Source organism: Psychroflexus aurantiacus (assembly GCF_010820555.1).
Taxonomy (GTDB): domain Bacteria; phylum Bacteroidota; class Bacteroidia; order Flavobacteriales; family Flavobacteriaceae; genus Psychroflexus; species Psychroflexus aurantiacus.
Genome location: NZ_JAAIKD010000003.1, coordinates 345,227 through 460,569, shown reverse-complemented (window position 1 = coordinate 460,569; position 115,343 = coordinate 345,227). Strand labels below are relative to the sequence as shown.

Below are 115,343 nucleotides of genomic sequence, written 5' to 3'. Positions count from 1 at the left end.
TTACTGTCTCGAAGCCGTTCCCGATGCGGAGCAGGAGGAAACCACCGGCGTGGTCGGCATCCTGGAGCATATGGCTTTGACTCAGGATATTTCGAGTATTTACAAGGCCTGCGATACGATTGAAGGCCTGGAGGAGAGTCTGAATTTTTTGCTGTATGAGGATCATCATTTTCAGGATTACGAAATCATTTACCTGGTGCTGCCGGGGGAAGCGAATAGCATTTTAATCAACGGATATTATTACAGCATCGAAGAGATCGCCGAGCTTTTCGAAGGTCAAATGAAAGGCAAGGTCATCCATTTTGCCAACCGGAAAATCCTGGACCTGACCGATGAGGAATGCCAGTATTTTCTGGATGTTACCGGGGCCCGGGCCATCTCGGGATACGGGTTTCACTCCGAAAGCCTCTCCAGTGCTTACACCTTAGATCGTTTGTTTTTTAGCCTGTTTTATGAGAATGACGATCTCAGAGAAGTGGTTGAACAGATGTTTCAAAAGCAGTATAAGCTTTGTAAGTTGCTGGACTTTAGACTGTATTACTAAAGTCTTTGTCCCGCATACCTGAATCTAAACCATCGGCTTTGTGAAGTGTTGAGGTGTAAAGGAGGTATGGATTCTTAAATTTCTCCATGCCGTAGTCATTTGCATCACATGAAGATGTGGTTTTTGCCTCGTTTATGACATTTTGTGCCCTAGTGTGCTCAGGATGTGACAGATATTTATTTATGTTTGTTAAAACATTAACACAATCTGGAATGAAAAAAGAACACACCTTAAAATCTATGATCGGGGTATTAGCGATTTTATTAACGACCCTGGTTTCCGCGCAAACCACCCATAGCATCACACTGACCTGTGATACGACTAATATTACTAGAGAAAATGTAAATCAGGTGTGCAGTTTCGGACAACAAGTCAATGTCTCTAATGTTGACTTCACAACCTATGTAAATGTAGGAGATGTCGTTGTCTGGGAAGGTATGGCCAGCAACCCGGACAGTAGCGTTGAATTACACTCAATTAACTATCAGGGCGGGCAAAATGTTTTTGGTCAAAATGTCATCAACGATGTCGATGGGATTGTTACCGGGACAGTCGCGCAGGGACAGCCTGGGGATGTCGAAAAATACAGTTTAAAATTCAGAGTTTACAGAAACGGGAGTCAGCTTCCTGGTATATTCGAAATTGATCCCCGAATAAAAATTCAGGAATTTTGATCTCAAAACGTATAAAACACAGGTTTTGAATATAAAATCAAAAATACAAGTTAGATTAATAACCTTATTTGTTAAAAAAGCCTTCATACTGGGCTTTTTTTTTATTGGAACTAGTTATTCTCAAAACCACCCGTCAGCTCTTGATAGTTTAGAACAGCTTTACAGCAGCGGTGCTTTCGACCAAAACGATGAATTACGCCTGCTCAGCAAACTTGTTAAAGAGCTAGAGGACCGTTCAAAAATTATAAGGTACGGTGACCTGCTGATTGAAAAAGCGACAAAAGCGGATTCCACCCAGTATTTATTCACTGCAAATTTACAGAAGGGGAATGTGTATTTGCTTGAAAGTGAACTTTCCAAAGCTTTAGAATCTTATCAGATTGCTGCTAAACTGGCTTATGAAGCTGAAGAACATGACCGGCATGCCCTGACCAACATCACCATTGGGGGTGTGTATTCTGATATAGGAAACTATACGGTTTCTATCGATTACTATGAAGAGGGCTTAAGCCAGCTGAGAGCCCTCATTAAAATGACCAGTGATACAACGGATTTGGTAAGATTCGAAAAATACCTGGCCGGCGCTTTGTTGAACGCCGGAGACGTGTATTTAAAATCAGGGGATTTTGAAAAAGCGCTGGGCTATTTTTACGAATCCAGTGGTTTATGTAAGAAAACCAATTACAGGCTGGGTTCGGCCTATAATCTTGGCAATATTGGCATGGTTTACGCCAAGCAAAACAAACCTAAAATGGCGGAAGCAAACCTTCAGGAAGCCATTAAAATTCTGGAAGCGGAGGAAGATTATTATCCGGTTTCTGTCTATCTGAATTACATTTCGGGAATTTACATGGACTTAGGTCAGCTTGATCTGGCCAAAGCTTATGCAAAACGCAGTTTAGATATCGCCACAACCTATGAACTTAAAACTCAAATGAGTGATGCCAATCTTCAGCTGGCTAAACTTTATGAGCAAAAGGATGAGCTTTCTAAATCCTTATTCCATCTCAAAAATTACATATCCACTAAAGATAGCATCAATAATCTGGAAACAGTTCAAAAACTGGCCAATCAACGAACTGAATTTGAAGTCTCCCAAAAACAATCTGAACTTGATCTGGAAATTCAAAAGCGTAAAAATGATAAAATACTGACCTTCGGCTTTCTGGGGGGTATGATTTTAGTTTCAGGCCTGGCCTTCGGATTGTACCGAAGAACCAAGTTCATCAGCAAAACCAATAAGCTCATCGATGAAGAAAAGAAGCGATCTGAAAACCTGCTTTTAAATATCTTACCCAGGGACGCTGCGGAAGAGTTGAAAACGTCGGGTAAAGTTGAAGCCAAAAAATATGAATCGGTTACGGTCTTGTTTACGGATTTTGAAGGATTTACAGCCTATGCAGAAAATTCCCCGCCCGAAAAACTGGTTGAAAGTGTAGATATGTATTTTTCCGAGTTTGATAAAATCATGGAAAAATACAACCTGGAGAAAATCAAAACCATCGGCGATTCCTATATGTGTGCGGCAGGACTACCGGAACGCATAGAAAATCATGCAGAACTCATGGCCAAGGCTGCCCTGGAGATTATAGACTTTGTAAATAAATCCAGGCAGGTACATGCGGTAAGTGACCTGAGATTTAAGGTGAGGGTTGGGATGCATACCGGGCCTGTGGTTGCCGGCGTGGTAGGGAAAAATAAATTTTCTTACGATATCTGGGGAGATACGGTCAATGTAGCCTCTAGAATCGAGAGTAGCTGCGAGCCCGGAAAAATAAGTGTTTCTGAAGATACCTACAGGCTTATCAAAGATAAATACAGATTTGAAGACAGGGGTGAGATTTCTATAAAAAACAGAAGTCCGTTGAACCTGTATTATCTGTATAAAAAATAATATCAAATATTACGATTATGGCACAGGATACTAATAATTACTGGGAGCAATTAGAACGTTTGGAAAAACTCATCAAAGCTTCTGAACTCAAAGCAGGTATCCTTTTTTCTTTTCACAGTTTGATTCTTGGTCTGTTTGTAGACCGCATATCCAATTTTGAACGCATACTGACAGAGAATTCTGTATTTATGGTCTTTGCCTTGTTATGGCTTGCCTCTGTTATCCTGTCGGTTTACTACTGTTTCAAATGCTTTCAGCCTAATATGCAGCTGAAGTACGATACCAATGTTTTCTTTTTCAAAGATGCCGCCCATGCCTTCAAAGATCCTGAAGAATTCGTGGAAGAAATCACTGCAATATGTGAAACCAACGAAGAGATTGTTAAGCAGTTAAGCCATCAGATCCATGCGGAAAGTGTTATCATTGACAAGAAATTCTATAATATCAAAAAAGCCATCAGGTTCTTTGTTTTGAGTTTTATTTTTGTGATCTTGATGATGTTTCTCTGGGTAATGGTGGAGGTTATAGGAGTATTTTAGACCTGTGCCGTCCAATTCTGGCCAGACTTAGCAATCTGATTCCGATGGCTGCTGCCGGATGTTCATGTTCCTTCAATTTCCGGATGCCTTTAAGTCCCCTGTCTGTCTATTCATCAAATTCTTATAAAAATCTGATAATGTCTTCTTTATCAGGAAAGAAACACTGTGAACTTAACTACATTTGAATCACTAAACTAAATTCAATGAATTGCTTGCTGACGGGGAGTACAGGTATATTAGGAAGTCATATTCTTTTTGAGTGGATAAGAAAAGCTCTGGAAGAAAACTCTGTAAACCACTTGTTTGTTGTTATCAGAAGCAATCACAGAAGCGCTTACCAGCGCCTGCTGGCTGTTTTGCAGGATGAGTCCAGGCCGGAGTTTCTGGATAACTATAGCTTAGACGAGTGTCTTCAAAAAATTACAGTACTCGATTCAGATCTAGTATCACTACAGGCCAGTAATTTGCGTAACTATGAGTTCGATACGGTTATACACGCTGCAGCCTCTACGAGTTTATCGCAAACCACCACCTCAAGAGACAAGGTGCATAAACAGAATCTTTTAGTTACAAAACACTTATTGAAGCACTTGCCCGGATGTGTCAAGCGCTTTATTTACATAGGGACGGCTTATTCGTATGGCATTCAGGAGAAAAAGGTGCATGAAAAAATCGAAGACTATTCCGTGACCAATTTCAGAAACGCCTATGAAAAATCCAAATTTGAAAGTGAGACCTATGTCAAGCAGTTCTGCTTAAAACATAAGCTTAAGGTTCAAATCCTTAGACCAAGCATCATATGCGGTCGACTAATCGATAAACCCTATTATGAAACCCCTAAGTTTGACGTTTTTTATTCCTGGGCCATATTTCTAAATAAATATGCTAGAGGTTCTAAAGATAATTTTAGAATTTGGATAAACAAAGACAGTGGCCTTAATATCGTCCCTGTGGATTTCGTGTCTAAAGCAGTTCTTTATGCCTACCTTAAGCCTTCCATTAAAGAACTCAATATTGTGAATCCTGAACCTATTTTGCATAAAAATTATATCGGTCACGTCCTGCATTATTTTAACATCCCTTCGTTTGAATTATTAACCCAGATGCCAATCCATCTCAATCAGTTAGAATCGCTTTATTACAAAAGCATTGGTGCCGTATTTGAAAAGTACATTTCGATTCCGGATTTAAAATTCCATTCGGATGCTATTCTTAAATTAATTCATCAGCTTCAACTGGATTCCACGTTGGGAGTCCATGAAAACTTCATCAATCTGATAAATTTTTCAGTTGAAAAGAACTTCAGGAAAAGCTATTAGTTTTAGTTCAGGGTAAGGGAGGCGTTAAGCCTTTACACAAAACAATACCCGTTGAAAACGGATTTCTCTTATCTTCAATGTGGATTTGAATCTTACCAAGCTAAAAGGCAATCCTTAAAACGGATTTGTTATTATCAATCCCAACGGGTTTAAGTTTGGGATCAAGCTTTATTTCTGTGCGTTTACATTTTAATTCTTTCTTCTTTTACATCCCTGTAAACTACCGCTGAACAGGCTTTTCACTCAGTTTACCAAGGTGTTGTTTTACACCAATTTCGCCTGGTCTTATGACCGCACAACTGCTTAAAAATACAGCGCCCAGAGCCATGCTTAAAATAGGTTTTAGTTTCATGATATTTTAAAATGAAGTAGTGAAATTCTTACGGTAAACGCCAGGTCCTGGCAGATTTTAGAATCCAGGTTGGTTTCATAATTGAAATTCTGTGTTTTGCTGAGGACACAGCGATCCCCGGTTACCTCAACAAAACAGACTGATAAGGCCTATTGATGTCCTTAGTTTTGAAAGTTTTAAAAGCAAATGTAGAATGCTATGGGTATGCTGAACGTCTAAGGCGTACTACAAAGCAAAAAAAGCTGCCCCGGATCATGGGACAGCTTTTAATTGTGATGTTCTGTTTTTAGTGATATTCCGTATTTAAAGCCAGGTATTCACTTTAAAACACAGGTTTGTTAATTGCTAAATTCGAAATCGGTTGCCAAATCCAAACCGTCGGCAACACTATTAAATATAGTAGAATTCTGCGTTTCACTAATGACGATGATGCCTTTAGCGTTTTTGCTGGCGCCTGCCATCATTTCATCGGTGACACCGGCAAACCAAACGGAGGGATCAAAGGTGATTTCTGCAAGGGCAGATTGTCCTTCAGCAATCACAATAGTTCCTTCCCGTTCTACCTCAAAGGTTTCTCCTGAATTGAATGCAAATTGAACTGGATGCACTTCACCATCCGGAGCGGTGTAAGTTCCGTTGATAACAACCGAGGGATCATCCGTCTCATCATAAAGTTCAACTTCCACTTCTACAGATTCATAAGTTCCTGTAGGAATGGTTATGGATCTTATATCTGGAGAAGGGATACCTGTGGCGAAATCAATCTTCACAGTACCTTCCAGTTCGAATTCTACCGAGGTGGAATCATTTTCGGTCTCCGCTTCATATTCCAGTGCGATTAAGGTGATATAACCGTCACTGAAGAAAAAACTGCCTGGCGCCGCAGTCGACGACATCGAAGTCATAGTTCCTGCTTCGGCTACGGCATCAAAAGGACCTGTAACTGTATTGAAATTGACAGATAAGGTTGGAGCTTCGCCTGAATCATCATCAGTGCATGCAAACACGCTTATTAGGAGGGTGAGTGCCAGTAATTTTGAAAATAAATGTTTCATTAGGGTATTGGTTTTTAAATGTTGATTGTACTTCTATAGCAAAAAAACAACTGACTTGTATTCTACCCTAACCTGTTTACATTAAAATTTTTCATGAGATAAACCAGCTGAATTGCCCGAAGATGAATCTGAGGCTTCACTGAATTTTAAATTCAAGTTTTGAATTGGTTTTCGGGATTTGTTTTAGCCTCAGAATCTTTATTTCTTTCGGTTTCTCATTTGTTTTGGTCCGTACCATAGCCAGAAACCGGTGACGGTGAAGCCTAAAAGCGAGAGTCCCGTCACCGAACTATAGATCAGTTTAAACACCCCGCTGCTTGTCCCCAACACATCATCTATGATGGAGCCGTCATGTATATTTTCAATCCAGTCCGATCGTCGCCGGCCGATATTTAAAACACTTCCCGTAGCGCCATCAAGCTGTATGCTCCAGTCGTGATCTTCAAACACAAATTTGAGCATTCCCTTATCCGGACGGGCATCTATTCTATTCATTTTTGTAGATAAACCGGGATTAACCGAGTCGAGCAGGGTCTTATGCGCAATAGTCTGCAGGGAATCTATAGGCAGCCACCGGGCAAGTTCGGTTGAGGTTCCACGATGTGTTTTGGGTAAAATATAACCACCGCTGTTCTTTTTCCAGCCCAGAAGCAGACCTGACAGCGACACCACCAAAAACAAAATGAAAAGACTGGCGCCAAGCCAGCGATGAATTTTTCTGACACTTCTTAATATGGAGGCTTGTTTTTTTCTTTTCATGGGCGATGATTTATTCTGCAAAAATACACGATGTACTTTAGATTTTGGACGCTTGTTTAAAATAGAAGTTTATCCCTTTATTAAATTGTTCATTGGGACTGATAACTCCTGAATCCTTTTCCAAATTTTTATCCGGATAAACGAGTCATATCAACACATGCTCTTGGTTTTTGAGTGTTTTCAACGGAAGCTTTTTGATCTAAAGTGAACTGTATGTCGGTCTGGCGATCTGTGTTCAAAGGCTTTGATAAACTATCCACATGTACACTTTTGATTTAGGATTATATTAGGCGACATTAAAGGATTCAGGAAGACAAAACTTTAATTTCGAATGATTTATACAGTTCTTGTAATTATATTTGGTTAAAATCTTTCAAACCTATGAAGCACATTTCAACACTAGTTTTGCTTGTTTTCAGTTTGGTCTGGCTCATTCCAGCAGACGCAGAAGCACAGCGAAGAAACCGACAAGACCAGATAAGCTTCGATGCATCGCTTTATCAAGGGGCTATTCAATGGAGAAATATAGGGCCCTTCCGTGGCGGTCGTTCCTCGGCTGTTACCGGCGTTGCCAACAAACCCAATTTGTATTACTTCGGATCTTCGGGGGGAGGAGTCTGGCGCACCCAGGACGGCGGTCAGACCTGGGCTAACATTTCAGACGGCTACTTTGGGGGTTCTATAGGGGCGGTTGCCGTTTCTGAGTGGGATCCTAACGTCATTTATGTAGGGGGCGGTGAAAAAACCGTTCGTGGTAATGTGTCGTATGGTTACGGGGTATGGAAGTCTGTAGATGAGGGTAAAACCTGGAAGCAGATGGGATTGGAAAATTCCCGTCATATTTCCCGAATCCGCATTCACCCTAAAAATCCTGATATAGTTTATGCCGCTGTGATGGGCGATTTATATAAATCCACCCAAGAACGCGGGGTTTACCGCAGTAAAGACGGGGGAGAAACCTGGGAGCGAATTTTATTTGCTAATGCAGATGCCGGAGCAGTAGATTTAACGTTCGACCCTACCAATCCCAGAATCTTATATGCTTCCACATGGAGAATCAGAAGAACACCTTATAGCCTGGAGAGTGGCGGCGAAGGCTCTGACCTGTGGAAAAGTACAGATGCCGGAGATACCTGGGAAAAACTGACAGACCATGAAGGTATGGCTCAGGGTACTCTGGGTATTATAGGTGTTGCCGTTTCTCCGGCAAATTCTGAACGGGTTTGGGCTATTGTAGAAGCCGATGAAGGCGGCGTGTTTCGTTCTGATAACGGTGGAAAAACCTGGAAGCGCATTAACGAAAGCCGTGCTTTGCGTCAGCGTGCCTGGTATTATTCGCGTATTTATGCCGATCCACAGGATGAGGATGGGGTTTATGTGGTTAATGTCAATTACCACCATTCTACGGATGGAGGGAAGACCTTTACACCTTCTGCAGCCCCGCATGGAGACCACCACGATATGTGGATTGCCCCGGAAGACCCAAGTCGAATGATTATGGGGGATGATGGCGGTGCCCAGGTTTCTTTTGATGGTGGAGCTAACTGGAGTACTTACCACAACCAGCCAACGGCTCAATTTTACCGGGTCACTACCGATAATGCTTTTCCGTATCGAATTTATGCCGCACAGCAGGACAATTCTACGGTGAGAATTGCGCATAGAACCTCGGGAAATTCTATCGGTGAAGACGACTGGGAACCTACTGCAGGTGGAGAAAGTGCTCACATAGCGCCAGACCCTGAAAATCCTGAAATCGTTTACGGCGGAAGTTACGGAGGCTATTTAACGGAATATAATCATGACAACGATGAGGTTCGCGCTATCAATGTCTGGCCGGACAATCCGATGGGCTATGGCGCAGAAGGTATGAAATACCGTTTTCAGTGGAATTTCCCTATTTTCTTTTCACCGCATAATCCCGACAAGCTCTATACAGCATCCAATCATTTGCATGTGAGTACAGATGGCGGGGCGTCCTGGGATCTAATAAGTCCGGACCTCACCCGCAATGACCCCACAAAACTGAAATCTTCCGGAGGGCCTATAACGCAGGACAATACAAGCGTTGAATATTACTGTACCATTTTTGCTGCGGTAGAATCTCCTTATGAAGAAGGTCTCATCTGGACAGGCTCCGATGATGGCTTACTGCACGTGACCAAAGATGGCGGCAAAAGCTGGGAGAATGTCACTCCTAAGGGCATGCCCGAATGGATGATGTTCAACAGCATAGATCCCGATCCGTTCACTAAAGGAGGGGCCTATGTGGCGGGTACGCGTTACAAACTTGGTGACTACAGGCCTTACCTGTACAAAACTGAAGACTATGGTAAAACCTGGAAGAACATCACGGAAGGCATTGATGAAGAGCATTTCACACGTGTGGTGAGAGCTGATCCGAAACGCAAAGGATTACTCTATGCAGGAACAGAAACCGGCATGTACATATCCTTTGATGACGGGGCAAGCTGGTCTCCTTTCCAAATGAATTTACCACAAGTGCCTATAACGGATCTGAGCCTTAAAAATGATAACCTCATCGCTGCGACGCAGGGGAGAAGTCTTTGGCTGATTGATGACTTAACGCCTTTACATCAGCTCAGTGATGAAGTGATGCGCAATGATTTTTATTTATACAAACCCATGCCAAGCTATCGCATGGCGGGGGGAGCAGGCAGACCTTCCAAGACGCTAGGTGAGAATCATCCCGGCGGGGTTATGGTCTCCTATCACTTGAAGACTTTTACAGATTCAACCCAGGTGCGCCTCGAGTTTATGGACAAAGAAGGCCGTCTCATCAGAGCCTTTGATACGCAACCTGATAAAGAAAAGAACGAAGTGGCTTTAGAGGATATTAAAAAGGGCGGCAACCGGTTTGTTTGGGATACACGCTATCAGCCTGCTTCAGACTTTGAAGGCATGATTCTCTGGTGGGCCAGTATGCAGGGGCCAAAAGCTATGCCGGGGACCTATAAGGTGAAGATGACTGTAGAGGGTGAGTCTTCAGAACGCGAATTCGAAATTTTGAAAGACCCAAGGGCTTCCATGTCGATTGCTGATATGCAGGCTAAATTCGAATTTTTAATGAAGGTGAGCAGTAAGGTCACTGAAGCTCATGAAGCCATTGCGGACATGCGTTCTGCTAAAGCTCAGATTAAACAGGTCTCTGATCGATTAAAGTCGGATGAAAACATGAAAGGACTGGTGGAGAAGGCTAAGGACATCAACGAAAAGATCACAGAGGTAGAAAAGGCCTTGTACCAGACTAAAAACCAAAGCCGTCAGGATCCGCTTAATTATCCGATTAAGCTGACGAATAAGCTTGCCCATCTGAATTCTTTAGAAGGCATGAGCGATCATGCGCCAACCTCACAAAGTGAAGCTTTCAGAAAGGAGGTAAGCGCTAAAATTGATGCCGAACTGGCCAGCTGGCAAAACATTCGGCAGACTGCTATTCCTGAATTCAACGCGATGGTAAAGCAAAAGTCGGTTGATGCCGTCATTCTGGAGTCCTCCTCAGAATAAGGTCAATCACAGCTAGTTAAACTAAACACCCCCCCCTGAAACTTTGTTTTAGGGGGGTGTTTAGTTTAAAGCCTGAAACCTGGCCAGGTTTGACAAAGTTAGGATGTCCTTCGCTCTGAGTTAATCTCATCTGAATAGGAAATGTATAAGTCGGGGTATCCCTGTGTGTATAGGAATACCCTGGAGTTTCATTTCTTGGTTTTTTTCTTCCATTTCCTAAGGCTGGGAGAGCTGACGTACCAGAGTAAAAACCCACTGAATACCGTAATCAAGCCAAGAAGAGAAAACACCCTCAGCACCCAGGAATTAAAATTATCTCTCCCCTGATAATCCATGGTATGCGTCATCCAGAGGAAATCAAACCAGCGCCAATCTCTGTGTCTCAGGGTCTGGAAAGCACCGTCTTCGACCGACACATAGGCTTTGATATGTTCTGGAGTCCGGTAGGATATGACATAAGCGGGCAGGGGTCTGCCTCTGTATTCGCTGTGGCTTCCGACCTCTTCGATGCGCTCTATGTGTTCCGGTTTCAATTCCTCCAACATATAGCGTTCTGCGATACGTAAAGCCTCTTCTTCTGAAATTTCTTTTTTCAGGCTTCCTGTCCTAGCATCAAAAAGCTGAGCTTCGTTGACCCAGTAGTATGGCTTTCCTGCAATTTCTCTAAGTTCTAAGGATGAGACAGGCCTTTTCGTTTCAAGCCCGGAAGGACTGACCAGATTTTCAAAAGCAGATGCACTAACGGATTCTTTTTTAAAATGATCTCCGTGAATCTCATCAATGTCAGTCCAACTGAAATACATTCCGCTTATGGTCCACATCAAAAATTGTATACCGAGGAAAATACCCAGATACCGGTGTGCCTTTCTTATTTTTAAGGCTGTTTTTCTTTTAATCATCTGATTCTTAGATTACTTTGAAGGGAATTTGAATGCTTAACTTCTCCCAGGACATACGTATAATCCCGGTATCATCGCCTGTTTGTTCAATGGTATAGGTGAGATGCTCCGTAAGGCTGTCACTTTCAGAGGGTTCTGCCTTTACGCGCAAGACATCCTGGTCTTTGTTATACTCATCTTTTCCATGTTGATCCCAGTGTGTGTTGAAAATAAGTGTCCAGGCGTCCTCCTGAGAAGGAATCACAAAAAAGCCATATTTCCCTGCTTCCAGGTCCCTGCCCTGAATTTCCAAATCTTTATCGGTTTCTATCCAGGTGGCCTTGTGCGCACCTGCCTGCCAGATTTCGTCATAGGCCAGCAGACCTCCGAAGATCATTCTGTTTCTTACTCCGGGAGACGAGTAATCTATATGAATATGGGCGCCGTCAATGACTGCCATTTCTGAAGTGTGCGGGCTCAGTGTTTTTTTGGTCTCCGTCTCAGAAACCTTTACCTCATGCTCATGATTGGAGGATTGGTCGTTTTTAGTTTCTTGTTTACAGGAGGTACTGATCAAAACAATACAAATAACAAGTGCTATTTTTTTCATGGGTATTTAAAATTAGGTGTGGTTTAAGGTTTGGAAAGAGAGCTTAAGACGATTAAAAAAAGATCAGACCTTTTTATTTATTGCCTTGGCGGCTCTGTTGATGATAATTAATAATAAGGTGGCTGTGACTGAAAGGACATACTGTTCCAGGGCTACGGCTATCCCAATCCCAGCCGAAAAAAGGACGGTAGCCGCAGTGGTAAGATAATACACCCTGCTTTCTGCGTTGGCTTTTAAAATGGTGCCCGCGCCTATAAAACTGATGCCCAGAATGATGGCTTCAATAATACGCGTGGGATCCGGCTGGATAACCTCCTGCAGTCCGCTTTGCATATAGTTTTCAACCAGGACTTTCCCGAGCGACAGAATGAGGGCCGAGGATCCTCCTACGATCATATTGGTTCTAAAGCCAGCAGGCTTATCTTTGGCTTCTCTTTCCAGGCCGATAAAGCCAGTCAGTATGGCTGCGATCGTCACATTCATCAGGATCAGTAACTCTCCATTCCAGTTAAAGTCGGGCATGATAAAACGGTTTTACGTTTCAGGTTCGTAATTCAGGTCAAAACCTTTTGCTTTAAGTCTTTGTATCGAATATAAGGCTTACGAGTTAAATTTGGTGTTGTCAAAATAAGAAAAGTTTAATTTTTTAAACACACAACCCCCGCTTCTTGCTTCACTCCTATAAAACGGCATAGGTAAAAAAAACAATTCGCGTCTCAAGGCTCTTAGGTATATTCGGGAATTTTACCGACCACGCCTTTATAAAACCGCTGTAAGTTTTGTAAATCTTTTTCATAGTTCCCCGTCGTGTAAACAGGCTTTGAAATTTTGACGGTTTTGGTAGAGTAGTCGAAGGCGACCGCAGTGACAGGGACATTGGCCTGATGAGCGATATAGTAAAATCCGCTTTTCCACTGGTCTACCTTTTTTCGGGTCCCTTCCGGAGCTATAGCGAGACGGAATTCCTCCCTGGAGTTGAAGAGTTCAACGATTTGTTCAACCTTATTTTGCTTGGAAGCCCGTTCGATAGGTTCGCCGCCCATCCATTTGAAATACCAGCCAAAAGGGGAGTCGAAGAGTTCCTTTTTGGCGACATAGTGAATGGGAACATTTATAATCTTTCGGGTTAAGGCTCCAATATAGAAATCATGCCAGCTGGTATGCGGCGAGACCGTAATGACGGTTTTTTTTATTTTTTTTTCAAACTCACCCTCAATAGACCAGCCTAAGAGCGAATGAAATATAAATTTTGCTAAAACCATCTGGTCCGGGTCAATGAGATCGTGATATCCATAGTTATGTAAGAGAGCGGTCTTATTTCAGACGTCAAGGTTTGAATGTTCGAGGTAAAAATAAGACTTAGGCAGCTTATAAACACGAATTTCAGGATTCAATTCATGTTATTAAATCCTAAAAGCTTTTTGTTTTCACCGCACAGACTTTTTTTTACTTTAAATTGCTGTCAAAAGGGAAAGGAAGTCATACACAGGTTATGCAAAAAACGCTTATAAACTTTAAATTTAGTACATACAATTATCCGTTTTCACACTGTTTTTATTCAATCGTGGCAGGTGTAAACAAAACCTCAGAGACTCCAACACAATCTAATTTTATGAACGGCTCTAAGTGAGTCGACAATAGAGCAGCATGAGAAATTATACAACTAAATACTTCGATATATCCAAACCCGTATTTATTCCCTCAGCTTTAATCACTTTGTTATTTGTAAGCATTACCATCCTTTTCGATGAGCAGGCCGAGAAAGGATTCTCTGTCTTTCGGGGGTATATGTCAGAGCAGTTTGGATGGTTCATCACCCTTGCCATCAACTATTTTTTGTTTTTTGTGATCTATCTGGCTTTCAGCAAATATGGAAGCATAAGAATAGGGGGCAAAGATGTACGTCCTGATTTTAGCAAATTTTCCTGGATTGCCATGTTGTTTTCTGCAGGTATGGGCATCGGCCTGGTCTATTTCAGTGTAGCCGAACCCATGCTGCATTTCAGCAATCCCATAGAGGAAGGACTCAGTGGAGTGGAAAAATCGAAGCTGGCGATGAAACATACCTTCTTTCACTATGGATTTCATGTCTGGGGAATCTATACCCTGCTGGGGATCGCTTTGGCTTATTTCACCTTCAATAAAAAAGCACCTTTATCGATAAAATCTACCCTAAAACCGCTGTTTGGAAAGTACATGAATTCCTTTGCGGGCTATGCCATAGATGTTATTGCCGTCCTGGCTACGCTGTTTGGTTTAGCCACCACACTGGGTTTTGGGGCGGTTCAGTTTTCATCAGGAATATCAGAATTATCGGGTCTGTCCAGTACGATTAACCTCCAGATTTTATCCATTTCCGGAATCACTCTGATAGCCACTCTTTCTGTGCTTTCAGGGTTAAACAAAGGTTTGAAATACCTGAGTAACCTGAATATAATTCTCGCTTTGCTGCTCTTCTTTTTTGTATTGGCAGCAGGTTCTAGCGTCTTTCTGCTTGACGGCCTTGTAGAGAGTCTGGGTCTGTATATCACTGATTTTTTTGAAATAAGCACCTATAGAAATCAGTACGGGGAAGAGGGAGCCTGGTTTAAATCCTGGTCGATGTTTTACTGGGTGTGGTGGATTTCCTGGTCTCCGTTTGTAGGCACCTTTATCGCCAGGATTTCCAAAGGCAGAACCCTTAGAGACATCGCTTTGTATGGCCTGGTGGTACCTTCCCTGTTTTCGATGCTCTGGATGTCCGTATTAGGCGGAGCTGCCTTAGACCTGCAAGTCAATACCGGTTTAGATCTGGCTCAAATCGTCTCGGATGACAGTTCTCTGGGCCTGTTCAAAATGTTAGAACAGCTGCCCTATTATAAGATTACTGCCACCCTGAGTGTTTTTCTGGTGGCTACTTTTTTTATCACCTCTTCCGACAGCGGTTCTCTGGTCGTTGACTTCATGACCTCCGGGGGTAAACTGGATGCTCCAAAAGGACAAAAGGTATTCTGGGCTTGTATGGAAGGGGGCATAGCCATTGCACTCTTGATTGGAGGTGGCCTGTCTGCTCTGCAGTCGGCCTCCATCTCCACGGGATTTCCCTTTGCCGTTATCCTGTTTTTTGTGAGTCTGTCTTTGCTTAAAAGTCTTAAAAAAGACGATCAGTTGACACATAAGTAAATGGAACATGACACTCAGCCTGGTGGAGCTTTAGTAATTAAGTGAAATAGACATTTGCAGAGCTCCGCCTGCGTATGAAAATTCAGCTTCAGAAAACGAGGGTTTCATATCGATTAATTTATAGTCATTGTAAGAGACTTTGTGCTTTGCACAAAGTAGTCTATTAAAGTTAAATATTAATCAAATTCTGAAGCCTAAATCTTTATTGCCTTAACAGCCTCCTCATTACTTTATGAGAGTCTGTCTATAATTTTAAACTCAAAAAATAATTTACTGAATCAATAGCGACATTTGTCTAAAGCCAAACGTCGCTATTAAAAATAAATAGAATGGCAAGCTTTTTTATTTAAATACCATTTTAATTTTTTTAAAGTTGTAAATCAACAATGAAATAATAATTATGGGCTTTAAGATAAAACCAAGAGTTAACAACCATTCCAATGATTCATGACCATTGATTTTAGACCAGGATCCAATAATTAGACATGTAAATGCTAAAATTAAAACTAAAATTAAAATCTTATTTGTAGTGTTCATAGTAAATTATATTTGACATATTACACAGTGTAAAGCAATAATAATTAAAACGACTGGAAGAATGTCTACAGCAATACAAGCCCAAAATCCATCGCAAAATTCATCTTTTTCTCTTATTAATAATAGACATTTAAAAAACTAGTAACTAATTTATTGAAATAAATTTAGTTTAAATAGGCTTTGATAAAAGTTAATTTTGAATTTGTTTATTGAGAGGCGTTTATCTTTATGGCTGCTAGACCCTAACGGACAGGCTGGAAAACGAATGTTCAAGTTGCTTTGACATCATTTGTGTTAAAGCAAACTTTCAATCAATACCCTAAATTAAATTTGAAATGATAGCTAAGGATCAGCAGTACTGGATGCATAAAGCAATTGAACAGGCAAAATTAGGACACACGCCTTTTGGTGCGGTAATCGTCAATGAAGAGCAGCAGTCTGTAGAAGCGTATAACACCACAAAACAAGACGGGCCAGTGGCGCATGCCGAAGTCAACGTGATTCAGCAACTGAAACATTTAGAATATAGCGATGCCAGGACACTGACGCTTTATTCGACCGTAGAGCCCTGCCCCATGTGTATGAGTGCTGCGGTTTGGGCCGGAATTGGTAAAGTGGTGTATGGTGTCTCCATTGCAGATGCTTCTGCATACGGACATCAAATCCATGTTTCCTGTGAGGAAATCGCTCAAAAATCCTGGTACAGCATTGTTTTGGTGCCCGGTGTTGAGCGTGAGAAATGTCTCGAGCTTTTCGAATACTGATGCTACAAGACGTATTAAAAAAGGCTTTGATATAGTTCGGCAAGGGAGGCGACGCCGGCAGAATTTTTAACCAGCTTTTGATCGAAAAAAATAAAGCCTCTGTCTTCGGTGGATTATTTAAAAAATACTAACTTTTAAAAAAATAAATGTCATGAAAACACTTGTATATACTGTTCTTGCTTTATGTTTACTGACTTGCAGTACACAAAAAAAAGATTTTAACACGTCTCCTATGTTAGAGTATACGGGGCTTTTACAGGCTCAGGGCATCACCAGCTACCAATATGGAACGCATACACTTCAAACCGAAGATGCTTTGTATGCTTTAAAAAGTGAAAGGGTAGACCTTGATGAGTATATAGGTAAGACAATAACTTTAACTGCAGAACCCATTGAGGGCTATCCTGTGGATGGAGGGCCGACTTATTTAAACGTGATCGGGGTCAAATAAAAAAGTAGCCAACGCGCGATGCAATCGCGAGTGAACTCTCATAAACTTGTATGGTCTAAAATTAGATAGCTGCTTATACCTATAAAATAAAAAAGAGCCGACGAATCGGCTCTTATATAATCTATTATACTATTAATTAGTTTGTGATAATAGGATCGGCAGTTCCATCGGGATCACCGTTTACGGTACCGCTTGTACTTGCAGCACCCAGTAATAAGACACCGGCAGCATGTGGTGTTGCCATGGAAGTACCACTAATCGTGTTGTAGCCTCCGTCTTTCCAGGTAGATTTAACAGAAACGCCAGGTGCACAGTAATCTACTGGTGGATTTCCAAAGTTTGAAAAACTGGCCCAGTTGTCACCCTGACTCATCGCTGAAATCGTATAAATGTTAGTTCCGTTCACACGCGCAGGAGATACATTATTCGCATCCTGTGCTTCATTTCCGGCAGCAAGCATAAAGTTGATACCTTTCTGAGCAGCAGCTTTAATAGCATCTTCAAGTGCTACAGAGACAGGTCCACCCAGACTCATGTTGGCAACATCACCAGCAGCTCCGTTTGCAGCCACATGGTCTACTCCGGCAATAACACCAGAATAAGAACCTGAACCTCTAGAGTCCAGTACTTTTACAGGAACTACAGTTGCTCCAGGAGCAACACCAATAACCCCTAAAGAGTTATTTAAAGCCGCAATGGTTCCAGCAACGTGTGTACCGTGTCCGTTTCCATCATCCGTAGATTTTCCATCTCTGCCAGAAGTGAAGGCATTGTATCCACGAGAGGCATCTACATTTAAATCCGGATGATCTAAATCGATACCAGAATCTAATACCCAGGCTACATTGCTTCCGGTATAACCGGTTGCACCATTCACACGTGTAATTCCCCAAGGTGTTTCCTGAGAAGAGGTGCCTCCTCCACCGTCACCGCCGCCATCAACTGGATCGGTTGGATCACATGGACCTCCGTTGGGAGTTCCACAAGGTGGTGCGAATTGAACAATACGATCCTGCTCAACGTAGCTTACCCGCTCGTCCATTCTTAAAAGATCGGCTTGAGCTTCCGTTAATTTTAAGGTAGCTCCGGCAATGGATCTGGAATAAACATTAACAGGCTCTAGGTTTGCAGATGTTTTGTTTTCAGCAGAATTACTTTCAGAAAGTATGGTTTGCAAAATGTTCAACACATTTTCGCGAGCATTCAGATTGGAATCGTTTTTCTCTGCGGCATTGCCCTTAAGCACAACGATATATTGTCCGGGAATAAGCTGAGATTGTCCGACAGTATTTGCGGAGTCGAAACTGTCTTGTTCTTTAAGGTTTTGGATGCTGTCGGAATCTACTTCCTCCGAGCAGGAAAACAATGTGATTGCAAAGGTCGCAACCAGTAAAAACTTAAAATTAAAATAATTTTTCATAGTATGAATTTATGTTAGTATTAAGATAAAAGTAACAATAAATTAATACCAGCCAAACAAATTGCCGGCCGATTTTTTAGTAGGGCTTGCTTAAGCTCATGCATAAAAACCGGAGGCCTCTGATTTGCAAATCCTTAGGGTCTTATTCGTAAAAATGTTAAAATTTAGAAATTCTAAAACCTATTTCACCAAAACCTTGCATAGGCGAAAATTTTAAGACCAAAATGGATTTTCAAGCGTCTATAATTAGGTCTGGCATCGGGTACCGTCTGGTGATTCAATCGCGCGTGAACCTCTGACCTTTCAACCCTTATTCATTTAAGCACTGAAAGCTTCCAATCGGACTGCCGTCAGGGATTGCAGGTGAAGGGATAACTTCGAATTCTTCGGGGTCTTCCATAAACTGTTCAATGCGGTAATGCATTTCTGAAGTTATGGCAGAATCATCCTTGCTGAACCTGTCTTTTAATTCGGCTAAGATTTTATTGGCCAGGGCTTTCACCTGCGGTATGCTTTCATCACTTGCTGAAAGGTTCATCACATGCTTCAATACATTGAAATTGATGGTGTTTTGCACCTGAGTCAGATAATCGGAGCTGTGTTTCTGTCGGAATGAATTTTTGACCAGTTCCTGCAGGACCTTTTCCAATCCTAGATTGGAGTCTTCCAGGGCGTGCTGTTGAACCAATCGGTTGGCTCGCTCCGGATGCAGCAACAGGCCTAAGCTCATGTCGCTTGCTGTAGCGGCAGCTCCCAGGGCATCAAAACTGACCCCTGTATTGCTTTTGAACGATTCTCGGTTTCTGGAGTAGCCAAAAGCACGGGGCGGAAACAGGTCCAGAATGCGTTTTGGAATGGCTAAAGTTTCAGCATCGAGTGTTTTTAGAGTGGCTTCAAGAGCTTTTTTCTGTTCCTGCTTCGGAATCATTTCCACCACCTTCAAATTACTTCCCTTGGTGGCGTAGTTGTAATCCAGACCCCCGATGAGTTTGACGGTAGCTTCGGTTTGATAGCGGTGGAAGAAATACAAAGGCACAAACACATCTTCTAAAACGGAATAGGCTTCCCCCGTCCTGATGTTGTCTTCAGAGAAGTGAGAGATGGCGGTCTGACGAAGTTCCAGGACACGGTTTAATTCTTCGGAAGCCTCTCTGCCATTATCCCACAAATGGGCATACGCATGGGCTCCGCCCTGTGCACGGGCATCGGCATCGCTGATAAACTGCAGACCCTCATCCCGGGCTTGTTTTAAAACGGATTCCAGGTATTCTTTTTCGGTTTGGTCGGTATCGCCGGCTCCGTAGCTATAAGCCACGGTCACTTTATCCCACTCACCGATATTGGTGTCGTAGGCTTTGGAGAAATCGATCTGGTTTTCTTCCAGTCTTAAGTTGGGATGCGGATAATCCATGACGCTGGCATCCGCATTGGTACTGGCGGCAAAGTTATGCGCAAACCCCAGGGTATGCCCGACTTCGTGAGCCGATAACTGGCGAATTCTTGCCAGAGCCATGTCCAGCATAGGTTTATAATTTTCATCTGAAGCGGCAAATGGTCGGTTCATCAAAGCCTGGGCAATCATAAAATCCTGGCGAATCCTGAGGCTTCCTAAACTCACATGACCTTTTAAGATTTCACCGGTACGCGGATCGACTATGCTCATGCCATAACTCCAGCCGCGGGTGGAGCGGTGTACCCATTGTATCATATTATACCGCAAATCCATGGGATCGGCATCGGCAGGAAGCATCCTGACCTGAAAGGCATTCTTATAGCCCAGGGCTTCAAAGGCCTGGTCCCACCATTGGGCACCTTCCAGCAAAGCAGACCGGACAGGCTCCGGGGTTCCGGGGTCTAAATAATAAATAATCGGCGCTTTGGCTTCGCTCAGGCTGGCTTCAGGATTCTTTTTCTCTAGGCGATGGCGTGTGATGTAGCGCTTGGTCAATGGCTCAAAAATAGGGGTGGCATAATCCTGATAGGAGATGAAATTCGCGCCGCTTCGCGGATCGAATTCGCGTTTCTGGTAGCCCTCATCGGGCAACTGCACCAAGCTGTGGTGCTGGATGACGCTAAGGTTGGAAGCGTCGGGAGCAACCGAGCGGATGTTTCGGCCCTCTGCATCGCCAGTGAAGGTGAGCAGGGCTTCAAATTCGGTGTTTTTCGGAAAGGTTTTGGTGCGTTGCATGGCCAAGGCGCTTTTGCTTTGGTCCAGTTTATAGGTGCCTTGTTTTTGTCGCTTCAGTTGTTTGGAAACCCCGTAAGCATCCCGCATCAAAAAGGGAGTGAAGTCGATCAGGAACGCATTTTCGTTTTCCTCCAGGATGTCAAAACCAAAGACCACCGATTTGGCAAACGCCTCTTCGACGCTTCGGCGTTCCAGTTCGTTAGAGGTATTGGCTCTGAAGTCCTGATTGGGCTGCATCAGCAGCAGCTTATTTCCAGCACGCTGAAACTTGACGATGGCGGTGTTACCCAGCTTACCGCGGTCCAGACCAATATCGTTCGAACCCAGACCGCTGGTCAGTGAATTCACATAGATAAATTCCTGATCCAGACGGTTGACCTGCAGGTAAATTTTATCTTCTTTCTGGGAATACCAGAAGTCGAAAAAGCCTTCCTGCTTGGTGAGCTCGTCCTTGTCTTTTAAGCTGTCGAAGCTTTGCGCGTTAGCCAGTGAGGTGATAAGTAAAACAGCAATGCAAATAAATGTTTTCATGATATTCAGCGTTCAAAAAATAAGTTAACACCGAATATAAGATTTACCGGGAAAATGCCAGGTTAATGATTCATATAATTATGACGAAACATCAAAACTATTGAAACCCCTTTAGAAGTCATCTCACCCAGCTGGATATTTAAGCTAAGGATTTGATGTAAGCAATGTATTGTGATGCATAGAGCTAGGAGGTGCAAAATCCGCTTGCGGGAATACTTTGAAAATAGATGAAAGAGAACTTAGATGGAATGCATCAGGCTTAATGTAATGAGATCTGCTTATTTTTATAACTTTAAATAAAAAAGTCATGCCCGAATTACCAGAAGTAGAGAATTACAAGGTGTATATAGATAGTACGGCTTTGCATCAGCGCATTATTGCCTTGGATTGCCGGGATTCAAGATTGCTCAAGCAATCCAGATCAGATTTTGAAGCGCATTTAATCCATCAAGAATTTAAAGCCACACAGCGCATTGGCAAATATTTGTTCGTGGAGACCACAGGTGACAAAATACTGGTCATACACTTTGGAATGACGGGCAGACCTAATTATTATAAGAGCGAAGAGGACCGGCCTAAATACGGCCACATCCAGTTAACTTTTGAGAATGGATTCCACTTTGCCTTTGAAAACAAACGCAAGTTTGGCTGGTGGGACCTCACCGGTTCCATAGCAGAATTTAAAGCTGAACATAAGTTAAGCGACGATGCCAGAGCGCTGAAGCTCGAGGATTTTAAAACCTCACTGCAGGGCCGAAAGACCGATATCAAAAAGATCCTGATGGATCAAAGCGTGGCGGCCGGTTTAGGAAACTGGATGGCCGATGAAATTTTATACCAGGCCAAAATGCATCCGACCAAAAAAGTGGAAGATTTGACTTCTGAGGCAATAGAGCGTGTCTTCGATGCTATGAAAACCGTGATTGAAGTGGCCATCGAAAACGACGCCCATTACGGCGACTTCCCGGAACATTTCCTGATGCACTTCAGAAAAGAAGGGGCCACCTGTTTTCATACGGGCGCTGAAATTGAAAAAATAAAAGTAGGCGGGAGGACCACCTACTTCTCACCTCAATGGCAGGAGCTTTAAGCTCAAAAATCCGTGGTTTCGAAATAAAAGTTTAGCAGGAAGCCTTATCTTGCTCCTCACTATTAAAACTCAGGTATGGCTTCAGGATTTTTTGCGCTTTTAGATGATGTGGCTACATTGATGGATGATGTAGCGGTGATGGGTAAAATCGCCGGAAAGAAAACAGCAGGCTTGCTGGGTGACGATCTGGCTGTCAATGCCGAAAAGGCCTCCGGATTTATGTCTGCACGTGAGTTGCCGGTCATCTGGGAGATAACCAAAGGTTCTTTTCTCAATAAGTTGATCATTTTGCCGCTGGCCTTTTTATTGAATGCGTTTTTGCCTGCAGCCATAAATATCATTCTTATCCTTGGCGGTTTATACCTTGCCTATGAGGGTGCCGAAAAGATATATGAATATTTTGTGCCGCATGCCAATAAGAACGAAACTCCGAAACTTCAGAAACTTCCGAAAGAAGACATCCTAAGTCTGGAAAAGAAAAAGATAAAATCGGCGATTCTTACCGACTTTATTCTGTCTGTAGAAATTGTGATTATAGCTTTGGGGAGTGTTGCAGAGGGAGATTTACTCACTCAAATTCTGACGGTAAGCCTGATAGCCTTAGTCGCGACTGTAGGCGTTTATGGTCTGGTGGCACTAATTGTCCGAATGGACGAATTTGGCGCTAAGCTGGTTTCTTTAGACAACGGTGTGTCTGATAAAATCGGTCGTTTTTTGATTAATGCGCTACCTGTTGTTATCAAAAGCCTGACGGTCATTGGTACGATTGCTCTATTACTGGTTTCCGGCGGAATTTTCACGCACAACATTCATTTCATCCACGACCTTCTTGCAGGTTTGCCTTCTATTTTAGCAGAATTTGTAGTCGGGCTTGTGGTAGGGTTCACCGTTTTGCCCGTTGTAAAGGGGGCGACTAAGCTTTGGAAAAAAGGTTCTGCCAGCTAGGAAACCGATTTGACATTCACATCATAAACCTCTAAAGGCAGAGACGTTTACCAGTCTCCGCCAATAAAGGATTAAAAACAAAAACATGCTTAGGATGGAGTTTTTGCTTTAGGAGTTATCACAGATCAGCCAGCTCTTTTACGGCTGTACTGGAAGCTTTCCAGGTTAAATTCTGCTCGTAGCGCTTGATTTGGTTAGAATCCTTAGGATCGATGATCAGGAGATAAATCCATTCGTTATCCAGCAGAGATTTCAGGTTCGCGTTCTTTTTTAGAATACCGTTAATTCGTTCTAATGGAGCCTGAATATAAACCGATAACCTCAGGGGCTGATGATAGGCTTTTTGATCGGTTTCGTTCACAGATTGCAGGGGCAGGCCTCTTTTTAAGTCACCTCCATTTCCCTGCATGACGCCAAATCGTCCTGTGACGTTATGCGTGATTTTGGAGCCTCCGCCATAGTTGTCATTATCCACCGAAGAGAAGTAGTAATGGTTGTTGATCCATTGGGTTACCACCATAGGGCCCTGCATGATACCTTCCAGTGCCTGACCTTCCGGGTCCATTTCCCAGTCGTAAGAATGCAGGAAGCAATTTCCTTTCAGGTTGATGCTTTTGGATAAAGCTCTGGGGCCGACGATAAATCCTGCATTTTTGGCAAGTCCCCATTCGGGTCTGGTTTCAGACCAGTCATTGGTTTTTATATGCGCTGCCTTAATGCTGTTTTCCGATTTTCCCAGACGTTCTGAGGTTGCCGAAGCCTGAGCCTGGTGCAACCTTGCTTTCAGGTTAGCCAGCTGGGCTTTGTGAGTCTCCGGCCGTTCAGCATCGAACAGAAGGATTTCATCTGTGGTTGTATTGTGTTCTGCTCCTACGAAAAACGTTGTTGAAGGTATATGTATGCCAGAGGCTTTGAGCGCTTCTCTCACGTCGGGCTGGTTAGCGAGTTTAGCCAGCATTCGGGCATTGTGTCTGCCGGGACTGGCGGCACAGGCCCCACAATCTAAACTGGATCCAAACGGATTGTTGGCTGAGTGGCTGCCATGACCCACAAACAGGACTATAGGGGAGAAGGTTTTCCATCCCATCAGGTCAAAGGCAGATTTCACGATGGCAGTTCTTTCTTCCAGACGGATTTCATCTGAAGACGAGGTTTCATTTACAGCATGAAGCTGTGGATTGAAATGCCGCTCAAAAGATCGGTTTTCAGTTCGTCTGGGGTTGTAAAGTTTTCCCGGGACAATGGTCCTTAGAAAAAGTAAAATGCCGTAAAAGAAGCCGGAGCCTTCCACGTATCCAAAGGCTGAAGGGAGCATGTGTTTCATGCGTTTCAGGAAGTAATGCGTGAATTTTTCCTTTTTCTGGCGTTGGTGATATGTTTTGGCTTCCTGCTGATGTTCGCTTTTTGGCTGTTCTGAAACCTTATAGGCAGAAGCTAAAATCGGCGGACATGATTTTTTGGTAATACCATTGCTTAAGTTGGTATAATCCATGGCAATTCCAAAAAAACCGGCATAACCAAAGGTTTCGTAATTTCCTTGAGACTCGATGTGGCGACGGATCAGCTCCGATCGGGTATCGATACAAAACACCAGCTGGGCGTCGGGAGCTTGAGCTTCCTGATTCGAAGCAGGGGTTTCCTGTGACGTTTTAAGCAGGGTGTCCAGGTCTTTGGACATTCTTTTTTGCCAGGTCAGTTCCCAGGCTTTTAGCCAGGCATACTGAAGTTCCCTTTTTTCATTCTTCTTCTGAGCGATGGGCTGAGCGGGAAGCAAGTCGAAATTTAACTGGCTTGCAATGCACAGGCGAACGGCCAGGTAGTCTTCCAGAGTGATACTGAATTTTTTTTGCCATTCTGAATTTGTTTCTGCCCTGTATTTGATGTAACCTGTCCAGCCTGGTAAGGCGGCTAAGTGATGTTCGAAGAGTTTAAGCTGATCGTCTTCAGAGAATTCTTCTAAAAGTTCCTTTAAGAAGTCAGAACTTTCGTCAGGCAGAGCCACCAAAGGCTTTAATCTGAATTCTTTATCGTACCGAACCAGGGATTTCCAGGCTTTATAAAAGCCTTTTTCTTTATTGGGCATGCTCCATTCGGCAAGGCCTTCATCCATAAAAGCCACCAGCCATTTGATGAGAAGCCTATCGACTTCATGAGAAGAATTCAGGTATTCAGCATGTGTAGCTTCCATTTGAAGCAGACTTTCTTCCGGAGAAAAAGCGACCCCGTTTTTTTTGAAAAGGGCCTTTAATTCCTGTTGGTCAATTTCTCCTTTTTCCCATGCATTCCTGAAGACCGAAACCTCCGGTAAAAGATGCCCGCCTGCGAGCTGCTCTGCCCTGAGCGTTGCCTCTTTGAAAGGCTCATTTTCATAGCCGGTCAGCGGATTGGAGGTCACGAAGGCATATAGCGGCCATGTCTTGCCAATCACATGGGAAGCAGTCTCAATCTTCTGATGAATTGTATCTGGTTTCATAAACTTATTTTTTGTAGTAATGAATGGTTTTTTTGTAAGGCTGTGATAAATTTAAAAGCTTGACGTACAGCCATGGAGATTTGGTGTGCAGACCAAGTTTCATGGTAAAAAAACCGATTAAAAAGATGAGACCAAAGACCACCTGAAGCGTATCCAGGCGCTGTGGAACCTGAATCATAGGCATTTCAGAGATCAGGAGTGTAACCCCGTTGAAAATAAGCGCGTAAATACTAATTCCAACAATAAAAAGCACTGCCGAAATGATCATTTTTTCCAGGTAAGTGAAACTTTGTTCCTTAACGATATTGTAGGTGGCCTGACCCACGGTTATCGCAACGATAAGCGTCAGAAAGATGCTGCTGTTGGTAATGCTGGTTTTGCCAGTGAAGTAGGAAAACAGGAGGGCTCCAAGAATTCCAAAAAGAGCAACAGCTACCGCCTGTAAAGCTGTGATTTTTAGGCGCTCAGATTCCTTTGGCGAACTTTGCATGACCTGTTCTCCTGAAGATAGAAAGAGGTAAGCTTTATAAAACCCGTGTAAGATGAGGTGAGCAATGGCCGCATTGAAAAAACCCAATCCGCACTGCATGATCATAAATCCCATTTGAGCAATAGTAGAACAGGCTAGTTTTTGCTTTACATTCACCTGAATCAATTTTTGGAACTGCGCCAGAATTGCAGTGATGCCACCGACAATAAACAGAATCCAAAGCGTGTTGGAGAAGATGATTAAAGGAGCAAATAAAGTAAGCAAAAGTCCTGAGCCATTCACAAATCCCGCATGCATCAGTGCAGATGCAGGAGTAGGGGAGGTCATCGCTGAAAGCAGCCACTTATGAAAGGGAAAAATGGCAGACTGAATGACAGCAGCAACGATGATGAGCAAGGCAGAGAGGATTAAAATGGAATCACTGAACTCATCCGTGGCCATTAATCCCTGTAGTGTAAATTGATCGCTGTCATAACAGAGCAGGAAAACTCCCAGGCTGAGTGCCAAAGCCCCAGACACGAAATATTTCAACGAAAAGGTTTCTGCCTGTCTTGCTTCTCCCCAGCTTTTATTGACACCAATCAGCTTTGCCATGAAATAGCCCATGGCAAACCAGGATATAAGCAAAGCCAAAACATGATTCGACATGACGAACAGCAGTACCGATGAGGTAAAACCGATGCTTAACAGCGAGAAGCGTTTTTGGTACTGGAAACCGGTGAGGTAATTTTTAGAATAACTGCTTACTATGGAACTGAAGAACAGGACGGTGGTCCAGATGAGAAGTGTAAATCCGTTAATCCTGAAAATGTCTAAATACTCCCAGTCCGGAGAATATATCCGATAGAAAATTAAGGCGGAAAGACTTGTCAAAAACAAAATCCAGTGGACGAAGGATGAAATCCTGGAGACTAAAGGAATGGCGCTGGGTTGCTCCTGCGAAGACTTGTCGGGGGTAGATAAAGAATAATGTTGCATAATGCGTTTTAAAAGGTTGAAATAAATCCTGGATTAGCCAAGACGTTTAATCCACCGGTTTTAAAGTTAAAATGCCGCTTACTCTGAGTTTCTTGCCTGCTTTTCTGAATTCAGAAATATAGCGGTCGATGGCCTCTTTCTCCTTTTCCAGTTCCTGAATTCTCATCATGTAGGGTTTTGGGTCATTGTTGTGATCCTGCTCCCAGTGCTGAAGGTTTTCAATCTTGTGATAGTTTATTTTTTGGTCAATGAGAGCAATTAAAATGTCTGAAGCCTGAGTAGGGGTAAACTCCCCATCGACTAATTTCACTTTCTTGTCTTTTACAGCTGATGTTTCCTTTAATCCCATGGTGAAATATGATTTTGATATGTGGTGCAAATATTATAATTTAGATTCATTAGTGTTTATTTATATAATTAATACATTACATTAATATAAGTTATGAATTACACCTTACATCAGTTGCTGATTTTTTCGGAAATAGCAAATTCTAAGAGTATTACAAGAACTGCCGAAAAGCTCCACCTGACTCAGCCTGCAGTGTCCATACAGCTAAGAAATTTTCAGGACCAATTTTCGATTCCGTTAACGGAGGTTGTAGGTCGTCAGCTTTTCGTTACAGATTTTGGGAATGAAATTGCCGAGGCCGCCAGAAAAATACTGGAAGAAGTGGACGCTATTAATTATAAAAGCAATGCTTTTAAGGGAAAGCTTTCGGGTAGAATCCAGATTTCCGTCGCTTCCACCGGCAAATATGTGATGCCTTATTTCTTTTCCGAATTCATGGACAAACATGCCGGAGTCGATCTCATCATGGACGTGACCAATAAAACCAAGGTGATCAGAAGCATGGAGAAAAACGAAGTCGATTTTGCACTGATTTCTGTCCTGCCTAAAAAACTGAAAGTGAGAAGCCTTGAACTGATGCAAAATCAGCTTTTTCTTGTGGCTGGACCACACCTAACCCAGGACCAGCTGGCCCGGAAAGAGCAATTGCTAAGTGAGCTGCCGCTCATTTTTAGAGAAGAAGGTTCTGCGACCCGTAAAGCTATGGAAGGCTATATTTCAAAGCATAATCTTAAGGTCAAAAAGAAGATGGAACTTACCTCCAATGAAGCTGTTAAACAGGCGGTTATGGCAGGCTTAGGAATTTCTATAATGCCCCTTATCGGGATTAAAAATGAACTCAGGGAAAAAGAGCTGCAGATCGTACCTGTCTCTGACCTCCCCCTCTCAAGCACCTGGCAGGTGGTGTGGCTGAAGTCTAAAAAGCAAACCCCTGTAGCCAAGGCGTTTTTGGATCATTTGGAACTTGAGAAGGACAAAATCGCAAAGGAGCATTTTTCCTGGATAGAGACGTATAATTGAATGTTTTGTTAGGTTTTAGGCAGGATAGGACTATTTTAGAATAAACCCAAATCCTTTCACCATGACTTACAATTTGATGCACCTTGCCAGCATGCTTAACTCCACTGGCGGTTATCCGGCTTAGGGAAATTCACGTAAAAACTGGGAAACGGGTACAGGCTTGAATTTTGAAAATCCGCAATACCGCTAGTCTGATTCGATGAGTTTCTCACACAGCTCCGTAAAATCCTTACAGATGAGAAGTTTTGGTGTCATCATTTTTGAATTACATGGCCCGGTGTTCTTTGGTTCTTTCCTTGTAAGCCTCATAGTTTTCCCTGACGGATTTATCGATTTCCAAAGGATGATTGAAATTGGTAGCTATATCTTTGATGCGCTGTTCACCACCCAAAATCACATTGATTTCTTTATTCAGTAAGCCCTCAATAGATTTTTGGGCGACCAGTTCGGGACTGTCCATCCGATCAACCCTGGCGGAGGTCATCATATCCGTATCGGTTGCTGTAGGGTAAATGGTCATCACGTGAATATTTTCAAAGATAAGTTCCCTGCGCATCGCTTCAGAAAAATGCCTGACACCGGCTTTGGTAGCCGCATAAACCGAATAAAAAGGTTTGGCGATATAGCCTAAGCCCGAAGACATGTTCATAAGCCCGGCGTCTTCGCTTTTCAGCAGTAAGGGCAGTGCTTTTTTGGTTAAGAGGATGAGTCCGGTAAGGTTGATGTTGATCTGGTTGACCAGGTCTTCATCTGTCATGTCCTGAAGCGGATCGGCGCTTACCACTCCCGCATTATTGATAAGTAAGTCGATGTGGTCCCAGGTCTTGCTGACCTCCTTTACAAGGCGTTCAATAGCTTCCAGCCTTGAAATGTCAGCGGATACAAGTATAAAATCAGCATCTTTAAATTCATCTTTTAGCGCATTCAGTTTGTCCTGAGATCTGCCAATCACTGCAAAGTCCTTTACGCCATGTGTGAGCAATTCCTTGATTAAAGCTTTTCCTATTCCCGCGCTTCCGCCAGTAATCAGTACCTTTTTATCTTTTAGTTCCATAGTGTTTTATTAATTTGTTTAAATTAAAAATAATGCTCTCCATATAAATCCTTTTAGCTTTATTTTATCTCTTTAGCCTATTCCCAGAATCAAGAACATCCTGATTAAATGGATAATCAGGATGTTAAGTATATTTTTATTTTTCTTAAAAATTAGTCCTCACCGAGCATGGCGGAAAACTTATCTAAGTTGGGCATAATGACAATTTGAGTTTTGCGGTTATTGACCATATCCGCTTTGGAATCGTTACGAACCACAGGGTCATAACTGGATCCTCCCGCTACAATCATTTGCTCAGACGGCACCTTAAACTTTTCTTCCAGTCTTCGAACAACGGCTGCACTTCTTCTTGCGCTTAAGTCCCAGTTGTCAATAATATAACTGTCTTCTTTAAGCTGTAAATGCAGCTTAAATTTTTAAAAATATCCGGTTAGCCACTGTCCGGGTGAAGTATGTTTACTTATCATTATACAACACTCAAGATGCCTGATTTCAGGTTATACGGCTTCCTTCAGGTCTTCTTTAATTTCTTTGGGCATTTGTTCTATGATGTGGCTCAACTGATTTTTAGATATAAACTGCTTCAGGGAGTTCAGGGTTATGCTAATCAGTTCCTCCGTGGGTTTAGACCAGGGGAAATCTTCTTCACCATATATATTTTGATGTCTTTTTACCTGGTTTTTCATTTCTTCCAGGCTGTCATAGTCTAAAGGTGGCTTCTCGTTGTATTTTAAGCCTTCAATATAAACGCCTTTTAAAATCATGGGAAGTGGATCTATGACCTGTAGCGATTCTCCGATATGTATGCGATCTCTAAGGGTATGCATGACCGCGCGCCAGAGTATCAATGTGCGATCTTTTTCTTCGGGATGCCCCAGGTCCGTTGCTAACTTTTTGATATAATGGTGAGCATCTTTAGCAAATTTGTCGAAACTTAAATTTGAATCTTTCATTGTTTGTTTTTTAGTTAAGCGGTTTAATTTTATTCAATTCCTTGTCGCTTTAAAATTCAAGAAACGCAAAGTGATATTTTAAAAGCTTAGCCTTTAAATTATAGCTATTTAAAAAGTCATGAGTGATTTTTTAAATATTTTAACGTTATGACCTTCAGGGGGTTGGTCTTTTTTAAAGCGGAAACTGAGTTGATTTCAAAGCTGCTTTTCATCCTGAAAACACTCATTTTCTATGTTTTTTGATGGTGCAAAAAAAGATTAATGATCGGGGTAATATTGCTTTAACCGATGGGGGGAAATCCCGAGTTTAAAAAGCACCACCAGAATGACATCTGTGGCCAGTTGCCTGTAAATGCCGTTTTTTTGAAATCTGCGATTGGAAGTGATGACTGAAGTTTTCAGTTTCTTGAATTTTCCCTGCTTTCGCAGTCGCTTTTGAATTTCCACATCTTCCATAAAGTCGATGTTCTTGTAGCCGTTTATAGCCTTAAAGATTTTAGTCTTTACAAAAATTCCGTGGTCGCCGTAGGTGAAAAACTCCAGGCTAAACTGACTGCACCACTTATAAAATTTGAAAATAGGATGGCTGTCCTTCATTATCAGTCTAAAACTCCCGCCAATGACTTCAGGATGCTTACATAATTCAAGGATGGAAGCATAAGCATCTTCCGGCAGAAACGTATCGGCATGAAGAAACAGAAGAATGTCCCCCCGGGCTTGCTGAGCACCAAAATTCATTTGTCTGGCTCTGCCTTTGGAAGTTTTGAATAGGCTGATGGTTTCAAAGCGTTTTGCTTTTTCAAGGGTGAGGTCCTGACTGCCGCCATCGACGACGATAATTTCAAAATGGCCTTTGAGTTTCAGACAGTGTTCCAGGACTTCAGCGATGGAGGCTTCTTCATTGTAGACCGGTATGATGATACTCATGCGCATAAAGACAGGTGTTTAATCACATAAAGTTAACCCGTATTAAATTCACCGGGCAGTCAACAGAATGTTTGGTAAAATATACCGATTTATAGGTTATTACCAAATGCCCGTTTTGTGAATTCTGGGTTTTAGGAGGCTAAACTTTTTGTGTTGCCGAATTGTCGAATAGTCTTGTAATCGTGTATTCGTGTAATCGTGTATTTGAGTAATGGGACTTAGCTACTACGCTCTGCCGACTATACGATTAGTGGCACAGCCACGCCGAATAGTCGAATAGTCGTGTAATCGAGTAATCGTATATTCGTGTATTTGAGTAATGGGACTTAGCTACAACGCTCTGCCGACTATACGATTAGTGGCACAGCCACGCCGAATAGTCGAATAGTCGTGTAATCGAGTAATCGTATATTCGTGTATTTGAGTAATGGGACTTAGCTACAACGCTCAGCCGACTATACGATTAGTGGCACAGCCACGCCGAATAGTCGTGTAATCGGCAAGGCCAATCACGAACCACCTACCATGACTGTTGACTATTAATCCGTGGCTCCTGGATCAAAAATACCGGATACTGACTGCTTTATACTGAATAACATATATTGAACTACGAATTTCTATCTCCTACAACCTACAATCTATCCCCTGCAACGTCCTGCTAATTTTACAACAGAAACTCCCTAAACTGAATAAGCTTGTAAGTAAAAATAACAAGGAAGGCCAAAGCCCCCATAAATTCTATAAACGTAGAGGCCAAAAAGCCAATAAAAGAGCCGAAAGCGGCTCGTAAAGCCTGCTGACTTCCTTTTCTGGAAAAATAGAGTTCTGCAATATAGGCGCCTACAAAGGGAAACACCAAAACCGTTAAGGGGAAAGGAGTGAAGATGCCCACCAAAAGGCCAATACCTGCGCCATACATGCCGTATTTGCTGCCGCCATATTTTTTAACGCCAAACAGGGGGATGAGATAATCTAGAATGAAAATCACCAGGGTAATGCCAAAGGTGATCCACAGCAGGTTTGAGCTGACCTCCACTTCGGGAACCACATAGAGCAGCAAAATGCCTATCCACGACACCGGCAGACCCGGTAAAACGGGTAGAAAGCTCCCGATGATTCCTACAATACAGCAAATAAATCCTAAACTGACTAAAAGTATACTCATGTGTTATTTGTCTAAAATCGAACTTAAACATAAAGAATTCACTGAAGTAAATCCTACTTTTGGAAAAATAATTTTGATGAGTTCACTTTACATCCATATTCCCTTTTGTAAGCAGGCTTGCCATTACTGCGACTTTCACTTTTCAACCTCTTTAAAACACAAAGACAAGCTGGTGAAGGCGATTGGAAAGGAACTCAGCATGCGAAAACACGAACTGCCGGGAGCTGTTGAGAATATTTATTTTGGCGGTGGTACGCCCAGTTTGCTCTCGGAATCTGACCTGACTTTCATCTTTGATACCATTTATGCGCACTATGAGGTTGTGGAGCATCCCGAGATCACCCTGGAAGCCAATCCGGATGATTTAGATATCCACTACCTGCAAATGCTATCAGGTACGAAAATCAACAGATTAAGCATTGGGGTACAGTCGTTTTTTGAGGAGGACCTGAAGCTGATGAACCGGGCGCATACTGCCGAAGAAGCTGAATCGTCCATCCGACTGGCCAGACAGTTTTTTGATAACCTTTCCATTGACCTGATTTACGGCATTCCGGAGATGAGTGTGGAGCGCTGGGAAGCCAATCTGTCGAAAGCGCTGGAACTCGGCATTCCCCACATTTCCAGTTATGCCCTGACGGTCGAACCGAACACGGCTTTAAAACAGTTTATAGACAAGGAAATTATTCAACCTGTGGATGATGACCAGGCTAAACTGCATTTTGATATTTTAGTAGACACCATGCAACGTCATGGCTTTGAGAACTACGAGTTTTCCAATTTCGGAAAGCCAGGCTACTTTTCACAGAACAACACGGCCTATTGGACGGGTAAATTTTATCTGGGCATCGGCCCTTCGGCTCACAGTTTTGTGAACAGCACTAGGAGCTGGAACATCAACAATAATCCCAAATACATCAAAGCTCTGGAAGCCGGTGAGCTCCCGGCGGAGCGCGAAGAGTTGTCCCGAACAGATCGGTATAACGAATACATCATGACCCGTCTTCGCACCCAGTGGGGGGTGGATTTGAAAGTGGTTGAAACCGAATTTGGACTGAATTATGCCGCTTATCTGATGGATCACATCCAGGCCTTTCAACAGCAGGGTCTGCTGAAACTTGAGGGCGATATACTCAAAGTCACCGGCGATGGTAAATTCTTATCCGATGGGATTGCATCAGAATTGTTTATGCTAAATTTGAAATAGTTTTATTTTATCTCTTAGCATGAACATCGAAGAACTCAGAGCCTATTGCCTTAGCAAACCGGAAGCAGCTGAAGACTTTCCTTTTGATGATGACACCCTAGCGTTTAAAGTAAAAGGCAAACTCTTTGCGCTTATTTCGCTTAAAAAATGGGAAGCGGGTGAGCAGCGCATCAACCTGAAATGCGATCCGGAAAAAGCGGTCGCCTACCGCGAAAGCTATCCGGAGGAGGTCTTTCCGGGTTACCACATGAACAAGAAACATTGGAACACGGTGGTCGTCGATGGGCCACAGCTTTCCAGGAAATTCCTTCAGCACCTCATCAGCCACAGCTATGCGCTGGTGGTGAGTAAACTTCCAAAATCCCAGAGGCAGGGCCTGGTAAGCTAACCCCACGAGATAAACTTCTTCATTTTTTGATGGCGGATAGCCCAATAACTCTATTTTTGCAATTCAATTTTTACACTTATGCCAACTCCAGGAGCCACTTATTCTGAATTTATTTCGCGATATACCACCGATTTAAAAGCCGTAAAAACGCAGTTATTCTGGTCGAGCATGCTTCGCCTGGCCGTTTTTCTGGCAATTGCCTTTGCGGTATATTTTTTCTGGTCGTCCACAAGAATCGTCATCGGTTCCATCATCCTTGGAATAATCACATTTCTCATTTTAGTCACCAGGCACTCTAAAATTCAGTATAAAAAAGCAAAACTGGTAGCCCTGCTTCAGCTCAACGAAACCGAACTCCAGGTCTTAAAACGAGAATTTTCTGATCTGCCTGCCGGAGAAGAGTACAAGAACCCGGAGCATGAATTTAGTCAGGACATCGATATATTCGGGAAGCATTCGTTCTTTCAATACCTCAACAGAACCGCCTTAAAAGAAGGGGAAGAAAATTTAGCCGCCAAGCTTACGTCCAATTCTATAGATGATATCACCTCCAAACAGGAGGCTATTCAGGAGCTAGCTCAGAAGGTGGAGCTCAGACAAAACTTCACCGCAGATGCTATGCTGGTGGATACCGAAACGAAAGCCAGCAGCATCGTCACCTGGATCACTACCTATAAGACATTTGTTCCCAAATGGATGTCCTGGTTTCCTAGGGTCTTTTCAGTAATTTCCCTGGTTGTGATTACAGCCTATTTCTTCAATCTCATCACCGGGGCTCAACTCCTGCTCTGGTTTGTTATCGGCCTGGGAATTACGGGCGTCTATTTAAAACGAGTCAGCGAACTCTCCAGCCATGTGAGTCAGGCGCAAAGCACCTTTCAGCAGTATTTCAAACTCTTGAAACTGATTGAGGATGCTGAATTTGATTCGACATTATTAAAGGCTTTTCAGTCTAAAATTCATTCAGAATCGGCAAAGGCCAGTCAGATTCTTCAAAAGCTATCTAAGCATATTGACGCTCTGGATCAGCGGAATAATATTTTTCTGGGGCCTGTTTTGAACGGCTTTATGTTAAGAGATTTGACGCAATCCTTAAAAATCGAAAAATGGATTTCAGCGCATGCGGATCAGGTGCAGAGCTGGTTTGAAGTGATCGCGGAAGTCGATGCTTACAACAGCTTAGCTAATTTCCATTTCAATCATCCCCATTACGTTTTTCCGGAAATCAAAGCAAATGGAAGCTTTACCAAGACGAAAGGGGCTGTGCATCCTCTGATTGATCCCAAAGATGCCGTGAGAAATGATTTTGAAATCAAAGACAATCAGTTTTTTATCATCACCGGAGCCAATATGGCGGGTAAAAGCACATTTCTGAGAACGGTTTCTCTGCAAATCGTGATGTCCAATGTGGGGCTTCCCGTGTGTGCAACTTCCTGTGCCTATGTTCCTACCAAACTCATCACCAGCATGCGCACGGTGGATTCTCTGGCCGATGAAGCCTCCTATTTCTTTGCGGAATTAACCCGACTCAAATACATTGTGGACGAAATCCAAACCGACAAATACTTCATCGTTCTGGATGAAATCTTAAAAGGCACCAATTCGACCGATAAAGCCATCGGTTCCCGAAAATTCGTGGAACGCCTGGTTAAAGCCAATGCCATCGGCATTATTGCTACGCATGACCTGAGTTTGTGTGAAGTCGCTGATGCACTGCCGCAGGTGAAAAATTATTACTTCGATGCAGAAATTATTGATGACGAACTGCATTTTGACTATACGCTCAAAGCAGGGGTTTGTAAAAACATGAACGCTTCGTTCCTGCTGAAGAAAATGGATATCGTGGAGTAGTTTGACATCATAAAAATTTTAAGTGTCATAGAAAGAATTCAGTTTTGAAACTAAATTCGAATATCTGTAATAAAACCTGTGAGGTCTAAGAGATCAAATTATTTTTCAACTGCATCAACTTATCCTCCAGAAAAAATGAGTAAAAGTTAGATTCAGCAATTGAAAAACTAAGGTTTTATGATGCATCTCCTACAGATTTGGATTCTGAAACAAGTTCAGAAGGACACCTGATTTGACTCTACGTCTGGTCCTATGGATATTCCCAATAAATTAACTTGAGCTTTAGTGTTCATAGTTAAATTTGGAATAATGATTTGAAAATCTAAAATCTGTCTAAGGTCTACTTCTTCACCCGCTTTTCATTCTTTTTGACAAAGGCCTCCCAGCCGGTATACGAGGCTCCAATCGCGGGTTGACCGGAGTTATAGAAATGGCAAACCGCCGCAGCCAGTCCGTCGGTAGAGTCCAGGTTTTTGGGCAGTTCTTTGATTTTGAGCATCTGCTGCAGCATCTTGGCCACCTGCTCCTTGCTGGCATTCCCGTTACCGGTAATGGCCATTTTGATCTTTTTAGGGAGATATTCTGTGATGGGAATCTGCCGGGATAAGCCTGCTGCCATCGCCACACCCTGGGCTCTGCCCAGCTTCAGCATGGACTGGACATTTTTTCCGAAGAAAGGAGCCTCAATGGCAATTTCATCGGGATGGTAGGTGTCGATCAGCTCGATGGTGCGCTCGAAAATGAGTTTGAGTTTGGTATAGGGATCATCGTATTTTTTGAGCATGAGTTCATTCAGCTGAACGAACTTCATCTTTTTATTCTCGATTTCAATGACTCCAAATCCCATGATGGTGGTGCCCGGGTCTATGCCTAAAATGATTCGTTCTGCCGCCAATATTATTTTTATTTGTTATTTTGTCCACATGAAGTTGCCTCACAAAACTAATCAATTCTGGAGTTTAGCCATCAAGCTTTTAATAGTAAGTCTGAGTTTGGTCGTTATTTTAAAAGCTGTTCAGGAGGTAAAGCCTGCCCACTGGCAATTGATTTTTGATTTTTCAAAATTTACAGAGGTGATATTCCTCGGCTTAGTTTTGGCTTTGCTGAACTGGTCCCTGGAAAGCTTAAAGTGGAAAACGCTGCTTAGCCCTGTCAAAAGCATCCCTTTTTACACTGCGGTTTCAGAGAGCCTGAGAGCGCATGCCGTGAGTATCCTTACACCCAATAAAATTGGAGAATTTGGTGCCAAAGCGAGTTTTTATTCAAAATCGCTAAGGCCACAAATTTTAAAGCTAACGCTGACGGGCCAGTTGCACCAGCTCCTGGCGACCTGCTGTTTTGGGATACTGGGCTTGTCTGTTATTTACGCGCAGTTATCTCTTCGGTTACAGCTTTCCATAGGTCTGACTTCGGGACTGCTTCTCCTCTCAGGTCTGACGCTGTGTTTGATGAATTCTAAAAACAAATGGCTTAGAAGACTTCAGTTGTATGTGGCTTCTTTAGCTCAGCTTTCAGACCCAAAAAACGCTAAAGTCCTCGTGCTTTCTATGTTGAGGTATCTGTGTTTTAGTCATCAGTTTTACCTGCTGTTATGGTTATTTCAGCCAGAGTTGACTTATACTGAGGTTATGCCGGTCATTTTTTCAATCTATTTTATCAGTTCCTTTGTACCTGTCTTTCTGTTCCTGGACCTTAGCTTAAAAGCCGGCTTAGCTCTGGTATTACTGAAAGGGGTTTTGGCTTCAGAAGTTATTATCGCCGTGAGTTTGCTGATGTGGATATTCAATTTTGGAATTCCTGCTTTTCTTGGAAACCTCTTGCTGCTGAAGCCCCGACGGGGACTCGGTGAATTAAAACAGATGCTATGACCTGGGTTATCGGTTTTTATGTGCTTCTTTTGATGTATCTGGTTTACATCCTGTGGATGACGTTGGGGTTTATCAGGTTTTTAAAGCCAGAGCCTCCGGAAAAAAGACCGCCCAATGCCAAATTTAGCATCACCATCCCCATGCGGGATGAAGCTAAAAACCTCCCTAATTTATTCAATTCCATTTCAGAGTTGTCTTATCCCACCTCCTTATTCGAAATTATTTTTGTGGATGACGATTCCAGGGACGACTCCTGGAAACTGGTGAGAGCCTTTCAGACCGGGTATCGCGATATTAAAATCCATCTGGTTTCCAGCCAGTCTGACCGCAACAATGAGGAAGGTTCCGACGGAAAACTAAGTCCCAAAAAAAAGGCCATTCATAAAGCCATTTCCCTGTCGTCTTATCCCTATATCCTGACTACCGATGCAGATGTTTCGCTCCCAAAGCACTGGCTCGAAAGTTATAATACTTCCCTGCATAATTCGGTTGCAGACCTTGTTGCGGGTGGTGTTGTGATAGAGAAAAACACTTCTTTTTTATCCAGGTACCAGCATTATGATATGCTGAGTCTGCAGGCCTTTGGTCTGGGAAGTTTTAAAAGACGACAACCCGTGATTTGCAATGGCGCTAATTTGTGTTACAAAAAGCAGGCTTACCTGGATGCTGAGGTCAATCTCGGAACAGCGCATATTGCCAGTGGAGATGATGTGTTTACCCTGCAGGGTTTCAGAAAAAAAGGCTTTGCAATTGATTATCTATCAGATCCTGAAAGTGTGGTATGGACCAAGCCTTTGGAGTCTTTTCGGGAGTTATGGCAGCAGCGCAGACGCTGGGCGCGGAAAGTAAGTTCGATCGACAGCGGGTACATGAAGGCGGTTGGGATTCTAATAACGCTGATGCAGCTCACTTTGGTGCTGAGCCTTATCCTGGGCTTCTGGGATCCGGAGTTTTTCCTGTTTCTGTTTTCCGGGTTTGTGCTGAAATTTATGGTGGATGGATTTAGTTTATCCAGTATGGCGAAAGTTCAGGAGCTGGACTTTTGCTGGACAGATTTTCTAAAGGTCAGTGTGGTATATCCTTTCTTTACCCTGTTTTTTTCCCTGACGAGTTTTTATGGAACATTCGACTGGAAAGGCCGCCGCTATTTTAAATAGATTATTTTAAAATGATAGGAAGCTCGGAGCGAAGGGGGACCGGGACGCTTCTTTTTTGAGCTGGATACAGGTCGGGGAGTTCAGAAATAGCTTCTTTTAGCCAGTCATCGAGGTCGGGGTTCTGAGCAGAAAGCTCATCAGAAATGCTAATGGTTTTGAGTAAGGCTTCTCCTTCTTCGGTAATGAACAATTCTAAAATGACGGTGTCCTGAGCTGATTTTGAAGTGAGGATTTGCTGCTGACTCAGGCGATTGCTTACGGCCTGTTTAATCTGGGTTTCAAAACAAACTTTGCTTTCTTCTTTGGACGTGACCAGTCCGCAATTCTGAAATGTAGGATAGAAGTCGACTTCTTCCCAATTGATGGATTTCAATTCCTCCTGCATAATTTCCTCTGCAGATTGTTTTTTAAAGTCGAAATCCTGACACGAAGACAGCATCAAAGTCAAAAAAAAGAGAGTCCATAACTTCATAAAGTAAAGGTAATCAAAAGCCTTCTAAGTTGAAGTTTTGTTTTTGGATTCTATCCACATAGACATATACTTCGTGCTTTGGGTGGTATGGTGCATCAGAATCTGACCTACAAAATTCTGCTGTCTGTGCACATGCACATCGGTTTCCAGTTTTTTAAGACGTTTGAAGAAATTGGCAGCAAAGACCCGACGCTGAAAACGCCGATTGATAATTTTAAAGCCATTTTTCTGACCTATGTTCCAGCGTTTGGGCATCTTATAGAGCAAAATGGCCTGTCTTGCAATTTCTTCGGGGGTGTTGGCGATTTCACCACACCAGGGCAAATCGCCGCAAATGCCTTCGGCGCCAACAGTCGTTGTGATGGAGGGCGTTCCTGCCTGCATGGCGTCTATGAATTTGCCTTTGAGTCCGGCACCAAATCTAAGTGGTCCCAGCAAAACCCGAGCCTGCTTAATCGCCTCGATGGCGTTTGGGGCTCTGCCCTTTATCAAAAAGCCCTGCTTGGCATTGTGAAGCTGCTCTACTTTTTGGGAGGTATAAGCCCCATAGACATGAAGTTCAGCTTCCGGTAATTCCTTTTTGATGAGCGGCCAGATCTCTTCTTTTAAAAACAGGGTTTTATCCCAGTTGGGCGCGTGCAGAAAATTGCCGATGCTGATAAAATGCCGACGTTCCTCGAAACCCGGGAGATTCTCAATGTCTTTATCTTTCAGGGGTTTTAATAAAAAGGGGAGGTAGAGGAGGAGGCTCTTATTGATTTTAAACTCCTGAACCAGCAGACTCATTTCAGATTTTGAGATGATCAGACTCAGGTCACTTCGCAGAATGGAAGCGATTTCTCGTTTGGCGATGTCGGTATATAAATACTTTTTTTTGAAAGATTTTTTATCCTTGTAGGCCTGTTGTCTGGCTTTTCTCAAAAAATGAAGGTCTTCGGTATCCAAAATCCTCAGGGCCTCGGGGCAGTGCTCGGCAACTCGCCAGCCAAACTGCTCTTCCATCATAAACCGGTCGAAGAGCACATGCGTGGGTTGCAGCGCTTTCAGATACTCGTCGAAGTCGGAGTTATTGACCTGAATCTGCTTTTGAGTCACTCCAAGTTGCTCAAGGTTCTCTGCATTCTCCGAAAATCCGGCCGGTGAGGCGTATATGATGTCAAATTTTCGTTTGAGAAAAAGATCTATAATTTGCATCATCCGGCTTCCGGCGGCAGAAGAAGTTGGTTCCGGCCACACAAATCCAATAATCAATAACTTAGCCTGATTCATAGCTGCAAAGTTTAATTTATTGCGAAAATCGATAATCTGGGCCTATTTTTTTAAGGATAGCTTGATTATTTTTTCAATACATTTGAATGAAATCAGTTCACATGAGCAAGGAGAGTCTGCAGCCCGAATTATGGGTGGATACCTACAGTGATTATTTTTTATACTACACCCTTTCCAGGGTGAGTGACAGAGAGGTCGCCAAAGATATCGTGTCCGAAACTTTTCTGGCCGGACTTAAATCCAAAGCCAATTTTGAAGGCCGGTCTACCGAAAAAACATGGCTGACCTCCATTTTAAATCGAAAAATCATCGATCACTACCGCAAAATCAATTCCAATAAGGGTCAGGCAGAGGTCAAGATGAATTATGCCGGTGAAGATCAGGAGGGCTCCTGGCTGGAAGAACAGGTCGCTAACGCCGGGTCTACTTCGGCAGATTTTTCAATAGAAAACAAAGAATTGGGAGAAGCGATTTTAGCCTGTCTGGAACAGATTCACCCCAAACATGCTGAAATCTTTAAAATGAAAACACTTCAGAATTATGACAACGATGTGATTTGTAAGGAAATGGGAATTACATCGTCTAATTTGTGGGTGATTATCCACAGAGCGAGAAAAGCTTTAGCCAGTTGTCTGGATAGTTCCTGGTTTTAAACATAACACATGGAAATTAAAAACATGAATAATTTACCAAGACCCTGTCAGAAAGTCGCTGAGTTCAGCGATAAGCAGCAGTATGGCGAAGCCGGCTTTTGGGAAAAACTAAGGGTTCAGATCCATATTTTGCACTGCAAACACTGTCATTCCTACCATATTAAAAACGAAGAACTGACGCTGCTCCTACAGAATCATGAACTCAAGTTCCTTTCCAAATCCGAAAAAGAAGAGCTTAAAGCCAGGATGGCTTTATAAAAAGAAATTCCATACCATACCAAAGCGAATGGCAAAATCCCTGTAGGGCTGCCTTGGTGCTGCAAAATTGGTATTCCCCTCCAGTAGTGTCGTAAAATTCTCCAGCTTAAAGAAAATTCGAGCTTCTCTGACCTTGGCATTCAGGAAGAAGTCGAGCGTGTAAAAGCCTTCGAGTTCCTGAGTATTCTGAAGCGCAAATTCAGAAAGGACAGGATCGTAGGCCTTACTCCTGAAACTGCTAAAGTAACTGAAGGTTAACCCCGTCTGAAGATACAAGGCCTTGTTAAACAGATAATTATCATAGAACAGCGAGTTTCTGGTCACAAATTCGGGGACAGGAAAAACAGATTCTCCCTCCAGCACATTTTGGTACAGGACCGTATTGGCCAGATTGAAATGTCCGTACTTAAAATCTTTGACGGCTTTTAGTTTGAGGTATCTGATCTGTAAATCGGTTTGCTGTGGGCTCACTAAACTGTCCGCTAGAGAACCTTCCGGAGCGCTCAGGTACTCAAAGTAAGCATGGTTGTCTATTTGAGTGAGGGAGGCGGTTAGGCTTCCATAGACTTCAGACCTGGCCTCGGCTTCCAGATGCTGGGTAATGACGTTTTCATAATCGGGATTGTACCAGTTGTAATTTTCATAATCGCTTTGGTTCAGGATCCAGTTCAGGTTGGGAGCCGCAGAACTCAAATCTATTCTGGCCGAAAACTGAAGCGAATCGGAAAGGCTTTTGCTGGCTTTCCCGTGAACCGCGTAGCCGCCAAAACCTCCCGTGATATTGTAGGAGGCATCCCCCTCGAGTTTAAAGCCTTTGTAGGTTTTTGAATAGGTTCCCCCCAGACTGATTACATCCCTTTGGATGAGGTTGGGAATCCGCTTGTCTTCCAAAACGACAATGGAGTTGTAGAGGTAGTTGATATTGCTGTGACTGGCTTTAAAGCCTATTCTGCCCAGGTGATTTTGCTTATAGGACAAAAGCAGGGTGTTGGATACATTCTGATATTCCACTTCGTCCTGCAGGTCGGCGTTTTCAAATGGCGTTCCAAAAAACTCAGGGGTGGAACTACCCTGTATGAATCGGTATTCCTTATCGGTAAAATCCAGGACGTGCTTCAGTCGGATCTGGCCGTTCTGTGTAGAATCATTGCCGGGGCGAATGTTGTAAAACTGGTTGACGTAAAACCGCTTGGCATCCAGTTCGGTTTCCGCATTATCCAGCCTGACTTCTGCAGCAGCCCTGTTTTGAATTTCCTGAATTTCATCTAAAAACTGCTGGTAAGAGCGATCTGTCAGACCCCCGTTTTCCTCGTTAAAAATATCCTGCGCCGCAAAATGTGCCCTGACAAAATACCGGTTATTTAGGGTTCTGTAATTCAGTCCAAGCCTTAGGTTTCCCGTGCTGGTCAGTTCTCTCTGGTAATTTCCCAGGGACCGTAAACCCTTGTAAGCGATGGAGAGATTCAGGTTGGGTTTCAGGTTGGTGGCAAAGAGGGCATCCAGGGTCTGACCCTGTTCAAAAACAGTTTTGAAATAAAGCTCAGTTAGCGGCGTCGGTACTTCGTAATAGTGAATGTCTTCCACCTCCAGATAATTGAAATGCTTGGCACGGGCGCCAAAGCGAGGCAATGCCTGCAGGTCATCAAACGCATAGCCCAGTTCGGTATAGGGTCTCCCTACATTGGAAAACGGCAGCAACTCAAACGCATCTTTTCTCAGATAATTAAACTTATAGTCTTTTCGAATGCTTAAGGTGGTATCCACATAAGTGGTGTCGTTGCTTATGGAGATGATTTTATATTTGGAAATATTGGGTTTTTCACGATCGTCTTTGACCGACCGTGTTGTTTTTCTATCGAAGAGCTCATCGTCTTGACTGGTTTTATCGTCTTTACCTTTACCTCCGCCATCTATTGATTTTAATACTTGAGCCTGAGACCAGGTGGTAAAGAGGAGGAAAAAGAGAATGTAAAATACGGACTTCATTAGCAGTTTTAAAACGTGAGCAAAAGTATCATTTTTAGTTTACTTACGTTTTAATGTCCTCCATAATTCAATTAAGAATCTGAGAATTTATATTTTTGTTGCTGAATTTGATTATGCTTCAACTCAATTATCAAACCAAATACCTGGAATGCGGAACCGATGAAGCGGGTCGGGGTTGCCTGGCCGGTCCTGTGACTGCCGCTGCTGTGATCTTACCCGCCGATTTTCAAAATGAAATCCTCAACGATTCCAAACTTTTAACCGCCTCAAACCGGGAATTTTTAGAAGAGATTGTAAAAGACAGTTGTGTCAGTTTTGGTATTGCTCATATCGATATGGGCATTATCGACGAGATCAATATTCTGAATGCTTCTATTCTGGCGATGCATAAGTCTATTCAGAAACTAAAGCCCTGTCCGGAACTGATTCTGGTGGATGGAAACCGGTTTAAGCCTTATAAAAAAGTCAGACACGAATGCATCATCAAAGGCGATTCTAAATTTCTCAGTATCGCGGCGGCTTCTGTTCTGGCCAAAACCGCCAGAGATGCCTATATGAAAAAAATTGACAGGGAATTCCCGATGTATGGCTGGGCACAAAACAAGGGCTATCCCACCAAAGCCCACCGCAAAGCCATTCAAACCTATGGACTGACCAAATATCACAGGCTCAGTTTTAAGCAATTGCCGGAGCAAATCGAATTAAAATTATAAACCAAAAGGTATATGGGCTTAGATTCCTATTTTAACCTAATTTTGTGTTTTAAATACCTCAGTTTATGCGTCCACTTTTTATAATGATTTGTTTTTGCCTTGGCTTAAGTGCATGTCAGTTCGATTCGAAAGGCGTGCAGGGAAAACTCATAGACTTTATTCCGTCTAAGTCGGTCCTGATTTTAGAATCCGAAAACCTTTCCCGCTCGGTCGAAGAGCTCACGGCGACCGAATTGTTTCAGAACAATGCGTCCTTACCCGTTTTCAAAGACATTCAGGACAAGTTTAAGTTCATCCGTTATTTCGATCTGGATGCAGAGGCCTTTCTGGCCGTGACGCCCATAGGGGAGCGTGAACTCGCCACCTCGCTGATTATCGAGGACCGGTACCTTCAGCTGGATTCACTTCAACTCACCAAACAAAAAGAAATCGATTATGCCGGTCAGGTGATTTCAGAATTTGAACTGGATCAGGCAACCTTCTATTCCACGCTGATCGAGCAGGTAAGGATTTCTTCAGAATCCAAACTGATCATCGAGAACGTGATCAGAGCCTACAACAATCAGTTTAAATTCGATGAGCTCTTCTACAAAGCCCATAAAGCAGCCACAGGAGAAACTTCGGCTTTTATCAATCTCGAAGAGGCGCATTATCTGTATAAAAACGAGTTTGACGACCTGAATGCCAAATCCCTGAAAGGCCTGGGCAAATGGCTGAGCATTGACCTGGAGATCTCCAAAGGTAGCTACACCTGGTCCGGGGCGATTTTAAGCAATGCCGCCTCCAAAAAACTCGACTTGTTCAGTGGAACTTCTCCGTCTGCATTTCGACTGCACGAAGTAACCCCAGTCAATGCCACCGGATTTTTAAGTCTGACGTTTTCTGACTTTGAAAGCCTTCAAAACAACAGAGCTGATCAAAACCATACCGCCACCTCTCCCTTTAGATTTATATTTGAAGACAGCAAACAGGTAGGAGCTATCGCGCTGGAAAACGGCGCTTTGGTGTATGACATGCTCAGTTCCAATGTGACCCGAACTTTGGATTCTCTGTCTATGAAAGTGCAGCAGGAAACCACGTTCAGAAATCAGACCATCTACACATTTCAGCCTGAAAACGTGTTTGCCGATTTTTCACCGCTGCTGTCCAATCACAAATTTTCTGTCTTTACGGTCTATGACAGTCATTTCCTGTTTGCTAAAAACCAGGAGGCTTTAGAAAGTATATTGATCAACATCAATAACCGGTCGGTTCTGAGTGAGTCTTCCTCGTTTCAGGATGCCGTAGACAAGATGAGTGCTTCGGCGCATATGGTCTGGGGCGGGCAACTGGAGGCCATCGTCGATCAGCTCGAGAACTCTGCTGCTGAAGATTTCGCAGCCAACTTTAAAAATTTCTCTGCGGAGGGGTACAGTTCTGTCATCATGCAGGCGACCCAGGAGGATAATTTTGCCTTTGTCAATGGCATTTTATCCAAAACCCGGTCTGAAGCCAAATCTGAGGAAGCCATTCAGGTGAAGCGCATCAAACTCGACCACAGCATCGCCACCGAGCCTTCTCTGTTTACCAACTGGAGAACGCGGCAAAAAGACATCGCGGTTCAGGATGAGACCAACACCTTACACCTGATTGCTCAGGACGGGAAGACCATCTGGACAAAGCCGCTGGACAGCAGAATAGTGGGGGAGATACTCACCCTGGATATTTATAGAAATACAAGACTGCAGATGGCCTTTACCACGCAGAATAAGCTGTATGTCATCGACAAGAACGGGAATTCCGTAGCGCCCTTTCCTCTGGAGTTTAAAGATTTCATCTCTGAAGGTTTGGCGATTTTCGATTACGATCAAAATGGAAAATACAGGTTTGTCGTGGTTCAGGGCGATGAGGTCCTGATGTTCAACAAAGAAGGGAAACTGGTGAAAGGCTTTGATTTCAAGTCCGGAAGTAAAATTCAGCGTACACCCCAGCACATCCGCATCGGTAGAAAAGACTACATCCTGGTTGAAAACGAGCAGGGTCTGAACATCCTGAACAGAACCGGCGGGGTGCGTGTCAATCCCAAGCAAAGCATATCTACGTCGGGCAATGCCTGGGGTCTGCATAACGCGAGTTTTACAGGAACCGATGCCGAGGGAAACCGTATCGAAATCTCCCAGAGCGGAGCGGTGAAGACCACCGCCATGGACCTGTCTGATAATCATTTTATCGCGGTGAGCCCCAAACACGTGGTGACCTTTTCAGAAAATAAACTAAGCATCAACGGCGTGACTAAAACCCTGGATTACGGCCTGTATCTGCCTCCGCAAATCTACGAGCAGGCCAACAGAACCTATTTCAGCATTGTCGATCAACAGGCGGATAAAGTCTACCTCTTTGATGAGCAGGCGGAACTGGTTTCCGGATTTCCCGTCTTTGGAAACTCACATATCGAACTGGATTTGCGGGCCCCCACTGCATTGAATTTTATTGTGAAAGGAGACGACAATGCGATTTTGATTTACAACAAATCGCTTTAGGACTCCGTGAGCCTGGCTTCGAAAAGTTCGGCAAAGTGTTTTTTGAGTTTGGCTTTGACTTCCTCTACGGGAATTTCGGCTTTGCCGAGTTCCACATTCAGTGAGGTGACTGCCTTGTCCCGGATACCGCAGGGCACGATGTTATCGAAGTAACCCAAATCGGCATTCACATTAAAGGCAAATCCGTGCATGGTCACCCAGCGGGACGCGCGAACACCCATGGCGCAGATTTTTCGGGCAAAGGGAGTGCCCACATCCAGCCAGACCCCGGTTTCGCCTTCACTGCGCTCGGCTTTTAGTCCGTATTCTGCCAGGGTGAGAATCACCATTTCTTCCAGAAATCGGAGGTACTTATGAATATCGGTAAAGAAATTCTCCAGGTCCAGAATGGGATAGCCCACCACCTGACCAGGGCCGTGGTAAGTGATGTCGCCCCCGCGATTGATTTTATAAAAGGTCGCTCCTTTTTCGGCCAGCTGCTGTTCATTCAGCAGTAAATTGGATAAATTCCCGCTTTTCCCCAGGGTGTACACGTGGGGATGCTCTACGAAAATCAGGTGATTTTCGGTAGGCAAATCGCTGGATTCCCGTCGGTTTTGGATTTTGGTGTTAAGGACGTTCTGGAACAATTCCTCCTGAAAATCCCAGGTTTCTTTATAATCGCGTTGCCCCAATTCCAGGACTTTTATCTCTTTATTCATGACTTTTTATTCTAAGGCAAAGGTAAACTTTATCACGGAGACGTATGTTTTATTTTAGATTAAGTCAGGGTTTGTTAACAGTTTTGTGTAGTCGTGTAATCGAGTATTCGTGTAATGGGGACTTAGCAACACTGCCCTGCCGACTATACGATTAGTGGTGCAGCCACGCCGAATATTCGAATAGGCGAAGCAAGTTAAGAGGCCTTCGATAACTATCGAAATGGAGGTTATTTAGAAAACTTAACCATCCTTTTCTTTTTTGCATCGCCCAAAAAAGAAACAAAAAAGTCTAGGCTTATTTTTATGTCTTTGAAAACTACAAAAGCGGCTCCACCTCGCAAAGCAAACCGTTTCACTAGTGCTTTGCTCCTTCGCCCTCACTTCACCACTTTTTTGTTTTGCTACATCCATAAAAAGTAGGCCGAGTTTAAGATCCTAACTTTTAAATATTTTCTTCAATTTTGATTTGTGACTTACCACTCAAGACTCCTCACTAAAAACCCCACCACTTCTCACCACCTCACCACATCACCACATCACCAAAATCTGAACTCCAGTAACGGATATCCAACAAAAAACGTAAATTTGACCAGTAATTAAACAGCATGTTTTTATCTCAATCAATTAGTAAAGGAAGCGAAAGTATCATTGATCAATACCGTTTGGAAAAAATTAGAAGAGAATTTCAATACAGACTTAAAACACTTACTTTATGATTCGATCTTATAATTATTCAATATACAAATGATGCAGACGCGCATTTATCAAAAGGAAACCAACCGGAATATTCCAAAACTTTTAAAAGAAAGTCTACGAGATTTGAACAAGTCCCGGTTTTTAGCCTTCCAGCTGGCTAAACGCGATATCACCGCCCAGTACCGGCAATCTTATTTGGGGATACTCTGGGCGTTTGCACCGCCCCTGGCCACCGCCTTTGTCTGGATGTTTCTGAATTCCAGCGGGACGGTGAAAATTACCGATACCGGCGTGCCTTATCCTGTCTACGTGTTTGCAGGAACCCTGCTATGGTCTATCATTACGGCGTCCATTACCTCGCCGATTCAAAGCACCAACTCTGGCAAAGGCATCATGTCCAAGATCAACTTTCCTAAAGAAGCCCTCATCATGTCGGGTATACTGAAACTGCTTTTTAACACCTCCATCAAAGTCATCCTGCTTTTTATCTTTTTATTCAGTTACGGGGTGGGGCTCAGCTGGGGACTGCTTTTATTTCCGTTTGCCATGCTGGGGGCCATTCTGATCGGCAATACCATAGGCTTGCTGCTCACGCCCATAGGCATGTTATATACCGATGTTTCGAAAATTATAGGTTTTAGCATGCAGTTTTTAATGTATGTAACTCCAGTGGTCTATAGCATTCCGGAGACCGGAGTGATGCGGACTGTTATGCAATACAACCCTTTAACCCCCATAGTGGTGGTAGGACGGAATTTAGCCCTTGGGATACCTTTAGAATATACCACTTACTTTTTAATCATATTTGGTGCCAGCATACCTTTGTTTCTGTTAGCTTTGGTGTTTTACCGGATATCGATTCCTATTTTTGTTGAACGTTTAAGTGCCTAAATGATGATGGAGCAAGAGACCACCAGCCAAATAAACAAAGACGTTACTGAACCCAAAGAAACCCTGGTCGAGGTGACCGGACTGTCCAAGAAATTCTGTAAAGATCTAAAAACCAGTCTGTGGTATGGGGTGCAGGATTTGGTATCCGGTTATTCGGGCAACAAAGAAAAACGCGAGTTAAGACCCAAAGAATTCTGGGCGGTCAAAGACATCAGTTTTACACTGAAACGCGGCGAGTGCTTAGGTCTTATCGGTCATAACGGCGCAGGTAAATCCACCCTGCTTAAAATACTCAACGGCCTCATCAATCCGGATGAAGGCAAGGTAGTGATGCGAGGACGCGTCAGTGCGCTTATAGAACTGGGGGCCGGGTTTAACCCCATATTGAGCGGTCGGGAAAACATCTATAACAACGGTGCTATTTTAGGCTTTACCCGAAAGGAGATTGATTCTAAAGTAGAGGAAATCATAGACTTTGCCGAAATACGGGAGTTTATAGATATGCCGGTACAAAACTACAGCAGCGGGATGAAGGTGCGTCTGGGCTTTGCCGTGGCGGCACAGATGGAGCCGGATGTGTTGATTATTGACGAGGTGCTGGCGGTAGGGGATTTGGGCTTTGTTTTGAAATGCTTTAAGAAGATAGATACTATCCTGCCTAATACGGCTATTGTTTTTGTATCACACTCTATGCCCATGGTGTCGCGGATTTGTAATCAGATTATTCTATTAGAAAAAGGAGTGGTAAAATTTCAAGGGCAGAACGTATCAAGTGGAATTGACTTGTATTATAATAAATTTTCAACAAATGAAAATTCTCAGATTGTTTTCTCGGATAATTCAATTGAATTAAAAAAAGCTTGGGTTGATGGGGTTGTTCCTTCAAATAATATTTATCATATTCTTTGGGGAAATACGATTGACTTGAAATTCAAAATTCAAAATAAGAACCTGTCAAAAATACCATACATTTCTTTAGCAATTTATGATAAAGAACAAAGAGGTATTGCTGAGGTATTGCCGGAAAACCAAGATTTGAAAACAATTGAAAACCAGGATGAGATTACGTTTACTTTTCAGCTAAAAAATATTTATTTATCAAAAGGCATTTACAATATAACTTTCACTGCATCAGAAGATTTTGGTTTTAATGTTTATTATAAAACCCACAAAGCTATTTCAATACAAATAGAGCATGATAAGCAAATATGGACACCTTTTTTAATGGATTCAAAAACAATTGATGTAAGATGGTGTTAATGAGAATAGTCAAAAATATAATTAAGAAAATAACAAATAAGTTAGGTTATGAAATAATAACCTTTAAAAATTATAATCAATTAGCACTAAATAAAAAAGATTATAAATCAAATACTTATGCTAAAAATAATTTGTTGGACAATTTTTTCACTATTTTAATTAACCAAAATTATTATCCGGAGACAATTTATGATATTGGCGCCAATAAAGGTACTTGGACTAAGGAGTGTTTGAAATATTTCCCTGATGCCACGTACTATTTGTTTGAACCTCAAATTAACTTAAAAACGGATCTTGATTTACTTTTTAAGAAACATAAAAATATTCATTTATTTTCAGTGGGAGTAGGTCATGTAAATGATGAATTAAATTTCACAATGCATAAAAGGGATGATAGTTGTACATTTAGTTTTTCAGAGCAAGAGGCACAAAACAGAGGATTTAATCAAATAAAAGCACCCATAGTAAAACTTGAATCTTTTGTAAAGGAAAATAATTTAAAAACACCTTCTATTTTAAAAATTGATGCAGAAGGTCTAGATTTAAAAGTTTTGGAAGGGGCGAGCAACCTTTTGAATAATGTTGAAATCATTATGGTAGAAGTGGGAATAATGAATGGAAGGATAAAAAATTCTGCTTTAATAATGAGTAATTATCTTGATGAAAAAGGATTTAAATTATTCGACATTACAGATATTAATCGACCATTTTCTAATAAAGTATTATGGCTTTGTGAATTTGTCTATATAAAGAAAAACGGAAAGCTTGATAAAAATTACGCAGTGGAAAATATATGATCAACGTCACCAAAACTTATTTCCCGCCGATAGAAGATTACCAAAGACAATTGGAACGTATTTGGAAAAACCAGTGGCTGACCAATAATGGTGAATTGTATAAAGAACTGTCTCAAAAGCTACAGGTTTACTTAGGGGTGAATAATATCATACCGATGACCAATGGAACCTTGCCGCTTCAGATTGCTTTAAATGCCTTTGGAGAGGGTGGAGAAGTGATTACAACGCCTTTTTCTTATGTAGCGACGACGGCGACGATTGTCTGGGAAAAGTGCACGCCTGTCTTTGTGGATATTCACCCCGAGTATTTGACCATTGATGAAACTAAAATAGAAGCGGCTATCACGGATAAAACCACTGCTATACTGGCTACTCATGTGTATGGAAACCCCTGTGCTGTTGAAGAGATTGAAGCCATAGCCAAAAAACATAAGCTGAAAGTGATTTATGATGCAGCCCATTGTTTTGGAGTGAAGTATAAGGGGTACTCTATTTTTAATTACGGAGATGTCAGCACTTGTAGTTTTCATGCCACCAAGTTATTTCATACAGGAGAAGGCGGTGCCTTATTATGCCAAGATGAAGCCACTCGGCAAGAGATGTGGTTTCGCCATAATTTTGGACATAACGGCCAGGAAGAATACTATGGCTTAGGACTTAATGCAAAAATGAGTGAGCTTCAGGCTGCTATGGGCTTAAGTGTTTTACCCTATATGGAGTATATCTTGACTGAGCGCCAGCGCGTCTGCAAGTATTATGACAAACATCTGGATTTTAATTTGTTGAGTAAACTTAAACTCAGAGAAGGTACACAGTGGAATTACAGTTATTATCCAGTTGTTTTTAAAAGTGAATCCCAACTTTTGAAAGTAAAATCCAAGTTGGAAGCTCAAGATATCTTTCCTAGGCGTTACTTCTATCCAAATTTGGAAGACTTACCTTATATTCAGTCTTCACAATGTCCTATAGCTGATGATATAGTCAAAAGTGTGTTGTGTTTGCCGATTTATGATAGTTTAAGCCATGAAAATTTAAAACAAATAACTTCAATTATCAATTATGACTAGGGATAGCAAATCGATTGCAGTTATGCAGCCTTATATATTTCCTTATATCGGCTATTTCCAGTTGATTAAGGCTGTGGATGAGTTTGTTTTCTACGATGATGTCAATTTTATTAAAAGAGGATGGATAAATAGAAACCGAATTTTAATAAATGGCACTGATAAATTAATTTCAATTCCATGTTTACAAGCAAGCCAAAATAAGTTAATCAATGAAGTAAATGTGGATTTTGAAAATAAGCACTATAATAAAGTAATATTATTAATTTACCATTCTTACAAAAAAGCACCTTATTTTGACTCAGTTTACCCTATTTTAAGTAAAACTTTTGATATTAGATCTTCTACTATAGCTGAATTAGCGATTAATAGCGTGAAAAATATTTTGAATTATCTCGAAATAGAGAAAAAAACAATAGTTTCTTCTAAGGAATTTGCTTTTAATAGAGGTCTAGAAAAAAGCGAAAGACTAATTGATATAACAAAAAAACTAGAAGGCAACAAATACGTCAATGCTTTTGGTGGAATGGATTTATATGAAAAAAAGGACTTTAAAAAGTTTGGAATTGAACTGCAATTTTTAAAATCTAATATTAAATCTTATAAACAATTTACAAACAATTTTGTTCCTGGTCTATCTATTATAGATATTCTGATGTTTAATAACAAACAATCTTGTATTGAGATGTTAAGCGATTTCGAACTATTATGAAGAATATAGCATTATTTAGCGTTCCAAGATCAGGTTCATCATGGTTAGGAGAAATTATAAATAGTTCGCCTGAAGTAGCCTATAGATTCCAACCTAATTTTGCCTATACTTTTAAACCACAATTAAAAGAGGATTCAAAAATTGAAAAAATAAATGTTTTTTTTTATAAGCTATACCTCAGCAAGGATGAATTTGTAAACGGAAAATTGAGTATTAGCGGGGCGAAAAGGAATTTGAATTTTGAAAAGCATAAGGAGTCTACCTTATTTTTTAAAGAAACACACTATTTAAATGTGATTGAAAATTTATTGAAAACTTCTGATACAAAAATAATAGGTTTAGTAAGATCTCCTTTTGCTGTTATAAACTCGTGGATTAATATTCCAAAAGAATTTGATCCCAGTTGGAGAGTCAAAGAAGAGTGGAAACATGCATTACTTAAAAATAAAGAAAAATGCACTCATTTTTTCGGTTATAATAAATGGAAAGAAGTCTGTTTTCTTTTTTTGAGATTTAAAAAGCAATACCCAGATCAATTTTATCTTATCAATTATGATGATTTGTTGTTGAATACAGTATTGGAAATTAAACAACTTTTTAAATTTTGCGATCTGGATTATTCGGAACAAACCGATATTTTTATAAAACAATCAACTTCCACTGAAGCGGAAGATCCTTATGCTGTATTTAAACAAAAGACAGACGATATGGGTTGGAAAAAAACATTACCTAGTTACATTGAGAAAGAAATTAAAGAAGATTTAGATTTTAAGATTCTTAATCAAGATTTCAAATGGATATAACCGAGTTTAAGAAAACATACGAGAAGAAGAAGGTTATTGAAAATGACAATCAGGTTACTCACAACCCGGTTGTATCGGTTTGTATTCAAACTTATCAACATGTCAGTTTTATCGAGCAATGTCTCGACAGCATTTTAATACAAGAAACAGATTTTAACTACGAAATCCTATTAGGAGAGGACGCTTCAACCGATGGGACCCGAGAAATTTGTATGGATTATGCCAATCGATTTCCAGATAAAATCAGATTATTTCTTCATCATAGAGAAAATAACATAAAGATTGGTGGACAACCTACGGGTCGATTTAATTTTCTTTACAATCTATATTCAGCTAACGGAAAATATATTGCCGTTTGTGAAGGCGACGACTACTGGACAGATCCTTTAAAATTGCAAAAGCAGGTGGATTTTCTGGAGGAGAATAAAGGCTATGTCATCTGTTTTCATAAAGTGGCTTTATTATCCAAAGGAGAGTTGTTGGAAGATAATATAACGATAGTGCCTAAAAATCATGAAACGATCACAGACCTAGCTGAAAAAGGGAATTACATACATACCCCATCGGTAATGTTTAGAAGTCAAAATCTAAATTTTCCAAATGAATTTAAACTTTCGTCTATAGGCGACTTTTTTTTATATATGCTCTTAGCAAGGAGTGGAAAAATAGGGTATATTGATGAAAAGATGGCGGTTTATAGGTTAGGCTCAGGGATTTGGAGCAACAAGACTGCTTTCGAAAGGAATTTGAAAACAGCTTATACCTTTGCTTTATTGATAAAAACTAATCTATTTAGTGAGAAGGTTAATCAAATACTACTATACAGAATACGTTCATTTCTTAAACGATTTAAGGATCAGCTAGATTTAGAATCTTTAACCATGCTTACAATAACCCCATCTATACGAAATACTTTATATCAATTTTTCTTAGATTCTGCTAATCAAGAAATCTTAAAAGAAGATATGGATTTGAGTTATAGTCAGCTTGTAAAAAGTTTAAAACGAAAATTATTCAAAAGGTTAAAATCAATTACTAATTAATGACAAATCCAAAAGTATCCATTATCGTCCCGAATTATAATCATGCTCAATTTTTAGACCAACGCTTGGATACAGTTTTTAATCAGACTTATAAAAATTTTGAAGTCATTCTTTTGGATGATGCCTCCACCGACGGCAGTCAAGAAATATTAAAACTTTACAAAAACCATCCAAAAGTAACGCATCTGATTTTAAATTCTAAAAATTCAGGTACACCCTTTAAGCAATGGAAAAAAGGAATTAGTCTGGCCCAGGGAGACTATATATGGATAGCTGAGAGTGATGATTTTTGTGAGTTATCTTTCTTAGAAACTCTGATACCGTCCTTAACTGAAGAGACTGGTTTAATTTATTGTCAAACCAAGGATGTTGATGAAAAAGGTGGTGTATTATTTGATAGGGTTGAATATACCTCAAAGATGCAGCCTAATTTTTGGTTAAGTGACTTTGAAATGGAAGGAGCTGAGTTTATTAATAAGGGTTTGTTAGTTAAAAACGTTATTCCTAATGCTAGCGCTGTGGTGTTTAAAAAATCCTTGGTTAAACCCTCGTTTTTTTTAAATTCTTTGCTTGATATGAAAATGTGTGGAGATTGGTTTTTTTGGATGCAATTGACGAAAAACACAAAAGTAAAGTTTATAAAACAACATCTAAATTATTTTCGCAACCATAAGTCAATTAGCCGTATTCATGAAGACCATGAAACCAGGAAAAAACGATTGTTAGAAGAATCTAGTATTAGGTGCTTTTCAGAATCAAAATATGGATTAATTTCGCATGAAATGAACTTGTTACTATATAAAAAGTGGTTTAACCTACATGATAAATTTTCTCTCTTTAGTTCCAAGTTTTATAGAGTTAAACAACCATCTACTAGTAGATTAAACTTGCTATTAAATTTTATTCAATTTAAATTAAAGAATTCATAAGTTTTGAACATCGCCATTTTTACTCCAGACCAAAACCCCTATTCCGAAACCTTTATACAGGCACATAAAACCTATTTAAAAGATTCTGTGTTTTATTATTACGGGCGTAAAAACATTCAGTTGGAAGGGGTGTCCCGTTTATCGACCCCCTGGGAAAGAAGATGGTTAAATATAAAGAGAAAGATTTTTAAAAAGTCTTCCAGTTTTATTCAGGATACTATCATTATAAAGTCATTACAAAAAAACCAAATCGATGTAGTCCTTGCAGAATATGGCACCCATGCACATTTCATTTTGCCTTTTATTAAAAAAGCCGGATTACCCTTAGTGGTGCATTTTCACGGTTATGATGCAAGTGTTACAAAGGTGGTTGAAAATCATAAGAACTATAAGGAAGTATTTCAATATGCTTCAAAAGTAATTGCCGTATCCCGTAAAATGCAGGAAATGGTTCTGGAAATGGGTTGTCCTGAGGAGAAACTGGTTTATAATGTGTATGGCCCACAACCAGCCTTTGTAAATGTACATCCAACCTTTGAGAAAAAACAGTTTATTGCCATTGGCAGATTTACAGATAAAAAGGCTCCTTATTACACGATACTGGCTTTTAAAAAGGCTGTTGAAAATCATCCGGATGCAAACCTGATTATGGCGGGTGATGGTCCTCTGCTGAATACTTGTAAAAACCTGGTCAGCTATTTGGGTATTGAAGACCAGGTAGAATTTCCTGGTATTATCACTTCGTATACCTATCAGCAATTGCTTGCAGAATCATTAGGTTTTGTACAGCACTCCTTAATTGCTGAAAATGTTGATATGGAGGGAACACCCCTGGCGGTGCTTGAGGCAAGTGCAGCAGGAATTCCCGTAGTATCCACTATTCATGCAGGTATTCCTGATGTCATTATAAACGGAGAAACAGGTTTGCTCTGTGAAGAACACGATGTTGAACAGATGGCAGCAAATATGCTTGCTTTATTAGTAAATATAGAATTGGCTAAAAAACTTGGACAAGCCGGAAAAGAAAATATTGCAAAAAACTTTTCCTTGGAGCGGCATATAGATGCACTTCAGGACATTTTAGAACAGAGTAAATCATAAAATCTTATTTGCTGAATGGCAGTCACAACTGCAGGAACCAATGATCCACTAACACAACCTCAACCCAAATCTTTTCCCTATTTTTGAATTCAAATACTACTACAGTGACCTCTGATAATCCCTTAGTCTCTATCATCATCCCTACCTATAACCGTGCTCATCTGATAGAAGAGACCCTGGACTCGGTATTGGCACAGACCTACCGAAACTGGGAATGTATCATAGTCGATGATGGTTCAAGTGATAACACCGATGATGTAGTAGGGACTTATGTTAAAAAAGGCTCACGTTTTAGATACTACCACCGTCCAGAAGAACATTTACCAGGTGGGAATGGCGCTCGAAATTTTGGTTTTAAAATGAGCCAGAGTGCGTTCATCATCTTTTTAGATTCAGATGACATTATAGCAAAAGATTGCTTAGATAATAGGGTAAAAGTGCTAGAAATTAATAATTTAAATATGGATATGTTAATTTCACATTCTGCTTCTTTTAAAAATTTTATTGGTGACACAAATATATTATGGAACAAAATAGATTCAACTGATTCTTACTTACAATTAATGATAAGGTTTCTAAATATGGATATGCCTTGGTCAACGAATGGAGTTCTTTGGAAGAAAACTTTCTTAAATAAAATTGGTCTGTGGGAAGAGGATTTGTGGGCATGGCAAGATTGGGATCTACATTTTAGAGCCTTGGCATTTAAACCAAAATTATGCTACAACTTAAAGAAACCAGATAATTTTTTTAGAGTTGGTACAACTCATTTCAATATTGGGAAAAAATATAAATCTTTAAACTATATTAAATCAGTAGAAAAAGCACTAAATAATGTGTCAGAAATAATATTTAAACTTGATACTAAAGACAAAGAAAGAATAAAACCGCACTTTGATAGATTAGTATTAAAAATGTTACTAAAGTTTTCTATGTTGAATGATAGAATCACTTACCCAATTAAGAGTTTATTTAAACTTAAAAAGTTAAAAACACCTTATTATTATGAGTTTTTAAGTACATATTTAACTTTTTTATTGTGTAAGAGTTTTAAAATAAAAAAATTTATCTTAAAGTCCACTTTTAAGAAAAAACAAGAAAATCTAAAGATTAAGAGTACATATCTTAAAATAAAAGTGAATGATGTAAGTTTTTTAAATAATACTATGTAAATTTTATTTCATTAATGTTACTATTTATTAAATAATACCATATTCAATTAAGTAAATTATCAAAGTTCTACATGAAAAAAATCTTATTTGTTTCCCATGATGCTTCATTAGCTGGTGCGCCCTTGGTACTCTTGTATTTAATGGAGTGGTTAAGAGAAAACCATTCTAAAGAATATGAAATTGGGATTTTACATTTAAATGGAGGTGAGATAGAAAAATCTTTTAATAAAGTTGCAAACTATGTTTATAACATAAAACCACGAAATAATACAAGTTTGGTTTTAAGAGTAGTTAATAAGCTAAGTCAAGGGAAGTTTGAAAAATATTATGCCCAAAAATGCATAAATACTATTGCTCGTTTCAACTATGACATTATTTATTCAAATACAGTAGTTTCACTATCCTCAGCTATTCAAATTAAACGAAAAACTAAGTCTACTGTAAAATTAGTCGCGCATGTGCACGAAATGCATTCTAGTTTAAAATATTATATTCAGCAACCAACTGAAATAATTAAATATATAGATAAAGTTATTGCTGTATCTGAAGCTGTAAAAAAAGATCTTATGATACAATGGGATCTCGATGTGAAAAGAATTTCTACTGTTTATGAGTTTACAAAAATTAATTTGAATAAAAGCCTTAAATCTCAATCCAAAAAATTTATCGTGGGGGGATCTGGTAAAACTGGTTGGCGTAAAGGACATCAATTATTTATTCAAGTGGCAAATTATATTAATAAGTATCACCCAAATATTGACATTGAGTTTCAATGGGTAGGAAAAATTGGATTACTTGGACAGATTATAGTAGATGAAGATTTAAGAAAGTTAAATTTGATTGATAAAGTCAATTTCGTTGGTCAACAACAAAATCCTCATCAATACTTCAATAACTTTAATTTATTTTTGATGACTTCTAGAGAAGATCCTTTTCCTCTAGTTTGTATAGAAGTCGGTATGTTAGGAAAGCCAATTATCTGTTTTGATCAAGCAACAGGAACACAGGAAATGCTTGTTAATGGTGGAGGTAAAATAGTTCCCTATTTAGACATAGAGCGAATGGCAGAAGAAGTAATCAATTATTTCCTTAACAAGAATGAATTGAAAAAGGATTCAGACATTGTAAAACAAGTTTTTTCTGATTTTACCCCAGAAAATAAATGTCCTCAAATTCTTTCAATACTAAGAAGTTTAACATAATTAAAATACAGATCTTAATAAAATTTAAACTATTGCTTTAGAGAATTAAGCTATCTAAAGCAAATGGAGGATTTGTTAAATTCATTCAAAATTATAATATCATATAATGATTTATTCAAATTTAGACACTTATAAAAGATGTGACCAAGAGAAATAGATAATGCATTAAAGCATCCACTTAAATAAAAAGATGATAGCAATTATAATACCTTATTATAAAAAAAAGTTTTTCAGAAATACATTGAAATCGCTTGCAAATCAGACAGACAAGAGATTTAAGGTTTATATTGGCGATGATGATAGTCCAGAAAACCCAACTGATATTATATCAGAATTTAAGGATACCCTAAATATTGTGTATTTTAAATTCCAAATTAATTTAGGTTCTAAGTCACTAGTGAAACACTGGGAGAGATGCATTAACCTTATAAGGGATGAGAATTGGATTACGATATTGGGTGATGATGACACATACGGGGCAAACGTTGTAAGTGAGTTCTATAATAATTATAATGATTTATTTAATCTTGATATTAAAGTTCTTCGATATTCAACAATAAAAATTGACTCAAAGGATAAACAAATATCCAAAGTAAATACAAATGAAAGAATTGAAAAAAGCATTGATTTTTTTTTTAAGAATACTCCAAGTTCATTAAGTGAATATTTCTTTGAAAGGGAACAACTTCAAAAAGTCAAGTTCAAAGATTTTCCATTAGCATGGCATTCAGATCAACTTGCAGTAATTGAAGTTTCTGATTTCGGTAATGTTTTAAGTGTTGAAAATGCAAATGTATACGTCAGAATATCTGAACTTAGTATTTCTGGTAATCAAAATTTATACTATGAGAAATTAAACGCAAGTTTTATGTTTTATCATTATCTGTTGAAAAAATATTTATCAAAATTTGATAAACAACAATATGATATGTTATCAATAAAACTTAATAAGTGTTTTATTAATAATAAAAAAAGAGTAGACTGGTTTTTGAAGACTTCTTACTTATATCTTACAAATAAAAAAATTAAAGACTTTTTTTTATTTTATAATCAGATAATTAAAAATTTATAACTTTATAAGTTAAAATGCGTAAAGGTATAAATCCAGCTAAGCTAGAAGATATTAAAGCTAAAAATCAATATTTTCATCAAATTATTGTTCCAGTATATTTACCTAAACTTGAGGGGTATTATAAAGAAGGCTTAGATATTTTAAAGATATGTTTAGAAAGCATATGTTTAACATCACACAATCAAACTTATATCAGTGTCGTTAATAATGGGTCTAGTAGAGAAGTCCAAGATTATTTAAATCACTTACTTAAGGAAAATAAAGTAAATGAAGTTGTTCACTCTTCAGCTATAGGTAAAATAAATGCTATAGCAAAGGGGCTTGCAGGTCATAATTTTGATTTGATCACTATATCCGATGCGGATGTGTTGTTCCAAAATGGTTGGCAGAATGCTGTTTATGACATTTATGAGACCTTTCCAAAAGCGGGAATGGTCGGGACTACTCCAAATACAAAAAGTTATAAAGATTATAATGAAATGTTTTTATTTGATACCTTTTTTGATCGAAACACTAAATTTAGAAAAGTATCAGATTCTGAAGCTATGGAAAAATTTATCTTGAGTTTGGGGTTTAAAGTTTTTAAACCAGAGGTGCTTAAAGAAAAGATATTATCCATAAAAAAAAATGGAATTAGGGCTAATGCAGGTTGCGGTCACTTTTGCTTTACTGTTAAACAAGATTTGATTAAAAGTCTTAAATCAGTTGTATCTAATCATTTAATTTCTTCTAGAGATGATGCAATTTTTATAGATATTGAACTGTCTAAATATGGTCATTGGAGACTATCTACTGATGATAATTTCACATTTCATATGGGGAATACGGTTACAAAATGGATGATAAGAACTTTAGAAGATATGAAAATTAATAATAGCGATCTTTTTAATTTAAAAATTATGAATAAAAGCTCATGCACCTTAAAGATTAAGCTAATTCGATTTTTAGTTTCAAAACTTATTAAGTCTAAGTTTATTTTTAACTCTTATAAATCCTATAAAAAATTATCTTCTAAAGAATTGAAAGACTATTATATTTAAATTTTACAAATAGAAAAATTTGATTAAAACCTGACTCAGAATGCCAACAAAAATAATCATTTGCTTTGGTACACGGCCTGAAGCTATAATGAAGCTATAATGAAGCTATAATGAAGCTATAATGATGGCTCCTGTGATAAAAGCTTTTAAAGCGAATAATTTCTTCAGTATAATAGTTTGTGTGACTGCTCAACTCGGGAAATGCTGAATCAGGTGTTAAATTTCTTTCAAATCAGGCCAGATATTGATTTAGATTTAATTAAGCTTGATCAAAGCTTAAATCGATTGAGTGCTCGAATTATTACAGTGATGGATGAGGTGCTTAAAAAAGAACAGCCTGACTGGGTATTGGCACATGGAGACACCACAACTTCCAGTATGGTGGTCTTGGCCGCTTTTCACCGAGGTATAAAAGTGGGGCATGTGGAAGCAGGTTTACGTACCTATGATAAATACTCATCCTTTCCTGAGGTAATCAATCGCCAAATCACAGGGCTAATCGCCAATTCACATTTTGCCCCTACTCAAAAAGTCTATGACTGCTTACTTAAGGGAGGAATTCAAAAGAATGAGGTGATCTTGACTGAGAACACCGTGGTAGATGCACTGCGCTTGGGGTTGGAAATAGCCAAAACAAATCCACCTCAGGAATTACAGAAGCTTTTATCCAGGCTTGATAAAACCAGAAAATTGATTTTGGTAACGGGTCAAAGACGTGAGAATTTCGGACAGGGTTTTATCAATATCTGTGAAGCTTTAGCTCAAATTGCTAGTAGAAGTGATGTAGAAATAGTATATCTAGTCCATTTAAATGCACATGTTAAGGAGGTTGTGCATCAGAAATTAGAAAATTACTCAAATATTTATTTGATACCACCCGTAGAATACCCAGTCATGTTAGGTTTATTGGAAGCTTGTGATTTAATTATTTACGACTCTGGGGGAATCAAGGAAGAAGCTCCCAGTTTAGGTAAAATGGTTTTGGTGACTCGAGCAACATCCGAACGTATGGAAGGGATTGAACAAGGTTTTGCTGAGTTGGTAGGAATAAATATCTCTAAAATTATAAAAAAGGCAAATTATTATTTAGAGCGTCCCAAAGTTTTGAAAAAGGAAACTAATCCTTACGGATTAGGGAATGCATCAGAGGAAATTGTAAATTACCTGCTTAAAACTAAAACAAGTTGAAAAAAATTTTAGTGCTTACTGAAAGTATTGAGGTAAATGACAGCAGCGGGTCCAAAGCCAATGTAGCGCTCATCAAAAACTTAATTAAGCTAAAGCATAGCCTTAAAGTGTATCATTTAGATAGGTCTAGATCTAAAATTGAAGGGGTTGAAACTTTTGCGATTAAGCGGTATAAAACATCCTTTTACTATTGGTTAGTAAGATTTAATACCCTGTTTTCAAAACATGGTTTAAATTTTAATGCTTTTATCGAAAAAAAATACGGGTTTTCTTTTTCGCATTTTGAGGATGTTGAACGTTTTAAAAAGGCTTTAGCTAAAGAAGATCCTGAAAAGTACGATATCGTTTTTACTTTAAGTAAAGCCTCGAGTTTTAGACCGCACAAAACCGTGTTAGAATCTCCGAAATGGCATTTTAAATGGTATGCCTATGTGCATGATCCTTATCCGATGCATGCTTATCCAAGGCCCTACGATTGGGTCGAGCCCGGTCATCAAAAAAAGCGAAAATTTTTTATTGAAGTGAGTAAAAAAGCTCATAAACTGATGTATCCCAGTCTCTACCTGGCAGAATGGATGGAATCTTATTACGGAAAGCTTATAGAAAAGCGTTTACTTATTCCCCATCAGATAGACCATTCTATTCAAATGGGAACAAAAAATAGGTTTTTTGATGCCTTACAATTTATCATTTTGCATGCCGGGAATTTGATGAGTGCCAGGAAGCCTCAGGCTTTGGTGGAAGCTTATAAACAATTGCTTGAAAACTATCCGAAACTTAAAAGCCACTCGCATTTAGTTTTTATCGGCGAAGAGTCGTCTTTTCATTCTTATTTCAGAGAACAACAAAAACAGCTTCCCCAGTTGAAATTAAGTAAGGGTTCCATACCTTTTGAAGAGGTCTTAAAGTTACAGGCTGATGCCAGTGTAAATGTTATTCTAGAAGCTAAAGGCCCTATCAGTCCATTTTTGCCTGGAAAATTCCCGCATTGCGTGATGGCTGAAAAGCCTATTTTATTGCTAGGTCCTTATTATTCAGAGTCCAGACGTTTGCTGGGGATGGAAAATTATCCCTTTTGGGCTGAAATCGATGACCAGGAGAAAATATACTTAACTTTAGAAAAATTATATCTCAACTGGAAGTCAAAACAATTCACATTTAAGTACGAGCATGTTCAAAATTATTTAGGTTTAGACCATTTAAGAAAAGTCATTTAAGCTATGAAAATCCTAATGGTCTCCATGCCGTCTTTACATTTTTTTCGCTGGACAGAGCAGTTGAAAGATGCCGGTCACGAGATTTACTGGTTTAACATCACCGATAGTGGAAAGTTTGAGGGACGTCTGGACTGGGTTCAGCAAAAATTTGCCTGGAGGCTAAAATGGGATTTCCCGGGGCGGGTGTACATAAAAAAGGAGTTCCCTAAACTTAGCCGATACATTCAAACAGTAAATACAAATTCTACTCCAAAGGCATTCGAAAACTATCTGCATGAAATTAAACCTGATGTGGTACATAGTTTTGCATTATACGTCTCCTGCACTTCTGTTCTCTCGGTTATGGAAAATCATCCCAGGATACCATGGATCTATTCCTCCTGGGGAAGTGATTTATATTATTTTCAAAATTTCAAAGCCTATCTGAAAGACATTCAGGCCGTTTTGCCGCGTGTTGATTATTTGTTTACAGATTGCCAAAGAGATTATACTATTGCCAGAACCTACGGGTTTAAAGGTGAGTTTTTAGGTGTTTTACCCGGCGGGGGCGGTTTTAAATTTGATTCCACAAAGCCACTTAAACCTCCTGGTGAACGAAAAATTATTTTAATCAAGGGCTTTCAGGGACGTTCAGGCCGAGCTATCCCAGTCTTAAAGGCCATACAACGATTACAACAAGAAATTTTAAATTATCATGTTGTTGTGTTTGGTGCTGATCGAGAGGTTGTAGAATTTGTAAAGAATGAAAAAATTAAAACCTGGTTTAACATTGAGGTAATAGGGCGTATTAAATATGATGAAGTCATTGAATTTATGCAAAAAGCTTTGATTTATATTGGGAACAGTAACAGCGACGGTTTGCCTAATACCATGTTGGAAGCTATATGCTTTGGTGCTTTCCCTATACAATCCAATCCTGGCGGAGCCTCAGCTGAAATCATCAATCACGGTGAAAACGGATTGTTGATTAAGGATTGCAAAAATATTGATGAAATAAAAAATCATCTAACAACTGCCTTAAATGATAAAGACCTCACAAATAAAGCTTTCAAAAAAAATTTAAAAATAAGGTTAGATTTGGAGTATGAGATAATTAAAGCTCAAGTATTAAAAGCCTATCAAAATATAAATTCACAGTAGATGTCAATAATATCCATTATCTACGCCTACCATAACCGAGATACTGCCCGTATCCAGGCTTCCCTGGAAAGTCTGTCAGGACAAACTCAACAGAATTTCGAGGTCGTGTTTGTGGATTATGGGAGTCGAGAATATTATAGCAATGAAGTCAAAGCTGTTGTTGAAGATTATCAATTTGTAAATTATCATTATATAGGGCATCCGGGTTTGTTGTGGTGTAAAGCAAGGGCTTTAAATTATGGCATTCAACAGGCAGTTCAGACAAACATTTTTATCGCTGATGCCGATGTTGTTTTTCATTCTGATTTTGTAAAAGAACTAGGAAAGTTGGATACCGAAAAAGCTTTCTACCTGTTCGATATCGCCTACTTAAAAGCCTCTGTAAATGCAGAAGAGGTCTTGCAAATAGATTTTCAAAAACGCGACTATTCTCATGTTCATGAGACCTTTGGGGTAGCTTTGTTTTCTAAGCAGGCTTTGCTTAAAGTTAACGGACTGGATAACTTTTTTCACTTTTATGGTTCAGAAGACGAAGATTTAAACCGGCGTTTACAACATGCAGGCTATCGAAAGCAAAAACACAAGGACCTATTATTACAGCACATTTGGCATGAGCGTTATCCAAAGTCTAAGGATAAAAATTTCACGATCCAGCCTCGCCTAACTGATGTAATGCGTCTTAATCAAAAACATATGCTTTTTAATGATGAAAATCAAGTCAGCTATACAAACCGTGGGATTGGCCTTATAAGATATTATACACCTGAAGATTTGGAACGTTTAAAACACCCTGAAGTGATTTTTAGGCTTACCAATATCTGCGATAAGGTAGACTATTATTTATATTTTGCAATTGAGGAGTTACTTAATCAACATAAGGTTGTGAAATTTGAATTTAACGAATCTAACCTTCCTAAGTCTACCAAATATAAAATCAAAAAACTCCTAGGTAAAACAGTACAGGCGTATTATCCGTTTAAGACGGTGAATGATTTATTGCTTAAGCAAATTTTATTTAGATTTAGAGATTATAATTATAGTTTAGAAATCCAGAAACAACCAAACACCATTCATTTCACTATTGAAAATTTTAATAATGCCTAAGCAAAGCCTAAAATTATTTTGGTGGAGTGAAATTCATTTCATGCAAAAACCGAAAGAAAACTTTGGCGATCTTCTGGGCAAGTATTTAGTTGAAAAAATCAGTCATAAAAAAGTAGTATTTACCCACCCCAATAAACATAAATGGAAACATAAACTGAGTTCTAAACCTATTTATATCACTGCAGGAAGTATTTTAGCCCATGTGAATAAATATTGTGTGGTCTGGGGGAGTGGTATCATCAATACAAATCAGCTCGTAAAACCGGCCAGGTTTCTTTCGGTGCGAGGCCCTCAAACTCGGCGGTGCTTACTTGAACAAGGTTATGCTGTACCGGAAAAATATGGAGATCCCGCCTTGCTGCTCCCCAAATACTACCATCCCGAAATTGAAAAGAGATACAAGCTAGGAATTATTCCACATTACACGGATTATAAGGGTGTGATAGAACAGTATACCGATAAAAACATCAAGATTATCGATTTAATGACCAATTCCGTAGAAGACACGACCAGAGAAATTTTAGCATGTGAACACATCGTTTCCTCTTCACTTCACGGCTTAATCGTTGCTCATGCTTACCGAATTCCTGCAGTTTGGATCAAATTTTCAGATAAGCTTTTTGGGGATGATATTAAATTTCAGGATTATTTTGAGAGTGTAGGTATAAAACTTTACCCACCTTTAAAGGAAATAGATTCCTTAACTTCGATCGATTTTAAATCGGGTCATGCCCTGCCCAAACCGGCTGAATTGGAAAAAAGAAAACAAGACCTTTTAGAAACCTGCCCATTTAAGTGATATGCAAAAAAGAAAAATCTGTGTTGTCGTTACCGCTCGTCCTTCCTATTCAAGGATAAAAACTGCACTTACTGCTTTTAAAGCCCATCCACAGATTGAGCTTCAACTGGTGGTGGCAGCTTCGGCCTTGCTGGAACGTTATGGAACGGCAATCCATTATATGGAAGCCGATGGCTTTAAGATAGATGCCAAAGTCTTTAATGTCTTGGAAGGGGAGAATCTGACAGCAGCCGCTAAAACAACAGGAATTGGAATTCTCGAACTTTCCAGTGTGTTCGAAAACCTTCAGCCCGATGTTGTGGTGACTATTGCCGACCGTTTCGAAACCATGGCCACAGCCATCGCCGCTTCTTATATGAACATTCCTTTAGCGCATATTCAAGGCGGGGAAGTTACCGGCAATATCGACGAAAAAGTGAGGCATAGCATTACCAAATTAGCCGATTACCATCTGGTGGCTTCAGAAGATGCCAGAGAACGGGTGATTAAACTGGGAGAAGAACCAGACAGAGTATATAATACAGGCTGTCCTTCTATCGATTTAGCCAGGGAAGTGCAAAAATCACAAGGCCTGACATTTGATCCTTATGAGAACTACGGTGGGGTAGGTGCGAAGCCTGATTTAAGCAAGGGTTACTGGGTGGTGATGCAGCATCCGGTCACCAACGAATACAAAGATTCCAGAAAGCATATTGAAACGACTTTAGAAGCTATTCGGCAATACTCTGGCTTCCCGGTGCTATGGTTTTGGCCGAATGTAGATGCTGGATCAGACGGTACCTCCACCGGAATTCGTTCCTACCGAGAGCGGTTTGATTTAGGGGAGGTTCATTTTTTTAAAAACATGCAAGGCCATGATTTTTTAAATCTGCTAAACCATTCCAAGGGACTCATCGGTAATTCCTCTGTTGGGATACGAGAGTGTTCTTACCTCGGGGTTCCTGTCATCAATATTGGCAGTCGTCAGCACCGCCGACATCGCGGCTCTAATGTGATTGATGTCGACTATAATACGCAGGACATCTTACAAGCCATGCAACAGATACTCTCCAATCCAAAAGCCCCCTCTGAAACTATTTACGGTACCGGAAACGCAGGAGCTCAAATCGCAGACATTCTGGCTAAGGTGGAATTGAGGTTTCATAAGACGATTGTATATTAGTGAAGAGTTGTTAGTGAACAGTTGTTAGTGAACAGTGATGAGTGGATGTGATAGGAACTAATAAAGTAGTAAAAATGAATCATAAAGACCTAGAAGCTTGGAAAGCAAGTATGGAATTGGTTGATTGTGCCTATCAGTTATCTAAAAAAATGCCTAAATCTGAAGATTTTATACTGAAGCAACAATTCCTTAGATCAGCTATATCAGTACCCTCAAATATTTCAGAGGGCTGTGGAAGAAGTTCAGACAAAGAATTAATTCGGTTTTTGGATATTAGTCTTGGTTCATTAGCCGAACTTGATACACAATTTGATATTGCTTTTCGGCAAGATTATTTTGATGACAATGAAACCTTTAAAGAACTATTAATTAAAACCAGAAAACTAATCATCGGACTTAAAAACTACTTGAAAAAGAAAACTATTGAATGAAGGGAGCAGTAATCTGTTCACCGCTCACGCTTAACTGTTCACAACAAGCTTTTGTCAGGATTTATAAAATACCTAAAAAGCTAGATAAGATTTGACGGTCGACTGTAGACCAAAGACAGTAGACTTAAATAATTGTCAATTAACAACTTGGAAAAAATAATAATAATGAAGCCTTTAAAGATTTATTAATTAAAATCAGAAAACTAATCATCGGACTTAAAAACTACTTGAAAAAGAAAAATTTTGAGTGAAGGGAGTAATAATCTGCTCACTCCTCACTCTTCACAGGTCACAAATTGCTTTTATCTAGATTTATTAAATAACTTTAAAGGTCAAAATAGACTATAAATTACAGCAGACAGTAGACTGTTAACAGAATACAAAATAATAAAAAAATGAATCACCAACCCCCACCCAAAATTTTAGGAATAATTCCCGCCCGCGGCGGTAGCAAGGGTGTGCCAGGCAAAAACATCAAAGACCTGGGCGGTAAACCCTTATTGGCTTATACGGTGGAGTCGGCTAAGCAATCCAAATTAATTAATCGATTGATAGTGTCTTCTGAAAATGAAAACATCATCAAAGTAGCGAGAAACCTAGGAGTGGAGGTACCTTTTAAACGCCCAGAAAACTTAGCAGCAGATCAGTCTGGAAGTGTTGAAGTGGTTCAGCATGCGGTGGAGTATATGGAGGATCAAGGCGAATATTATGATACAGTGCTCTTACTACAGGTGACTTCGCCTTTTAGAGAAGACGGATTTATAGGCCGGGCCATTGAAAAATTCATCAAGTCAGAAGCAGATGCTTTGGTCAGTGTGTTGCCTGTACCTCAGGAGTACAATCCGCATTGGGTGTTTGAAGCCGATGAACAGGATAACTTAAAAATTTCAACAGGGGAGGAAGGAATCATCAAACGCCGACAGGATTTACCGAAGGCGTTTTTTAGAGACGGAAGTATTTATATCACCAAAACAGATGTCATTAAAAAAGGAAGTTTTTTTGGAAACAAATTGACCTATATCGAATCCAATCCTGAGCTTTACGTTAACATTGATACGATGGAAGATTGGGAGAAGGCTGTAATGATGGTAAAAAAAATAAATAGTTGATAGTTCTCAGTCTTCAGTCAACTGCAGACAGTAGACAGAAGACTCAAGAGAAACAAAAACCAAAACCATGTGCGGAATTTCCGGGATTATAGGCAGTAAGGCCAATACAGCTCACATCACAAAAATGACCGACGCTCTTTATCATAGAGGGAATGATAATATCAGTCATTTTACAGAGAAGGGCATTGTCCTGGGGCATAACCGCTTATCCATCATTGATTTAAATGCTTCCGCTAACCAGCCTTTTCAAAAACGCAATCAGCCTTATATTCTTGTATTTAACGGTGAAATTTACAATTACATAGAACTCAAAGAGGAGTTGAAAGAATTGGATCATCAGTTTGAAACCTCATCCGATACCGAAGTCTTATATGAAGCTTTCCTGGAATGGGGAGAAAATTGCCTGGAACGACTAAATGGCATGTTTGCTTTTGCGTTCTGGAATACAGCAACAAAAGACCTCTTTGCAGCTAGGGATCGTTTTGGCGTGAAACCCTTTTATTATTATATGGATGAAGATAATTTTATCTTTGCCAGTGAAATCAAAGCGATTCAAGAAGTAGTAAAGGCTAATCTCAATAAAAAAGTCTTAGCGAATTATCTGATGTATGGCAGTTACGGTTTGCCCGATGAAACTTTCTATGAAACCATTCATCAACTTGCAGCAGGAACTTTTTTAAAAGTTCATCAACCAAAAATTCAACTCACTCCTTGGTATGATTTTGTAACACGCGTCCATAAAAAACGAAAAGAACTAGCGGATATAGATGAAACAACAGCTAAAAAGGAGTATAAAAAACTACTCGAAAAGAGTATTGCTTTGCGATTTAGAGCGGATGTTCCTGTGGGGTTTACCCTAAGCGGAGGCGTCGATTCCTCTTTGCTTCTGGCTTTGATCAACCAGCGAAAGGATGCAGGTAAGATGAAAGCCTTTAGCTTTTATACCGATGATAAACGCTATGACGAATTGCCTTGGGTGGAAAAAATGACTAAAAAAACACAAACGGATTTAAAGAAAATTTGTTTTACCCCCGAAGATTTTAGCACCTGGCATAAAAAGATGAGTTATATTCAGGATGAACCTTATGGCGGCATACCCACCCTGGCATATGCTAAACTTTTTCAGGAAATAGCCAGAGAAGGCATTAAGGTGGTTCTGGACGGCCAGGGTATGGATGAAGCCTGGGCGGGTTACGACTATTACCAGACAAGCTCAGATCAAAACATACAAGGGCAATCTGCTTCAAGTCCGTTTAAGTTAAATGTATTGAGTGAAGACTTAAAAAGAGCAGCTAAAAAACCTGACTATCCTAAACCCTTTGGAAACGAACTTTTAGATAAGCAGTACCGCGATTTATTTTACACAAAAATTCCAAGGGCCCTGAGGTTTAACGACAGGCTATCCATGGCTGCCACTACCGAATTACGTGAGCCTTTTTTAGATTATAATTTGGTTGAATATGCATTTTCTTTACCTGAACACTTTAAAATCAGAAACGAGCAAGGCAAATATTTATTACGTCAAATTTTAAAAGAGTATAGTGAGGATATTGCTTTTGCACCTAAACGTCCTTTACAAACGCCGCAGCGAGAATGGCTGGCAGACGAGCTTCAGGAGGAAGTTGAAAAGCATATAAATGCGCTTGAAAGTTCTACATTTGCTAAATACTTGAATTTTGATGAAATGAAAGAGGAGTGGAAGAATTATCTGTCAGGATCACAGGAGTCAAGTTTTCATATCTGGCAGTGGATGAGTTTAAACGAATTAATAAAAATAGATGTTAATCACCAGTAATTACCATTATATACGACCTTGCTATGACGCCGAATACCCCAGTATTTTTGGGTTAACCCCCTTGCAGTTTAAAAATCAAATAAGTCTGTTATCAGCTTATGGTCAGTTTGTTAGTCAAAAGGACTTACTGGATAATACTGAAGAAATAATTCGGTCTGATAAGAAGTTTCTTTTATTAACCTTCGACGATGGCTTAAAAGAACAGTATGAAATTGCAAAACCGATTTTAGATCAACTAGGCATACCGGCGATTTACTTTATAAATTCTATAAATCATATAGAAAAAAAAGTGTCTATGGTTCATAAAATTCAGCTGGTGAGATCGGTCATGTCACCTGCACGTCTAATAAACGAAATTCAAAACTATAACATCAGGTTTTCTAAAGCTGAGGTACAAAAAGCAATTAAGCACTATAACTACGATAGCGAGAATGCTGCACTTACAAAATACCTGCTTAACTTTAAGTTAGAAACTTCACTTCGTGACCAAATTATTGACAAGCTTTTCGATGAGGTTTTTACGGAAGAAGATGTTGCTGATAATTTATATATGGACATAAATCACTTAAAAACTTTAGGAGATGAATTTTCATTAGGAAACCATACGCATTCACATTTAGCGCTTGGTTTGCAAACCAAGGAAACAATTACTGAAGAGATCAATCAAACTAAAGAATTTTTAGAAAATACAACACATCAAGAAATTGTAAGTATAAGCTATCCTTACGGAAGTAGAGAAGTTTGCACACAACCTGTTGAAGAAATCGCAAGGCAAACGAATCACAAACTAGGCTTTACAATGACTAGAGATTATTCAAAACATGAAGATTCTTTCTTGATGCTGAATCGTTTTGACTGCAATGATGTGCCGGGTGGAAAAAATGAAAAAATGATGTTCAGATGAATATAGCACTATTTACAAGTAATCATTTAAGGCATAAGTTCATGGCCAGTAAACTTGCTGAAAATTTAAATATAACTTTAATTGTTGCTGAAGAAAAATCAGATAAAATTGAAGATACAGGTGGGTTAAATAAGGAAGACAGGGATTTAATGGAATCTCATTTTGAAGCACGGTCAAATTCAGAACAAAAGTTCTTTAAGGATTATACGCATTTTCCGGAGGATGTTGCTGTAAAGCCAATTGAGTTTGGAACTCTAAATTCAGAATTTATACTACAAGCTTTAGAAGACTATAAAATCGATTTTTTAGTTTTGTTTGGCAGTTCTATAGTAAAGGATAAGATTTTAGAAAAATTTTCTGACAAAGTGATAAATATGCATTTAGGACTTTCCCCTTACTACAAAGGGTCGGGCACAAATTTCTTCCCTGCTTATCACAATGAATTTTCCTGTATTGGAGCAACTATACATCTGGCTTCATCAAAAGTTGATGCGGGAGACATTCTTCATCAACTTAGATTAGATAGTGTTGAGGAAAAAGATTCTTTGCATGATTTAGGTAATAGAATCATTGATTCAGGGGGGAGGCTATTTCCTAAAGTGATAGAAAATTATATCAAAGGGGAATTACAACCACAAAAACAAAGGAATGAAAAAGGCTCGAAAACTTTCAAATTAAAAGATTTTACAGTTCCTGTACTTAGAAAAACCTACCAAAATTACACCTCTTTTTTTGATGACTATCGCTTAAACAAGACTATTTTAGACAAAAATTATCCTATTGTCCAACAGCATGAAAAATAAAAAACTCTTGCTTTATCTTCCAGATGGGGTTGGTTTAAGGAATTTTGTATTTACCAATTTTATAAATCATGCTCAAAATGCTGGATTCGAGGTTGAAGTTTGGAATTCGACTCCTCTGTTAGAAAAAGAATTGAGGGTGAAAACACACCAAGTCCCTAAAGCGAAATTAAGTTGGATGACCGACTTGAGAAAAGCGGCTTATATCGATGCACAGCTGAATGAGTTTACCAAAAGATTTAAAAACCAAATCTACCAGACATATAAGTTTACTACCAAAGCTAATAACCTCAAAGCCTTGCTAAAGCAGGTTTTAAAACAATTAATTTCAAGAAAAATAAACTCTCTTAAAGATCTAAGAGATTTGAAAAAAGAAATCATAGGTGCTGAAAAAAAAACAAATTATTTTCAAGCCTGTCAAACTCAACTTTTGGAGATTAAGCCCGACTTGGTTTTCTGCACCAATCAGCGGCCGGTTTCTGCTACAGCTCCAATTGAAGCTGCCAAAGAGTTAGGTATTCCAACAGCCAGTTTTATTTTTTCATGGGATAATTTGCCTAAAGCAACCATGATCATTGAGCCAGATTATTATTTGGTGTGGAGTAAATTTATGAAAAATGAACTGTTGTTATATTACCCATATATTCAAAAAAACAGCGTATTCATCACAGGAACACCCCAATTTGAAGCCCATCGAAACATAGCCCTGTTGCAGGATAAAGTCTCCTTTTATTTAGAAAACAATATGGATTTGTCCAAAACCTATATTTGTTTTTCTGGTGATGATGTCACCACTAGTCCAGATGATCAGGATTATCTTAGAGATGTTTGTGAAGCTGTGACTAATATTAACCAAACAGGTAAGATGAATTTAGGTGTTATTTTCAGGCCAAGTCCCGTTGACCATTCCGGGAGATATGATAAGGTTCTTAAAGATTATAAAAAAATTATAGCTTATATTCCTCCAAAATGGAAACAACAGGGGGATACCTGGGACACTGTAGTTCCCACCCGGGAAGATATTGCTTTGCAAGTCAATACGATTTTTCACTCAGACCTGATAATCAATATAGCTTCCTCTATGGTTTTTGATTTTGCTAGCATGGATAAACCCTGTCTATATATCAATTATTTATCAAAAACACCAAGATTAAAAAATTGGCATCCTCAAAAAATTTATAATTTTATTCATTTCCAATCCATGCCTGATAAGGATGCGGTCATATGGTTAACTTCAAAAGAGGAGATGGAAGATAAAATTTTAGAGGGATTGACTAATCCAAAACCTTATGTGGAGAAGGCTCAAAATTGGTTTGGCATCATTAACCAGCAGCCAGCCCAGGAGGCTTCAAAACGCATAGCAAAAGCTTTAAATGAAATAATTGATTGATGAAAATCGCCTTCCTGACTCCCGAATACCCTCATCCAAGCTGTAACCATTCCGCAGGTATTGGCACCAGTATTTATAACCTTTCCAGGGCTTTATTACAACTGAAGCAGGAGGTAAGGGTTTTGGTTTACGGGCAAAATAAAGATGAGATTTTTGAGGATAAGGGTGTAACTGTTCAAAAAATTAAGAATATAAAATTTAAAGGCTTTTCCCGCTGGTTGACACAAAAGAAAATCGAAAACATCATCGATCAACTTTATAGTGAACAAAAAATTGATTTGGTGGAAGCACCTGACTGGACAGGCATCACTTCCTTTATTCAGCCTAAAAAATGCCCTGTCATTATTAAACTTCATGGAAGTGATGCCTACTTTTGTAATTTAGAAGGCAGAACCTTAAAAAAGAAAAATTTTTACCATGAAAGACGCTCTCTGCAAAAAGCTGATGGTCACTTAGCGGTAAGTGATTTTGTGGCTAAAAAAACTAATGCCTTTTTTAAGATGAATTTGAGTGTTACAACCGTTTATAATGGGGTGGATTTATCTGAGTTTGGGAAGAATCAGAAAACCGAAATCCCAAACCACATCCTCTATGTTGGCACTTTGATTCGTAAAAAAGGAGTCCTGGACCTGGCGCATATATTCAATAGATTGATTCAGTTGAATCCAGAGGCCACTTTAAACCTCATTGGAGGCGATACTTCGGATTCAAAAACCGGAAGCCCGTCTACCTGGAAACTGATGCAAAATATATTGAACAGAGAAGCCTTAGAGAATACTATCTATCATGGTCAGGTGCCTTATAAAGAAGTTAAAACTTATCTTGCATCGACTGCGGTGTGTGTGTTTCCTTCCCATGCCGAAGCCTTTCCTGTAAGCTGGCTGGAAGCCATGGCTATGGGCAAGGCTATCGTGGCCTCTAATGAGGGCTGGTCCAATGAAATGATTAGAGATGGTGAAGAAGGGATATTGGTTGATCCTTCCAAGCATGATGAATTTGCAGAAAACATAACTTATCTCTTAGAAAATCAGGGCAGGAGAAACCAAATGGGTCAGCAGGCTCTTCATCGGGTAAGACAGAAATTCAGCAATGAACGTATTGCTCAATGTAACCTGAAATTTTATCAGCAATTTAGTCGGGAAGCATGATTTTAGTTCAGCATGATTTTAAGAAAGTCACCAAAGTGATCATTGATCAAAAGTCGGTTGCTGTTCTAAAGGGTAACATCAGCAAAGTGGTTATGAAGTTATGTCAACTAAAGGATAATCAGCTTTTAGTGTGGATTCATGAATCTGAAATTTTAAATTTGAATACCAGTCATCTATCAAAAATCTTCCATCATAACAAAATAATGGCCAGCTATGCAACATCAAATTTTTTGGAAAGAGAAGTGGGCTATATCGAAGAGTCTCCTTTTATAAAAATCAATAGAGAGGTTTCTTACCCAACCTGGCAGATGAACTCCCTGGTTGGTGGGATTCATTCCTCTGTTATTGCTACGCTGTCAGGACAGATAAAAAGCCATCAAAATTTTGATTATTTTCTGAATTCTTTAGCAAAACTCGCTATGCCTCAAGGTGTTTTTTGTTATTCAGAACCAGGATTACTTTTAGATAAAGCTAAAGTGAAAACAGAAACTCCAAAGGCTAATACACCGGATTTGTTTAGATTTACAGCTGAGCATTACAGGCGCAGATGGACTGTCATGTTGCTATTAAATTTTATACTATTTGAAAAGAAAGCACCCGTTTTTAGCTGGCTATTTTCATTTGGATTTAGTCGAAAAAGACTTAGAGAAAATTCTTTTGAGAGTATTCCTGTTCAATCGATTAAAGCAGTCCTTACTATGAAGGAAGTAGACGTCATCATTCCCACCATCGGACGTAAAGCGCACTTATATAATGTGTTGAAAGATTTTTCGAAGCAGACGGTTCTTCCTAAAAGTATCATCATTGTTGAACAAAATCCCAATAAGGACTCCGGGTCACAATTGGATTATTTATATACCGAAAAGTGGCCTTTTCAGATACATCATAAATTCATCCACCAGACCGGAGTTTGTAACGCCCGAAATTTAGCTTTGGATGAAGTGAGCAGTGAATGGACGTTTTTAGCCGATGATGATATAAGAATTGAATCAGATTTCCTTCAACTAGTATTCACAAGAATTGAAAAAGATAAAGTTGATTCATTTTTGATTTCATGTTTGCAAGAGGGTGAGAAAAATTTAAATAACTACAGCTCGCAAACGACTACTTTTGGTTCAGGTTGTTCCATTGTTAAAAGTGAATACCTTAGTCAAGTAAGATTCAATTCCAAATTCGAATTTGGATACGGGGAAGATATTGATTTTGGGATGCAGCTTAGGAATAAAGGTTGTGATGTGATATTTACACCAAAACCCCAAATTCTTCATTTGAAAGCACCTGTAGGAGGATTTCGCTCAGTATTTAAGCCGGACTGGGGAAACGAAAAAATCCAGCCAAAACCTTCACCCACAATCCTGTTATTCAAACTTTTGCATCAAACATCCGAACAGCTACATGCGTATAAATTAAATTTATTTGTAAAGTCTTTAAACCTAAGGAAGGTACTAAAGATGAATTCGACCTATAAAAAGTTCATACAACAGTGGAATTTAAGCCTGAAATGGGCCTTAAAACTAAGCCATGCCAGTTAAAATTTACACGCAGGAGTCCCTGTTGATCCAAGAACACAGGAAACATATTTTTTTTATATTTCTAGAGCTTTCTTTCACCCATAAGGAATGGATCAGGGATTATTTTGAATTGAGTGCTCAGCCTCGTCCTGCCGATTATTTTGTCTGGCCACTTTGTTTGTCTTATACCAGGAGGATTGGAGAATACCAGTCCTATTTGAATTTTATCAAAGAAGCGGATGCCCAGCAGAAAAAAGTATGGGTTTATACAGGAGGCGATGAAGGCTGGAGTCAGTTTAAACAGCCACAGCGCTTAGTACATTTTAGACTGGCCGGGTTCAAGTCATCCTATAACCTGCCAACTGAAGTTCTTCCCACGTTTATACAGGATCCCTTAGCAGATAAAGAGCTAAACATAATTAAAAACCCGCTTCCGCCCTATAGGCTCGGTTTCGTAGGCCATGCTGATGGAAGTTTGAGAAAATGGGTGAAAGAGGTTTTGTTATATCTTAAGAAACAGGTGAAGCGGATAAGCAGAGATAATATTGACTTTCAATCCTTTTATCCCTCATCGGTCAGGCGTTTTTATTACTTAGAAAAATTAGGATATCTAAAAAATCTTAAGACAGATTATATCTTAAGGCGTCAGTACAGAGCTGCTGCAACCAGCGATCTGGTCAGAAGGAAGGCTACAGAAGAGGAGTTCAAGGAAAACATAAAGGACAATTTGTTTACGTTTTGCATGAGAGGCGGAGGGAATTTTTCAGTTCGTTTCTATGAAACTCTAGCCCAGGGCAGAATTCCCTTATATTTAGAAACAGATACACAATTGCCTCTAACTGATAAAATAAACTGGGACAATCATTTTCTAAGGCTTTATCCAAAAGATACCGTATCAGAAATTGAATTTAAGTTGACTGCTTTTATAAAAGCCAATGATTTAGAAGCATTACAACTCAAGAACCGTAACCTCTGGGAAAACTATTTAACACGGGAAGCTTATGCAAAACACTTGTTTTTAAAATATAGGTCTGAATGAAACTTTCTTTAATCATCTGCACCTATAAGCGCTCGGAATCATTGCTAAGGCTTTTAGAGTCTGTAAAACAGCAAAGTCATTTGCCTGATGAAATATTGGTGATCGATGCTTCACCAGATAAGGAAACAGCTTTAGCTTTAAAAAACACCCATCTTGCTCAGCTGCGTTATCATAAAGTTGAACCCGAACAACGCGGCCTGACCAAACAACGTAATACAGGCATTGAGTTGTGCAACCCTAATACAGATATTGTTTCTTTTTTAGATGATGATACCGTTTTAAAACCTGAGTACTTCAAAAATTTGATTAAAGTCTTTAAGGATCATCCACAAATTACTGGAGTAGGTGGGATAGCTGTCAATGAAAACCAATGGCAAAAAACGATTATTGATGAAAAAGATCGAAATCATATTTTCAAAGACGGCTATAGAGTAAAACTATCGACTAGATACAAGCTAAGACAAAAGCTGGGTTTAATGTCTGATTTAGCACCAGGGCAAATGCCTAAATTTTCACACGGGAATACGCAATCTTATCCTTTAACAGGAAAAACCTATCAAGTAGATTTACTACTTGGTATGTCCATGGCATACAGATCTAAGGTTGTGTTTAATCAAAAATTTTCTGAATATTTTGAAGGCTATGGCCTTTATGAAGATGCAGATTATTCAATTAGGGCTTTAAAATTTGGTCAAAATGTCATTGCGAGTAGTGTTCAGCTAGAACACCATCACCATGCCTCAGGCCGGCCCAATCAGTTTACCTACGGAAAAATGGTCGTCAGAAATGGCTGGTATGTCTGGCGTTTGCGCTGGCCAGAACCGGGTTTTAAAAATGTGGTCAAATGGCATGCTAATGTGCTATTATTAGCCTTTTTAAGACTTGGTAATACGATAACAACGCGAAAGAAAAAACAGGCTTTTACAGAAGCTCTTGGACGATTTACGGCCTTGTTCCTTTTATGCTTTAAAAAACCGGACATCAACAGATGAATTTTTTAATCATAACACATGCGTTTCACTATGAGCTTGAGGGCAAGTATTATGCTTACGCGCCTTACGTCCAGGAAATGAACCTATGGCTAAAGCATGTGGATCAGGTCGAGATTGTGGCACCTCTCTCAACTTCCCTGGATAAACACATCAGCTTAGCTTATGCGCATCATAATATTTCGATTTTAAAAGTGCCAGTCTTTTCCCTGGTAGGTTATAAGGAGAAACTCTTATGCCTGTTTAAACTTCCCAAAATCCTATGGACCATTTTTAAAGCCATGAAACAAGCCGACCACATTCATTTGCGTTGTCCCGGTAATATGGGCTTACTGGGCTGTCTGGTTCAGATGTTATTTCCTAAAACCCCTAAAACCGCTAAGTATGCGGGGAACTGGGATCCAAAGTCTAGGCAGCCCTGGTCGTATAAGTTACAGAAGTGGATATTAAGCAATACGGTTTTAACCAGGAATATGCAGGTGCTGGTTTATGGGGAATGGCCGGAGCAGTCCCGAAACCTCACCTCCTTTTTTACAGCCTCCTATTTCGATTACGAAAAAGAACCCGTCAACACAAGAGACTATAGCCGGCATATTCATTTTTGCTTTGTGGGAAGTTTAGTTAAAGGAAAGCAGCCCCTTATGGCCCTGGAACTGATAGAGAAACTTCGGCAAAACGGCATGGACGCCCTCCTGCATATCTATGGTGAAGGGCCGGAACGGCAACACCTCGAATCCCGGATTAAGGACAGCGAACTGGAAGATTCTGTTTTTTTGTATGGCAATCAGCCTAAAGCTAAAGTCAAAGCCGCTTTACAGGAGTGTCATTTTTTAATCTTAGCTTCCCGGTCAGAAGGCTGGCCAAAAGCAGTGGCGGAAGCCATGTTTTGGGGCTGTATTCCTATAGTAACGCCCATTTCCTGCCTGCCCTGGATGCTTGATGACGGTAAACGGGGTGTGCTAATGGATGATAACAATCTTGATGAAACAGCCGAGCGATTGATACACTTATTGAAAACACAAGAGCTCTTAAAAGACATGGCGGGCAGGGCAGTTGCCTGGTCAAGATTTTATACCTTAGACAGGTTTGAGGAAGAACTCAAAAAAGTGTTAAAATACCGAGAAAACTAATTAATACACGTTTAATCCAGTTATGACCTACAACCCAAAACCTGCAAACAACCTCCGCGTCCTTCAGCTGATCGACTCCCTGGAAGCCGGAGGAGCCGAACGCATGGCAGTCAACCTGGCCAATGCTTTGGTGGGAAATGTCGAGTTTTCGGGACTTGTGGCAACAAGGCGTGAGGGGGATTTAAAACACTCGATTTCTCCTCAGGTGAACTATCTGTTTTTAGATCGTAAAAAGAGAATTGACTTTAATGCTTTGGTAAGGCTCAGGAATTTTGCTGAACAACACAGCATAACTATAGTTCATGCCCATGCCACTTCTTTTTTTATGGCTTTTCTTCTGAAACTGCTAAAGCCCGGTTTAAAAGTCATATGGCATGATCATTACGGCGAAAGCGAACATCTAGAGGCAAGGCCTTATAAATTCATCCGCCTGGCTTGCTTAAGCTTTAGTCATATTATCAGTGTGAATCCTGACCTAAAACAATGGGCTAGGGATAAATTAAAATTCAGCAAGGTTTCGTTTGTTAGAAACTTTACACAGAGTTCCAGAATCCCTGAAGACCGTGTGACCTGCCTGGGGAAAGCATCTGAGGAAGTAAAAATTGTTCAGATCGCCAATTTCAGGCCTCAGAAGGCTCATTCAACTGCTTTTGAAGCTATGAGAATACTTAAGGAACAGGGCTTTAGGGTGAGTCTGCATTGCATTGGTGCTTACTCTGAAAAAGACCCTTATGTTAAGAGCCTGGAAAGCTATATAGTCGATAACAAGCTTTCCGATGTTATAAAGCTGTATGGCAGCAGAAGCGATATTTCCTTTATCCTGGAGCAGGCTGATATAGGCTTATTATCTTCACGTTCGGAAGGACTGCCGCTCAGCTTATTGGAATATACTCAGGCAAAATTGCCTGTGGTGGTCACCGATGTAGGGCAGTGTGCCGAGGTTGTTGGTGAATTTGGCCAGGTGGTCAAACCAGACAATGCCAAAGCTCTGGCAGAGGCTATTGCTTTTTATATAAAAAACAAAGCAATAGCCCAAAACCATGCCAGGGCTTTGCACATTAAGATGAAAAAAGAATTTGATTCGGAGAGGATCATCAGCGAAATCATTGCTATTTACAAAGCGGCTTTAAAATAAGTTGTATTCCCTAAAGATGTCTATTTTTACAGCGTTATCTATAACTTAAGTACCATGACATATCTTATCGCTGAAGTGGGGCAGGCCCATGAGGGAAGTCTGGGGATGTTACATGCCTATATCGATGCTGTGGCGAAGACGGGTGTTGATGCTATTAAATTTCAAACCCATATCGCGGAGGCCGAAAGCAGCCTGCATGAACCCTTTCGGGTCAAATTTTCCAGGCAGGATAAATCCCGCTATGCCTACTGGGAGCGTATGTCTTTTACTCAGGAACAGTGGAATGACATAGGGAAGCACTGTAAAGAAGTGGGTTTGGACTTTATGTCAAGTCCGTTTTCCAATGCCGCCGTAGATGTGTTAGAACAGGCTGGGGTTCAAACCTATAAAGTGGGAAGCGGGGAAGTCAATAATTTTCTATTGCTGGAAAAAATTGCCCAAACTCAAAAGCCGGTGATTTTATCCAGTGGGATGAGTTCCTGGAACGAGTTAAAAAAAAGCATTGACTTTTTAAAATCAAGAAAGGTGGACTACTCTATTTTGCAGTGCACCACCAATTATCCTACTCAGCCTCAAGACTGGGGACTTCATATGATACAGGAATTCAAAGGGTATTTTAAAGTGAAAACAGGCTATTCAGATCATTCCGGAAGTATCACTTCCGGTATTTCAGCCATGAGTCTGGGAGCGGAGATCTTAGAGTTTCACGTGGTTTTTCATAAAGAGATGTTTGGCCCCGATGTGAGTTCATCTTTGACATTCAAGCAAGTTGGACAACTTGTTGAAGCAAGAGATCAATTAAAAGTGGCCTTTAATAACCCAGTGGATAAATCTGATACTTCCCAATTCGAAAGTTTAAAAACCATCTTTGAAAAATCCCTGGCCGTCAACAAGGATTTGAAGAAAGGGCATATTCTGCGTTTTGAAGACCTGGAAGCCAAGAAGCCTAAAAACTTAGGAATTGAGGCCGGTAAATTTGAATCGGTGATCGGAAAGCAATTAAAAATCACTAAAAACCAATGGGATTTTCTGAAAGGGGAAGATCTTGAAGCCTAAGTTAAATGTTGAATAAAGCGACTTCCTACACCTATACCATGTATCAGTATCTGGTTCTCCATGTCCTGATAGGGGTAGTTGTGAGCAGCTTTCGTGGTCTTGCTCAGGTATACCTGGCAGCAGTGCTTTTATACTTTACTTACCAAATTCTACAACATAAAGATAAAGCCTTTTGGGTCCTGGCAGGGACTGGTTATATTGCTTCAGCGGAGGTGTTTTTAAGGATGACCGGGGCCTCCCCCTTCTGGGAACTGGGCAAGTACATCGTCATTGTTTTTATGCTGCTTGGCATGTTTTATAAAGGCTTTAAGCTCAAAGCCTGGCCTGTCTTGATTTTTTTGGGTTTGCTGCTACCCGGGGTTGTGGTGGCCTATCTCCATTTTGATTTTTTTGGAGAAAGCTTTAGGAAAACCATCCTATTCAACTTATCCGGGCCGCTTTCACTGGTGGCCACGGCCTTGTTTTGTTACCACAGGACCATCAAGATGAAAAGTCTCTTGAAACTGGTCGATGTGATGATGCTGCCTATTTTGTCTATGCTGGTGTATATCATAGTCTATGCCCCATCCCTGCAGCAAATCATGTTTACGACAGAATCAAATGTAGCGGCTTCCGGAGGCTATAGCGGGAATCAGGTATCTACGGTGTTGGGCTTGGGCATGTTTTTAACTTACGTTCGCTTTCTGATTCCCTATAAAAATCGGTTCTTAAACCTCATCAATATTGGCCTTTTAGGCCTGTTCACCTACCGCTGCTTACTGACCTTTTCCAGAGGGGGCTTTGTCACCGCCCTGATCATGATGTTTGTGTTTACGGTCTTATTCATCAAATGGGCCCCGCTGGTCCAACAAGCTAAAGCCACCATGAAGCTTGTCGGCTTAGGTATCGGCGGTTTTGTGATCTGGGGGCTGGCCATGGCCGTGACCGGGGGTTTAATCCTGAACCGCTATGCGGGTGAAAATGCAAGGGGTGAGGAACAGGACATTACGACCGGACGGGCAGACATCATCAGTGAAGAACTCACGGCCTTCCTGGAAGAACCTTTTCTGGGGGTAGGGGTCGGTATGGGCAAGTTTTTCAGATACGAGCTGGACGGGCAACTGGCCGCAAGTCATAATGAGGTGGCTCGTATGCTGGCCGAGCATGGGTTTTTAGGTATTTTAGCACTATTGATTTTACTCCTGATTCCCCTGGGACTTTTGCTGTCTAAAAGCAGAAATTTACTCATGCTTCCTTTTGTCGCTTTTTGGTTTTTGACCATCAACCACTCCGCGATGCGGGTGGCTTTGCCGGGATTCATGTATGGACTGGCCTTATTAAACATTTCTTATGTCTCAAACACACAAAAAAAACGCAAGATCAAAACAACTGCTGTATCTCGGCAATCAACTCTCCCGTAAAGGCAGAAATCTGTCCACGGTGGAGGTCTTGTCCGGACTGCTGGAGACTGAAGGCTATACCGTAGTTTCCGGTTCCAGCCGGAAAAATCCAGCATTTCGCTTATTGGATATGCTTTATAAGGTGATTAAACACCGGCCTCAAACTGATCTTTTGCTGATAGACACCTATAGTACCTCTGCTTTTTGGTATGCATATGTGATTAGCAGGCTGGCCTGTGTCCTTAAGCTAGACTATATTCCCATTTTACATGGTGGTAATCTTCCTCAGCGTTTAAAAACCCATTCCAAACGCTGTCGACATCTTTTTGGGCGGGCTAAAGTCAATGTAGCCCCCTCGGCCTGGCTGATGCATCATTTTCAAAAAGCGGGATACACCAACCTGACCCATATCCCCAATAGCATTGCTTTAGAACATTATGAGTTCAGGCAGCGTCAGCCATTAATGCCCCGTTTATTATGGGTCAGGGCCTTTGCCCAAATCTACAATCCTTTGTTGACTCTCAAAACCCTGCAGGAGCTTCTTCACACCCATCCGGAAGCCAGTCTGAGTATGGTGGGGCCTTTTAAAGACGAGTCTATCGACGAGTGCAGGGCCTATGCGGAAGCGCATCAGCTGCCGGTCACCTTTACCGGGGGCATGTCCAAATCCGCCTGGATAAAATATGCCGCCGATTTTGATATCTTCATCAACACCACCAACGTGGACAACATGCCGGTCAGTGTCCTCGAAGCTATGGCCCTGGGACTTCCTGTGGTGAGCACCAATGTGGGGGGTATTCCTTTTTTGCTGGAGGATGAGGTCGATGCCCTGCTGGTTGACCCCGGAAACGCCGGCGACTTCACCAAAGCCATCCTGAAACTTTTACAAGACCCGGACCTGGCCCGGCAACTTTCCATCACCGCCCGACAAAAAGTAGAACACTTCGACTGGCAGGTGGTGAAGGGGAAATGGAATGCAGTGATTAGTGGGGAGAGGTGAGTGTCCCGATAGCTATCGGGAGAGAGGAGAGTGTTGAGAGGATAGTAGTCAGTAGTGGGTACGGAGTAGTCAGTAGTTGGTATCCCATGTTCATGCTTCCCATATTAGGCATGATGCTTTATCTAAGTCACTATTACTCGAATACACGATTACACGAATATTCGGCGTGGCTGTGCCACTAATCGTATAGTCGGCAGAGCGTGGTAGCAGTATACTGTAATATTTAGGGAGTAGGTTATAGGAGGATTGACCCTCCCTAAATAGCGTTGACCCTTGGCTCTTCACTATTGACCCTTGACAAAGACTGATGATGAAATAAAGAGTAGTAATTTCAAGTCAGAATCTCAAAAAAGAACGAAAATTTTAATTTTATCGAGATTTTTTATAATTGAGTTATAGAAAAGTCGTGGCTCGTGGTTCTTGTTTCCTGAGTCCTGTTTCTTCACTTGACCGTTCACCCTTCACACTTAACTTTTGATCCTTGACAAAGCCCGGTGGCTGAGCCTGCCCGTCCTGTCGGAAACCGTAGGCGGGCATGCCTGCCGGTAAAGCCAGTCCTGAATTGAAAATTCACGAAGCTTTAATCCAAAGCTTTCGCCCCGTTCGCGATAAATCTAAAATTGAGCTGAGGTTCAGTGATTTTCGAGATTTCTTGTGGAGTTTTACCGGCATCTTCCGCATAATGCCTTAGGGTTTCCACATCGGTTTGTTCGATGAAAGCTACTCCGTCCACGACCATGCGATGACCCTTGCTGTCTTTAGGAACAAAAAACCCATAACCTTTAAAGGTGATATGAGCATTTTTTTCTTCAGGTAATTCTAGTGTCATCCAGCAGCCTTTCTTAGCACACACGCCTTGGACTTCAGATTGGAACTGGACTTGAATGCTGTCTCCGGGTGAAAGCCCTTCGTATATAGCGAGCATTTCGCTATCGGATTTAACTTCGGCAGATTCAAATTCTTCTCCAAACTGAACGTCGGTTTTAATACTCAATTCCCCTTCTTCATTTGGAGTTGGTGTAGTATTTTCGGACTCTAAGGTGTTTTCCTGTTGAGAATCTTTTGGTGCGCAAGACATAAAGATCAATAAGATTGGTAATAAAAACAGCTTTTTCATGATAATACTTAAAAATTTATAATAACCATAACAGCAAAGTTAGGAATCTTACTGATTTAACCTTATTAAATTTTAGTACATTTGCAAAAACTTCAGAACAATGAATAGCACTGATATACAACTCGATATTGAGAAGGTTGAAACCTCCAGAATTGACCAGGTAGATTTTAGCAATCTGCAGTTTGGAAAACAATATGCAGATCATATGATGTATTGTGATTACATCGACGGAGAGTGGCAGACCCCTAAGATCGTACCTTATGGTCCGATGGAGTTTGAACCTTCGGCCAAAGTATTTCATTACGGACAAGCCGTATTTGAGGGGATGAAAGCCTTTAAAGATGATGACGGTCAGATCTGGCTGTTCAGACCGGAGCAGAATTTTGAGAGAATCAATAAGTCTTCCAAGCGGATGGCTATTCCCGAGTTTCCAAAAGAGCATTTCTTTGCTTCACTTCAGGCCCTGCTCAAACTTGATCAGGACTGGGTAAAAAAGGGTCAGGGTAATTCTTTGTACATCCGTCCGTTTGTAATTGCTACAGAAAACGGGGTGTCTGCATCAGAGTCCGATCGCTATCGGTTCATGATCATCGGTTGTCCTGCTCAGGCTTATTACAATAAGCCTATTAAAGTGATTTTTGCTCAGGACTACAGTCGAGCGGCTGATGGAGGTGTTGGTTTTGCAAAAGCGGCCGGTAATTACGGTGCTCAGTTCTATCCGACCAAGCTGGCCAAAGAAAAGGGTCTGGATCAGATCATATGGACCGATGCGAGTTCCCATGAATATCTTGAAGAAGCCGGTACCATGAATATTTTCTTTAGAATTGGAGACAAGCTTCTGACAGCTCCTACCAATGACAGGATCCTGGACGGGGTAACCCGAAAAAGCATTATTCAACTGGCAAAGGATAATGATGTGGAAGTGATAGTTGATAAGGTTTCTGTAAAGTATATCGTTGAAGCCGCCAGAAAAGGCGAGTTGAAAGAGATATTCGGAGCAGGTACTGCAGCCACTGTCGTGAGAGTGGAAGGATTTGAGTACGATGGAGAGTACTTTGATCTTCCTGCCATCGATAAACCATATGGTACATTTTTTAAGAGCTCTTTACAGGATATACAATACAATAGAGTGGAGGATCCACATGGATGGACTGTGAAAGCGTTTTGAGAGCTAGTAGCAGGTAGTTAGTAATTGGTAGTCAGTATTTGATTTTCATGCTTCGCGTATTCGGCAAGGCGCTGACTCTAAGTCCCATTATTCGATTACACGAATAATCGTATATTCGGCAGAGCGTGGTTACCAGTCGTGTCTCCTGATTCCTGTCTCCTGTTTCTTCCGTTAACCGTTCACCTTTGAAAGCGACCGGTGGCTGAGTGTCCCGACAGTTTTCGTCGGGAGGTATCGAAGCCTGGTCGTGATTTTTGAGTAGTAGCAAGTAATTAGTATCATTTAGTTATCAGTCAGTAGTTGGTATTCGATGTTCATGCTTCGCATATTCGCGTATTCGGCAAGGCGCTGACTCTAAGTCCCCATTACTCGAATACACGAATTCGGCATGGCTATGCCACTAATCGTATAGTCGGCAGAGCGTCGTAACCAGTTGTGGTTCGTGAATCCTTTACGTCATTTCAAATTTCAAATTTCTCCAATCCCCTCTTCTAGTTAAAACCTTACTAAACATAGGCTTCAGCCAGATCAATCTCGTTAAATTTAGTCAAAATAAGTTGTATGCGCGTTTTAATTACAGGAGCAACAGGATTGGTAGGGCAGGCCCTGGTGGATTTGTTTCATGAGTATGGTATCGCTGTGAATTATCTGACGACCAGCCGATCCAAAATTGAATCCCAGTCCAAGTATCAGGGGTTCTACTGGAATCCGTCCACTTCGGAAATCTCTACCGAGTGTTTTGACGGGGTTTCTGCCATCATCAACCTCGCCGGGGCTAGTGTGGCCAAGCGCTGGACGTCTTCCTACAAGAAAACCATTTTAAACAGCAGAATAGATAGTCTGAATACCCTAAAAAAAGCCCTGGCTAAAGGCGAACACGACGTGGAGCATCTGATTTCGGCCAGTGCCGTGGGGTTATATAAAGATTCGCTGAGTAAATTTCACGAAGAAGAGGATTTTGAACAGGGGGATAATTTTTTGGCTGAGGTGGTGAAGCAATGGGAAGCTGCTGCCGATGAGCTCGGTGACTTGGGTCTTGAAGTCACCAAAATCAGAATAGGGGTGGTGCTTTCGGACGAAGGTGGGGCTTTGGAAAAAATAAAAACCCCCATCGAAAACTACATAGGCGCCCCTTTGGGGAGTGGGAAACAATGGCAGTCCTGGATTCATATTTCAGACCTGGCCCGGATCTTTCATCACGTGATGGACAAGCGCCTGGAAGGTGTTTTTAACGGCGTCTCTCCCAATCCTGTGACCAATAAGGAACTGACGGAGTGTATTGCCGACAGGCTGGAAAAGCCGGTGGTTCTGCCCAATGTGCCTGGGTTTGTACTGAAACTTATGCTGGGCGAAATGGCGACGATCGTGCTGGCAAGTCAGCTGGTGAGCTCGAAGAAAATTTTGTCTACAGGATTTCAGTTCAGGTTTGCCCAGTTAAAACCCGCCATCGCTGATTTATTATAGACCCGTTTGGGATTGCCAAATCTTTCTTATTTTTGAGAATGACTTTCACTATCAAATCAATACTATCCGGATTAATTCTTTTAGCTATGTCACAGGCCTTTAGTCAGGAACCCATTCGTTATTTAGCTTTAGGGGATTCCTATACGCTTGGAGAAAAGGTAGCGAAGGCTGAATCCTGGCCGTATCAGTTGACCGCCTATCTCAATTCAGAAGGCTATGCTGTTCAAGACCCGGAAATCATCGCCGTGACCGGCTGGAGAACCGATGAGCTTCGGGATTCTATCGTTTCTCAAAACTACAGGCCCGATTCCTTCGATCTGGTGTCTCTCCTGATCGGGGTTAATAATCAGTATCAGAACAAACCTTTTAAAAAATTCAAAACCGAATTCGAAGACCTGGTGCAGACTGCGATTTCGCTGAGTGCGCAGGATGAAAAAGGCGTGTTCATTGTTGGCATTCCCGATTACAGCCTGTCTGAATTTGCCCAGGAGGAAAATTTTAAAAACGTATCTTCCAGATTAAAACGCTATAACCGGTATATCGAAAAGATAAGTCAGCGGTATGGGCTGGCCTACTACCCGCTTCAAAAACTCAGCAGGCCTTTGCATAGAGAAAAAGCGATGCTAGCGGAAGATTTACTGCATCCCAGTGGTGAGCAGTACAGGGTCTGGGTAGAGAGTTTTAAAGAACACGTAGTCGAACAACTCAAGCGTTTCTAAGATGCAGGAAGCTTTTCTACATAGCCTTTGGAAATATAAAAAGCTGAACATGACTCAGCTTAAAACCACGCGTGGAGAAGAACTTCAAATCCTGCATACGGGGCTTCACAACGAAACGGAATCCGGTCCCGATTTTTTTAAGGCTGAAATTCAACTGGATGGTCAGCACTGGGTGGGGAATCTTGAAATTCACCTGCGGTCTTCAGACTGGTATGCGCATCATCATGAAACGGACCCGGCTTACGATAACGTGATCCTGCACGTGGTCTGGGAGGATGATATGAGTGTTTTCAGAAAAGATGAAACCGAAATTCCCTGCCTGGAACTGAAACATTACATCTCACACTCCCAGTTGGAGGCTTATCATGACTTATTTGAAAATAGCGCTGACAAATGGATTAACTGTGAGACGCATTTTGCGGAGGTTGAGGATTTTAAACTGACGCACTGGCTCGAGCGCCTGTACATAGAACGCTTGCAGGAGAAAAATCAGCTTATTCTGAATTTGCTAAAAGTCTCCAGTAACAACTGGGATGAGGTGTGCTTCAAACTCATGGCTAAAGCCTTCGGGCTCAACGTGAATGGCGAGGTTTTTTTACAGATGAGTTCGGCGGCCGGATTCAGCGTCTTTCAAAAATCCTTTCAAAATCCTGTGCAGCTGGAAGCTTTGTGTTTTGGTTTGTGCGGCATGCTTCCCGCTGAAAGTGAGGAGGCCTATGTCAGAACACTGCAGAAGGAGTTTGATTTCCTCAGGCAAAAGTTTCAGTTGAAGCTACCGGTTGCAGGTCAGGTCAAGTACTTTAGACTTCGGCCAGATAATTTCCCGAGCATCAGGTTGTCGCAGTTTTGCAATTTATATTCGGAAAGGCCTCAGGTATTCGCGCAGCTGATTCAGTGTAAAACCAAAACAGGACTTTACGACCTGCTGGAGGCGAAAGCTACAGGCTACTGGGAAACGCATTATAACTTCGGCAGGGAAAGCAAATCCAAGCTGAAAAAAATTAGTCGGTCATTTAAAGACTTGTTGATTATCAATACTATATTACCTTTGAAGTTCGCCTTTGAATCCTATAAGGGTCAGCTGGACTTTGAAGAGAGCATCTATCCGATTATTTCGAGTTTGAAACCGGAGATGAACAGGATCACCAAAGGCTACGAAAGCTTAAAATCTGAACTGGCAAAATCAGCTCTGGAAAGTCAGGCCTTGATTCAGTTGAAGACGAAGTACTGTGACATGAATCGCTGTCTGAACTGTCAGGTGGGCTTAGAATTATTACACGCATGAAGAATTTTGTATACAACTTAAGAACCTTTTTTGAGAAACACGGCTTTTACGTAAGTTCACGGCTTGCGGATACACTGGGGATGAAAGCCAAATCGGTGCGCCTATTTTTCATTTACGTTTCCTTTGCGACCTTCGGTTTTGGTTTTGGCTTGTACCTCACACTGGCGTTTTGGCTTAAGCTAAAGGATCTGATTTACACCAAACGGACCTCGGTATTTGACCTGTAAGGATGAAGCGACAAGTTGTAACTACTGCCGATGGTTCGAAAACCATCAGAATAGAGGACTGGGATGAGCATTACCATTCCACACATGGGGCTATACAGGAAGCACTGCACGTTTATATTCAGGCGGGTCTAGAGTATTTTTCAGAACAGCATCAACCCAAGTCAATACGTGTTTTAGAGGCAGGTTACGGGACTGGGCTCAATGCCTTACTGGCCTGTCTGTGGTCTCAGAATTCCAATATCGAGGTGGATTATAGTGGAATGGAAGCCTTTCCCATAAGTGAAGCGGAGAGAAGGGCTTTGGATTATCCTAAACGTCTGGAGGAAGCTCAGGTTGAATCTATTTACGAACAACTTCATCTGGCTCCCTGGGAGGAATGGTCGCCAATTACAAAGACGTTCCGATTGAAGAAGCAAAAGCTTTTATTTTCGGAACTAGAGCTAAAAAACGAGGTGGATGTGGTGTTTTACGATGCCTTTGGGCCGCGGGTACAGCCTGAACTTTGGGAGAAACCTATCTTTGAACGGTTTTATGAGGCCTTAAAGCCTGAGGGGGTTTTAGTGACCTATAGCGTGAAGGGAACGGCCAGAAGAGCGCTGCAGGCGCTTGGTTTTGAGGTGGATATTATAGAAGGACCGCCCGGAAAGCGTCATATGATGCGCGCTTACAAGCCCTGTTAATTTATTTAGGCTTCAAAAGCTATTGTCTTAAAGATTTTAAGGCTTAGGGTTTGAATGCAAACCATATTTTTTGCATATTGCGGCATAATTTAAAATTCTGTCGATTTTAAATAAAACTATTCCTTTGAAATATCAAATTAAATATAGCCTTATGCTAAGAAATATCTCCCTGATTGCATTCCTATTATTCTCTATTTCATTAACCTTCGCACAGGAGCTGCAGGTGAAAGAAACAGTCATCAATCCATCCGATAAAATAAATGACGCCCAGGTTGACCTGGAAGTGAGCGGTGGAACTCCTCCCTACACCTTTCAGTGGTCAAAAAGTGAAGTTCCCCTTACCTCCAACACCGCCGGTGATCTTACCGAAGGAATTCTCTATTCTGTTACGGTAAGCGATGCCGCCGGAGCCAGTGTGGATAAATCATTTACTATTCAGCCGGAGTCTATTGTAGAAAACTTCAACGGAACCTTTAAGCCTGTGGTGGATGCGATGGGTAGTGTTTTGTTCTGGGATCCTTTTGCAGCGATTGGCATTTACGACCCGATTGTATATACCGATCAAAAACTGCTGTTTTCTCCGGGATGGGAACCCAATACCGAAAGTAAATTTTTATTAAAAGAGTGGCTGGTTTCTGAAAATGAGCCTGTCAAAAAAGGACAGGATATCGCCATTGTTGAAGTGGATGGAGAATCCTATACCGTGCAGGCTGAAGTCAACGGAGAGATTGAATTTATAACTCCGGAAGGCGAGTACATTTATAATCCTGATAACAAAGCCGATATCATTGCTCAGAATGCCCATAAATTCGGTAAGATCATCTACGATGAGCCTATCGCTTTGACCAACCCCAACGGGACTCCACTGCAAAAAGGAATTCCTTTTATCGTGATCTGGTTAATTTTTGGTGCTGCTTTCTTCACCTTTAGAATGGGCTTTATTAACCTTCGTGGATTCAAACATGCGATTCAGCTCGCCAAAGGACAATACGACGAACCTAACGCGCCGGGAAGCATTACCCATTTCCAGGCCTTGGCTACCGCTGTTTCAGCTACCGTAGGTTTGGGAAATATAGCGGGTGTGGCCATTGCCATTTCCCTGGGTGGTGCAGGCGCCACATTTTGGATGATCTTAGCAGGTTTGCTGGGAATGTCCTCAAAGTTTGTGGAATGTACCCTTGGTGTTAAATACAGATTTATAAATAAAGAAGGCCGTATTTTCGGAGGGCCTATGAATTATCTGAGATACGGACTCGAAAAGCGTAACCTCAGTAAACTGGGTAAAGTCTTAGCCGGTTTATTTGCAGTGCTGGCGATAGGAGCTTCGTTTGGTGGAGGAAACATGTTCCAGGCCAACCAGTCTTTTGAAATCCTGTCCAATCAGATTCCATTTTTAGACAGTGACAGCGGCTTCTATTTTGGTCTTTTTCTGGCCATTTTAGTTGGGGTTGTGATTATAGGGGGTATCAATAGTATTGCCAAGGTCACAGGTAAAGTAGTGCCTATCATGGCCGGCGTGTATGTTATTGGTGCGCTGGTGGTTATAGGAATTAATATCGAAAATGTAGGTCCGGCTTTCAATGCTATTATATCGGGTGCCTTTACGCCATCGGCCCTGAAAGGTGGTTTCATAGGGGTGCTTGTCGTTGGTTTCCAGCGTGCTGCCTTCTCTAACGAAGCCGGTGTAGGTTCTGCTGCTATTGCACACTCTGCAGCCAAAACCAATCATCCTCCTTCTGAAGGATTTGTTGCCCTTCTCGAGCCTTTTATCGATACCGTTGTGGTCTGTACACTTACAGCGCTTGTTCTCATTTTTACAGGCATGCATGAAGTGGATGGGGTTTCCGGAGTTCAGTTAACCACCGATGCGTTCGGCAGCGTGATTTCCTGGTTCCCGTATGTACTTTCTGCAGCTGTTTTCCTTTTTGCTTTTTCAACCATGATCTCCTGGTCTTACTACGGTATGAGAGCCTGGACATACATCTTCGGAAAAAGTAACCGCTCTGAAATTATTTACAAGGTGATCTTCCTGTTTTTTGTGGTTCTTGGAGCTTCGGTGAGTTTAGGAGCTGTACTGGATTTCTCAGATATGATGATTCTCGCGATGTCGTTTCCTAACATTATCGGCTTGTATATCATGTCCGGTGAAGTCAGAGACGATTTAAGAGAATATATGACCAAACTGAAGGCTGGTCAAATCTTCAAAAAAGAGGTGTTGAAGAAATAACTAAACAGATGAATACCAATAGAAAATTCCGTTTCGGTTACACCAAAGGTGATCGAAACGGAATTTTTATATTTTGCCTCCTTTTAATGCTGGGGGTGGGTCTCAATTACTGGAGTTTTTACCCCGGGCCCCAATCTGAACTTTCCGCGGAACCTTCCGCCTTTGAAGATTCTATTCAGCGCCTTGTAAATAAGTTAAAAAATAAACAAAGCCTTGAGCCTCAGCGTGAAATTTATCCGTTTAATCCTAATTTTATAACCGATTATAAAGGATATACCTTAGACATGACCCTAGAGCAAATCGACAGGCTTACAGAATTCAGGGCGGAAGACCGGTGGATCAATTCCAAAGCCCAGTTTCAGCAGGTCACGCAGGTTTCGGATGAATGGATGTCTAAATACAGTCCTTACTTCAAATTTCCTGAGTGGGTTACTGAAAATAAAAATTCGACAAGCAGAAGGTCAAAGACGCTAAGCTATTCAGAAAAGAAGGATTTGAACCTGGTGACTGAATCCGACCTGATTCAGATTTCCGGTATTGGGGAAAGCCTGGCGGGAAGAATCATTGCTTACCGGGAAAAACTTGGGGGCTTTGTCGATGTCATTCAGTTGAAAGACGTGTACGGTTTAAAGGCTGAGGTTATTCAAAATCTGGAAGACAAGATGGCTCTGAAGACGCCTGTGGAAGTTGAAAAACAGGATATCAATGCTATTTCTGTTTTGGAGTTATCGGAGCTCCCGTATTTCGATTACGAAATGGCCAGAACCATTGTCAACTTTATAAAATTGAGAGAAGGTATTTCAAATTTTGAAGAATTATCAAAAATTGAGGATTTCCCTCTGCATAAATTAGATAGAATTCAATTATATTTGGAAATTAAAGAATAAAATTCAAAAATTAGATATTACAGATATGAATCATATGTATTTTACCGAAGAACATGAGATGTTCAGGAAAAGTTTACAGGAATTTCTTCAGAAAGAAGTCGTTCCACACCTCGATAAATGGGAAGAAGAAGGAACGATAGAGCGTTTTATTTGGAAGAAATTTGGCGAAATGGGCTATTTCGGTCTGGCCTATCCTGAAAAGTATGGTGGATTAGATCTGGATTTATTTTACACGATTATTCTTTTGGAAGAGCTTCAAAAGATCAATTCTGGAGGTTTTGCAGCGGCTATCTGGGCGCATGCCTACCTGGCCATGACGCACGTCAACAAGGAAGGTAGTGAGGAGATTAAGGAAAAATACCTTACGGCCTCCATCAGCGGAGACATGGTGGGTTGTCTATGTATCACCGAGCCTTTTGGAGGATCTGATGTGGCAGGGATGAAAACCACTGCTGTGGAGAAAGACGATTCGTTTGTGATTAACGGGTCCAAAACCTTTATCACCAACGGAGTCTATGCAGACTACCTGGTGGTTGCCGCCAAAACGGCACCGGAAAAAGGAGGAAAAGGCATGAGTATCTTTTTGGTAGACCGAGATACGCCGGGTATATCGGCAACAAAACTCAATAAACTGGGCTGGAGAGCTTCGGATACGGCGGAGCTGGCCTTTGATAATGTGGAGATTCCAAAATCTCACCTGATGGGAGAGCGCAACCAGGGCTTTCCTTACATCATGCAGCATTTTGCTTTGGAGCGATTGATTATGGGAGTGAATGCACACGCGAGAGCAGAATACGCGCTTAAATATGCGATACAGTACATGTCCGAACGTGAAGCTTTTGGCCAGACCATTGACAAGTTTCAGGCCTTAAGGCATAAAATAGCTGAACGCAGCAGTGAAGTGGAAATGGCCAAGGCGTTTAACTATACCACAGCCAAGCGCCTGGATGATGGCGAATATGTCGTGAAAGAGGCGACGATGTCTAAATTGCTGTCTACAAAAATAGCCGATGAGGTCATTTACGATTGCATGCAAATGCTTGGGGGCTATGGCTACATCGAAGACTATCCGCTGGCAAGAATGTTCAGGGATAGCCGATTGGGACCTATTGGCGGAGGCACCTCAGAGATCTTAAAAGAAATCATCGCCAAGATGGTCATCGACAATAAAGACTATAAGCCGGCGACCTAAGCTTATTTATAATAAATTTGTAACCATGTGTTTTTTCAGCACATGGTTTTTTTATGGATTATATCAGCGCTTTCCTGGATTATCTTCAGCTGGAGAAAAAATATGCTCAGCATACCCTGACCTCCTATGCCTCAGATTTAAGACAGTTTCAAACCTTTCTTTCAGAGAAGTATGACACTGAAGATTTCACGGAAGTCAGTTATCCCATCATCAGGCAATGGATTGTTGGCTTTGTAGACCAGGAGTTGACCAACAAAACCATCAACCGTAAACTTTCAACACTCAAAACCTTTTTTAAATTTCTTCTGAAGGTGAAGGCGATTGAAGTCAACCCCATGCTGCAGCATAAGTCTTTAAAACTGCCGAAGCGTGAACAGGAAACCTTTTCCCTGCTGGAACTTGAAAAGATTTCGGCTTATTTTGAGGACTCCAGCTTCGAAGGTCTGCGGGATCATCTGATGATAGAGCTGCTGTATTCAACCGGGATGCGAAGGCAGGAGCTCATCGATTTGAAGATTAGCTCGGTTGATTTTGAGCAGAACCAGTTGAAGGTTTTAGGCAAGCGCAACAAAGAGCGAATACTCCCTCTGCTTAAGTCCACACTTCACCTGATACAAGACTATCTGAACGAACGAAAGCTTCTGGGGTCAGATTCAGCTAAACTGTTTCTGACGCAAAGCGGGAAACCCATCTACCCAAATCTGGTGTATCGAACGGTGAATTCGTATTTCAAAAAGGTGTCTACCAAGCAGAAACTGAGTCCGCATCTCCTCAGGCATGCCTTTGCCTCGCATCTGCTGGAAAAAGGAGCGGATATTACAGCCATTAAGGATTTGCTGGGACACAGCAGTCTAGCCTCTACAGAAGTTTATACGCACGCCAACTTCAAGGAGTTGAGCAAAGCGCATGCGGCTTCTCATCCCAGGTCATTAAAGAGAGAGGACGAGTGATTTCGGGGGTGTATCTTTTTTCGATTAAATTTCAGAAAAAAAAGCAGCAAATAATTTTCAGATATCAATAATCGTTTTATATTTGCAACCCGTTACGAAAAGTAGCGTTTGACATACTGATAAGCCGATGTAGCTCAGCTGGCTAGAGCAGCTGATTTGTAATCAGCAGGTCGTGGGTTCGAGTCCCTCTATCGGCTCAAGAATGTAGAGAAGTTCATTATATTCTTTAGTAATAGTAAGAGTTGAAAAGTTTGGGAAATTCCCTTTATCGGCTCTAGTATCAGATTGTTTGGGGAGATACTCAAGCGGCCAACGAGGACAGACTGTAAATCTGTTGGTTTTACCTTCGCAGGTTCGAATCCTGCTCTCCCCACAACCAAGTCGGATAACATCAGGCTTTGCATTGACATATTGGATTAAATAAGCGGAAGTAGCTCAGTTGGTAGAGCGTCAGCCTTCCAAGCTGAATGTCGCCGGTTCGAACCCGGTCTTCCGCTCTATTTTTCAAATGCAAAACCCAATGCCGACGTAGCTCAGGGGTAGAGCGTTTCCTTGGTAAGGAAAAGGTCACGAGTTCAATTCTCGTCGTTGGCTCAATTTTAAGTCTCAAAACCTGGTTTTGTTGACTTTTTATGTTGTTATAAACATTAACACTAATATATAACTAAGATTAAATAATTTACTACTATGGCAAAGGAAAATTTTGATCGTTCCAAACCACACCTAAACATAGGTACTATTGGACACGTCGATCACGGAAAAACTACACTTACAGCTGCTATTACTAAGGTGATGGCTGATGCTGGATATTCTGAAGCTAGTGCTTTTGATCAAATTGATAATGCACCTGAGGAAAAAGAGCGTGGTATTACTATTAACTCTTCTCACGTTGAATATCAAACTGCAAATCGTCACTACGCGCACGTTGACTGTCCAGGTCACGCCGATTATGTGAAAAACATGGTTACTGGTGCTGCTCAGATGGACGGTGCTATTCTTGTTGTTGCTGCTACTGATGGGCCTATGCCACAAACACGTGAGCATATCCTTTTAGGACGTCAGGTTGGTATTCCAAGAATCGTTACTTTCTTGAACAAGGTTGACCTTGTTGATGATGAAGAACTTCTTGAATTAGTTGAAATGGAGGTAAGAGATTTGCTTTCTTTCTACGAGTACGATGGTGACAATGCTCCTGTAATTTCAGGTTCTGCACTTGGTGCTTTGGAAGGTGATGAGAAATGGTCTAAAACTGTTCTTGATTTGATGGAAGCAGTTGATGATTATATCGAACTTCCTGAGAGAGATGTTGAGAAAGATTTCTTAATGCCGATTGAAGATGTATTTTCTATTACAGGTCGTGGTACAGTTGCAACTGGACGTATCGAAACAGGTGTTGCTAACACAGGAGACCCGGTAGAGATCAACGGTATGGGCGCTGAAAACCTAAAATCAACGATTACTGGAGTTGAAATGTTCCGTAAAATTCTTGATAGAGGAGAAGCTGGTGATAACGTAGGTATCTTGTTAAGAGGTATTGAGAAAAGCCAGATCTCTAGAGGTATGGTAATCGCCAAGCCGGGATCTATTAAGCCACACGGAAAATTCAAAGCTGAGGTGTATATCCTTAAAAAAGAAGAAGGTGGACGTCATACTCCATTCCACAATAACTACAGACCACAGTTCTACGTTAGAACTACGGATGTTACCGGTACTATCAACCTTCCTGAAGGTGTAGAAATGGTAATGCCAGGTGATAACTTAACCATCACGGTTGATTTGATTCAGCCAATTGCGCTTAACGTAGGTTTAAGATTCGCGATTCGTGAAGGTGGACGTACAGTTGGTGCTGGTCAGGTTACTGAAATAATTTAATTTTTACGAATTAGGTTTTAAAAACAGTTAAGGTGTTCGCTTTTTGCGGATACCTTAACTTTTTAAATTTCCTTTTTTATCTCAAAGAAATTTTGTTTCTTTGCACGCTCTAAAAAACGAAATATTTACGGGTTTAGCTCAGTTGGTAGAGCACTGGTCTCCAAAACCAGGTGTCGGGAGTTCGAGCCTCTCAACCCGTGCAAATCTTAAAGAGATGTCGAATATTATAAATTATGTAAGCGAGTCTTACAATGAGTTGAAAAATCATGTGACCTGGCCTACATGGGCTGAGGGACAGAAACTCATGGTGATTGTAGCTGTTTTTTCAATTCTTTTTTCGCTGGCCATTTGGGGAGTGGATGAAGTTTTTAGTTCAGCTGTAAAGCAATATTTTAATTGGGTTAAATCATAATACATGTCTGAGACAGGTTTAAAAAAATGGTATGTGGTCCGGGCCATCAGTGGTTCTGAAAACAAAGTCAAAGACTATATAGAGAAAGAGATTTCTCATCAGGGTCTCTCTGACTATGTTGACGATATACTAGTTCCTACAGAGAATGTAGTGCAAATCCGTAACGGAAAGAAAATCAACAAAGAAAAGGTTTATTTTCCTGGTTACATCATGGTAAACGCTAACCTCGAAGGTGAAGTTGGTCATGTTATTAAAGGCGTAAACGGCGTTATAGGGTTTCTTGGTGAAACCAAACGCGGAGAACCTGTACCGATGCGTGAGTCGGAGGTGAACAGAATGCTGGGTAAAGTAGATCAGCTTTCCGTTCAAAAGGAAAATGTTGCAATCCCTTTCAGTATTGGAGAATCCGTAAAAGTTGTAGACGGACCGTTCAACAGTTTTACAGGAACGATTGAAAAGATTAATGAAGATAAGCGTAAGCTGCAGGTGATGGTTAAGATTTTTGGTCGTAAAACACCGGTTGAACTTAGCTACATGCAAGTAGAGAAAATTTAAATGTTACATATAATATAGAGTTGTTTTTAAACATAATGCTTCCCACTGAAAACAATTCAACTAAATTTTGAAAAATGGCAAAAGAAGTAAGTAAAGTAGTAAAACTCCAAGTACGTGGTGGTGCGGCAAACCCATCTCCGCCAGTTGGACCTGCTTTGGGTGCTGCTGGTGTGAATATCATGGAATTCTGTAAGCAATTCAATGGTAGAACACAAGATAAGAGTGGAAAAATCCTACCTGTAGAAATTACAGTATACAAGGATAAGTCTTTTGATTTTATCATCAAGACACCACCTGCAGCAGTACAATTGATGGAAGCATCAAAACTAAAGAAAGGATCCGGAGAACCTAACACTAAAAAGATAGGCTCTGTAACTTGGGACCAGGTGAAGGCGATAGCTGAAGATAAAATGCAGGATTTGAATGCATTTACAACAGAATCTGCAATGAAAATGGTTGCTGGTACAGCAAGATCTATGGGTATAACTGTAAAAGGTAATGCACCATTTTAACAAAACGAAATTAACATGGCAAAAATAACTAAGAAGCAAAAAGAAGCATTAAGTAAAGTGGATGGGTCTAAAACCTATTCCGTAGCTGATGCCTCTGCTTTATTGAAAGATGTAGCTTACGCTAATTTCGACGAATCTGTTGATCTAGCCGTAAGACTGAATGTTGATCCAAGAAAAGCTAACCAGATGGTTCGTGGTGTGGTAACTCTGCCTCACGGAACAGGTAAAGATGTAAAAGTCTTGGCTCTTGTGACTCCCGACAAAGCAAAAGAAGCTGAAGAAGCTGGTGCAGACTTCGTTGGTCTAGACGAATACCTTGAGAAAATCAAAGGAGGCTGGACAGACGTTGATGTCATTGTGACTATGCCAAGTGTGATGGGTAAATTAGGTCCGTTAGGACGGGTATTAGGTCCAAGAGGGCTTATGCCTAACCCCAAAACCGGTACAGTAACTATGGATATCGCTAAAGCAGTGTCTGACGTGAAAGCTGGTAAAATCGACTTTAAAGTTGATAAAACTGGTATCGTTCATGCCGCTGTTGGTAAAGTATCCTTCGACGCAGAAAAAATTGCTGGAAATGCAAGAGAATTACTAACGACGCTCGTCAAGCTTAAGCCTCAAGTAGTGAAAGGTACTTACATAAAAAGTATTCATATCGCTTCTACCATGAGTCCAAGTATTGAAATCGATACTAAACGATTTACCGAGCAATAATTTTAAGTTATGACAAGAGAAGAGAAATCTATAGTAATAAAAGATTTAACTACTAAGTTAGCAGATTCATCGAATGTATATTTAGCAGATATTTCAGGATTGAATGCATCCTTAACTTCAGACTTAAGACGTGCCTGTTTTAAAGCAGACGTCAAGTTGATGGTAGTTAAAAATACGCTCCTGGCCAAGGCTATGGAGAGTACAGATAAAGAATTCGGAGAGTTGACGAGTATCCTGAAAGGGAGTACCTCTATCATGCTTTCTGAAACTGGAAACGCTCCAGCTAAAGTGATTAAAAGCTTTAGAAAGAAAAATGAAAAGCCTATCTTGAAAGGGGCTTACGTTGAAGAATCAATTTATGTTGGTGATGAAAACCTGGATGCTTTAGTAGACATCAAGTCTAAAGAAGAAGTTATAGGCGATATCATTGGATTGTTACAATCCCCAGCTAAAAACGTTATATCAGCACTTAAATCTGGTGGTGGTAAACTTTCTGGAATCCTTACAACACTTTCAAAAAGAGAAGAATAAACACGCACTAATTACTAAATATTAAATTACACTAAAACGATAGAAAATGGCAGAATTAAAAGATTTCGCAGAACAATTAGTTAACCTTACTGTAAAAGAGGTAAATGAGTTAGCTGATATTTTAAAAGAAGAATACGGTATAGAGCCTGCTGCTGCTGCAGTAGCTGTAGCTGGTGGTGGCGGTGCTGCTGCTGAAGAAGCCGAAGAGCAATCAGAATTCGACGTAATTTTGAAAGCTGCAGGTGGTTCTAAACTAGCAGTTGTTAAACTTGTAAAAGAATTGACAGGCTTAGGTCTTAAAGATGCAAAAGCATTAGTTGACGGTGCACCAGCTCCAGTTAAGGAAGGTGTTGCTAAAGATGAAGCAGAAGCACTTAAAGCACAATTAGAAGAGGCAGGTGCTGAGGTTGAGCTTAAGTAAGCTCACTCACACTTATAATACCAGGTTTAGACCACAAGATTTAGTCTTGTAGGTCTAAACCATTTTGCGTATCTATACGCGACGTGTTTATTTTACTTTTTATAAGTTAATATTGCTGATGAATTTTCATTGAATTCAAAGCATTAAAATCTTTCTTAGATGTTAGCAATGCATAATGAACGAATTAGTTTTTCTTCCGTTAAAAACAAGCCAGATTATCCGGATTTCCTGGATATCCAAGTAAAATCTTTTCAAGATTTTTTTCAGCTTGAAACCAAACCAGAAGAAAGATCCAACGAAGGATTATATAATACCTTCCAAGAGAATTTCCCAATTACAGATACGAGAAATCAGTTTGTACTTGAATTTTTAGATTATTTTGTAGATCCTCCCCGATACTCTATACAAGAGTGTATCGAAAGAGGTCTTACTTACAGTGTGCCTCTTAAGGCAAGATTAAAACTTTACTGTACCGATCCAGAACATGAAGATTTTGAGACGATCGTGCAGGATGTCTATTTAGGAACTATTCCTTACATGACCCCAAGTGGTACTTTTGTAATCAACGGCGCAGAACGTGTTGTAGTTTCTCAGTTACACAGATCCCCGGGTGTTTTCTTTGGCCAGTCTTTTCATGCCAATGGAACCAAACTATACTCGGCCAGAGTGATTCCTTTTAAAGGATCCTGGATTGAATTTGCTACAGATATCAATTCTGTAATGTACGCTTATATAGACCGTAAGAAAAAATTACCTGTCACTACTCTGTTCAGAGCCATCGGTTTTGAAAGAGATAAAGATATTTTAGAGATTTTTGACCTTGCTGAAGAGGTGAAAGTATCTAAAACCGGTTTGAAAAAATACCTGGGCAGAAAATTAGCTGCCAGAGTATTGAATACCTGGTATGAAGATTTCGTAGATGAAGATACCGGAGAAGTTGTATCGATTGAGCGAAATGAAATCGTCTTGGATCGGGATACCATCCTCGAAAAAGACCATATAGAAGAGATTCTAGAAACAGGATCAAAAACCATCTTACTTCACAAGGAAGATAATTTGACCGGTGACTACGCGATCATCTACAATACCTTACAAAAAGATCCTACTAACTCTGAAAAAGAAGCAGTAGAGCATATTTACAGACAATTACGTAATGCCGAGCCGCCTGATGAAGAGACCGCGCGTGGTATTATCGATAAATTATTCTTCTCCGATCAGCGTTACAACTTAGGTGAAGTTGGTCGTTACAGAATGAATAAAAAATTAGGACTTGATATCAGCATGGACAGCAAAGTACTTACCAAGCTGGACATCATTACGATCATCAAGTACCTTATAGAACTGGTTAACTCCAAAGCTGAAGTAGATGATATCGATCACCTGTCTAACCGTCGTGTTAGAACCGTGGGCGAGCAGTTATCTCAGCAATTTGGTGTGGGTCTGGCAAGAATGGCCAGAACCATTAGAGAACGAATGAACGTTAGAGATAACGAGGTGTTTACCCCTATAGATTTGATTAACGCGAAGACCTTGTCTTCTGTGATTAATTCTTTCTTCGGAACCAACCAGTTGTCTCAGTTTATGGATCAGACCAACCCCTTGGCGGAGTTGACAAACAAAAGACGACTTTCAGCCTTAGGACCAGGTGGTTTATCAAGAGAACGAGCAGGATTTGAGGTGCGTGATGTTCACTATACACACTACGGAAGACTTTGTCCTATTGAAACTCCTGAAGGACCAAACATTGGTTTGATTTCTTCGATGTCTGTTTACGGAAAAGTAAACAGCATGGGATTCATCGAAACCCCATACCGTAAGGTTGAAAATGGTAAAATTGATTTTAAATCAGAACCTTTATACCTTTCTGCTGAAGAAGAAGAAAACAAATTGATTGCACAGGCCAACATTCCTATTTCTGAAGATGGAACGATGACTTCAGAGCGTGTTATTGCTCGAATGGAAGGTGACTTCCCGGTTGTGGATCCTAAAGATGTCGATTATATCGATGTGGCTCCAAACCAGATTTCTTCGATTTCCGCTTCTTTGATTCCCTTCTTGGAACATGATGATGCCAACCGTGCACTGATGGGATCTAACATGATGCGTCAGGCACTTCCTTTATTGAGAGTGGATGCACCTATCGTTGGAACTGGACTGGAAAGACGTGTTGCTCAGGATTCAAGAGTCTTGATCAATGCTGAAGGTGAGGGCACTGTGGATTATGTAGATGCCAGAAAGATTGTGATCTCCTACGACAGAACAGAAGATGAACAACTCGTCAGTTTTGATGATGATGACAAGACTTATGACCTGATCAAGTTCAGAAAAACCAATCAGGGTTCTACGATCAACCTCAAACCTATCGTACGTGTTGGTGACCGAGTCACTAAAGGACAGGTGCTTTGTGAAGGCTATGCAACCGATAACGGTGAGCTGGCTTTAGGTAGAAACATGAAAGTGGCATTTATGCCATGGAAAGGTTACAACTTTGAGGATGCCATCGTGATTTCTGAGCGTGTGGTTAAGGATGATATTCTAACCTCTGTTCACATTGACGAATACTCTTTGGAAGTTAGAGATACCAAACTTGGTAATGAAGAACTGACCAGCGATATTCCAAACGTTTCTGAAGAAGCGACAAAAGATTTGGATGAGCATGGTATGATCAGAATTGGTGCTGAAATTAAGCCGGGAGATATCCTTATCGGTAAAATTACACCGAAAGGCGAAAGTGACCCTACACCGGAAGAGAAATTACTGAGAGCCATCTTTGGTGACAAAGCCGGTGATGTAAAAGATGCTTCTTTAAAAGCTTCTCCATCGCTTAACGGGGTTGTGATAGATAAGAAATTGTTTACCAGAGCTGTAAAAGATAAGCGTAAGAGAGCTCAGGACAAGCAGGAGATAGATGCCCTTGAAGCGAAGTACCAGGTGAAGTTTGAAGAACTAAGAAACCGTTTAATTGAAAAATTATTCAGTATCGTAGGCGGAAAAACAGCACAGGGCGTTCAAAATGATCTTGGAGAAGACACGCTGCCAAAAGGTAAGAAGTACACTCTGAAAATGTTGAACTCTGTAGAGGACTTCAGTCACTTAACCAAAGGCACCTGGACGACAGACAAAGCGACCAATGCTTTAGTAGCTGATCTTTTACACAATTATAAAATCAAGCAAAACGATCTTCAGGGTAACCTCAGAAGAGAGAAATTTACGATTACGGTTGGAGATGAACTTCCATCTGGAATTTTAAAACTCGCTAAGATTTACGTCGCTAAGAAACGTAAATTGAAAGTAGGGGATAAGATGGCAGGTCGTCACGGTAACAAAGGTATTGTGGCCAAAATCGTAAGAGAAGAAGATATGCCATTCTTGGAAGATGGAACGCCGGTTGATATCGTATTGAATCCACTGGGTGTACCATCGCGTATGAACATCGGACAGATTTACGAAACTGTTCTTGGATGGGCAGGACAAAAATTAGGCAGAAAGTTTGCGACACCAATTTTTGATGGAGCGACTTTGGACCAGATTAACGAACTGACCGACGAAGCAGGTATTCCAAGATTTGGACACACCTATCTCTATGATGGTGGTACCGGTGAGCGTTTTGACCAGCGTGCAACTGTAGGGGTTATCTACATGTTGAAACTGGGACATATGATTGAAGATAAAATGCACGCGAGATCTATCGGACCTTACTCGCTTATTACGCAGCAGCCTCTTGGTGGTAAAGCCCAATTTGGAGGACAGCGTTTTGGTGAGATGGAAGTCTGGGCACTCGAGGCTTATGGAGCTTCAGCTACATTGAGAGAGATCTTAACTGTAAAATCTGATGATGTGATTGGTAGAGCCAAAACTTACGAAGCTATCGTAAAAGGTGAACCGATGCCAGAACCAGGATTACCGGAATCTTTCAACGTATTGATGCATGAATTGAAAGGTCTAGGATTAGATATCAGATTAGAAGAGTAATAACAATCCTGCCTTCGGGCAGGAGATGTTATCACATTTATTACAATAATTCTTTAGCACTTGTATTATGACAAGAAATAATGATAAGAATACACAAAAGAGATTTAATAAAATCTCTATAGGTTTATCTTCTCCGGAAAGTATTCTAGCCGAATCCAGAGGTGAAGTTTTAAAACCTGAAACTATTAATTACAGAACACACAAGCCGGAAAGAGATGGACTGTTTTGTGAACGAATTTTTGGCCCGGTCAAAGATTATGAATGTGCTTGTGGAAAATACAAAAGAATACGTTACAAAGGAATCGTTTGTGACCGTTGTGGTGTTGAAGTTACCGAGAAAAAGGTAAGAAGAGACCGCGTTGGACACATCAACCTGGTTGTTCCTGTAGCTCATATCTGGTATTTCAGATCTTTACCAAATAAAATTGGATACCTTCTTGGAATTCCTTCCAAGAAACTCGACATGATCATTTATTATGAAAGATATGTCGTTATTCAGCCTGGTAATGCGAAGAACGAAGAAGGAGAGCCGCTGAAAAAGATGGATTTCCTAACCGAAGAAGAGTATCTGAATATTTTAGATGGACTTCCTCAGGAAAACCAGTACCTGGACGATGACGATCCAAACAAGTTCCTTGCTAAAATGGGAGCTGAATGTCTGTTGGAAATACTTAAGCGTCTGGATTTGGATGAGCTTTCTTATGACCTGAGACACAAAGCAAACAACGAAACCTCAAAGCAAAGAAAAACAGAAGCCTTAAAGCGTCTTCAGGTAGTTGAAGCCCTTAGAGATTCTAAACAAAACAGAGAAAACAATCCGGAGTGGATGATTATGAAAGTGATCCCTGTAACTCCACCGGAATTAAGACCTCTTGTGCCTCTTGATGGCGGACGTTTCGCCACTTCAGATTTGAATGACCTTTACCGACGAGTCATTATCAGAAACAATCGTTTGAAACGATTGATGGAAATAAAAGCTCCGGAAGTTATTCTTAGAAATGAGAAGCGAATGCTTCAGGAATCTGTAGATTCCTTATTTGACAACACCAGAAAATCTTCTGCTGTTAAAACGGATTCTAACCGACCACTGAAATCGCTTTCGGATTCCTTAAAAGGAAAACAAGGACGTTTCAGACAAAACCTTCTGGGTAAGCGAGTGGATTATTCTGCGCGTTCCGTGATCGTCGTTGGACCTGAAATGAAAATGTTCGAATGTGGATTGCCAAAAGATATGGCCGCAGAACTTTACAAGCCTTTTGTCATCCGGAAACTGATTGAAAGAGGAATTGTAAAAACTGTAAAATCCGCCAAGAAAATAATAGACAAAAAAGAGCCTGTCGTTTGGGATATCCTGGAAAACGTGTTAAAAGGACACCCTGTGTTGCTTAACCGTGCTCCAACCCTTCACAGACTGGGTATACAGGCCTTTCAGCCAAAATTGATTGAAGGTAAAGCTATACAGCTGCACCCTTTGGTTTGTACGGCCTTTAATGCCGATTTTGACGGTGACCAGATGGCGGTTCACTTACCATTAGGACCGGAAGCTATACTGGAAGCTCAGCTATTGATGCTGGCCTCCCATAGTATTCTGAATCCTGCTAACGGTTCTCCGATTACTGTACCTTCTCAGGATATGGTTCTTGGATTATACTATATGACCAAACCAAGATCATCGACTCCGGAGGAGAAAGTGAAAGGGGAAGGTCTTAAGTTTTATTCTGAAGAGGAAGTCAATATCGCTTACAACGAGAAGCAGGTTGACCTGAATGCTCTGATTACGATTAGAACAAATGATATTGATGAGAATGGAAACATCGTCAAGAAAAATATAGAAACCACAGTTGGACGTGTCCTGTTTAACCAGTCTATCCCGGATAGTGTTGGATTCATAAACGACGTGATGACCAAAAAAGCGCTTCGTGATGTTATTGCACGCGTGCTTAAGAAAACATCAGTTCCTGAAACTGCTGAGTTCCTTGATGAAATCAAGAGTCTTGGATACAACTTTGCCTTTAGAGGTGGATTGTCTTTCTCCTTAGGTGATATTATTATCCCTGAAGAAAAACAGACGATGATTGATGATGCCAATGAGCAGGTTGAAAGTGTCATAGGAAACTATAACATGGGACTTATCACCAACAACGAGCGTTACAATCAGGTTATTGATATCTGGACAGCGACCAATGCTAACTTAACAGAACTCGCTATGAAGCGTATTCGTGAAGATAAGCAAGGGTTCAATTCGGTATACATGATGCTTGATTCTGGTGCAAGGGGTTCTAAGGAACAAATTCGCCAGCTAACCGGTATGCGTGGATTGATGGCTAAGCCTAAGAAATCGACATCTGCAGGTGGTGAAATTATTGAAAACCCAATTCTTTCCAACTTTAAAGAAGGTCTTTCTATTTTAGAATACTTTATCTCTACGCACGGTGCTCGTAAAGGTCTTGCCGATACAGCATTGAAAACAGCCGATGCAGGTTACTTAACTCGTAGATTGGTAGATGTTTCTCAGGATGTTATCGTTAGAGAAGAAGATTGTGGAACCTTGAGAGGTATTGAGGTTTCTGCATTGAAGAAAAACGATGAAGTTGTGGAAAGTCTGTCAGAACGTATCGTAGGCAGAACGGCATTGAACGATGTTATCGATCCAATTTCTCAGGAACTTCTTGTGAATGCAGGTGAAGAGATTCATGAAGATGCTGCAGACAAAGTTGAAGCTTCAGCTTTGAATTCTGTTGAAGTGCGTTCCCCGTTAACCTGTGAGGCTAAACAAGGGATTTGTGTGAAATGTTACGGTAGAAATTTATCTACCAACAAAACGGTACAGCGAGGTGAAGCTGTTGGTGTAGTTGCTGCTCAGTCTATTGGTGAGCCAGGTACACAGTTAACCTTGAGAACCTTCCACGTAGGTGGTATTGCAGGTAACATTTCAGAAGAAAATAAACTTGAAGCTAAATTTGACGGTGTAGCAGAAATAGAAGATTTAAAAACTGTTGAAAGTAAGAATAGCGAAGGAAAGAAAATAGATATCGTTATTTCAAGAACTTCAGAAGTCAAAATCATTGATAAAAAATCTGGAATCGCTTTAAGTACTAACGTTATTCCTTATGGTTCCGAACTGATGATTAGCCCAGGCGATAAAGTCAAGAAAGGTGATGTCATTTGCAAATGGGATCCTTATAACGGTGTGATTATTTCAGAATTCTCCGGTAAAATAGAGTTTGAAAACATCACGCAAGGTCAGACCTTCGAGGTTGAAAGTGATGAGCAGACTGGATTCCAGGAAAAAGTAATCATTGAGTCCAAGAACAAGCGTAAAATCCCAACACTTCACATCAAAAACAACGATGATGAAATCATGAGATCCTACAACCTGCCTGTTGGTGCTCACTTGATGGTAGACGATAACGAAGAAATTAAAATCGGAAAGATTTTAGTGAAAATTCCTAGAAAATCATCTAAAGCCGGTGATATTACAGGAGGTCTTCCACGTCTTACAGAATTGTTTGAAGCGAGAAATCCTTCCAACCCTGCTGTAGTCAGTGAGATTGACGGTGTGGTTTCTTTTGGTAAAATCAAAAGAGGTAATCGTGAGATCATAATAGAATCTAAACTTGGTGAAATCAAAAAATACCTGGTCAAACTTTCTAACCAGATTCTGGTACAGGAAAATGACTACGTGAAAGCGGGTATGCCATTGTCAGACGGTTCTGTAACACCTGAAGATATCTTGAACATCAAGGGCCCAAGTGCAGTTCAGCAATACTTAGTGAACGAAGTTCAGGAAGTATATAGACTGCAAGGGGTACAGATCAATGATAAACACTTTGAGGTTGTCGTAAGACAGATGATGAGAAAAGTAAGAATTCAGGATTCAGGAGATACGATCTTCTTAGAAAACCAATTGGTTCACAAGGAAGATTTCATTGAAGAGAACGATAATATTTTCGGCAAGAAAATCGTTGAAGATGCAGGAGACAGTACCGTGCTTAAACCTGGTCAGGTTGTCACTTTACGTGAATTGAGAGATGAGAATTCCATCCTCAAACGCGAAGACAAGCAACTGGTTACCGCACGTGATGCTGAATCTGCAACTGCAGCGCCAATATTGCAAGGTATTACAAGAGCTTCTCTGCAAACCAAGTCCTTTATATCGGCTGCTTCCTTCCAAGAAACAACCAAAGTATTAAACGAAGCTGCTGTAAGCGGTAAAGTGGATTACTTAGAAGGCCTGAAAGAAAATGTAATCGTTGGACATAGAATTCCAGCGGGTACAGGATTGAGAGAATTCGACGATATCATTGTAGGTTCTAAAGAAGAACTGGCTTCCATGATGGAGAAGAAGCAGGAAGTGAATGTAAACTTTAATTAGACCATGAGCGAGCAGGACGATAAAAAGCAGCAAAAGCTCAATATCCAGATCGATGATGATGTGGCACAGGGGATTTACAGTAACCTGGCCATCATCAATCATTCACAAACGGAGTTTGTTTTGGATTTTGTGAATATTATGCCTGGATCTCCTAAGAACAAGGTGAGATCCAGAATCATCCTTACGCCACAACACGCCAAGCGCCTGTTGAGAGCTTTGAATGACAACATCAATCGTTTTGAGAAAAGCCAGGGGTCGATTAAAGAACAGGAAAAAACCAATATTCCAATGAATTTTGGCGGACCTACGGGAGAAGCTTAACCTTCTGCCTTCAGTCAGGATATAAAAAAATCCCTCAAATTAAGTTTTGAGGGATTTTCTTATTTAAAGCAACTTCGTTTATTCTGCTTTATAGCCTTTCAAATCGAATGCGATTTTAATGTCGTCGTTTATAAAATTATCCCCAAGATTTTCTACAAAAGACTTGGACATAAATTCGATACCCCATTCTGTTCTGTCCAGCACGATTTCATCAGAAGTCAATACCAGCGAATCATCCCCGGCATTCCTGGAAACCATAACCGGGAAACTGATGTTTTTGGTGGTGTCCTTCAGCGTAAGATTTCCTGATAACAGTGTCTGATCTTCCAGGACTTCAACACCGGTAATCTCGAATCTAGCTTCAGGATATTTAGTGGCGTTGAAGAAGTGATCTTCTTTTCCATTGGAATACCCCATCAGGTGGTTTTCCAAATCCTTTTTGTCCTGACCTTCGAGGTCCTGGACTTCAATGCTTGTCATGTCAATGGTGACTGCTCCACCGCTGAGCTGATCACCGGTCATTAATAATTCGCCTCCAGATAAGGAAACTATTCCATTGTGTTGCCCTGTTGGCTTTGACCCTACCCAGTTGATCTTAGACTGCTCAACATTGAGATTGTAGGCTGTCGCCAGTTCTGAGGTTTCCGCCTTTTCCACGGCTTCAGAAGTTTCGGTTTTTTTATCGCTTTTACAGCTAAAGGCTGTAGCTATAAGGGATAAAACTAACACGGAATTCATAAATCTTCTTTTCATTTTAGGTGTATTTATATTTATAAATTACCTATCTAAAAACATTCCACACTTGTAATATGTCAATATGGCATTAAAGGACAAATGGCAACACATTTGCCAATTGTAATAAAAATATTAAGACATGAGTCAGGACAATAAAAAACCAAAAGATAAAGAACAAGTTGAAACCAATGCTAACGAAGAGCATACTGAAAATACACACTCTCAGAACGAAGAATCTGCTGCAACCGACAGCAGTGAAGGAGAAGCTTCTGAGACTGCAGATGATAGTCTATCCCGCGAAGAGCAGCTTCAGCAGGAACTCGATGCCAAGGATGATAAATATTTGAGACTCTTTGCTGAATTCGAAAATTACAAGCGCAGAACTTCCAAGGAACGTATAGAGTTATTTAAAACCGCAAGTCAGGATGTTATGCAGTCCATGCTCCCTGTGCTTGATGATTTTGACAGAGCTATGCTTGAAGTTGAAAAATCATCAGATGAGTCGCTTGCAGAAGGGGTTACCTTGATAAGCAACAAGCTCAGAGAAACGCTTAAGGGTAAAGGTCTTGAGCCTATGCCCGTAAAAGCAGGAGATGTGTTCGATTCTGAACTTCATGAGGCCATCACTCAAATTCAGGCCCCTAGTGAAGATATGAAAGGAAAGATTATAGATGTTTTAGAAAAGGGGTACACCTTAGGGGATAAAATTATACGTTATCCAAAAGTAGTTACTGGAAAATAAGAAATTATGAAAGAAGATTATTACGACATATTAGGAGTATCGAAAGGCGCTTCACAGGCTGAAATCAAAAAAGCCTACCGGAAGATGGCTATCAAATACCATCCTGATAAAAACCCGGATGATACCGAAGCTGAGAATAAATTTAAGAAATCGGCTGAAGCTTACGAAGTTTTAGGTAACGAAGAGAAAAGACAAAAATACGACCAGTTTGGTCATGGTGCTTTTGATGGTTCTCAGGGCTTCGGTGGCGGAGGTATGAATATGGACGATATCTTTAGTCAGTTTGGCGATATTTTTGGTGGCGGCTTTGGCGGCGGAAGAAGTCAGGGATTCTCTGGTTTTGGAGGCGGCTTTGGCGGACGTCAGAGAGCAAAAGGCGGTAACTTAAGGATACGTGTCAGTTTAACCCTAGAAGAAGTGTCTAAAGGCGTTGAGAAAAAAGTAAAAGTTTCTCGTAAGAAAAAGCCTTCCGATACCACCTTTAAAACCTGCCCAACCTGTAAGGGTTCCGGTCAGGTGACACGCGTAACCAATACGATCCTAGGGAGAATGCAAACGGCTTCTCCCTGTACAGCTTGTGGAGGCAGTGGTCAGATCATCGATAAAAAAGGTGAGGGAACAGACGCTCACGGCTTGAAAATGACAGAAGAAACGGTTTCTATCAAGATTCCGGCTGGAGTTGAAGATGGCATGCAGCTTAAGGTTTCCAACAAAGGGAATGAGCCCGTAGGTGATGGGGTTCCCGGAGATTTGATAGTGCTTATTGAAGTTAAGGAACATGAAAGCTTGCAGCGTGACGGTGAAAATCTTCACTACGACCTTTACATCAGTTATCCGGAAGCTGCTCTTGGAGCCAGCAAAGAAATCCAGACTGTTGGCGGAAAAGTAAGGATCAAAGTCGAGCCAGGTGTGCAGGGCGGAAAAATCTTAAGACTTAGAAATAAAGGTCTGCCAAACTTGAATGGTTATGGTATTGGCGATCTACTTGTACACATCAATGTATGGACTCCACAGACGTTATCTAAGGAACAGAAAGAATTTTTTGAGCAAAATTTAAACGATCCCAATTTTGAACCTAATCCCAACAGGTCGGATAAATCTTTCTTCGAAAAGGTAAAAGACATGTTTTCCTAAGGGAGTTAACAAAATATTATATATATTTGAACACCGCTTGTTTAGCGGTGTTTTTTCTTTTTCATAGCAATTTTTTTTCCCACCCTGCTCTAAGTAGGGTGGGTTTTGTATTTAAAACGGACCGAGTCTTTAAATTATTCTAAAAACTGTTGCCTAGACCCCGTTTAACTTTTGATATGACTTATCTTTAAGTTTAAAATAAACACCTATGCCAAGACTGCTCATAATTGAAGATGAAGATGCGATAAGACGAGTCCTTAAAAAAATACTGCTGGATGAAGAACATAACTATGATATCGATGAGGCGGAAGACGGGTTGAAAGGAGTGGACCTGATTAAAAAAAACAATTATGACTTGGTGCTTTGTGATATCAAAATGCCAAAAATGGACGGCTTGGAGGTGCTTTCTGTCTGTCAAAAGCTGAATCCCGAGCTTCCTGTCATTATGATTTCAGGTCACGGGGATCTTGAAACTGCCGTGGAGACTATGCGCATGGGAGCCTTCGATTATATTTCAAAACCACCCGACCTCAACCGTTTATTGAATACGGTTAGGATTGCGCTGGACCACACTCAGCTGGCCCTGGAAAACAAGCAACTCAAAAAGAAGGTTTCCAGGCAGTTTGAAATGGTGGGCAAGTCTGAGGAACTCGGTCGGATCAAATCCATGATCGACAAGGTTGCCCCCACAGAGGCCAGGGTTTTAATTACCGGTCAAAATGGAACCGGAAAAGAACTGGTGGCCCACTGGCTTCATGAAAAAAGCGAGAGAAACAAAGGTCCTTTTATTGAAGTGAATTGTGCTGCGATTCCTTCAGAATTGATAGAAAGCGAATTGTTTGGTCACGTTAAAGGCGCCTTCACTTCTGCCAATAAAGACCGGGCCGGAAAATTTGAAGCGGCCAACGGGGGAACTATTTTTCTTGATGAAATCGGGGATATGAGTCTTTCAGCCCAGGCAAAAGTTTTACGGGCCTTACAGGAAAACAGGGTGCAGCGTGTGGGAAGCGATAAGGATATAAAAGTCGATGTGAGAGTTATTGCAGCGACCAACAAAGACCTGAAGGAAGAAATAAGCGAGAAACGCTTCCGGGAGGATTTATACCACAGACTGGCGGTCATCATTATTCATGTTCCATCCCTTAAAGACAGACGTGCGGATATTCCTGAACTGATTCAGCATTTTACAGAAAAAATCGCCAAGGAACAGGGAACCAAACCCAAAGTATTTGATCCTGAAGCTATTTCCCTTATGGAAAAACACAACTGGACCGGAAATATAAGAGAACTAAGAAACGTTGTAGAACGGCTAATCATCTTAGGGGACCATAAAATCACCAAAGAAGATGTGAAAACCTTTGTACAGATTAAGAGGACATAGACTCAGGCTTTGGGGGGGTGTATTTCAAAAAATACATGGTATCCCCACTGGGGTGTTTCCATTCCTTAAGCACTTCAAATCCGTATCTTCTGTAGGCTATGCTTACTTTTCTGATGCGTGTTTCTGCATAAATAGGCAATTGCATGGCTTTGGCAATGCGAAACATCTCATCCTTCATTTTGTAAGGCGTCTTGTCGCTGGTATTACCCCTGGCATCCGGCAAAATTCCCCAAAACCAGCAGTATAAAAATTCACCTTCATTAGGGCGTTGTTTCTTGACAAAGCGCTGGGCTTTCAAAGCCTTCAGGCCTTTTTTAATACCCGTCACATGTAAGGCGAGTTTAAGATCCTGAACCAGTTCCGACCAAAAGCCATCACTTTTGCCGTCCATTTTAAAGAAAATAGCAATACCTCTTCCATCATCTGAAACCAAAAGCGCATCTTTTTTGATCGCTTTTTCTACCATGTGCCTGGCTAAATACAGAAACCTTTGCTGTTTTTTAGCATCCTCTTTTACGATTTCCATCGATGTGGGTATCTCTTGCAACAGTGTGGATACATGTTCAATGATCTCCTCCTTGTCAAAATCTTTTTTCAAGTGTCTTTGTTTTCAGAATTAAGTTTCAAATATAAAGGAATTTCAACTTCCTGTGCATTAAATCTCAGTTCATACCTAAACTTGGAGCAAATGAAATCGGTATTTAGTTTGATTAAATTTAACTGTCGATTCTGTATTCTCTTCTCAAAGTGTACTTTTGCATTCAGAAAAAAATAAGCTTTTGACTCTATCGACATATACCAGGGAGTTTTCCAAAAACTTCAGTCTTGCTTTACCAATCATGCTGGGTCAG

Annotated in this window: 105 protein-coding genes and 5 tRNA genes (2 of these 110 running past the window's edge); 84 read left to right on the top strand and 26 right to left on the bottom strand. The window is 40.7% G+C overall.

The features are described from left to right. The 5 genes from G3567_RS07545 to G3567_RS07525 all read left to right on the top strand — a co-directional run. Positions 1-544: the 3' portion of a DUF6642 family protein gene (locus G3567_RS07545; protein WP_164004708.1), read on the top strand. The gene continues 20 nt to the left of window position 1, outside the view; the window shows 544 of its 564 coding nt (coding positions 21-564); its start codon lies off the left edge, out of view; its stop codon occupies positions 542-544. Between the two features lie 212 nt (positions 545-756). After that, positions 757-1,218 carry a hypothetical protein gene (locus G3567_RS07540; protein ID WP_164004707.1) on the top strand — a complete coding sequence of 154 codons (462 nt, stop codon included), beginning with the start codon at positions 757-759 and terminating at the stop codon, positions 1,216-1,218. 25 nt (positions 1,219-1,243) lie between these two features. Next, positions 1,244-3,112: an adenylate/guanylate cyclase domain-containing protein gene (locus G3567_RS07535; RefSeq protein WP_164004706.1), complete on the top strand. Its 1,869-nt coding sequence runs from the start codon at positions 1,244-1,246 to the stop codon at positions 3,110-3,112. A gap of 17 nt (positions 3,113-3,129) precedes the next feature. Then, positions 3,130-3,651 carry a Pycsar system effector family protein gene (locus tag G3567_RS07530; protein ID WP_164004705.1) on the top strand — a complete coding sequence of 174 codons (522 nt, stop codon included), beginning with the start codon at positions 3,130-3,132 and terminating at the stop codon, positions 3,649-3,651. A gap of 203 nt (positions 3,652-3,854) precedes the next feature. Then, entirely contained in the window at positions 3,855-4,970 is a 1,116-nt protein-coding gene (locus tag G3567_RS07525) for an SDR family oxidoreductase (RefSeq protein ID WP_164004704.1), read from the top strand. Positions 4,971-5,190: 220 nt separating this feature from the next. Here G3567_RS07525 and G3567_RS13560 read toward each other — a convergent pair whose 3' ends face one another. The 4 genes from G3567_RS13560 to G3567_RS13555 form a co-directional block, all read right to left on the bottom strand. Next, a complete protein-coding gene (locus G3567_RS13560) occupies positions 5,191-5,322 on the bottom strand; it encodes a hypothetical protein (RefSeq protein WP_262887114.1) in 132 nt (43 codons plus the stop codon). A gap of 338 nt (positions 5,323-5,660) precedes the next feature. After that, positions 5,661-6,377: a hypothetical protein gene (locus G3567_RS07515; protein WP_164004703.1), complete on the bottom strand. Its 717-nt coding sequence runs from the start codon at positions 6,375-6,377 to the stop codon at positions 5,661-5,663. A 198-nt stretch (positions 6,378-6,575) separates the two neighbouring features. Further along, entirely contained in the window at positions 6,576-7,136 is a 561-nt protein-coding gene (locus G3567_RS07510; protein WP_164004702.1) for a PepSY domain-containing protein, read from the bottom strand. A 128-nt stretch (positions 7,137-7,264) separates the two neighbouring features. Continuing rightward, entirely contained in the window at positions 7,265-7,396 is a 132-nt protein-coding gene (locus G3567_RS13555) for a hypothetical protein (protein ID WP_262887113.1), read from the bottom strand. A gap of 121 nt (positions 7,397-7,517) precedes the next feature. Here G3567_RS13555 and G3567_RS07505 point away from each other — a divergent pair, with 121 nt between their 5' ends. Beyond that, positions 7,518-10,664 (top strand): WD40/YVTN/BNR-like repeat-containing protein, encoded by a 3,147-nt coding sequence (locus G3567_RS07505; RefSeq protein WP_164004701.1) that lies wholly within the window; start codon positions 7,518-7,520, stop codon positions 10,662-10,664. Between the two features lie 188 nt (positions 10,665-10,852). Here the strand turns inward: G3567_RS07505 and G3567_RS07500 are convergent, their stop codons facing one another. The 4 genes from G3567_RS07500 to G3567_RS07485 all read right to left on the bottom strand — a co-directional run bounded on the left by G3567_RS07500 (position 10,853) and on the right by G3567_RS07485 (position 13,414). After that, positions 10,853-11,563, bottom strand: a complete 711-nt coding sequence (locus tag G3567_RS07500; protein WP_164004700.1) for a PepSY domain-containing protein — start codon at positions 11,561-11,563, stop codon at positions 10,853-10,855. A 7-nt stretch (positions 11,564-11,570) separates the two neighbouring features. Beyond that, complete coding sequence (locus tag G3567_RS07495) at positions 11,571-12,152, bottom strand: DUF2911 domain-containing protein (protein WP_164004699.1); 582 nt, start codon at positions 12,150-12,152, stop codon at positions 11,571-11,573. A gap of 63 nt (positions 12,153-12,215) precedes the next feature. After that, positions 12,216-12,674 (bottom strand): MgtC/SapB family protein, encoded by a 459-nt coding sequence (locus tag G3567_RS07490; RefSeq protein ID WP_164004698.1) that lies wholly within the window; start codon positions 12,672-12,674, stop codon positions 12,216-12,218. Positions 12,675-12,877: 203 nt separating this feature from the next. Then, entirely contained in the window at positions 12,878-13,414 is a 537-nt protein-coding gene (locus G3567_RS07485; protein WP_164004697.1) for a 1-acyl-sn-glycerol-3-phosphate acyltransferase, read from the bottom strand. A 385-nt stretch (positions 13,415-13,799) separates the two neighbouring features. Between G3567_RS07485 and G3567_RS07480 the strand changes: the two genes are divergently transcribed. The 3 genes from G3567_RS07480 (at position 13,800) to G3567_RS07470 (ending at position 17,066) form a co-directional block, all read left to right on the top strand. Continuing rightward, positions 13,800-15,314 (top strand): BCCT family transporter, encoded by a 1,515-nt coding sequence (locus G3567_RS07480; protein WP_164004696.1) that lies wholly within the window; start codon positions 13,800-13,802, stop codon positions 15,312-15,314. Between the two features lie 872 nt (positions 15,315-16,186). Beyond that, positions 16,187-16,615 (top strand): nucleoside deaminase, encoded by a 429-nt coding sequence (locus tag G3567_RS07475; protein ID WP_164004695.1) that lies wholly within the window; start codon positions 16,187-16,189, stop codon positions 16,613-16,615. Positions 16,616-16,766: 151 nt separating this feature from the next. Continuing rightward, on the top strand, positions 16,767-17,066 hold the full coding sequence (locus tag G3567_RS07470; protein WP_164004694.1) for a hypothetical protein: 300 nt from the start codon (positions 16,767-16,769) through the stop codon (positions 17,064-17,066). 136 nt (positions 17,067-17,202) lie between these two features. On the opposite strand, the gene G3567_RS07465 is transcribed toward G3567_RS07470, so the two are convergent. Then, positions 17,203-18,486: a S8 family peptidase gene (locus G3567_RS07465; protein WP_164004693.1), complete on the bottom strand. Its 1,284-nt coding sequence runs from the start codon at positions 18,484-18,486 to the stop codon at positions 17,203-17,205. 310 nt (positions 18,487-18,796) lie between these two features. After that, entirely contained in the window at positions 18,797-21,205 is a 2,409-nt protein-coding gene (locus G3567_RS07460) for a zinc-dependent metalloprotease (RefSeq protein ID WP_164004692.1), read from the bottom strand. A 307-nt stretch (positions 21,206-21,512) separates the two neighbouring features. On the opposite strand from G3567_RS07460, the gene G3567_RS07455 reads away from it, so the two are divergent. Both G3567_RS07455 and G3567_RS07450 read left to right on the top strand, forming a co-directional pair. Continuing rightward, entirely contained in the window at positions 21,513-22,295 is a 783-nt protein-coding gene (locus G3567_RS07455) for an Fpg/Nei family DNA glycosylase (RefSeq protein ID WP_164004691.1), read from the top strand. A 75-nt stretch (positions 22,296-22,370) separates the two neighbouring features. Further along, positions 22,371-23,240: a DUF808 domain-containing protein gene (locus tag G3567_RS07450; RefSeq protein WP_164004690.1), complete on the top strand. Its 870-nt coding sequence runs from the start codon at positions 22,371-22,373 to the stop codon at positions 23,238-23,240. Positions 23,241-23,358: 118 nt separating this feature from the next. Here G3567_RS07450 and G3567_RS07445 read toward each other — a convergent pair whose 3' ends face one another. Genes G3567_RS07445 through G3567_RS07435 form a run of 3 tightly spaced genes read right to left on the bottom strand, consistent with a single transcriptional unit; the run spans position 23,359 to position 27,530 of the window. After that, positions 23,359-25,713: a DUF2309 domain-containing protein gene (locus G3567_RS07445; RefSeq protein WP_164004689.1), complete on the bottom strand. Its 2,355-nt coding sequence runs from the start codon at positions 25,711-25,713 to the stop codon at positions 23,359-23,361. Positions 25,714-25,717: 4 nt separating this feature from the next. Continuing rightward, a complete protein-coding gene (locus G3567_RS07440) occupies positions 25,718-27,181 on the bottom strand; it encodes a proton-conducting transporter transmembrane domain-containing protein (RefSeq protein ID WP_164004688.1) in 1,464 nt (487 codons plus the stop codon). A gap of 46 nt (positions 27,182-27,227) precedes the next feature. After that, a complete protein-coding gene (locus G3567_RS07435; protein ID WP_164004687.1) occupies positions 27,228-27,530 on the bottom strand; it encodes a hypothetical protein in 303 nt (100 codons plus the stop codon). A gap of 93 nt (positions 27,531-27,623) precedes the next feature. On the opposite strand from G3567_RS07435, the gene G3567_RS07430 reads away from it, so the two are divergent. Further along, positions 27,624-28,550: a LysR family transcriptional regulator gene (locus G3567_RS07430; protein WP_164004686.1), complete on the top strand. Its 927-nt coding sequence runs from the start codon at positions 27,624-27,626 to the stop codon at positions 28,548-28,550. Positions 28,551-28,815: 265 nt separating this feature from the next. Here the strand turns inward: G3567_RS07430 and G3567_RS07425 are convergent, their stop codons facing one another. From G3567_RS07425 to G3567_RS07405, 5 genes are all read right to left on the bottom strand, one after another. Continuing rightward, positions 28,816-29,604, bottom strand: a complete 789-nt coding sequence (locus tag G3567_RS07425) for an SDR family NAD(P)-dependent oxidoreductase (protein ID WP_164004685.1) — start codon at positions 29,602-29,604, stop codon at positions 28,816-28,818. 152 nt (positions 29,605-29,756) lie between these two features. Next, positions 29,757-29,978, bottom strand: coding sequence for an OmpA/MotB family protein (locus tag G3567_RS07420; protein ID WP_317164166.1), 222 nt, complete (start codon positions 29,976-29,978; stop codon positions 29,757-29,759). A 123-nt stretch (positions 29,979-30,101) separates the two neighbouring features. Then, positions 30,102-30,557, bottom strand: a complete 456-nt coding sequence (locus G3567_RS07415) for a DUF2267 domain-containing protein (protein WP_164004684.1) — start codon at positions 30,555-30,557, stop codon at positions 30,102-30,104. Positions 30,558-30,815: 258 nt separating this feature from the next. Beyond that, entirely contained in the window at positions 30,816-31,484 is a 669-nt protein-coding gene (locus G3567_RS07410) for a TIGR04283 family arsenosugar biosynthesis glycosyltransferase (RefSeq protein ID WP_235923519.1), read from the bottom strand. A gap of 664 nt (positions 31,485-32,148) precedes the next feature. Continuing rightward, positions 32,149-32,649, bottom strand: coding sequence for a DUF456 domain-containing protein (locus G3567_RS07405; protein WP_164004682.1), 501 nt, complete (start codon positions 32,647-32,649; stop codon positions 32,149-32,151). Between the two features lie 76 nt (positions 32,650-32,725). On the opposite strand from G3567_RS07405, the gene hemW reads away from it, so the two are divergent. The 3 genes from hemW (at position 32,726) to G3567_RS07390 (ending at position 36,095) form a co-directional block, all read left to right on the top strand. Further along, positions 32,726-33,856, top strand: coding sequence for a radical SAM family heme chaperone HemW (gene hemW / locus G3567_RS07400; RefSeq protein WP_164004681.1), 1,131 nt, complete (start codon positions 32,726-32,728; stop codon positions 33,854-33,856). A 19-nt stretch (positions 33,857-33,875) separates the two neighbouring features. Further along, positions 33,876-34,244, top strand: a complete 369-nt coding sequence (locus G3567_RS07395; RefSeq protein ID WP_164004680.1) for an MmcQ/YjbR family DNA-binding protein — start codon at positions 33,876-33,878, stop codon at positions 34,242-34,244. Between the two features lie 78 nt (positions 34,245-34,322). Beyond that, on the top strand, positions 34,323-36,095 hold the full coding sequence (locus G3567_RS07390) for a MutS-related protein (protein ID WP_164004679.1): 1,773 nt from the start codon (positions 34,323-34,325) through the stop codon (positions 36,093-36,095). A 340-nt stretch (positions 36,096-36,435) separates the two neighbouring features. Here G3567_RS07390 and ruvC read toward each other — a convergent pair whose 3' ends face one another. Next, positions 36,436-36,990, bottom strand: a complete 555-nt coding sequence (gene ruvC, locus G3567_RS07385; RefSeq protein ID WP_164004678.1) for a crossover junction endodeoxyribonuclease RuvC — start codon at positions 36,988-36,990, stop codon at positions 36,436-36,438. 28 nt (positions 36,991-37,018) lie between these two features. On the opposite strand from ruvC, the gene G3567_RS07380 reads away from it, so the two are divergent. Next, positions 37,019-37,963, top strand: a complete 945-nt coding sequence (locus G3567_RS07380; protein WP_235923518.1) for a hypothetical protein — start codon at positions 37,019-37,021, stop codon at positions 37,961-37,963. Beyond that, on the top strand, positions 37,960-39,120 hold the full coding sequence (locus tag G3567_RS07375) for a glycosyltransferase (protein ID WP_164004677.1): 1,161 nt from the start codon (positions 37,960-37,962) through the stop codon (positions 39,118-39,120). Before G3567_RS07380 ends, G3567_RS07375 begins: the two co-directional genes overlap by 4 nt. A 1-nt stretch (position 39,121) precedes the next feature. Here G3567_RS07375 and G3567_RS07370 read toward each other — a convergent pair whose 3' ends face one another. Continuing rightward, positions 39,122-39,592: a hypothetical protein gene (locus G3567_RS07370; RefSeq protein WP_164004676.1), complete on the bottom strand. Its 471-nt coding sequence runs from the start codon at positions 39,590-39,592 to the stop codon at positions 39,122-39,124. A gap of 24 nt (positions 39,593-39,616) precedes the next feature. Further along, a complete protein-coding gene (locus tag G3567_RS07365; protein WP_164004675.1) occupies positions 39,617-40,861 on the bottom strand; it encodes a glycosyltransferase in 1,245 nt (414 codons plus the stop codon). Between the two features lie 101 nt (positions 40,862-40,962). Here G3567_RS07365 and G3567_RS07360 point away from each other — a divergent pair, with 101 nt between their 5' ends. Further along, on the top strand, positions 40,963-41,514 hold the full coding sequence (locus G3567_RS07360; protein ID WP_164004734.1) for a sigma-70 family RNA polymerase sigma factor: 552 nt from the start codon (positions 40,963-40,965) through the stop codon (positions 41,512-41,514). Between the two features lie 9 nt (positions 41,515-41,523). Then, on the top strand, positions 41,524-41,772 hold the full coding sequence (locus G3567_RS07355; RefSeq protein ID WP_164004674.1) for a hypothetical protein: 249 nt from the start codon (positions 41,524-41,526) through the stop codon (positions 41,770-41,772). On the opposite strand, the gene G3567_RS07350 is transcribed toward G3567_RS07355, so the two are convergent. Next, positions 41,767-43,758, bottom strand: coding sequence for a putative porin (locus tag G3567_RS07350; RefSeq protein ID WP_164004673.1), 1,992 nt, complete (start codon positions 43,756-43,758; stop codon positions 41,767-41,769). The genes G3567_RS07355 and G3567_RS07350 overlap by 6 nt on opposite strands. Positions 43,759-43,871: 113 nt before the next feature. Here G3567_RS07350 and G3567_RS07345 point away from each other — a divergent pair, with 113 nt between their 5' ends. Next, positions 43,872-44,471: a ribonuclease HII gene (locus tag G3567_RS07345; RefSeq protein WP_164004672.1), complete on the top strand. Its 600-nt coding sequence runs from the start codon at positions 43,872-43,874 to the stop codon at positions 44,469-44,471. Positions 44,472-44,536: 65 nt separating this feature from the next. Next, the gene (locus G3567_RS07340; RefSeq protein WP_164004671.1) at positions 44,537-46,990 is read left to right on the top strand and encodes a hypothetical protein; all 2,454 of its coding nucleotides are present in this window, start codon (positions 44,537-44,539) and stop codon (positions 46,988-46,990) included. Here the strand turns inward: G3567_RS07340 and lipB are convergent. Then, positions 46,987-47,691, bottom strand: a complete 705-nt coding sequence (gene lipB / locus G3567_RS07335; RefSeq protein ID WP_164004670.1) for a lipoyl(octanoyl) transferase LipB — start codon at positions 47,689-47,691, stop codon at positions 46,987-46,989. The two genes, G3567_RS07340 and lipB, sit on opposite strands and share 4 nt — an antisense overlap. Positions 47,692-48,435: 744 nt before the next feature. Here lipB and G3567_RS07330 point away from each other — a divergent pair. From G3567_RS07330 to G3567_RS07165, 34 genes are all read left to right on the top strand, one after another. Continuing rightward, positions 48,436-49,278, top strand: coding sequence for an ABC transporter permease (locus tag G3567_RS07330; RefSeq protein ID WP_164004669.1), 843 nt, complete (start codon positions 48,436-48,438; stop codon positions 49,276-49,278). Then, positions 49,279-50,538 carry an ABC transporter ATP-binding protein gene (locus G3567_RS07325; RefSeq protein WP_235923516.1) on the top strand — a complete coding sequence of 420 codons (1,260 nt, stop codon included), beginning with the start codon at positions 49,279-49,281 and terminating at the stop codon, positions 50,536-50,538. Beyond that, the gene (locus G3567_RS07320) at positions 50,538-51,335 is read left to right on the top strand and encodes an FkbM family methyltransferase (protein ID WP_164004668.1); all 798 of its coding nucleotides are present in this window, start codon (positions 50,538-50,540) and stop codon (positions 51,333-51,335) included. Before G3567_RS07325 ends, G3567_RS07320 begins: the two co-directional genes overlap by 1 nt. Beyond that, positions 51,332-52,402, top strand: coding sequence for a DegT/DnrJ/EryC1/StrS family aminotransferase (locus G3567_RS07315; protein WP_164004667.1), 1,071 nt, complete (start codon positions 51,332-51,334; stop codon positions 52,400-52,402). Before G3567_RS07320 ends, G3567_RS07315 begins: the two co-directional genes overlap by 4 nt. Continuing rightward, positions 52,395-53,111: a WbqC family protein gene (locus G3567_RS07310; RefSeq protein WP_164004666.1), complete on the top strand. Its 717-nt coding sequence runs from the start codon at positions 52,395-52,397 to the stop codon at positions 53,109-53,111. Before G3567_RS07315 ends, G3567_RS07310 begins: the two co-directional genes overlap by 8 nt. Beyond that, complete coding sequence (locus G3567_RS07305; RefSeq protein WP_164004665.1) at positions 53,108-53,914, top strand: sulfotransferase domain-containing protein; 807 nt, start codon at positions 53,108-53,110, stop codon at positions 53,912-53,914. The genes G3567_RS07310 and G3567_RS07305 overlap by 4 nt, the downstream gene beginning before the upstream one ends. Continuing rightward, positions 53,905-54,957, top strand: a complete 1,053-nt coding sequence (locus G3567_RS07300) for a glycosyltransferase family 2 protein (protein ID WP_164004664.1) — start codon at positions 53,905-53,907, stop codon at positions 54,955-54,957. Before G3567_RS07305 ends, G3567_RS07300 begins: the two co-directional genes overlap by 10 nt. After that, positions 54,957-55,886, top strand: coding sequence for a glycosyltransferase family 2 protein (locus tag G3567_RS07295; RefSeq protein ID WP_164004663.1), 930 nt, complete (start codon positions 54,957-54,959; stop codon positions 55,884-55,886). Before G3567_RS07300 ends, G3567_RS07295 begins: the two co-directional genes overlap by 1 nt. Before the next feature lie 3 nt (positions 55,887-55,889). After that, entirely contained in the window at positions 55,890-56,987 is a 1,098-nt protein-coding gene (locus tag G3567_RS07290) for a glycosyltransferase (protein WP_164004662.1), read from the top strand. A gap of 83 nt (positions 56,988-57,070) precedes the next feature. After that, positions 57,071-58,159, top strand: a complete 1,089-nt coding sequence (locus G3567_RS07285) for a glycosyltransferase family 2 protein (RefSeq protein ID WP_164004661.1) — start codon at positions 57,071-57,073, stop codon at positions 58,157-58,159. 71 nt (positions 58,160-58,230) lie between these two features. After that, the gene (locus tag G3567_RS07280) at positions 58,231-59,361 is read left to right on the top strand and encodes a glycosyltransferase (RefSeq protein ID WP_164004660.1); all 1,131 of its coding nucleotides are present in this window, start codon (positions 58,231-58,233) and stop codon (positions 59,359-59,361) included. Positions 59,362-59,551: 190 nt separating this feature from the next. Then, entirely contained in the window at positions 59,552-60,433 is an 882-nt protein-coding gene (locus G3567_RS07275; protein ID WP_164004659.1) for a glycosyltransferase family 2 protein, read from the top strand. A gap of 14 nt (positions 60,434-60,447) precedes the next feature. After that, a complete protein-coding gene (locus G3567_RS07270) occupies positions 60,448-61,473 on the top strand; it encodes a glycosyltransferase family A protein (protein ID WP_164004658.1) in 1,026 nt (341 codons plus the stop codon). 201 nt (positions 61,474-61,674) lie between these two features. Then, a complete protein-coding gene (gene wecB, locus G3567_RS07265) occupies positions 61,675-62,661 on the top strand; it encodes a non-hydrolyzing UDP-N-acetylglucosamine 2-epimerase (protein ID WP_235923515.1) in 987 nt (328 codons plus the stop codon). Then, the gene (locus G3567_RS07260; protein WP_164004657.1) at positions 62,658-63,878 is read left to right on the top strand and encodes a glycosyltransferase family protein; all 1,221 of its coding nucleotides are present in this window, start codon (positions 62,658-62,660) and stop codon (positions 63,876-63,878) included. The genes wecB and G3567_RS07260 overlap by 4 nt, the downstream gene beginning before the upstream one ends. Positions 63,879-63,881: 3 nt before the next feature. Next, positions 63,882-65,018, top strand: coding sequence for a glycosyltransferase family 4 protein (locus G3567_RS07255; RefSeq protein ID WP_164004656.1), 1,137 nt, complete (start codon positions 63,882-63,884; stop codon positions 65,016-65,018). Continuing rightward, positions 65,019-66,122, top strand: a complete 1,104-nt coding sequence (locus G3567_RS07250; protein WP_164004655.1) for a glycosyltransferase family 2 protein — start codon at positions 65,019-65,021, stop codon at positions 66,120-66,122. A 40-nt stretch (positions 66,123-66,162) separates the two neighbouring features. After that, positions 66,163-66,921, top strand: coding sequence for a polysaccharide pyruvyl transferase family protein (locus tag G3567_RS07245; protein WP_164004654.1), 759 nt, complete (start codon positions 66,163-66,165; stop codon positions 66,919-66,921). A 1-nt stretch (position 66,922) separates the two neighbouring features. Continuing rightward, complete coding sequence (gene neuC / locus G3567_RS07240) at positions 66,923-68,083, top strand: UDP-N-acetylglucosamine 2-epimerase (protein ID WP_164004653.1); 1,161 nt, start codon at positions 66,923-66,925, stop codon at positions 68,081-68,083. 74 nt (positions 68,084-68,157) lie between these two features. Continuing rightward, positions 68,158-68,514, top strand: coding sequence for a four helix bundle protein (locus G3567_RS07235; RefSeq protein ID WP_164004652.1), 357 nt, complete (start codon positions 68,158-68,160; stop codon positions 68,512-68,514). A gap of 395 nt (positions 68,515-68,909) precedes the next feature. Continuing rightward, positions 68,910-69,623: an acylneuraminate cytidylyltransferase family protein gene (locus G3567_RS07230; RefSeq protein WP_164004651.1), complete on the top strand. Its 714-nt coding sequence runs from the start codon at positions 68,910-68,912 to the stop codon at positions 69,621-69,623. Positions 69,624-69,690: 67 nt separating this feature from the next. Then, entirely contained in the window at positions 69,691-71,418 is a 1,728-nt protein-coding gene (asnB, locus tag G3567_RS07225) for an asparagine synthase (glutamine-hydrolyzing) (protein WP_164004650.1), read from the top strand. A 61-nt stretch (positions 71,419-71,479) separates the two neighbouring features. Next, the gene (locus tag G3567_RS07220; RefSeq protein WP_164004649.1) at positions 71,480-72,322 is read left to right on the top strand and encodes a polysaccharide deacetylase family protein; all 843 of its coding nucleotides are present in this window, start codon (positions 71,480-71,482) and stop codon (positions 72,320-72,322) included. A gap of 41 nt (positions 72,323-72,363) precedes the next feature. After that, the gene (locus G3567_RS07215; RefSeq protein WP_164004648.1) at positions 72,364-73,125 is read left to right on the top strand and encodes a formyltransferase family protein; all 762 of its coding nucleotides are present in this window, start codon (positions 72,364-72,366) and stop codon (positions 73,123-73,125) included. Beyond that, positions 73,115-74,512: a UDP-glycosyltransferase gene (locus G3567_RS07210; RefSeq protein WP_164004647.1), complete on the top strand. Its 1,398-nt coding sequence runs from the start codon at positions 73,115-73,117 to the stop codon at positions 74,510-74,512. The genes G3567_RS07215 and G3567_RS07210 overlap by 11 nt, the downstream gene beginning before the upstream one ends. Continuing rightward, positions 74,512-75,660 (top strand): glycosyltransferase family 4 protein, encoded by a 1,149-nt coding sequence (locus G3567_RS07205; RefSeq protein ID WP_164004646.1) that lies wholly within the window; start codon positions 74,512-74,514, stop codon positions 75,658-75,660. Before G3567_RS07210 ends, G3567_RS07205 begins: the two co-directional genes overlap by 1 nt. Next, on the top strand, positions 75,657-77,192 hold the full coding sequence (locus G3567_RS07200; RefSeq protein ID WP_164004645.1) for a glycosyltransferase family 2 protein: 1,536 nt from the start codon (positions 75,657-75,659) through the stop codon (positions 77,190-77,192). Before G3567_RS07205 ends, G3567_RS07200 begins: the two co-directional genes overlap by 4 nt. Continuing rightward, a complete protein-coding gene (locus G3567_RS07195; RefSeq protein ID WP_164004644.1) occupies positions 77,182-78,210 on the top strand; it encodes a hypothetical protein in 1,029 nt (342 codons plus the stop codon). Before G3567_RS07200 ends, G3567_RS07195 begins: the two co-directional genes overlap by 11 nt. Next, positions 78,207-79,202, top strand: a complete 996-nt coding sequence (locus G3567_RS07190) for a glycosyltransferase family 2 protein (protein WP_164004643.1) — start codon at positions 78,207-78,209, stop codon at positions 79,200-79,202. The genes G3567_RS07195 and G3567_RS07190 overlap by 4 nt, the downstream gene beginning before the upstream one ends. Then, positions 79,199-80,329, top strand: a complete 1,131-nt coding sequence (locus G3567_RS07185; protein ID WP_164004642.1) for a glycosyltransferase family 4 protein — start codon at positions 79,199-79,201, stop codon at positions 80,327-80,329. Before G3567_RS07190 ends, G3567_RS07185 begins: the two co-directional genes overlap by 4 nt. A 22-nt stretch (positions 80,330-80,351) precedes the next feature. Next, positions 80,352-81,464 carry a glycosyltransferase family 4 protein gene (locus G3567_RS07180; RefSeq protein ID WP_164004641.1) on the top strand — a complete coding sequence of 371 codons (1,113 nt, stop codon included), beginning with the start codon at positions 80,352-80,354 and terminating at the stop codon, positions 81,462-81,464. Positions 81,465-81,518: 54 nt separating this feature from the next. After that, positions 81,519-82,520 (top strand): N-acetylneuraminate synthase family protein, encoded by a 1,002-nt coding sequence (locus G3567_RS07175; protein ID WP_164004640.1) that lies wholly within the window; start codon positions 81,519-81,521, stop codon positions 82,518-82,520. Positions 82,521-82,525: 5 nt separating this feature from the next. Beyond that, positions 82,526-83,920 (top strand): O-antigen ligase family protein, encoded by a 1,395-nt coding sequence (locus G3567_RS07170; protein WP_164004639.1) that lies wholly within the window; start codon positions 82,526-82,528, stop codon positions 83,918-83,920. Further along, entirely contained in the window at positions 83,850-84,899 is a 1,050-nt protein-coding gene (locus G3567_RS07165; RefSeq protein WP_164004638.1) for a glycosyltransferase family 4 protein, read from the top strand. The genes G3567_RS07170 and G3567_RS07165 overlap by 71 nt, the downstream gene beginning before the upstream one ends. Positions 84,900-85,479: 580 nt before the next feature. On the opposite strand, the gene G3567_RS07160 is transcribed toward G3567_RS07165, so the two are convergent. Then, positions 85,480-86,016 (bottom strand): DUF4920 domain-containing protein, encoded by a 537-nt coding sequence (locus tag G3567_RS07160; protein ID WP_164004637.1) that lies wholly within the window; start codon positions 86,014-86,016, stop codon positions 85,480-85,482. Positions 86,017-86,116: 100 nt separating this feature from the next. Here G3567_RS07160 and G3567_RS07155 point away from each other — a divergent pair, with 100 nt between their 5' ends. The 25 genes from G3567_RS07155 (at position 86,117) to G3567_RS07035 (ending at position 110,500) form a co-directional block, all read left to right on the top strand. Next, positions 86,117-87,184: a branched-chain amino acid aminotransferase gene (locus tag G3567_RS07155; protein ID WP_164004636.1), complete on the top strand. Its 1,068-nt coding sequence runs from the start codon at positions 86,117-86,119 to the stop codon at positions 87,182-87,184. A 561-nt stretch (positions 87,185-87,745) separates the two neighbouring features. Continuing rightward, a complete protein-coding gene (locus tag G3567_RS07150) occupies positions 87,746-88,648 on the top strand; it encodes a TIGR01777 family oxidoreductase (RefSeq protein ID WP_164004635.1) in 903 nt (300 codons plus the stop codon). Between the two features lie 38 nt (positions 88,649-88,686). After that, positions 88,687-89,367 (top strand): SGNH/GDSL hydrolase family protein, encoded by a 681-nt coding sequence (locus G3567_RS07145; protein ID WP_235923512.1) that lies wholly within the window; start codon positions 88,687-88,689, stop codon positions 89,365-89,367. Position 89,368: 1 nt separating this feature from the next. Then, positions 89,369-90,652, top strand: coding sequence for a DUF2851 family protein (locus G3567_RS07140; protein WP_164004634.1), 1,284 nt, complete (start codon positions 89,369-89,371; stop codon positions 90,650-90,652). Continuing rightward, positions 90,649-90,879 (top strand): PspC domain-containing protein, encoded by a 231-nt coding sequence (locus tag G3567_RS07135; RefSeq protein ID WP_164004633.1) that lies wholly within the window; start codon positions 90,649-90,651, stop codon positions 90,877-90,879. The genes G3567_RS07140 and G3567_RS07135 overlap by 4 nt, the downstream gene beginning before the upstream one ends. A 2-nt stretch (positions 90,880-90,881) precedes the next feature. Then, a complete protein-coding gene (gene mnmD, locus G3567_RS07130) occupies positions 90,882-91,559 on the top strand; it encodes a tRNA (5-methylaminomethyl-2-thiouridine)(34)-methyltransferase MnmD (protein WP_164004632.1) in 678 nt (225 codons plus the stop codon). A 151-nt stretch (positions 91,560-91,710) separates the two neighbouring features. Then, positions 91,711-93,786: an amino acid carrier protein gene (locus G3567_RS07125; RefSeq protein ID WP_164004631.1), complete on the top strand. Its 2,076-nt coding sequence runs from the start codon at positions 91,711-91,713 to the stop codon at positions 93,784-93,786. 8 nt (positions 93,787-93,794) lie between these two features. Then, positions 93,795-94,673, top strand: a complete 879-nt coding sequence (locus G3567_RS07120; RefSeq protein WP_164004630.1) for a helix-hairpin-helix domain-containing protein — start codon at positions 93,795-93,797, stop codon at positions 94,671-94,673. 25 nt (positions 94,674-94,698) lie between these two features. Further along, the gene (locus tag G3567_RS07115) at positions 94,699-95,865 is read left to right on the top strand and encodes an acyl-CoA dehydrogenase family protein (protein WP_164004629.1); all 1,167 of its coding nucleotides are present in this window, start codon (positions 94,699-94,701) and stop codon (positions 95,863-95,865) included. Between the two features lie 53 nt (positions 95,866-95,918). Beyond that, positions 95,919-96,815, top strand: a complete 897-nt coding sequence (locus G3567_RS07110) for a tyrosine-type recombinase/integrase (protein ID WP_164004628.1) — start codon at positions 95,919-95,921, stop codon at positions 96,813-96,815. Positions 96,816-96,938: 123 nt separating this feature from the next. Further along, positions 96,939-97,012: transfer RNA gene (locus tag G3567_RS07105), tRNA-Thr, on the top strand. 94 nt (positions 97,013-97,106) lie between these two features. Next, a tRNA-Tyr gene (locus G3567_RS07100) sits at positions 97,107-97,188 on the top strand. 51 nt (positions 97,189-97,239) lie between these two features. Beyond that, positions 97,240-97,312, top strand: a tRNA-Gly gene (locus G3567_RS07095). 25 nt (positions 97,313-97,337) lie between these two features. Then, a tRNA-Thr gene (locus G3567_RS07090) sits at positions 97,338-97,409 on the top strand. Between the two features lie 93 nt (positions 97,410-97,502). After that, positions 97,503-98,687 (top strand): elongation factor Tu, encoded by a 1,185-nt coding sequence (tuf, locus tag G3567_RS07085; RefSeq protein WP_164004627.1) that lies wholly within the window; start codon positions 97,503-97,505, stop codon positions 98,685-98,687. A 127-nt stretch (positions 98,688-98,814) separates the two neighbouring features. Beyond that, positions 98,815-98,887, top strand: a tRNA-Trp gene (locus tag G3567_RS07080). 14 nt (positions 98,888-98,901) lie between these two features. After that, positions 98,902-99,099 carry a preprotein translocase subunit SecE gene (secE, locus tag G3567_RS07075; RefSeq protein WP_093367584.1) on the top strand — a complete coding sequence of 66 codons (198 nt, stop codon included), beginning with the start codon at positions 98,902-98,904 and terminating at the stop codon, positions 99,097-99,099. 3 nt (positions 99,100-99,102) lie between these two features. Next, complete coding sequence (gene nusG / locus G3567_RS07070; protein WP_164004626.1) at positions 99,103-99,654, top strand: transcription termination/antitermination protein NusG; 552 nt, start codon at positions 99,103-99,105, stop codon at positions 99,652-99,654. A gap of 74 nt (positions 99,655-99,728) precedes the next feature. After that, a complete protein-coding gene (rplK, locus tag G3567_RS07065; RefSeq protein ID WP_093367578.1) occupies positions 99,729-100,166 on the top strand; it encodes a 50S ribosomal protein L11 in 438 nt (145 codons plus the stop codon). A gap of 15 nt (positions 100,167-100,181) precedes the next feature. Next, positions 100,182-100,880, top strand: coding sequence for a 50S ribosomal protein L1 (gene rplA / locus G3567_RS07060; protein ID WP_164004625.1), 699 nt, complete (start codon positions 100,182-100,184; stop codon positions 100,878-100,880). Between the two features lie 9 nt (positions 100,881-100,889). After that, the gene (rplJ, locus tag G3567_RS07055) at positions 100,890-101,411 is read left to right on the top strand and encodes a 50S ribosomal protein L10 (RefSeq protein ID WP_164004624.1); all 522 of its coding nucleotides are present in this window, start codon (positions 100,890-100,892) and stop codon (positions 101,409-101,411) included. A gap of 46 nt (positions 101,412-101,457) precedes the next feature. Next, positions 101,458-101,832 (top strand): 50S ribosomal protein L7/L12, encoded by a 375-nt coding sequence (gene rplL, locus G3567_RS07050; protein ID WP_164004623.1) that lies wholly within the window; start codon positions 101,458-101,460, stop codon positions 101,830-101,832. A 159-nt stretch (positions 101,833-101,991) separates the two neighbouring features. After that, a complete protein-coding gene (gene rpoB, locus G3567_RS07045; protein ID WP_164004622.1) occupies positions 101,992-105,804 on the top strand; it encodes a DNA-directed RNA polymerase subunit beta in 3,813 nt (1,270 codons plus the stop codon). 67 nt (positions 105,805-105,871) lie between these two features. After that, complete coding sequence (gene rpoC / locus G3567_RS07040) at positions 105,872-110,179, top strand: DNA-directed RNA polymerase subunit beta' (protein ID WP_164004621.1); 4,308 nt, start codon at positions 105,872-105,874, stop codon at positions 110,177-110,179. A 3-nt stretch (positions 110,180-110,182) separates the two neighbouring features. Then, complete coding sequence (locus G3567_RS07035) at positions 110,183-110,500, top strand: DUF3467 domain-containing protein (RefSeq protein ID WP_164004620.1); 318 nt, start codon at positions 110,183-110,185, stop codon at positions 110,498-110,500. A gap of 78 nt (positions 110,501-110,578) precedes the next feature. On the opposite strand, the gene G3567_RS07030 is transcribed toward G3567_RS07035, so the two are convergent. Further along, positions 110,579-111,253 (bottom strand): YceI family protein, encoded by a 675-nt coding sequence (locus G3567_RS07030; protein WP_164004619.1) that lies wholly within the window; start codon positions 111,251-111,253, stop codon positions 110,579-110,581. Positions 111,254-111,374: 121 nt separating this feature from the next. Here G3567_RS07030 and G3567_RS07025 point away from each other — a divergent pair, with 121 nt between their 5' ends. The 3 genes from G3567_RS07025 to G3567_RS07015 all read left to right on the top strand — a co-directional run bounded on the left by G3567_RS07025 (position 111,375) and on the right by G3567_RS07015 (position 114,492). Next, positions 111,375-111,977 carry a nucleotide exchange factor GrpE gene (locus G3567_RS07025; RefSeq protein WP_164004618.1) on the top strand — a complete coding sequence of 201 codons (603 nt, stop codon included), beginning with the start codon at positions 111,375-111,377 and terminating at the stop codon, positions 111,975-111,977. A gap of 6 nt (positions 111,978-111,983) precedes the next feature. Beyond that, entirely contained in the window at positions 111,984-113,111 is a 1,128-nt protein-coding gene (dnaJ, locus tag G3567_RS07020) for a molecular chaperone DnaJ (protein WP_164004617.1), read from the top strand. Between the two features lie 208 nt (positions 113,112-113,319). After that, positions 113,320-114,492 (top strand): sigma-54-dependent transcriptional regulator, encoded by a 1,173-nt coding sequence (locus G3567_RS07015; protein ID WP_164004616.1) that lies wholly within the window; start codon positions 113,320-113,322, stop codon positions 114,490-114,492. Here G3567_RS07015 and G3567_RS07010 read toward each other — a convergent pair. Continuing rightward, entirely contained in the window at positions 114,479-115,090 is a 612-nt protein-coding gene (locus G3567_RS07010; RefSeq protein ID WP_164004615.1) for a hypothetical protein, read from the bottom strand. The genes G3567_RS07015 and G3567_RS07010 overlap by 14 nt on opposite strands. Before the next feature lie 181 nt (positions 115,091-115,271). On the opposite strand from G3567_RS07010, the gene G3567_RS07005 reads away from it, so the two are divergent. Next, positions 115,272-115,343 carry the 5' portion of an MATE family efflux transporter gene (locus tag G3567_RS07005; protein ID WP_164004614.1) on the top strand. It continues 1,296 nt past the right edge of the window, so 72 of the gene's 1,368 nt are visible here — the first part of the coding sequence; the start codon lies at positions 115,272-115,274; the stop codon falls past the right edge of the window.

Coding starts and splice junctions, on each gene's coding strand:
- G3567_RS07195 (WP_164004644.1), top strand. CDS start 77,182: ATGCCAGTTAAAATTTACACGCAGGAGTCCCTGTTGATCCAAGAACAC.
- neuC (WP_164004653.1), top strand. CDS start 66,923: ATGCAAAAAAGAAAAATCTGTGTTGTCGTTACCGCTCGTCCTTCCTAT.
- G3567_RS07455 (WP_164004691.1), top strand. CDS start 21,513: ATGCCCGAATTACCAGAAGTAGAGAATTACAAGGTGTATATAGATAGT.
- G3567_RS07485 (WP_164004697.1), bottom strand. CDS start 13,414: ATGGTTTTAGCAAAATTTATATTTCATTCGCTCTTAGGCTGGTCTATT.
- G3567_RS07500 (WP_164004700.1), bottom strand. CDS start 11,563: ATGATTAAAAGAAAAACAGCCTTAAAAATAAGAAAGGCACACCGGTAT.
- G3567_RS07450 (WP_164004690.1), top strand. CDS start 22,371: ATGGCTTCAGGATTTTTTGCGCTTTTAGATGATGTGGCTACATTGATG.
- G3567_RS07375 (WP_164004677.1), top strand. CDS start 37,960: ATGACCTGGGTTATCGGTTTTTATGTGCTTCTTTTGATGTATCTGGTT.
- hemW (WP_164004681.1), top strand. CDS start 32,726: ATGAGTTCACTTTACATCCATATTCCCTTTTGTAAGCAGGCTTGCCAT.
- G3567_RS07470 (WP_164004694.1), top strand. CDS start 16,767: ATGAAAACACTTGTATATACTGTTCTTGCTTTATGTTTACTGACTTGC.
- G3567_RS07280 (WP_164004660.1), top strand. CDS start 58,231: ATGAAAAAAATCTTATTTGTTTCCCATGATGCTTCATTAGCTGGTGCG.
- G3567_RS07530 (WP_164004705.1), top strand. CDS start 3,130: ATGGCACAGGATACTAATAATTACTGGGAGCAATTAGAACGTTTGGAA.
- G3567_RS07305 (WP_164004665.1), top strand. CDS start 53,108: ATGAAGAATATAGCATTATTTAGCGTTCCAAGATCAGGTTCATCATGG.
- G3567_RS07510 (WP_164004702.1), bottom strand. CDS start 7,136: ATGAAAAGAAAAAAACAAGCCTCCATATTAAGAAGTGTCAGAAAAATT.
- tuf (WP_164004627.1), top strand. CDS start 97,503: ATGGCAAAGGAAAATTTTGATCGTTCCAAACCACACCTAAACATAGGT.
- nusG (WP_164004626.1), top strand. CDS start 99,103: ATGTCTGAGACAGGTTTAAAAAAATGGTATGTGGTCCGGGCCATCAGT.
- G3567_RS07110 (WP_164004628.1), top strand. CDS start 95,919: ATGGATTATATCAGCGCTTTCCTGGATTATCTTCAGCTGGAGAAAAAA.
- rplJ (WP_164004624.1), top strand. CDS start 100,890: ATGACAAGAGAAGAGAAATCTATAGTAATAAAAGATTTAACTACTAAG.
- G3567_RS07275 (WP_164004659.1), top strand. CDS start 59,552: ATGATAGCAATTATAATACCTTATTATAAAAAAAAGTTTTTCAGAAAT.
- G3567_RS07330 (WP_164004669.1), top strand. CDS start 48,436: ATGATGCAGACGCGCATTTATCAAAAGGAAACCAACCGGAATATTCCA.
- G3567_RS07160 (WP_164004637.1), bottom strand. CDS start 86,016: ATGAAAAAGCTGTTTTTATTACCAATCTTATTGATCTTTATGTCTTGC.
- G3567_RS07445 (WP_164004689.1), bottom strand. CDS start 25,713: ATGAAACCAGATACAATTCATCAGAAGATTGAGACTGCTTCCCATGTG.
- G3567_RS07035 (WP_164004620.1), top strand. CDS start 110,183: ATGAGCGAGCAGGACGATAAAAAGCAGCAAAAGCTCAATATCCAGATC.
- G3567_RS07505 (WP_164004701.1), top strand. CDS start 7,518: ATGAAGCACATTTCAACACTAGTTTTGCTTGTTTTCAGTTTGGTCTGG.
- G3567_RS07315 (WP_164004667.1), top strand. CDS start 51,332: ATGATCAACGTCACCAAAACTTATTTCCCGCCGATAGAAGATTACCAA.
- G3567_RS07155 (WP_164004636.1), top strand. CDS start 86,117: ATGAATAGCACTGATATACAACTCGATATTGAGAAGGTTGAAACCTCC.
- G3567_RS07355 (WP_164004674.1), top strand. CDS start 41,524: ATGGAAATTAAAAACATGAATAATTTACCAAGACCCTGTCAGAAAGTC.
- G3567_RS07215 (WP_164004648.1), top strand. CDS start 72,364: ATGGCCAGTAAACTTGCTGAAAATTTAAATATAACTTTAATTGTTGCT.
- G3567_RS07210 (WP_164004647.1), top strand. CDS start 73,115: ATGAAAAATAAAAAACTCTTGCTTTATCTTCCAGATGGGGTTGGTTTA.
- G3567_RS07170 (WP_164004639.1), top strand. CDS start 82,526: ATGTTGAATAAAGCGACTTCCTACACCTATACCATGTATCAGTATCTG.
- G3567_RS07380 (WP_235923518.1), top strand. CDS start 37,019: ATGAAGTTGCCTCACAAAACTAATCAATTCTGGAGTTTAGCCATCAAG.
- G3567_RS07295 (WP_164004663.1), top strand. CDS start 54,957: ATGACAAATCCAAAAGTATCCATTATCGTCCCGAATTATAATCATGCT.
- G3567_RS07345 (WP_164004672.1), top strand. CDS start 43,872: ATGCTTCAACTCAATTATCAAACCAAATACCTGGAATGCGGAACCGAT.
- G3567_RS07230 (WP_164004651.1), top strand. CDS start 68,910: ATGAATCACCAACCCCCACCCAAAATTTTAGGAATAATTCCCGCCCGC.
- dnaJ (WP_164004617.1), top strand. CDS start 111,984: ATGAAAGAAGATTATTACGACATATTAGGAGTATCGAAAGGCGCTTCA.
- G3567_RS07165 (WP_164004638.1), top strand. CDS start 83,850: ATGTCTCAAACACACAAAAAAAACGCAAGATCAAAACAACTGCTGTAT.
- G3567_RS07360 (WP_164004734.1), top strand. CDS start 40,963: ATGAGCAAGGAGAGTCTGCAGCCCGAATTATGGGTGGATACCTACAGT.
- G3567_RS07025 (WP_164004618.1), top strand. CDS start 111,375: ATGAGTCAGGACAATAAAAAACCAAAAGATAAAGAACAAGTTGAAACC.
- G3567_RS07395 (WP_164004680.1), top strand. CDS start 33,876: ATGAACATCGAAGAACTCAGAGCCTATTGCCTTAGCAAACCGGAAGCA.
- G3567_RS07180 (WP_164004641.1), top strand. CDS start 80,352: ATGACCTACAACCCAAAACCTGCAAACAACCTCCGCGTCCTTCAGCTG.
- G3567_RS13560 (WP_262887114.1), bottom strand. CDS start 5,322: ATGAAACTAAAACCTATTTTAAGCATGGCTCTGGGCGCTGTATTTTTA.
- G3567_RS07255 (WP_164004656.1), top strand. CDS start 63,882: ATGAAAATCCTAATGGTCTCCATGCCGTCTTTACATTTTTTTCGCTGG.
- G3567_RS07425 (WP_164004685.1), bottom strand. CDS start 29,604: ATGGAACTAAAAGATAAAAAGGTACTGATTACTGGCGGAAGCGCGGGA.
- G3567_RS07365 (WP_164004675.1), bottom strand. CDS start 40,861: ATGAATCAGGCTAAGTTATTGATTATTGGATTTGTGTGGCCGGAACCA.
- G3567_RS07320 (WP_164004668.1), top strand. CDS start 50,538: ATGAGAATAGTCAAAAATATAATTAAGAAAATAACAAATAAGTTAGGT.
- rpoB (WP_164004622.1), top strand. CDS start 101,992: ATGTTAGCAATGCATAATGAACGAATTAGTTTTTCTTCCGTTAAAAAC.
- G3567_RS07250 (WP_164004655.1), top strand. CDS start 65,019: ATGTCAATAATATCCATTATCTACGCCTACCATAACCGAGATACTGCC.
- G3567_RS07405 (WP_164004682.1), bottom strand. CDS start 32,649: ATGAGTATACTTTTAGTCAGTTTAGGATTTATTTGCTGTATTGTAGGA.
- lipB (WP_164004670.1), bottom strand. CDS start 47,691: ATGAATAAAGAGATAAAAGTCCTGGAATTGGGGCAACGCGATTATAAA.
- G3567_RS07440 (WP_164004688.1), bottom strand. CDS start 27,181: ATGCAACATTATTCTTTATCTACCCCCGACAAGTCTTCGCAGGAGCAA.
- G3567_RS07435 (WP_164004687.1), bottom strand. CDS start 27,530: ATGGGATTAAAGGAAACATCAGCTGTAAAAGACAAGAAAGTGAAATTA.
- asnB (WP_164004650.1), top strand. CDS start 69,691: ATGTGCGGAATTTCCGGGATTATAGGCAGTAAGGCCAATACAGCTCAC.
- G3567_RS07135 (WP_164004633.1), top strand. CDS start 90,649: ATGAAGAATTTTGTATACAACTTAAGAACCTTTTTTGAGAAACACGGC.
- G3567_RS07525 (WP_164004704.1), top strand. CDS start 3,855: ATGAATTGCTTGCTGACGGGGAGTACAGGTATATTAGGAAGTCATATT.
- G3567_RS07350 (WP_164004673.1), bottom strand. CDS start 43,758: ATGAAGTCCGTATTTTACATTCTCTTTTTCCTCCTCTTTACCACCTGG.
- G3567_RS07245 (WP_164004654.1), top strand. CDS start 66,163: ATGCAAAAACCGAAAGAAAACTTTGGCGATCTTCTGGGCAAGTATTTA.
- G3567_RS07495 (WP_164004699.1), bottom strand. CDS start 12,152: ATGAAAAAAATAGCACTTGTTATTTGTATTGTTTTGATCAGTACCTCC.
- G3567_RS07185 (WP_164004642.1), top strand. CDS start 79,199: ATGAATTTTTTAATCATAACACATGCGTTTCACTATGAGCTTGAGGGC.
- G3567_RS07190 (WP_164004643.1), top strand. CDS start 78,207: ATGAAACTTTCTTTAATCATCTGCACCTATAAGCGCTCGGAATCATTG.
- G3567_RS07310 (WP_164004666.1), top strand. CDS start 52,395: ATGACTAGGGATAGCAAATCGATTGCAGTTATGCAGCCTTATATATTT.
- mnmD (WP_164004632.1), top strand. CDS start 90,882: ATGAAGCGACAAGTTGTAACTACTGCCGATGGTTCGAAAACCATCAGA.
- wecB (WP_235923515.1), top strand. CDS start 61,675: ATGCTGAATCAGGTGTTAAATTTCTTTCAAATCAGGCCAGATATTGAT.
- G3567_RS07140 (WP_164004634.1), top strand. CDS start 89,369: ATGCAGGAAGCTTTTCTACATAGCCTTTGGAAATATAAAAAGCTGAAC.
- G3567_RS07235 (WP_164004652.1), top strand. CDS start 68,158: ATGAATCATAAAGACCTAGAAGCTTGGAAAGCAAGTATGGAATTGGTT.
- rpoC (WP_164004621.1), top strand. CDS start 105,872: ATGACAAGAAATAATGATAAGAATACACAAAAGAGATTTAATAAAATC.
- G3567_RS07370 (WP_164004676.1), bottom strand. CDS start 39,592: ATGAAGTTATGGACTCTCTTTTTTTTGACTTTGATGCTGTCTTCGTGT.
- G3567_RS07300 (WP_164004664.1), top strand. CDS start 53,905: ATGGATATAACCGAGTTTAAGAAAACATACGAGAAGAAGAAGGTTATT.
- G3567_RS07515 (WP_164004703.1), bottom strand. CDS start 6,377: ATGAAACATTTATTTTCAAAATTACTGGCACTCACCCTCCTAATAAGC.
- G3567_RS07415 (WP_164004684.1), bottom strand. CDS start 30,557: ATGAAAGATTCAAATTTAAGTTTCGACAAATTTGCTAAAGATGCTCAC.
- G3567_RS07015 (WP_164004616.1), top strand. CDS start 113,320: ATGCCAAGACTGCTCATAATTGAAGATGAAGATGCGATAAGACGAGTC.
- G3567_RS07490 (WP_164004698.1), bottom strand. CDS start 12,674: ATGCCCGACTTTAACTGGAATGGAGAGTTACTGATCCTGATGAATGTG.
- G3567_RS07480 (WP_164004696.1), top strand. CDS start 13,800: ATGAGAAATTATACAACTAAATACTTCGATATATCCAAACCCGTATTT.
- G3567_RS07390 (WP_164004679.1), top strand. CDS start 34,323: ATGCCAACTCCAGGAGCCACTTATTCTGAATTTATTTCGCGATATACC.
- rplK (WP_093367578.1), top strand. CDS start 99,729: ATGGCAAAAGAAGTAAGTAAAGTAGTAAAACTCCAAGTACGTGGTGGT.
- G3567_RS07120 (WP_164004630.1), top strand. CDS start 93,795: ATGAATACCAATAGAAAATTCCGTTTCGGTTACACCAAAGGTGATCGA.
- G3567_RS07465 (WP_164004693.1), bottom strand. CDS start 18,486: ATGAAAAATTATTTTAATTTTAAGTTTTTACTGGTTGCGACCTTTGCA.
- G3567_RS07145 (WP_235923512.1), top strand. CDS start 88,687: ATGACTTTCACTATCAAATCAATACTATCCGGATTAATTCTTTTAGCT.
- G3567_RS07410 (WP_235923519.1), bottom strand. CDS start 31,484: ATGAGTATCATCATACCGGTCTACAATGAAGAAGCCTCCATCGCTGAA.
- G3567_RS07175 (WP_164004640.1), top strand. CDS start 81,519: ATGACATATCTTATCGCTGAAGTGGGGCAGGCCCATGAGGGAAGTCTG.
- G3567_RS07460 (WP_164004692.1), bottom strand. CDS start 21,205: ATGAAAACATTTATTTGCATTGCTGTTTTACTTATCACCTCACTGGCT.
- secE (WP_093367584.1), top strand. CDS start 98,902: ATGTCGAATATTATAAATTATGTAAGCGAGTCTTACAATGAGTTGAAA.
- G3567_RS07540 (WP_164004707.1), top strand. CDS start 757: ATGAAAAAAGAACACACCTTAAAATCTATGATCGGGGTATTAGCGATT.
- G3567_RS07030 (WP_164004619.1), bottom strand. CDS start 111,253: ATGAAAAGAAGATTTATGAATTCCGTGTTAGTTTTATCCCTTATAGCT.
- G3567_RS07150 (WP_164004635.1), top strand. CDS start 87,746: ATGCGCGTTTTAATTACAGGAGCAACAGGATTGGTAGGGCAGGCCCTG.
- G3567_RS07205 (WP_164004646.1), top strand. CDS start 74,512: ATGAAAATCGCCTTCCTGACTCCCGAATACCCTCATCCAAGCTGTAAC.
- G3567_RS07115 (WP_164004629.1), top strand. CDS start 94,699: ATGAATCATATGTATTTTACCGAAGAACATGAGATGTTCAGGAAAAGT.
- G3567_RS07340 (WP_164004671.1), top strand. CDS start 44,537: ATGCGTCCACTTTTTATAATGATTTGTTTTTGCCTTGGCTTAAGTGCA.
- G3567_RS07325 (WP_235923516.1), top strand. CDS start 49,279: ATGATGATGGAGCAAGAGACCACCAGCCAAATAAACAAAGACGTTACT.
- G3567_RS07270 (WP_164004658.1), top strand. CDS start 60,448: ATGCGTAAAGGTATAAATCCAGCTAAGCTAGAAGATATTAAAGCTAAA.
- rplA (WP_164004625.1), top strand. CDS start 100,182: ATGGCAAAAATAACTAAGAAGCAAAAAGAAGCATTAAGTAAAGTGGAT.
- G3567_RS07200 (WP_164004645.1), top strand. CDS start 75,657: ATGATTTTAGTTCAGCATGATTTTAAGAAAGTCACCAAAGTGATCATT.
- G3567_RS07430 (WP_164004686.1), top strand. CDS start 27,624: ATGAATTACACCTTACATCAGTTGCTGATTTTTTCGGAAATAGCAAAT.
- G3567_RS07475 (WP_164004695.1), top strand. CDS start 16,187: ATGATAGCTAAGGATCAGCAGTACTGGATGCATAAAGCAATTGAACAG.
- rplL (WP_164004623.1), top strand. CDS start 101,458: ATGGCAGAATTAAAAGATTTCGCAGAACAATTAGTTAACCTTACTGTA.
- G3567_RS07125 (WP_164004631.1), top strand. CDS start 91,711: ATGCTAAGAAATATCTCCCTGATTGCATTCCTATTATTCTCTATTTCA.